Origin of the sequence: Commensalibacter papalotli (ex Servin-Garciduenas et al. 2014), assembly GCF_000527695.1 — a bacterium.
GTDB lineage: Bacteria > Pseudomonadota > Alphaproteobacteria > Acetobacterales > Acetobacteraceae > Commensalibacter > Commensalibacter papalotli.
Genome location: NZ_ATSX01000001.1, coordinates 807,402 through 922,744 on the forward strand (window position 1 = coordinate 807,402; position 115,343 = coordinate 922,744).

Genomic DNA, 115,343 nt, shown 5'->3' on the forward strand with positions numbered 1-115,343 from the left:
AACAACAGGATCGTGATCCGAAGCAATAACCGTCAATCTATTCTGAATAGTTGATAAACATGATCGAAAATCATCCTTTTCTAGCCATTCCAGTCCTATTTTAAGCTGCTCTATATTCAAAATTAATGATGGTGTTTGATGATACTGACATTGTTCATAAAACTGAGATAAAACTGCCGAACTGTCTTTTTCAATATTTTTAGACATGCGCTGTAAAATACGTAAAGGAACACCGGAAGCGAAATCATCCGCTTTTGAAAAACGCAAGAAACCATTTATCGCGACATAATGATAGAATTTAAGAGGGAATTGTTTAAGTAGATATATAAACCCTAAAGAATGCCCTATGGCTATTATATTATCTTGATTTTCTTGAATTATTAGTAATGCTTTGTCAGATGTCACCTGATTGTCAAGATATCCCAGATCTATATAATCAATAGTAAAACCTTGAAATAAATTCGCAACAGGTTTCCAAAACTCTTTAGAAAATCCCCAACCATGTGCAAATAATAAACGATATTTTGAACTCATCTGCTTTTCCATAAAGAGGGCTTTTGCTTGATCAATATATTAATTTTATCAAGTAGATATTCAATATCTTTTGACTGGTGAGCTGCACTTAGGGTTAAACGTAAACGACTGCTATGTGCAGGGACCGTTGGAGGACGAATAGGCATAACCCATAATTTTTCTTGTTTTAGTAATTTTGTAATCTCCAACGCATTTTCTGCTGAGCCTACAATCAAAGGTATAATTTGAGAAACCGTATCCCCTGTATTAATTCCCCACAAAGATAATTGCTGTTTTACATATTGCCACCGCTGTTTTAAATAAGCACGCTCTTTATCTAATAAAGGCATGAGCTCTAGTGAAGCAGCAATACTGCCATTAACTGCAGGGGGTAAAGAGGTTGTATGAATAAATCCAGAGCAAAAATTAACCAACCAATCACATAATGCTTTGGACCCTGCGATATATGCACCAAAGCTTCCCCAGGCTTTGCTGAAGGTACCCATTGTTAAATCAGCATAAGTTGGTGCCAACCCCTGCCCTTGCGCTCCTAGGACCCCTGTAGCATGTGCATCATCAAGAAACAAAAAAGCATAATGCTCATCGGCCAATCGTCTTAGGCTTTTTAAATCTGCTTGATCGCCATCCATACTAAATATTGTTTCAGTAATAATTAATTTGCTGCCATCTAAATCTTTAAGAGAATCTAAACGTTGTTGAAGATGATTCATATCATTATGACGAAATCTGATTTGCTTGCCTTGACCTGCTTTACATCCATAATGCAAGCTTGCATGATTAAGCTTGTCCGTAATAACGTAAACAGGCTTTGGTAAATTTTCTATTAAACAAGCAATTACAGCAACATTTGCTTGCCAACCAGAAGCAAAGACCAGAGCGGCTTCGGTTCCTAAAAACTGGGCAAGTTGTGTTTCGATAGCTTGATGGCACGATGTATGTCCTGTAATCAACCGAGAAGCAGCAGAACCCGTGCCATATTTAGCAACACACTCTTGGCTTTTTTGTAGCAATTCTGGATGAAAAGACAGACCTAGATAATCATTACTGGAAAAATTAAGGTATTTCTGCCCTTGAACTTGGATTTGAACTGAGCTAGCCACGTCAATTGGTGTCAGCTTTCTGCGAAACCCCTCTTCTTCACGTTTTGATAAAGCTTCTTGAAAAAAATTGTCAAATTGGTTCATAAAAATAATCTGTTTGAGTTCACTATTAAATATCGTTAATTTTAATTTTCTATCCCTTCCTTTTATATGCAAAGAAAATGTCTGGTTCAATGCTTAAAAATATCTGGCTTCCTTATACTCAAATGCAAACTTGTAATAATCCTATCGTTGCTGAACTTACAAAGGGCTGCAAAATTACTTTACGTGATGGAACAGAACTCATTGACGGCATCGCCTCGTGGTGGACAGCCTGTCATGGCTATAACCATTCCTATATTGCCGAACAAGTCCAAAAACAGCTATATAAAATGCCTCATATTATGTTTGGAGGGATTATTCATGAACCTGCCATTAAATTATCAGCAAAGCTTGCCAGTTTATTGCCTGGTGATTTGAACAAAGTTTTCTTTACAGAATCAGGATCTGTTTCTGTTGAAGTTGCTATGAAAATGGCTATTCAATTTTGGTTAAACCAAAACCATTTAAAAAAAACCAAAATTCTCTCTTTTTATGGTGGCTATCATGGAGATACAATGGCAACCATGGCTGTTTGCGATCCTGATGAAGGAATGCACCAATTATTTCAAGGAATTTTACCGCATCAGCATATTATCGCGCTACCTAAAACCAAACAGCTACAACAAGAATTTATTGCTTTCCTTGAAAAATACCATCATGAAATTGCTGCTATTTTAATAGAGCCATTAGTTCAAGGGGCTGGAGGTATGTTAATTCATGACCCTGAATTACTGATGTTTCTACGTAAGCAAGCTGATCATTTTAATATTCTTCTTATTTTCGATGAAATTTTTACAGGTTTAGGACGCACAGGCAGCCTATTCGCATGTAACCAAGCAAATGTCGTGCCAGATATTATAACTTTGTCCAAAGCACTCAGTGGAGGCACTATGGCCTTGGCTGCCACTATTGCGAGAGAACATATTTTTAATGGTTTTTTATCTGATAAGGAAAATCATGCGTTGATGCATGGACCAACCTTTATGGCAAATCCCTTAGCCTGCGCCTGTGCTATTGCATCTTTAGAATTATTTGATCAATATGATTGGAAAAATAATGTTAAAAATATAGAGTTACAAATGACTGCCGAGTTAGAAGTATGTCGTAAACTCGATATTGTCAAAGATGTTCGGGTCAAAGGTGCCATTGGTGTTGTCGAGTTACATAAGATTAAAAATATTAATCTGTTAAAAAATAGATTACTAGACCATAAAGTATGGATCAGACCTTTTGGAGATATTATCTACTTAACCCCATCTTTTACCATTACAACTGCTGAGTTAACTAAGTTAACTCAGGCAATTGTTCATACATTATTTTATGGGTAAAATTTTAATTTGCGTTTTTCTGAGCTGGAGTATCGTCTCGTTGTGGCTCAGAAGATGTATTTTGTGTTTTGGCGGATTTTTCTGATTTGTGGGAATCTTTAATAACAGATACTTTCCCAGTTGAGCTGATTACCGTACTAGTGCCATCTCCATTAGGTATAATAATAGGTTTATTATTCGTATCTTTTTCAATATATTTAGGAGCATGATCATCAATATGATCAGGCAAGATACCACCATTACTACTACCAAAACCACCTGATTTATTTATAGTAGCACCATTTTTAATTTGATTTTTTTCACCAGCGGTTAAATCCCCATCTTCTGGAAAATCAGATGGTAAAGTATGATTTGTGCCCTGTTCATGTTTTACAACATCCTCATCCGCACCAAATGCGTGGCTATAATCAGATAATGAAAAAGATTGTTCATCATTGGCAACATCACTTAATGTAGGCAATGCAGGCGGACGGGAGGGCCATATATTTCCACTTTGAGGAAGAATCGGAGTTGATGTTACCATTTGACCCCGAGCTTTCATCATATTTTCAGAATCTCCTTTTGGTGCTTCAGGGTTATCACTCCCAGGAAGCCTCACTGTATCATCTAAAAAACGATCAAACCCGGAGCAACCACTAAGTAATAACACCGTTGCCATAAGAGCAGCATGTCTGCGCATCCATAGCCTCCAACTCATAATTAAACCAAAACAGGTTGCAATTTGCCTTTAAAGCGAAAAAATCTCAAGTAAAAAATGATTATAAATATATCAAAATTAATTATTTATTAACAAATTTAAATCCAGTCTTAATGTAACCCCAGCCAGTTATAATTGTTAAAATAGCGGAAATCCATAACAATATTGATCCGATAATGCTGACAGGAAACCAACTGATACCCAACATTTTAGCGCTCGTATCACCTGCTAGTAAAAATCCCAGTGCAACCATTTGAAAAGTTGTTTTCCATTTCGACAATTTTGTTACAGGTAATCCCACTTGAGCTGTTGCTAAAAACTCTCTTAATCCACTTACCAAGATTTCACGCGAAAGAATCACCATTGCTGGAATAATTCCACCATAGGGTAAGCGTGCATAAGCAGCCATCACAATTAACAAAATTCCTACCAGCAGTTTATCTGCAATAGGATCTAACATTCGGCCCATTTCAGAAAGTTGCTGCCATGCACGTGCAAGTTTACCATCAAGATAATCTGTTATCCCTGCAAAAATAAACAAAATACAAGCAATCAAATCAGTCATAGGACGGCCAACCATTACCAAAATAGCCAATATGGGAATGATTAGTATGCGCGATAAGGTCAAACAATTCGGTAAATTAAAGAACATAATTTTCGCAAACGTAAGCTGAGGTGTATGGAATATATAAGATATTTTATATACTTATACGTTATTTAAGAAAAAAATCATATAACAAATCTATAATTTTATACTTAAAACTATTCAGAGCGAAAATGCCCATAAATCACCTCTGCTAGTGTTTGATTAATCCCTGGAATAGCGGTAATATCAGATAAACTGGCAGCCTTCACAGCTTTTGCTGAGCCAAAATGATTTAATAATAATCGTTTACGGTTTGCCCCTACCCCAGGAATGTCATCTAACTCAGAACGTTGAATAGCTTTGGAGCGTCCACTTCGATGCGTAGTAATGGCAAAACGATGGGCCTCGTCACGTAATCTTTGTAGATAATATAATACGGGATCTTGAATAGCTAGTTGAAAAGGTTCTTGATCCTTTGTGAAAAACCATTCTCTACCAGCATTACGATCTTTACCTTTCGCTATACATATCAGTTTTATGTCAGTAATTTCAAGTTCAGTTAAAATAGAATCTACTGCTGAGAATTGGCCTGCACCCCCATCAATTAATAATATATCAGGCCAATTTTCTCGGTCTGTATTCTTACCTTTAGCAAAACGCCTGGAAAAGACTTCTCTCATCATACCAAAATCATCTCCAGGAGAAATTGAGGATTTAATACTAAATTTTCTATACGCCGATTTGTTAAATCCATCAGGTCCAGCTACAACCATCACTCCATAAGCATGACTGCCCATCATATGACTGTTATCATAAATCTCAATTCGTTTAGGTATGTGCTCTAAATTAAATAACGCTTTGACTTGTCCAAGTAGTTTTTGTTGAGTTCCTGTTTCTGCTAATTTTCGCTCTAATGCCCCTTTGGCATTATCTTCAGCATGAGTAATAACTGCTTTTTTCTCGCCTTTTTGTGGTAATGATAACGTAACTTTATACCCAGCTTTCAAAGATAAAGCTTCGCTCATCAAGGATAATTCAGACAAACCAATATTTAATAAAATTTGCTGAGGTGGAGGCTTGTTTTCATAAAATTGTCCAAGAAAAGCCGAAATAATTTCCTCAGCAGACTGCCCTTCAATTTGTGTAGGGAAAAAAGCCCTATTCCCATTATTTCTGCCGCCTCTAATAAAAAACACTTGAATACAACAGCTATCACTAAGTTGGTATAAGGCTATAATATCGGCATCCATAATAGAAGCAGGATTAACAACACCACTGCTTTGCACATAGGTAAAAGCTCGAATGCGATCTCGCAAGACAGCTGCACGTTCATAATCCATTTCTGATGCAGCCTTTTCCATTTCCTCGGCTAGTTGTTGTTGAATAGAAACTGTTTGACCAGATAAAAACAATCTTGCCTGCTCAACGAGGTGAGTGTATTCAGATGGTGATATACGGTCATCACAAGGGCCTGCACAGCGTTTGATTTGATAAAGCAAGCATGGTCGTGTGCGTGAATTAAAAACGCTGTCTGTGCACGTTCTAAGCAAGAATATCTTTTGCAGTAATTCAAGAGTTTGATTAACCGCCCAAACAGAGGCAAAAGGCCCCCAATATTCATTAGTTCTAGTAACCTTGCCTCGTTGTTTATCAATTCTGGGCCATTCGTCTTTACTCATAACTAACCAAGGATATGTTTTATCGTCACGTAATAAAATATTATAACGTGGTTTGAAGCTTTTAATTAAATTTGCTTCTAACAATAATGCTTCAGCCTCTGTATAAGTCGTAATAATTTCCATAGAAACAGTTTGTTGAACCATTCTACGGATACGATCAGACAATCGAGACAGATGTGTATAAGAAATCACACGTTTTTTTAAATTTTTTGCTTTGCCAACATATAAAACCTCTCCAGCTTTGTTAATCATACGATATACCCCAGCATCTGAAGGCATTGTTTCTAATGCTTGTTTAATCGCAAACACACCTTCGACAGGTGTAAGAGATGAATTAGGCTTGTTATTCATATAAAAGCTCTTTGTTACATTTTCATTATAGTAAGGTTTAGCTTTGTTTTCTAACATTTATTTTAGTTCTCCACTGTTTCTGTGGATAACTATAGGGATGAATATTCAATATAGTGATCTAATGGGCAGTTTATCAAGCTCTATCATGTATTGCCTAAAAATTAATCATATTTGTTAACATATTGTTTTTAAAGTATTTTTATAAAAAATTGAAACGACCTTAATAATAAATAACTTGACATTATGCACACCTTTCCTAAAAAAATAAATTGATGAAAATAGTGGACAAAATTAAATAAATATCTAAAAAATTCTTTTAAAAAAGAATAAATTTCTTTATAACAACTTTATATTTTCCACCATATATCTTCTATTTACTCTATCATTGAAAATAAAATAATGCGTATTATTAGCTGGAACATTAACTCTTTAAGATTACGATTGCCTTTATTAAAAGAACTTATTGATTTGGCTAACCCTGATATTATTTGCTTACAGGAAACAAAAGTACCAGATAATTTATTTCCTCAAGAAGATATAAAAGCACTTGGATATCCATATATCGCCTATAAAGGAATGAAAAGTTACAATGGGATCTGCATTTTATCTAAACATTCTTTTGAAATCAGTCCATCATCTAAAAACTGGTGTAATCAAGAGGATTGCCGTCATTTAGCTGTTGATTTTCATTTTGAAGGAAAATTGGTTACTTTACATAATTTTTATGTACCCGCTGGTGGAGATGAGCCTGACCCTTCTATTAATACTAAATTCGAACATAAACTGAATTTTCTAAAAGAAACTACGGATTGGTTTAAAAAAAATATAGAAGAAAATAGTATTCTAGTTGGTGATCTTAATATTGCTCCACTAGAGCATGACGTATGGAGCCACAAACAACTTCTAAAAGTCGTAAGTCATACCCCTATAGAGACGCAAAAACTTACAAGTTGGTTAAAAACAGGTTTCATAGATGCAATGCGTGAGATTGTTCCATCTACAGAAAAACTTTATACATGGTGGTCATACAGAAACAAAGATTGGGAGAAATCTAATAGAGGTCGTCGGTTGGATCATCTATGGATCACCCCTAGCTTGGCTCCATATTTACAAACGATTCAAATTTTTAAAGAAGTCAGAAACTGGGAAAAACCTTCAGATCATGTTCCTATTTTATTAGAATTAAAAGAAAATCTTTCTTCTTAGAATAATTTTAAGTGTTCAAGATTTTCTTTTAATATAAATCTACGAATCTTCTCTTTGTTCTACTGACAAGCTTAACCGATATCCCCCAGCCTCGGTGATTAACAAAGAGACATTTGTAGGATCTGGTTCAATTTTTTGACGTAAACGATAAATATGTGTTTCAAGGGTATGCGTTGTCACCGCAGAGTTATACCCCCATACCTCATTGAGCAAAACTTGACGTGGCACTGGTCTTGTGCCTGAACGATATAAAAATTTTAAAATTGCAGCTTCTTTTTCTGTTAATCGAATACGTCGATTAGTTTCATTTTCTTGCAACAACTTTGCTGATGGACGAAATACATAAGGGCCAATTGCAAAAACAGCATCTTCACTATTTTCAAAAATCCGCATTTGAGCTCTTAATCGTGCTAATAGTTCAGCAATACGAAATGGCTTTGAAACATAATCATTACCACCAGCATCTAAACCTCGAACAACATCATTTTCCTCATCAGAACCCGTCAGCATAATAATAGGCGTTCTGCACCCTTCTTTACGAAGATAAGCACATAAATCACATCCATCACCATCAGGAAGCATAACGTCTAAAATAATTGCATCATAATGTTTGTCTGATTTTAAGATTTTTGTTTTTGCATCTTCAACAGTATTTGCACCAAAAACCTCAAATTCACCATCTAACTGTAACTGTTCAGATAGTGTTTCGATCAGTTTTGGGTCATCATCAACAACCAAAATTGGGTGTAATCCAGCCATCAAGCATCATCCTTCTGTTTAAAACACACCTGAAACAATTTAACCATTCCTGAGAAATGGTTATAAAGCCATATCAGTCCTAATATTTAATCAATACTATATTTATTACTTATAATATCATAAAAAAAAAGTTATCATCAGAAAATATTTATTTTAATTAAATAAAAAACTCTAAAAAAGAAAAGACATATGGATATCCTAACGCTTATATCTTGCCTATTTTTACTGACAGCAATCAGCAGTGCAATTAATCATAAATTCCTTCATCTTCCTATGACTATTGGAATTATGATTATGGCTTTTATATTTTCGTTGATTTTATTTATCAGTGATTATTCAATCTCCTTTTTTTCGGGATACCATTTTGCCAAAGATATTTTATCTGATTTAGATTTTCCAAAACTTTTATTAAACGGTGCTTTGGCATTCTTGTTGTTCGCAGGAAGTTTACATATAAAACTTGCTGAGCTATGGAAAGCTAAATTTAACGTAGCCTCCTTGGCAATTTTAGGAACATTAATCTGTATTTTTACACTAGGAAGTGCTTTTTGGTTATTATTCTACCTAGCTCCTATTTCAATTCCTTTTATTTGGTGTTTAATCCTTGGATCAATCCTAGCTCCAACAGATCCTGTTGCAATTATTAATATGTTAGGTAGATTAGGTCTACCTGATCGATTGCAAGCAATCTTTGCGGGAGAAAGCTTGTTTAATGATGGTATTGCTTTATTGGCATTTTCAACATTAATCACCATCGCAACAACCGGTATTTATCCCAGTGCTGCTGGACTTTCGCTCGTCTTTATACAAGAAGTATTTGGTTCTGGTATCCTCGGAGCAATCACAGCTTTGATCATTATCTATATTATGAAGCGAATTAATCATGATGAGATTATGATTTTATTCTCTCTCGCTTTGGCAGCGGGCACGTTTGCTCTGGCTGGGCATTTACATATGTCTGGGCCGATCGCTGTTGTCGTTAGCGGATTATTAATGGGTGATTATCTTCAAAAGCGTCCTAACAAAGAGGACCATGATACAGTTACAGGGTTTTGGCATGTAATTGATGAAATTTTAAATACATCATTATTTTTGCTTATTGGTTTGGAAATTATGATTATTCCGTTTCACCCCCAAACACTGCTCATTAGCTTGTTATGTATCCCATTCTTGATTCTAAGTCGTTTCATTGCTATCGGAATCAGCGGTGCTGTCTTATTATATAAAGACAGTAACCGTAGAGGATTAATTTCAATCTTGACTTGGGGAGGATTAAGAGGAGGGATTTCATTGGCAATTGCCTTATCCCTTCCTGATGGAGAACTGAAAAGTGATATCCTTATTATAACTTATGTCTGTGTTATTTTCACAATAATTGTACAAGGACTCACTATGGAAAAAGTTATTAACTATTTTTACAAATTAAATAAAAAATAAATTATACGGCTGCCTTTTCCTTTTGACGCTCTAAAACAGCATCTAATAATCAATAAAAACAATATGTTAATTGTTAATTAGGTGTAATTTGGTGTAAATTCTTTGAACTACCCGGAATTTCCGGGTGGTTGGATTAAGCATCAATAGCCTGCTTGAAACGATCGACATTATCCTGCCAGACTGCTTTACCAAGAGCGGTATTATAATATTTCTTGTGATACTGGGCCATTGCGGTGGCATCTGTTGCACTCGGTAACGCAGTAGAAACTCTTAAATAAAACACTCGACACATCGCTGCGGCAAAGAAAATATTGCCCGTGATTGTCGTGGGTTTTGGGATGCCGTTATTATCTGTATTCCATTCACCCGCGATATTTTTGAGTAATGCTGCAAGATGGCTACGTTTAGGGCCAGCCAAAAAATTCTTCCAAATATCATTATAAGTCGCTGGCTCCATCTGCATCGCACCCACAGCAGGGCCATTACCCAATTGTTTGAGATAGGTAACCCCTCCAGCGTATCCTTCTGCAAGGAATGTGCCTGTAACTTGGTTAATGGCCCTAGCACCGCCAAGACCCAGATAATCCAATGCTGGCCTAATAATTTCTTGTTTCAAATGTGGAATATAAATTCCACCCGTAATTTTAGACATATGATATTTCTTTGCGATAAGAATATAAATATAAAAAGCCAGCTATATGCTGGCTTTCCTAACAAATTATTTAAAATTATATGAAATAATTGTATCTATTATTTTTTCATTTAAAAAATCAAGATATACGATATTTGGTTTAGATTGCCCTTGCTTTATAATTCTATCATATAAAACTGTTGGTAATTTATCATTGGCAATTTTTGCTAGATCAATTATAAATTTAGATGAAAGAGATACTCCAGTTAAAGTCCAAGAAAGTAAAAATAAATAATCTTTTCCTAAACCGCCATATTTATTCCATTTTTCAATTTGGTTATCAGACATTGTTTCATAAATATCTGTCTCTGAATATTTATCATATACTGAAAAATTGCTGTCTTGCACTGCTCCGCCATCACTATCTTTATACCTAAAACGTCCCTTGGCAGGATCAATAACGTTTACTTTCGTATTAACGCAATTACCCAAATCACCACCTTCTTCCTCCTCACAATGAATATATGAATCATAATCATAAGCAATAATAAGCTTACCTTGCAGCTCAGATAAAGGTTGTTTTACTAAATTAACATTTTTACCTTTATAAAAAATATCGGAGTAATCATTTAAAAATTGATCAAGATGATATTTAATCTCGTCTTCAGAATAATGCCATGGAACTTCATAGCCTAAAATTTTATAATTTCGAATATGAGATATTTTAAATATGACAACCTCAGAAGGACATAACTCCAAAAACGCCTTAGCTTGTTCCATAATTGTTTTTAAATTTTGCCCATTGGCTCCTGGAAAATCCGTAGTATATTTATTACCACCACGATGATATGTCACCATTTCGGCAGTCCAGGATGTAAGACCGTCATAATCTATGCGAATATCAAAATATCTTGCCCCTAAAAGTAACTGATCCTCTATTCCAAATTCCTGAGTTTTAGTTCTGCCAGCTATATTTGCTATTGGCTCAAAACCGAATATATTAAGTGTGGAATTATGAATCTCTGACATCCCTGCATCATGGCTGCCTGGCATCATAATATTGTTTAAAATTGTACCATTCGGCAGCCTTTTCATCCATCTTTTATTCATACACCAATATCCTTTTGGAAACTCTGGCATTTGCATTTTAACTTCGTTAACACTCGTTTTAGCACCACGCAAAAATTTAAAAGGAGCCTTTAGTTCATCTAGGATATAATCTATAATCAAAGAATCAGAAGATTGATATTGACCATTTTTGCTACCAAACCACCAATTGTTTGAAGTTCCAGAATGCCCTTGAGCAAAAGCAACATCTCTAAACACAAATTCATATTTATTATTAGGTAATTTGTTTCCTTCTAACTCTATCGTTAAATCACCAATCACAGCGAAATTTAATTCACCAGGATCATGACCGAAAGTACTTTGTGAGGACGTAATTTCGTTTTTAAACCAATTCGCTGTTTTAGCTGTACCATTACGATCAAATCCAAAATCAAAAATAACAGACTTTCCATTTACATCGAAAGAATACTCCCTATTTACTTGAAACATTTGATTATCAGATGCACAAAACCTACTTACTCTATATGATACCTTTTTAAATGTATGATTACTATCATCCAGCGTTAAACTAACAGTGTTTCTTGTAGGCATACTAAACGATACGGCGTTAGGATCATTTCCTCCCCTATAAAATGTTAACTTAACTAATCCATCTGCACTTAGCAACTGCACCTGATTATCACCAGTACGCTCACAATTTTTGCCACCGAACCACCAATTATTCGTAGAACCTGACTTACCTTGAGCCAAGACAACATCATTAAATTTATATGTAGTTGTTACACCGCTATTTTGAACGGTTAATTCAAGATTTCCAATAAATGCAAAATTTAAATTACCAGCAGCATGACCAAAAGTCGTATTTTTGGCGGTATCTACTTGACCATTAAACCAACTTGCAACAGCCCCAGAGCCTTTACGTCCAACTCTAAAGCGAAATTTACCATCACCTCCACAGGTCAAAACCGAGCCATTTCTAACATCGCTAGGTTGTCCACCAGTTACACTACTACCTGTTACTAAGTATTTACCACTAATAATGTTGTATCCAGAAGGAAGGTTAAAATACACATCATTATCTCTAATTGTAGCCATAATATTTACTCCTTTATTTAAATATTAATTCAATAAAAAATTATTTTTATAAATATAAAACTATATAAAAATTGTCGTTTGAAATATTAAACAATATAAATATTATATCAGTACATAACTATAACAACAAATTTAATTTTATTACTTCTCTTTCCACGTTTTAATCACCGCACATATTGCACGGATAACGAATGACATTGGAATACTGATTGCTACAACGGGAATGACCCAAGGATCATGGATTTTGATCCATTCGGCGTTACTCTCCCACCACCAACGCAGGATTTCAAAGAGATTCATGGTATTTCTCTATCCCCCGTATGGCCCGACAAAGCGCGTAAAGATTGATCGTTGCGAATACACCCCATGCAATCAGGCTGAAGTGCCATTGGCCATAAAAGAGAATATTTAAAAATCCCCATATTAATAATGATGATGCAAAGAATGCAGTTATTCCCCTGCCTATCAAACTTTCATAATTCAATGCACAATATTGAAGTAAGCCAATATAAACAAACAGAAGCTCCCACACCTTATCAGGCATGAATTGCAAGAAACCATCGATAAAAGATTGTTGGATAATAATGCTCGTTGGCTCACATAGCCCATAAACCCCAACGGCCATCAATAAAATAGAACTCCACCATTCTGCAAACCAGTGATCATGATTTCGCAGAGAATTAACGATCCTTCTGACCATCTTTATTCTCCTTAATTTCATCTGGCTTTTTAAAGGATGCCAGCACATGAATAACTTGCCAAAGGCTATGCCATTTACTGGTCATTTCTGGCTCTTTCCAAAAACGCATCATCAACGTACACAACGTTACGATAGCCGTCACCACAGCAACAATATTTCCCGCAATATCCCCTGGGATTACTCCCAACACATATTGAAATCCTTGTAATAGTAAATCTGTGTTCATTCGTTTTTTCCCATAAAAAAAGCCACCCGTAATGAGTGGCTTGTAGTATTGTTTTTAATCTAAATCTTGTGTATATAACGCTAAGTTATCACCAACAGGAACCCCCAAGGTAAGTTAGTCATAACAGACTAAACACGGCAGGAATCCACTCACTTCAGGAAGGGGTGGCGGTCAAATCTCCATCCTAAAGAATGAAGTTTTACGGCTAATAATGATAAAGCTTTTATATTTTCATTGATTAAGAAAAGAACATCTTAATTTGGTGTAATATAATTTGAAAAGATACAAGTGATTTCTTTCGTAGAATCAAATAAGTATTCAATCCCACTGGATAATATAATCTGTAACTCATTATCAACAATTATATAACGATCATGGTTTGTTCTTTTAGAAAAATGATTATCCTGTTTTATAGTAAAATGTGCAAATTGTGTCTTTATCTTTGTACATACATCCTGTTTTAAATCCATAAAAATAGTTAATTGAGATTCTTGGAATAAGTTTAAAAATTTAATAAATTCTTCTTTATCGGCTATATGCTTATCAAAAATTGTAATAGATTTTGCTTTAGAAAAAACATGAGATAAAAAATTAAGCAAATCATTTCTACACTCACCAGCAGCCTTAGAAATAACATAATGGGTATCAAATGTTGTCTTATTAATATTTACATAACAACAAGCGTCAATCTGTACTTCGCTATCTGTATCTGTTAAAATGATTTTTAATATAGTATAATGTGCTAGTGCCTCTAAATCTAAATTATTTATGAAACCTTGTTTTGAAAGTGTAGGTCTTAGTCTCGCCGCTCTAGCTTCGTCTATTAATTGATTATTAATAAGCCTATTTAATTGTTTAATATTAGTTAGGTGCGGGCGATAAAATTTAAAAAAATTATGCAGCTTTTGTTTATCCAAATATTCTGAACCGATCAATCCATCCTTTATTTTAAAATAAAAAAGCAAAAGATCATCACTAAGAACTAAATATAATGGATTTGTATTCATGATATCTCTAATACTTCTTGTAAAGTTGCATCAAAGAAGCCACTAGGAAATTGTATTTCTTGACCTTCCTTATTAGAATAGCGTCCTTTTTGATTGATATAAATAGGAATGAAATTATCTTTTTCAGAAGATTTATAATGAATAATAATTTTATTATGATCTAAAGATTCTTTATATACATTATAACAAAACTTAAGAGGAATATGTTCACTATGAGTCTCTAATATTAATTGAACACCTGAATTAGCGATCATAGTAAAAAAATCACTTAAAATAGCTTGAGCTTTAGGATGCAAATGCAACTCAGGATTTTCAATTATGACAATATCATCTTTTTTAGCTAATAAGCACATCAATAAGATATGTACTAAATTATTCTGTCCTGTTCCAACTGAATTCGGTGCTATATTTGATAAATCATTCATTGAGTAATAGAACGTTACAAATTGTTCTATTTCTTTATTTTCAGTTACAATCGAAATCTTCTGGTTTATAATCTTTGATAACCAATAATCTAATTGATAGTCCAGTGTCTTAACTTTCTGATCAAAGCACACTTCATCTCTTAATTGTAAATTCCTATTTTTTGTTAAAATAAACGGTGTATTATAACCGAAATAATCTATAGAATCCTCAGATAAATTATTTGTAAGAGTTATAGCTTCAAATTCCTTCCTATTAGCAGATAGGTAATGTAGATTACTAAGGTGTTTAATATCAACGCTAATATTATCTTTTTCTTCAGTTAATGATAATTGATTACAGTTTCCATTATTATATTTAATTAAAACTTCTACTTTCCGAGCATTAATATTTTTATTTCTAATTTGTAAAAATGGTTGCCTTAATGATTTAAATTTATCACCAAAAACTTTTTCTTTATCTGTTTGAGGTATTCCATATGCATTCAAATTTATATAAGATTGAAGTTGAATAATAGATTGTAAAATAGAAGATTTTCCTGATGAATTTGCTCCTATTAGTAATGTGATAGGTTTAAAAGATAACTCTTCTTTATCAATTGCTTTGAAGCCGTCGACATTAATTTGAGTTATCATTTTAATTTGTTTCCATTTGAATATTTCTTATTTTTTCTTGAATTTCTTTAGCTTTTGAACAGCGTAAATCAACTACTTTTTTGGAATCAATTCTGTGAAAAAAATTGTTCTCTTCTATGTATTTTTTTGCTTGATCAATCATGTCAATTATATGTTTTTGTTTTTGTGTATCAGTAGGTATATCACATGCGAGAGCATATGATACCATTTCAAAGAGTCCCATACTTATTGGTTTTCGCCTTTCTGAAACTCCTGTTTTAGAAAAACGAAAAGCATCTTCACCGAATAAGCTGTAACAATTTTTCATAGTGAGAGAGAAAATGTTCTTTATTTCAGTAATTAAATTTTGTTGTTTCGGTTCATTAATAAATTTCATAAAATTAGCCAAATACTCGTTCATGTCTGAAGAATATTGAATGTTAATACACTTTTGATATGTTGAATATAAAGCAATAAAACGTAAGATCATCATCCGACCTTTCATTCTTTTGTCTTCCCGACTATCAAAACCAGTTAATTTTTTATAATCTTCATTTTTTGCTAACTCTTCTAATAATGATGTTGCTGTTCCATTATATAAAGCGTGCCGCATTTCTTGGGCGTTTAGTTGAGTTCCACCTCTATTAACTCGATCAAAAATATCATATTTTATATTTTCTGGTGTAGGAGGTTTAATCACAAACACTATCAACTGGTAATCTTCTATTTTAGATTGCCACTTGGCTTCTAAATCTCCAAAAAACTTACCGTTGAAATGTTCAACTTCATTTTTCGTACCTAAGATTTTTAATTTGGATAGTTTAAATTCATTATTTAAAAAACTACATAATGCAGTAATCCTCTGTTTCCCATCTACTATCTGTTGATTGCCAGTGCTATCCTCAAAAAAATAAAAAACAGGTATCGGTACTCCCATCAAGATTGATTCTATCAACTCTGATTGTTGTTTATTATTCCAAGCATTTAATCGTTGAAATTCTGGAGATACGGTCAGCAATTTTTGTTCAATTTTACGTTTAATTTGAAAGATAGAGTACTGATCTCTATGCACATTAACTGTGACATTAGGATATTCAATTGGCTCTTCTTCTGGAACTTCAATACCATCATCCTCAAGACCAGTTAATTGTTGCTTAGCACTAACCATATACTCTAAAACTCCATAACAGACTGTTTGTGCAAAATATCTCTCTATTATACTACATTAAGCATAAAAAAGGCATAAAAAAAGACGCTTGATGCGCCCCGTTCTCATGCCTGATTGTTGTTTTAAATATTAAATTGTTGGTCCAGCCATTTTAAACGATCAGAGAAAAAGTTTTTGATGTAGACAAATGACCATTTTCGACCGTAATCAGAAACATCTAATCCCGTACCAAACCCTGTCTGTCCCGTAGCACTCCATAACTTCAAATCTTGCTCTAAGGATTTAGGGTTAATTAAATCCACTTGCGATTTAATCATTTGATCAAAAGTAAAGGTATCCAGTATTTTATTCGAACGAAGATAATAATATCGATCTCTTACTTCGCCCCAAAAAGTATCTAATATTTTTTCAAAGAATACTGGATGTTGATTACCAATATTGCCCTTTTCTCTCATCACCCAACCAATAGTTAGAGGATCTGTTTGAGCGATTGTTGTTTTTCCATAAACAATCCCAAAGGTTTCATCTTCATCATATGGAAAAATAGACCAAATTGGGTTTGCGTCTGTTCCGTTCCATGTCGCCATCTCAAAATTATTCTGAATTGAATCATAAGATGCGCTAACTTCACATAAAAGAATATAATCAATCCATGATTTTAAATCTATGTGATCATGGTATGTAGAACGTAAATCAATTGTTCCATTAACACAGCCGCAGGCCCAAGTGATAAAATCTTGTAATTTTTGAGTTGTGTCAGCCGTAACCGTTCCTGGGCAATAAAAATCCCATTCACTTTGTGTATATTTCCCAGAAAGCCAAAAATTAGATGCTTTTTGTGGTTGAGTTTGAATATGATTAGGGTTGTCTGGATCCATCAAAAATGTATCGTTATCAACATCAGATCGAATGACATACATACCTAAAAATTGGTCATTAAAGTATAGCTCAACAGGTGAACCATCTGTTGTGAACAGCGCAGAGGTCATCGAGGCACAATTTTTATCTTTGAAATAGTTATAATTACGATCAGACGATAACAAACCATTAAAGTGCGTAGAATACATGTTACGCCACAATCTTGTTGTGGTCGTGTCACGCAAAAGGGTTCTATCTGTGCCATACCCTTTTAAAGTAATAGAGCTTGAGGGAAACCAATCACCAAACTTAACTTTTAATTTTTTTCCTGTTTTTGGATTAATTAATTTAAGTTTCCAATTTTTCTTTGAGGAATTAACGCTAGATTGACCTTGTATTCCCCACGTTCCAGCCGCAGAAAATAAGGGAATTGTCCCAGAATAAAAGCTACAATTCATAGAACTGCCGTCTTTAGAGTTCGGCAAATCCCCAGAGATTAATATCCTTAAAGGCGCTTTGTCCTCAATCAAATAATCCCAACTATCACTTGTGTTACCTTGTCCGTATTGAACAAGACTGCCATTATTAATAAATCCAGTCTCAGCCATTGATTAGAGACCTTCCAAAAATTTTCAAATATCCGTCATAAATAAATTCAACTACTGAAAAAGAACCTATTGTTGATTGAATATAAAGGTTATCTTTCCCTGTAATGACGTTTTCAGAAAAGGTTACAACAGAATTATTAGCATTATTAACAATTAACAGGGTCATTCTTTGGAGTTGCCCCTTTTTTCCAGGTTTTATGGTAATTTTTGATTGACCTGTAATTGAACAAATATAAGAAATATCTCCAACATTTGCAAAATTAAGCTCTGTATTACCATTAATATTCATCGGAAGAGAAGGACAACCCGAATTCAAACGGTCAACAATTTGATACCCGTATAAAATTTCACCTTTGCTGCCAATAAATTTTTTCGAATTGTTCATAATTAGTCACCTTATCTTTGTTCAAGTGCAGCTAAACGGGTTTCTAACGTTGAAATTTTATTCTTTGCACCTTGTAATAAGGCAACCAATATTTCTTCATAGCGTAAAGATTGAATAAACTCTAAACCTTGTTTATCAATAATCTTTCCTGTGGTTTCTTCAAAACTTCCGTCTTCTTTTTCTATCAATTGAGTAGTTTCATTTTTATTTTGAATCCACATAGCAATTAAAGAAGGTTCGACACCACCGTCATGTAAAATTTGCGCTACATCTTGAGCAAAATACCCAGTATGAATACGGGCTTCATCCCCCTTTTCTGCAACTACTTCATTTAATGTAAATGTTTTTGCCTCTAACTTCTCAAACAATAGATTCGCAATATTTTCTTCTAATTGAACCTCAGTTTTTACATTTTTATCAGAAGTTACAGTAAGAGCTGTTTTTGAATAAATATTATTCCAAGGATTAGTCGTCGACCCTAAATTTATATTACCAGACAAGGAGTCAACTGTCTCTGCATCAAAAGCAAATCTACCCTTTGCTATGGTTTTATCATACGCAGAAGTGTAAACAAATCTACCCTCTTGAGATACGCTAGTTCCAGCGTTATTTGCTGCAACTTGGTATTTATTAAGAATTTGTGATGAATTCGAACCAACTGCATTACCATTTACATCAAACTTATAACCCCAACTACTAAAAACAACATTGTCAGTTCTTGGATTTGGCCCCACAAATTGACCATTCGCGTCTAATGGTAAATATCCTTTTGCTTGGAATGCTGTGTTCTTAGCAACATAAGAAGAATCAGGGCTTAACTCATCAACTTTTTTTGTTAAACCATCAACTTTTTTATCTGTTTTATCCGCTTGTTCTTTAACATTTTGAATAGCATCAGTATTATTATCTACTTTTTTTTTCAATTCATCAGTGTTAATTTGATGAGTAGTATTATTGTTAATATCAGTAACCAACTGAGACAATGTTTTTAGTGTTTTCCCTCCATCATTACTTGCAGAACATGCAGAAAGATCAAGATTGATAGGTTTACCCATTGTGTTTGTATCGGCCATTTTTATTAGTCCTTTTCAATTAAATTAAGCAGCGCAAAGAACGCCGTTATTGTTGATTGTTGTTGGGAAATAGACAGAACCGTCAGTCATCACGATATTTGAATTGAGAGATAAACCCTCTGGGAGTTTTTTGCTTCCATTCAAATAAGCGTCTGGGGCGGTATAAATATTACCATTTAAAACCAAGTCATCAGGAAGCTCCCCAATATTATCGGGAGCAATTACAATTCCATGTAGAGTGTAAATACCTTGTGGAATAGTTTCTAAAGTTGATCCGTCTGACAATGTTGTCACAATTTTATCTTTAGAAAATGATAAAGTGGAAATTGAATTGCCTTGTTGTCCAACTTTACCTTGTGGGATACCTAGATTTAAGGAATGATTACCTTTCCCATCACTAGTAATTGTTGCAGTCGCTTGTTGATCTGGTGCTAGTGTTGTAATTTCACCAATATTAAGAATATATTGACCAGCTTCGCCCGTGGTTCCACTTGGAATGCCAAAGTTTAAAGTTACGACATTATTTTCCGTAGTTGCTTCAACAGTGGCATCATGTCCAGCAGGCAGTGTCTTGGTTTCTCCGATTTTAACGGTTTGAACCTCGCCATCTTTCCCTGTTGGTAAAGTAAAATTTAAAATGGCATTTGATGATGAGCCAGAATTAACTACAGCCGCATTACTTCCAGGCTCACCTGTTGTAACCTTTCCAATCTCAATAGTAGCTGCTTTTCCTTCATCACCTTGTGGAATTTCGAAGTTCAAAAAAGCTGCTGTGGATGTACCAACATTTGTAACATTAGCTTTTTGACCAGGGGGTAATGTTGTCGTTGAATTAACAACAATAGTTCCAACTGGAGAGGAGTTATCAAACACACCTATTTCATCGCAATCATTCTTTATTAAGGTTCCTTGCTGTCTAATTGGTAAAAAACAAACAAAACTATATCGGGAGCCTCGATTTGTTGTCATGATAAACCTGATAGGGACGTTAATACCCATTCGGCCACCAGAAATCATACAATTAAATGTATTTACGTTCTTTACATAGTCTGTAATCTCAACATTACTACTTCCTCCTGGCTGACCTACTACCTGAAGGATCTCTTCATCTGGTAAAAGTTGATTAGCCATTGAAAAGAAATATGGAAGCTTTTCATCAGGTGCTTTACATTTTAATTCAATTTTTTGATTTTTTAAACATCCACCTGGGATAATCACATTATTAGTCAGACCCATTTTCATTTCCTTTTACATGAGTGCCTTGCATGATAAACCCTGAGTTATTCCAAGGACTTCCATCATTTGGGTTTTGTGTTGGTAGTTTTTTGTATAATTCCATCAAGGAAAGCGACAATGCTTTGGCACTCATTCGACCTTGGCTTTCAACACCACCAGAAACACGTATAAAGCCATCATCATTCCATAAGGTGTAACCATCCCCTACATCTTCTTGTGGCATTGCTTGAACCGCTTTAGACAAAATAAACAAAGCTGTTTCTGGTGATAAATCATTCAAAGATGCCTGATAAACGCGCATTCCTTTACAATTCTTACGAATGATTAATATTTCATCTGTCGTTAAAATTGAGTTCGCATTACTTATAATTTCTACGCCGTCGGAAGAAACTTCTGATTGTTCATCGCATGAAGTGAAATTATTTAAAGGACTGCAATCACAACATTTTTTTTCTGTCATTTAAATCCCCATAAAAAAACCGCTATCATTTAACAGATAACGGTCATTAATCCTGATTGCATTTAAAGGCGGTCTTGTATTGGGTGGTTTAATCTTTTCAGTAAATGCCCAAAAAGAATATTTTTCTTGTATATTCTCCTTTTTACCAATAACTGGCAAAATGAGGTCTTGAACAAAGCTGCCACCTAGATTTGTTTGTGCTTCAAAGGTCAAGTAATAGCTATTGTTGGAATTGCCCCCACTGATAAACGCCGTTAAATAAGGGCCATTACAGACAACTGCTTCAATCGTTAAACCAAAACCATTGGTAATCGCAACACTTCCAGATAAAACCCGTTCATCATCTTGCAACTTTCGACTGAAATCCACACTATAATCTAAATAAGTCGAAACTGTTTTGGTTGGGAAAGTAGCAATGCCCTTGTTCGTGCGCTTAGAAACCTTATAATTACGATATGGGCTTAAAGTATATTGTGATAAAAGTTCCATGAATCGACCTCTAAAGTTCAATATCTATAGTTAAAGGTAAATACGTATTTAACCCCTGAGGCGTATAAATTGCTCCTTTACCATCGCTTGTGGTGTATCCTGTTTTTACTAATTTAAAATCAAGATAAGATGATGCTTTTCCTAAAAAATCTTTACTATTCGAAGCAAAAAACTCATAAGAGAAATCTTCTAATTGATTAAATGTTTCCAAAACTGTTAAGCTTAAAATATCTGAAGACAACCAAAAGAAATGACCAGATCCATCTTTCGTATTAAATTGACATTGATCTATTTTAACAGATGTTGTGTTTCCACCCCATCCGCCCCAAATAGCAGGGTAAACCCCAATATTTGAAAAAATACAACCATGTGCATCAAGTTTTAAAGGGTTTATAAAGGCTCCATTAAAATCGCCGCCGACAACTTGGTCTATGACAATCAACTCTATCCCAGAGATGTTTAAATTACCACTCCCAACAATCCCCGAGGCAACGCAAGAACTATGAGAGGTATAAGAGGGCATATAAACCTTAAGTCTTTCATACTCCTTAAAAACATATTTATTATATGGTTTAAAATTATCCGTAATTTCTTTACCTATTTTATCAAGGTCGTCATTACCATAAATATCAAGAGTAATATTTTTATTCCCTATGTTCCAATATTGGTTATCCGTATTGGCATTACTTGTATTATCGGGTGTTGTATAATACGGACCATCTGGATAATAAATATGAATAGTGGCCGTTCCACCATCTGCTATGTCATTAATAGCCGCTTGAACATTCTGATAAGGTTTATTACTACCTTCTATTTTAAGGAAATTGCTGCCATCGAATGATGGCCGAACAAATAATTCTGTTTTGTTGCCTGCCACTGTCGTTGCAAACTTGAAATCACTGGTATAATAGGTGATACTATTGTCTGAACTGGGTATCGTTAAAATCGCCCAACCATTTCCTTTTTTTGCATCGCTCAGCCAAAACTCATTAGGGGTAGTATAATCGTTAGGATTTTCTTTGTTTCCCTCTTTCATATTAATAAAAGTAACATAGTTATAAATGGTTGATTTAATTTTTGCACCAAGCGGATAACCGCCAATCGTGTCGCAAAAGTTTTTGTCATATATATAAGTACCACCGGCTTGTGTCCATTGAACACCCTCAGTTATTTTATATAAAATACCATTATGATCTTGACCCCACGGCGGAACACCGCCATTTAAAACAGATTTCATCGTAATTTCTGGAAAGCCTGTTTGAATATCAGCCTTACCTTTTGCCGTATCAGCACCAGAATTAGGCACATCATAGCGTTCCCCATTTTCTGCCCACTTTGACAAAAAAGGATCTGGTCTTGTTAAAGACATTTAAAACCTCAATTTTTTATTTGAAAATCAACTTTTAATTCAACACCCGCAGGTTTAAATAATATTCCTGCGTTAAGAATTATTGCCACTTCATCGCTCGTGGGTAGAAAGTTAAATACTATCGTCATGCTCATATCTTGATTGTCTTGGACATAAAGCTCATGTCCTTTTTCTTTGTCACCAAAGAGCAGCATCAAGATTTTATTTAGATCAGACGAGGTATAATTACCGATATTCGCATGAGCCTTTGCCCAAATAAGCTTTCGAAAATTCTCATCATTAAAAGTAATCTCTCCTTCTAATTCCTGAAAATCTCTAAACGTTCCAATGGCTGTTCTGCGGTCCTCATCATTCGTTAAGCTATCATTATAACCAGTAATGTCATGATAAGGCCGCGCAAGTAAAAGCGTTTCCTCGTTAAACCCCCAAAAGAACCCCGTAAATGTCTTGACCGTTCGATTGACCCCAACGATAATTCCCCAAATATCTAAACCGTGGGCATTAGCGGTATTAAGGTTCCAAATATTATTGTAAAAATCTGTAAAAAACCCGCACACCTTGATATTTAAACTAAAATTATGAATTAAAGTTAATATATTGGGTGAATTGGCATATTGAGCAATAACCGTTATATCAGGATTAAGACAAGGTGGTGGATTATCAGGATCAAATACCAAATTACTAGCCATTAAAAATCACCGTGATATTGTCTTTTGTTAAAGTAGGGATTTCATCAATTCCCATAGAAATAGAGTTGCTATACATCCCGTCTCTAGCAATTTGAATACTGATCACTCTTGCCCAATTCCCTATTGCCAATACTGGACGGAAAAAATCAGAGGCTAATATTCGTGATCCAATTCTAGGTCTGATTGATCCATCTTCACCAGTAAACGCATTGTAAACAGCATTTTTAATTTGATCGGCAGCATTTTTTGGTTGATCTTGCGAACGCGCCATTACAATCTGAAAAAAAATTGGGACAGAAACTGCATAAGAATAGGTAATTTTATAAGTAGGCGCCGTTGAGTAAAGACCGCTATCATCTTCAATAGTAACCACTTTATCTCCTGTCATAGCGCATCCAGGAGGTTTTTTATTCCATATAGTTTTTGCAATGAACTGTTCGTTTTCTTGGCTATCTAATGCTGCCACACAGATATAAATCGAATGTGGCTTTAAGAATACAGAACCATTAGTAATACCTTCAGATAAATTATTCTCTGTTACATAGACATCTTGACAAACAGGATTTCCATTTGCATCAGTTAATGTTAATAAAGCCGACATAATACTATCAACGCTATTTACACTATTCCCAGCTACCGATTGTCTGCGTCTTTGTTCAAATTGCTGTTGGCTTTCTAAATTACGTCCGACGACCCCTGCTTTTGGATTGGATACACTATCCCACCCAGTTATAATTTCATACATAGAGAGCGAATTAGCTGGGCATTCAATCGCCCCTTTTGTTTCACATATAAACGTTACATTGACCGTTCCATCATCACCGATTGTATAATCTTGCTTGGCCCTGTATTTGTTATTTGCACTATCTGCAACGTAAGTTCCTTTGGGAATAAGGACGCTTATACCACCACGACAAACACCAACAACCTCTGTATAAGTTGCTGGTCTGCGTTCAATAAAGTAAATACGCCCTATACCATCCTGCATCCGACCCATTGCATAAGATGGATCAACTTGATTAGCATAAAATGCAATCTGGTTGTTTTTATCTAAAACAACCGCAGCCCATGAAGTAATTAATTGCCCCCAAGGTGTGGAGAGTAAAAACTTTCCATTAGAATCATACAATACGGCATCTGGGAAAGCGTTTTGCACATCTTGAATAAAACCGTTTAAAATAGCGTCTGGCTCTGGTAACGTGATCCCATCATCTGTCCATGTTAATGTCGGAACATTAGTATGATAAGTTATTGATGACATTTGCCAAGGTTCCTTTGGTTGTTGTGGTATAGATTACCCCGTGTAATGCACGGTCTTTATCTAGGTAAAAATCGATTTCACTTTCTATAACGCCGTCAACAGCTTCAACATGTTGTGTAAATATTTGCTTAATCAATGACCAGTTTGGATTAGCTTCAAAAGTCTTGGTAAAATGTGGCATTCCCTGTGAACGATCAAACCAACCCTCACCTTCAAATAACTTGATTTCATTAGCAACCTGTTGAGCAATATCGTATTCTATTGATGGCGTAACAGCTAATTGACCTGTGCCATCAACAAAAATATCCCAATCTTCTGTTAATAATAAATTCATATTAATTGCCTATTGTTAATTCATCAGGTGTTAAATAAGCCAGTTGGAAACGATCACCGAAATAAGTAAATTGAGGATCATCAAATCCCTGATCATCAATAAACATTAAATCACCAGGGAATTCTTTATATTTTGATCTAATTAAATGAACCCGATCAATGCACAATATTCCCATTATTAATGGTACATTAAAACGATAAACATCAAGAAAAACGCCTGTTGTTAAAGTATCTCTTAATTGAAATTGATAATCTTCGTTTTGAAAAGGGATTGTGAAAAATTGATTATCAACCTTAGCTAGACTTATAATTTGCATTATGGTTTTTTCTTTGCTGATTGCTCTTGAACACCGCTTGCCTTTTCCGTTTGCAACTGCCCTTGATCTTTACTCGTGCCACTTCCAGCCGTCGCATAACCAAGTGATGTGGCGTTAGCCTTTTGAACAACTTCTCTTACCGAAATAGACGCATTATACATTTGCTGGCTTTCAGGCCCTCGGGTTATAGAAAAATCAATAATATTCACATAAGGAATGGATAACTCGACTGTATGTAAAGTGAATAACTGCAAGGAAGCTCGAGCTTTTTTCAAAGCTTTTTCGAAATATTTCCTTTGTTTTTCTGTTCCTGTAACAACATAATTCACATTTGCAGTAATCGGTCGGACAACTTTGTTATAAGACATAAACTGTCCTGCCATTAATGGGGCATCTGTGATCTCTGTTGGATTGCTGTAGTTTAATTGAACAACGCCAGCTTCAACTTGTGTATTAACTGATAATGATTTTTTAAAGGATTCCATAGAACCAGTTAAAGCATCGTAAACCTTACCAGCGACCCCAGCATTGCCAGTATTAGGAACATTTGTTGTATCTGCATTATCAGGGGCAACAGCAATAAAAACAGGATTTACAGGAATATAAAACGGATTACCGTCTTTGTTGAATAATCCAACTTGTGTGTTGCGATTAACCAGATCATTGATTAATTGCCACCCTTTTGCCTGTAATGCAGACCCCGCAACTGTGCTTATTCCAATACTTGCCATGATTTTTCCAATAAAAAAGCCACCGCGTGGGTGGCTTCGTTGTTTGTTAATTCTTATAATAGTTAACCTGCTAATCTTCTGGCATCTGTAGCTTTTTCTTGGATAAGACCCAGCATAAGCTCAATCCTTTCCTTTAAAGCACCAAGCCTCATATCTTTGTCATCGTCTTCAAGTTCGCCAACAAGTTGGAAAATCTCTTGAATAGATTCTTCGACCATCTGAGCAGCAGGTCTTAAATTATAAGTAAACCATTTAAAAAGATGATCTTGCTTATAACGAATAACATTTTGTTGTTTAACAACCTCGAAATCAACACAAGCAGAAATAGCCATGTTATCCTCCTCATATTTTAAGATAACGTTGGAAGTCTTGCAAAGTAACCATTAACAAACGATTTAAAGGTGTTTGAGGTTGCAATGCTAATGCTTTTTGTGCAGCTTTTAATCTAAAATCTGTCCCAGAATCATATGTAATTTTATAATCAGAGATCATATTTAAAACACTCTCATCATCAATATGATCTTCGGTATCATTAATTAATGCCAAGGCAGCTTCACTGAAATCCAGCCATTGAAAATCTTCTTCTGTTAAAAGAGGGTTAGTGTTATCACGAGCTGTGAATTTAAATGTCTTTTTTGTCATAATGAATACTTCTAAAATTGTGAAACGAGTTGTAAACGACCTTGGCCGATCAGCTTATCCATATGAAATGCAATTACAGCATGTCCCTCATATTTAAGCCATTCATTTACACCATCAACATGATACAGCCAACGACCAGTCTCACGGCTTGGACGCACCAAGTTTCCTTTACCAACAGATAATAAATACCTTCTACAGCGATGCGTACATTTATAAACTAATCTACGGCGACCCTTTTGTGGAATCTTCATATCCTTTAAAAACTCAACAATCGGCTTATAATCAGTTACAAACGCTCCAGATGGGTCATAACTTGATTTAAGAAACCGAATTTCCTCACATAACGCTTTGATCTGTGTTTCAAATTGTTCCTTAATCGGAAGTAAAGATTTATTCACAATCCCTTTGACGATACCACCCAATTGGTTTGATGAAGTAACCATAGCCTCTTGCTGAACTCGGAAATAATGTGAAACCAACTCCCGTTGAACTTTCCATGCCAATTCATCTGTAAAAGATTTTACCAGCATCAAATAACCAGTTTCAGTTAAGAGAATAATTTTTTCGGGAACGCTACCGTCATTTCTTGCAAAACCAAGCGTACGAATTTCGTTCGCTTGCCTAATATCGAAGTAATCTTCACCTGCTATTAATCTAGATTTATTTTTATTGAAATTACGACGCGCTGTACCATCTACTCTCTGATGAACTTCATCCATCATATTCAACGTAATTACACGTTGTTTTTTATATTCAGTGATTGGAAGAGAAATTTCTCCCACATTTACAATTTTTATGCTATTAATATTACTCACAGCTATTTTCCTTTTCTTTGGAATAGCGATTAAGAAAAGCAGCAGAAGCGACCGTCCAAAGTGTTTCTGCTGCTTTTTTATTGTCTGTTGTTAAGATCGTTTCAGTTTTCATTCATTACGACCTTTTTCTCATTTTTTCTCGCCTGATCAATATAATAAACAAATTGACTATTAAGCGATCTACGTTCCTCGTCAGCTTTATCTTTAACCCATTTTTTCAATTCAATAGGTAGTCTGATGCTATGACATGTAGTTTTTGTATCCATAATAAATTCCCATAATATTATATGGTATATATTGTATACCATAATGTAACCTATATCACTATTAAAAAAAAAATGCTATAGAAAAAATTATGAAAAGAGCTGATCCTTTATTTAAACTTAGACTCCCTGATTATATGAGGGAGAAACTAGAACACGAAGCATCTCAAAAAAGACGCTCGCTTACGGCTGAAATATTAGATCGACTAGAGCAATCTTTTTCTGATACCAACGAAAGGTTATCTGCTTTAGAAAATCTTGTTTTTGATACGAAATATGGAAATGAATCTATCAGAGATGAATTTGATGAATTACGTCGCCAAAACAATTTGGGAATCGATTACGATTAAATAACCCCTTGCCAACGCTCCTAAACTTCCCTATCGTTTCGGAAAAGGAGAGTCGTTGTGAAGAAATTATTGCTTGCTAGTATGTTAGCTTTTGGATTGCCAGCCGTTGCTTATGGACAAAGTGATGATGCTCCTAGTTTAATGAAAATGATAGAAGATAAAACACATGTATGTAAAAACATTCAAGGCAATATGAAACAAATACTTGAACAACAAAAAGAATGCGAACAAAGAGAAGATAATTTTAAGAAACTTGAAAAATTAGGCTGGTGTTTAGGGTTACAGTACAATTCAAATAGAGGTGCTTTTTGGATGCGCTGCAACAAAAAAGAAAGAAATGATATTACAATTCCTTATGGGCAAAGTGAATTATATTTTAATGGGGGCTTAGTAAGTCATTATTAAACACTACCAACAGGCTCGGTAGTATTATCTCCATTATGCCCCTTTCCGTGTACGTGGGAATTAAAAGACTTGCCAGCAATAATCACATCATCCGATACAGTCAGCCTTCCTTTAATTTCCACACCATTAACATCTATCTTTAAATACGTTGTTGGTTCGTCCAATAACAAAGAGGCAATATAAATACCATCTGATAAAGAATAGGCTCTTTTACTTGCTTGCGCCGTTACTTTTTTATTTTCTTTGACGTTGGAAATATCACGAGAACAAAATACAACCAAACCAATATCACCGACAACAGGGTCGCAGATAATCCCATAAGTGCCTCCTTGTAAGCGTGTATAGGGTATATCGTTAATTTCTGCATGATCTACGGATTGATTCTTTGAATCAGACATCTGCACCATTGGTTGGACTCTGACTGTTTTGCTTGTCGTATCAACAGACAGAACTTTGACAATCGTGGCAGTATTAATATTCTTTATTTGTGCTTTAATCCTTGTATTAATAAGATTTTCTTCACAATTTACAGAACGTTTACCCGCCATCGCCCATTGCCCCTCTTGTATTTTGATTAGCCATTTCTATTGTTGTAAACCAAGGCCCTCCTGGCATTTCACAAGATAAATCATGCTCCATTGAGACCATATACTGCCATATTCCATCTGCTGGCTTAAATTGGCCATTGGTATTTACTCTTACCTTTTGCGCCCATTTTAAGGTTGGTTTAAATAGACTTCTTATAACTATTCCATTACCTGAATAACTTGGATATCCAATCATTCCTGTGGCTGGCGAAAAGGTAAGTGGTGAGAATTGAACATCACCACCCGATGGAAACATGTATAGAATACCCCCATTGATTGAATATTCAAAATCAGCATCATTCGCACAAGTTTGTAATTGGTTTAATAATGGGCCACTGTAATTTGGATTGTTTAACGTAGCTGTCACACCCAGATTTTTAACTGTGGTAAGACCATTTGGCGTATCGCTATATCTTTTTTGATATTTATTGATGATGCCCTTTATCACATCTTCGGCTTGGACTTTTCCTTTGAAAGATATTGAATCGGCTGGCATCAAGTTTGTGCCGCCCATTGTTTGTGCTTCGATACGTACATTAACATTTGGTTGTGCATTCATATCTGCATAGGAAACCATAATATTGCCAGTAAAGATTTTAGTCCAAACGGGATTTTCTTCTGTACTGCTATCCGTAGTTGCGTAAACTTCAATTTGGGTTTGTGTCTGCCAAGCCTCGTTATTGTAAAAACCAACTGTTGAAATGACATTGGCAAGGTTTATTGGCATATTGTAAATCGTAATCGTGGCTTGTTCCAATACACTTCCACCATACGCATTTATTTTAACCTCTGACCGATAATGTTCTAACATTAGAGAGTTATCTTTATTGTTAGAGATAAAAACCTTCTTACCAGCCTGATTTTTTCCACCGATAAATTTGTATTTTAATTTACGATGAATAAAAGCATTTGCGATGGCTTTTGTGCCAACAGATATTGTTTCACCCATTAACTCATCCCACTTATTCCATTAAAGTTTCTAGCACTTGGATAACCCACCGCTTGCTTAACCGCCTTTTTAACGTTCTCTACAGAGCCATTCGTTACGTTGATGTTTACCGTTGGACTGTTATTGATGTTGTGCGTTGTATTGTTAGCCTGTGCTTGCTTCATTTGTGCTTGACGTTGATATGGGGATATATTTACTTTATTCTGATTTAAAGCACGATTCACATGTACAATATGACCCATTCTTTCAATTGATTGACCTTGTATATCTTTAGGCCTCTCATAATAAGCAACAGATGCAATTGTGGCTTGATTAGCATTCGTAGCCTTTCTTATCTTATCACCCGCAGCTTTTTCAGTATTTTGCATTTCCCATTTTAAAAATTTAATCTGTTCTTCAAGTGTGCTTTGACGAATATCATGCCCAAATATTCTTTCAAAATTAGCTTGCCGATCAGAATGCCATTGAGCCACTCCAAAAGCCTTGCCACCATCTCCAATAGCTTGATGATTTAATCCTTTACCACTTTCACCCATCAGGTTAGCAATAATTCCTTTTGCCTGCTCGTCAGTAAAGGAGCCATTTTCATCTTTTGATGTAAGGATTTTAAATGCACTTTGAACAGCAGATGAATTTAATTTGCCACCGCCACTTCTTATCACAGGCACCCGATCACCAGCACGGGCAGACGGAATAATTGCATCAGCAATTGTCTTGCCTACACTTGTGCTTGGCTGATTAGGTATATCAATTTGTTTATTGTCTAAACGACGTTTAATCTGTTCGATAGGCTCGTAAAACTGGCTGTCAATATAAACATAAACCCCGCCTTTGGTTTGAACATAGTATTTATTGTTCCATGATGATTGCAATACTCTGGCATTTAATTCGCGTTCAATATTCCTTGCTCGTCCATTTCTATTCCACTGGCCATTTTTATCGCGACGTGAAATACCATCCCACATAGAGGTTGATTGTGCATCAGTGATATTGCCACCTGTTAAATCCCAAGCAACCATAGGAGCAACACCCGCTAAACGACCGCCACCTTTTGCAATAGCTTTTGGATTACGCTCTGCCCATTCACTGGCTTCAACGCCTTTCCCTGCAATCCATTTTGTTCCATCCCAAACTTTATTCCCACCCCATTTGGCTCCACGCCATAATGCAGAACCTAAACCACTTTTAGGAGCCGTTTTAGTTGCAGCGATACCCACACCTGGTAAAAGCCCTTTTGATAACTTTAAAATTGTTAGTAAACCAAAAATGGAACCCCCAAACGTAGTAATGGCCGTTGTCGCCATTGCTAAACTAGGATAATTTGAAACAAAACCTGTCAATGCTTTCATAAAATCTATAGCGGTAGGGGTTATTGCTTCTATAGCTTTAGCTTCTGCCGTTTCATAAGCTGTTCTAAGTTTTTGCCTTTCCGCATCAAGTTTGGCGTTTGCTGGCATTGCCTTTGCTTTAGAAGATAACGGAACATCTCTTTCATCACCGTTCTTTGTTGTTTCTAAATGAATATAAGCTTCATCTAAATGCAAATCACCCCAAGTAAAACAGCATAATTCCCCTCTCCTCATGGCTGTTTCAATAGCCAGACAAAAAGCAAATGCTGTCCATTGACTGGAAGACTTAGGAGAGCTTTTCATATCCCAACTTAACTGATTAACAATAAGCAATTTCTCTTGTTCTGAAATACGCCTATCTCTAGCTTTTGGATTTTTAGGTCGTTGTATCATTTGAATAGGATTGTTAGGCAATTCAACGCCCCATTCTTTTATTGCTATGTTAATGATAGCTCTGATATCAAAATCAATTCACGATTAACAGTGGATGGTTGCACTTGCGTTAATCTCTTATCACGCCATGAAGCCATATGTTTATTCGTTAAGTTTTCAATCGGAATTAGAAAAGTAGGGTCTGCACACAACTGATCGATGCGATTTCTTTCCTCTCTATAGCCTTTTTTGGCAGGAGATATAGTATTTTTATATTTTTGGAATACATCAACAACGCTTAGAACACCACTAACAACAATCTCTTGATTAAGATTTTCATTATTTAAAATCATAGCCTCCATTTGATAAGCCCATATTTCAGCTTGAGCTTTAGTATCAAAAGTTGCAGACTTACGAAACCCTTTACGGCTTACTTGAACACGATAAGAGCCGTTTCTTTTAATGATGGTTGCCATGATATACCTTTAAATGCGAGTCTATAAGGCAGTATATCATGGTGTAAATTGGTGTAAAATATATTAAAAAATATATGAAAATAATATAAAATGTTATAAAATATAACATCTAAGTGATTGAATTCAAATATAATTTAATAAAATCAGTGAGTTAGGAACGCTCTAAAACAGCACAGAAAAAACCATCAGTTTTATATTGTGCTGGCGTTAATTGGAAGCTTGGATTTTTGTAAAATTCATCAGGTAATAATTTCTCGGGTGTGTCTGGACATACCAATTTAAACTCTGGATGAGCTTTTAAAAAAAACTCTATTTGGTCTTGATTTTCTTTTTGCAAAAGTGAGCAAGTTGCATAAATTAAACGCCCGCCCTCTTTTACCATTTTAGAAGCAGAATCTAAAATATCAGCTTGCTTTGCAACGAGCTCTTCTAAATCAATCGCTTTGAATTTTAAACGCGCATCAGGATTACGTCGCCATGTTCCTGTCCCACTGCACGGTGCATCAACAAGCACACGATCAAATGTCTTAACACGTCTTTTGATCCATTTTGCACCCTCGGCAAATAAATGTGTTTGAACATTAAAAACACCTGCACGACGAAAACGCTTTTCAGCAGAATTAATACGAACATTATGAACGTCAGAGGCAATAATCTGCCCTTTATTTTGCATCATCATGGCCATAGCAAGGGTTTTACCGCCTGCACCAGCACAAAAATCCAAAACACGCATTTGAGACGTCACCCCAGTCATTAATGCAATCAATTGACTACCTTCATCTTGAATTTCAATGATGCCATTTTTGAACAAATCAGTAGACGTAACAGATTGCCTTCCTTCAACTCGTAATCCCCAAGGAGACAAAGGCATTTTCTCAGAAGAAATTCCCTCTTGTTTTAACATCTCTTTGGCATTATTACGTTCTTCTTTTAAAATATTAACGCGCAAATCAAGAGAGGCTGGTTCAAGCAATGCCGAAAGTTCAGCATCAATATTTTCACCAAATTGTTGTTGGAACAATGGATAAACCCAATCTGGAATCTCGTAAAATACAGCTTTTGGCATCTCTTTGTAAAAAAGCTCTTGCCCTTCTAAGGATTGTAAAAACAATCCTTCATTTTGAGTCAAAGATAAAGGGGCATATCTTTCGCCAGAAAAAAGATTATTAACCTCTTTAAGAGTTTTACCAGATAGCATTAAAAAAGTAGCAACCATCATTCTTGGATTAATTTGGCTACCAATACGTTTTAACCACCATTGTAATTTACGATGATGACGCATGATTTCCCATATCTGAGCAGAAACATATCGACGATCCCCCCCGCCAATATAACGGCGTTGTCTGAAAAAACGATTAGCCGTCGCATCAGCTGGTGCGTGCCTTTGGTTTTGAATGGTTAATAGCAGTTCAATAACCGCAGATATTTGAGCGGAAGGTGTCATAATTCGATACTTATTTACTTTTAATTAATTGTGACGATAGTTCGGAGCTTCACGTGTGATCGTCACATCATGAACGTGGCTCTCTCTTAAACCAGCTCCAGTAATTTTACGGAACTGAACATTTTTCTTCATTGCATCAATGCTTGGATTTCCTGTATACCCCATGCCAGCTTTTAATCCACCAACAAGTTGATGAATAACAGCTTCGGCAGAGCCTTTGTAAGGAACTTGACCTTCAATACCCTCAGGAACAAGCTTATGGCTCTCTTTAATATCTTGTTGAAAATAACGATCAGCAGAGCCTCTAGCCATTGCACCAAGGCTACCCATACCACGATATGCTTTGTATGAACGCCCTTGATAGAGAAATACTTCACCAGGTGCTTCATCGGTTCCTGCCAATACAGAACCAACCATAACCACATCAGCCCCAGCACCAATTGCTTTGACAATATCGCCAGATGTACGAATACCACCATCAGCAATTAATGGAATATTTTCATTATGGCAAACTTCAGCAACTTCCATAACAGCAGTGAACTGAGGAACACCAACACCGGCAACCACACGTGTTGTACAAATCGAACCTGGTCCAATTCCAACTTTAACCGCATCAGCCCCAGCGTCAATTAATGCTTTCGCCCCTTCAGGTGTAGCAATATTTCCTGCTATAAGTTGGATATTTGAATGTTCTTTTTTTAATCTTTCAATTGATTTTAATACACCAGATGAATGTCCATGTGCTGTATCAACTACCAACACATCTACTCCAGCATCAATCAAAGCAATTCCTCGTTGATAGCCATCCTCGCCAACACCTGTTGCCGCAGCACAGCGTAAACGACCAAATTGATCTTTATTTGCCAAAGGATATACAACAGATTTCTCCATATCTTTGACGGTAATAATACCAACACAACGATCTTGGGTATCAACAACTAATAATTTTTCAATTCGATGTTGATGAAGCAACTTTTTAACAGCCTCTGGTTTTACACCTTCTTTGACTGTGATTAGGTTTTCTTTCGTCATCAACTCAGAAACAAGTTGATTTGGGTCTGTCGCAAAACGAACGTCTCTGTGGGTAACAATACCTACTAAGCGACTGGTATTACGTTCAATCACTGGCAAACCACTAATGTGATTTTGCTTCATTATTTCAATAGTTTGTGCTAGCGTATTATCAGGATGAACGGTAACTGGATCAACAACCATACCAGATTCAAAACGTTTTACTTGGCGCACTTGATTGGCCTGTTCTTCAATGGTCAAGTTTTTATGAATAACCCCAATACCACCATTTTGTGCCATTGCAATCGCCATAGCATATTCTGTTACAGTGTCCATAGCAGAGGAAATCAAGGGAATATTTAAAGGGATAGAACGTGTTAATAACGTTTTTACATCCGTTTGGCTGGGCAATACATCAGATTGCGCAGGAATAATTAATACATCATCGAAAGCCAGTGCTTCACGAATCTGTTTGATTTGAAAAGAAGAATTTGCCATCTTGCTGCCCTTTATAGAGATTAAATAACGATATAGAAAAGGGATAACCCGTATTTTTTGGGTTCCAACTATTGGCAATTCTTCATACACTTAAATGTGAAGTTTCACAAGAGTAAAAAGTTGTTTTAATTCTTTACGCTTCTTTTTCTTCTGACTTACCTTTAAATCCAATTGCAACAACATAAAGCTCTTTGGACTCTTTTCGGCTTGCTGGTGGTTTTGCGTGTTTAACCACTTTGAAATTTTGTTTTAACTTATCCAACATTCCTTTTTCAGATCCTCCTTGGAATACTTTGGCGATAAAAATCCCATGAGGGTTTAAAATATCCAAAGCGAATGCCAACGCATCTTCGGTTAAATCAATAATACGAATATGATCAGTTGCTGAATGCCCAGTTGTATTAGGTGCCATATCGGACATAACTAAGTCAGCCTTACCCCCCAACATGTCAATAAGAGTATCCATATTTGCAGGGTCTGTAAAATCACCCTGAATAATATCCGCGCCAGGAATAGGATCAACATGCAATAAATCGATCCCAACAACTTTTGTTGCTTTTCGAAATATTGCTACCTGAGACCATCCACCAGGGGCAGCACCCAGATCAATTACTTTTAATCCTGGGCGTAAGAATTTGAACTTTTCATCTAACTCAATAAGTTTAAATGCCGCCCTAGAGCGCCACCCTTGTTGTTGAGCTGCACGAACATATGGGTCATTCAACTGACGGGTTAACCATCTTTGTTGTGAGGTAGAACGTCCATGACTTTTCTTTAACTTTACTGTCAACCCAGCGGTTGCAAAACGCGAAGTTTTCTTCTTTGGCGAACTTCCATTCGCATTTTTATCATCCATAATAGATTACTTTATCAATTTAAAATTTAATTCTTTACAAAAGAATGAAGAATATCAAAATTATGCTTATTAGCTTTATTTAACTTATTATCCAACATTTTTGCAATAATACCATCACGTATACCGCGATCAGCAACAACAATATCTTCCACAGGCCACACTGTGTGAATAGCTTCGAAAATAGCACAACCAGGCAGTAAATAATGTAATTTACTATGATTAACCGTCGCATAGTCATAAATTTTATTAAATTTACTGACCAAGATATGACGAATCATATCTTTGACTTGTGTTGTTTCTAACATCAATCCATCAATTGCAGCCCTGCTATATTTAGGCTGTTTCAAAATCATACTAGCCAAAGCTGTAACGGTTCCACTCACCCCAATAAATTGCACTTGCTCACGTAAAATCTCTGCTCTAATTTGATGAACACGTTCAAATTCAGTAATTTTGCTGATAACAAAATCTACCATTTGATAATATTCATTTAGGGTTAAACGCTTAAACTGCTCCCTTAGCGTAATGACACCTACAGGAACGCTGCAACAGCCAATTAAAGTTTGTTTACGCCTCACAGGATCAATACGAACCCAAGCAACTTCGGTAGAGCCCCCACCAATATCAAATAGTAACGTTTTAGTTCTATTGCGACGCAACACACGATCGTGTAAAAAAGTACTACATCCTGTAACAGCCAACTCTACTTCTTCTCTTGGGGAAATAACACTAATATTTAATCCTGTTTCTTCTTGAACACGATTTAAAAAAAAGGGGGCATTACTTGCGCGTCTACATGCTTCTGTTGCCACAGCATATAAATTAAAAGATTTTCTTCGATGAATACGTGCAGCACAATGATGCAGGGCTTGCATCGTTCGGTCCATTGCAGCTTCGCTAAGCAAGCCTGTTTCATACAATCCCTCACCCAGACGAACAACACGATTATAATTATCTACAATCCGCACCCCCCTTTGACCTGAAGAAACAATCAAAAGGCGACAATTATTCGTTCCTAAATCTAATGCTGCGAACATGCCCCTCGTTCCAATCTTTTAAAGTAATCTTATAAGATAAACCTCTTGATTGACAATTTTAATGAATACAAAGCTTAGTAATAGCCATTTATTTCTTCTACACTATTTATGGAATATATGCCATAATATACTTGTTTTATATATAGTTTAATGATAGTCATTCAAGCGCAATTGATCTATTGGGAGATAGTTTAGCGGTAGAACTATCGGCTCTGACCCGATCAGCCCTGGTTCGAATCCAGGTCTCCCAGCCAAAATCCACATTAATTTCAAAAGGTGGTTTGTGAAATGCAGTGGAATACAACTAGTTTAAATTCTTCTTTAAAAATTAGTATAAATTCTAATATCCAAAAATATTCCTCTTCCATTGAAAATGAAGTAAATACGATTTGGAATAATAAAAGAAAACAATACCCTAACCTCTTTAACGGAAGAGTTTTCAACATTGAGCAATTAAACACAGAAACTATTACAGGTTATTGGACAGAATATAGATACGTCTTAGCTCAAACAGAAAAACCAGAATTATATCCTGATCTATCAATACGATCCCTTGCTGTAATTGGTTTAATCAAATGCCCAGACGGTTTTATATTAGGAAAAAGAACTGTTAAATCAGTCTATTTGCCTGGATATTGGCAATCTCCACCCGCAGGTACTGTGGAATCTAGAGAAGGAAAAGATAACGTAGATCTGCATACTCAACTTTATGCCGAGGCCGAAGAAGAATTAGGGTTACATCAAAGTAATTTAATAAACCCAAGAATAATTTCTGCAACTGAGCATACTAATACTCATATTATAGATATTGGTATTTTACTTGAAACTAAATTATCATTTCAACAAATACAAACTATTTGGCAAGTAAATAATAACCCAGAATATGATGAAATTCTTTGTTGCTCACAATATTCCGAATTACCTGAAAACACTTTACCGACTACACAGTTTTTAATACAAAATTGGAGGTTTTAAGAAGTGACCCCAATACCAATTTGTTTAATATCATGAAAAGATAATTCTTTATTAGCATCGACTGCACGTTGCATCATAAAATCTGATGTAGACAAGAAAACTGGATCGCCATCAATATCATCAGCAATTGCACTGCGATTTGAATTGATAAAACGCTCAATAGTTAGCTTATCCCCTTGCACCCAACGTGCTTGAGAAAAAGAAATATTATCAAAAGTAATATCAACACCATATTCATGTTTTAGACGCGTTTGTAAAACATCTAGCTGCAATACCCCAACCACACCAACAATCGGTGCTGAACCATCTTGAGGTTTAAATAACTGCACCACGCCTTCTTCTGCTAATTCTGTTAACGCTTGTTTTAGCTTTTTAGCTTTCATGGCGTCCTTCAGATTTACACGACGTAATATTTCAGGTGCAAAATATGGAACACCTGTAAATTGCAAATCTTCACCTTCTGTTAATGTGTCGCCAATTCTAAGCGTTCCGTGATTAGGAATACCAACAACATCCCCTGCGAAGGCTTCTTCAGCCAACTGACGGTCTCTGGCAAAGAAAAATTGTGGTGTATGTAGTGCGAAAGTCTTGCCTGTGCGGGTATGTTTCAATTTCATACCTCTTTCGAGTCGACCTGAACAAATACGTGCAAAAGCAATACGGTCACGATGATTTGGATCCATATTCGCTTGAATTTTAAAGACTAAAGCCGTCATAGACGCTTCATTCGCTGCTACTTGACGTTCTTGACTAGGTTGATTTCTGGGGCTGGGGCCAAACTCTGCTAATGCATCCAATAGATCAGCAACACCAAGCTCCTTAATCGCACTTCCGAAAAATACAGGTGTTAAAAAACCTGCATTAAAATCATCAAGATTAAACTCTGGCAAACCTACTTTAGCCAATTCAACTTCTTCTTGCATTTGAAGAATGCGCTCATCGTTATCCACGACCTCTTCTTTCAAACGCATTGAATCTTTACGCAGGTCATATGTCCCAAGGAATTTTGCAGCTCTGCCAACTGGCCAAGTCAATGGAGTGGTTTCCAAAGCCAATGCCGAAGCTACTTCATGCAATAAATCAAATGGGTCTTGTGCTTCTCTATCCATTTTATTAATAAAGGTCACAATTGGAATATCCCTGAGGCGGCAAATTTCAAATAACTTACGCGTTCTGGCCTCAATCCCTTTGGCGGCATCAATAACCATCACAGCAGCATCAACCGCTGTCAGGGTTCGATATGTATCTTCTGAGAAGTCTTCATGGCCTGGGGTATCGAGCAAATTAAAAATACACCCACCATATTCAAATGTCATAACCGAGGTTACTACCGAAATACCACGGTCTTTTTCAATATTCATCCAGTCAGAACGCGTGCGACGTTGTTCACGTTTCGCACGCACACTTCCGGCCATCTGAATAGCCCCACCTGCATGCAAAATACGCTCTGTCAATGTCGTCTTACCCGCATCAGGATGGGAAATAATCGCAAATGTGCGTCGACGGGAAATTTCTTTTTCCAATGATTGAACAGAATTTGACATAACAAGCACTCAAAATAGTGGGGTTTAAACACACAAAAGCCGAGCGTATATATACCGCTCGGCGACCTTGCAATAACAGCAAAGAATAATTAACGAGAATAGAACTCGATCACTAGATTTGGTTCCATTGTCACAGGATATGGAACATCGTTTAATTTAGGCGAACGGACAAAGCTGCCTTTCATTTGACGATGATCAACTTGCAAATATTCAGGTGTATCACGCTCTTTGCTTTGAACAGCATCAAGAACGATCGCAAGTTGTTTTGATTTTTCTTTAACTTCGACAACATCGTTATCTTTTAAAGAATATGAAGGAATATTAACTTTTTTACCGTTAACCAAGATATGTCCATGGTTAATAAATTGACGTGCAGCGAATGGTGTTGCTGCGAATTTAAGACGGTAAACAACTGCGTCTAGGCGGCGTTCCAAAATATTGATCAAATTTTCTGAAGTATCCCCTTTACGGCGAGATGCCTCATCATAATAACGACGGAATTGTTTTTCGCTGATGTTACCATAGTAACCTTTCAGCTTTTGTTTTGCCATTAATTGAACACTAAAGTCAGATGGCTTTGAACGACGGCGTTGACCATGTTGACCTGGACCGTATTCACGTTTGTTAATAGGTGACTTTGCACGTCCCCATAAATTAACGCCTAAACGACGGTTAATTTTATACTTACTTTGTAAACGTTTACTCATAACGATTAAGACTTTCTTATACATCTAATATTGCAGAGGCAAACAATATTAACATTTTTTGTACTGGTAGTTCCTTATCTAAGGACGGGTTCGATGATTTTATATACCAAGTTAACCTCTACACACCTTGGTAAAAACTACAAACCACTTTCCCAGCAATGAAAGCTATATACGAAGATTACTTCAAAAAGTCAAACAGTTAATAATAAAAACGAATTTGTATCATCATTGTAATATATTTTTGTTGATCATTGAACAATACAGAATATTACTAAAAAACCAAACATTATTAATACTATATTAATAATGTTTATTAAAAGTTAATAAACATTAAATATATAAATGTATTTAATAATATAAACAATAAAAAAAATACTTCTTTATATTGAAATACAATTTATTGTTATTAAGTGCATTATATAGACATTAATTAAATATTTAATTCACAGGATTATACGATGGCATCAACGAGTAATGTAAGTAACGGAAACGTCTACAACACAACGGTGAATGATGGTGACATCCTTGAAATAGATAATGATGATAATTTGAATGGTATAGCCACTATTAATAATGGTGGTTCTGCAGTTATTTGGTACGGATATGGAACTAGTTCCAACCTGTCTACTAATGATCACGCACGATTTGTTAATACAAGTTCAAAAAGCTGCGAAAGTCTAACCAAAGTCATTAATATATCAAATATTATTGATGATTTTTCAAGAAAAGCACTTGGAAAATCGAATACGATTATTTTACAAGATGTTAACCAAAATGACGTCCACAATGTGGCATATCAAAACGTTGTTGTAAATCCGAACCTATCTGACGATAAGATTGGTTATCCATTACGAATTTCAAAAGATGCTATCGCAAGAAATATACCATACAAAGATTTACTCATAACTCCAGAACATCATTTGTTCTTTGATGATAAGTTTGTACCTGCTCGCATGTTAGTCAATGACTACGATATTTTCTATAATTATTCGAATATTCAATATAGCTATTATCATGTTGAAATCGATAAGAATTCAGTAATTTATACCGATGGAATGTTAACAGAGAGTTATTTCAATGTAGGTAATCGTCGTACCTTAATTGATCCTGAAAATAATGTCGTGCTATTTTCTCAACAAAATGTTGGGAAAAACTGGAGTAAAGATAGTTGTGCGTCTCAAGTTACAGACTGTAACTTGGTTGAGCCACTATTTAATCAAATTATAAATAGAGCTCAAACATTAGGATTGAAAAAAAGAATGAATGCACTTGTATTGGACAAAGATCCGCGATTATGTATCCAAACTGAAAGCGGAAAGATCATTTATTCTCACGCGCAAAATAAAGATCGTTTTCTCTTTGCTGTCCCCAATGATATCGAAAACATTCACTTAATTTCTAATGTTGGTCGCCCAAATGATACGATTGGTGGTCAATATGTAGACGACAAAAGATCTTTAGGAGTATTAATCGGTAATATTACTTTGTTAAGCCAGAATAATATGAAAGCAATTGATGCACATTTAAGTCAAACTAACTTAAAAGGTTGGCATGGTATTGAAAGTAACCTATATCGCTGGACAGATGGGAATGCTTATTTACCATTAGGAACAGAATATAATAATGCTGATGATCCACGTGTTAATATTTTAGTTGTCCATGTTGTAGCAGGTGGTCCATATGTATCGTTGGATAAAGAATTAAAATAAATAGCATAATTAATATTAATTTCTTGATTTTTATATTATTAATTTATTTAAATGCATCACATTTACCAAAATTGTGATGCATTTTTTTTATAAATTACCTTGTGAATTCGCAACTCTTCTTTGCTTTAATCAAAAGATAGATGTTTTTATTTTTAATATTATAACTTGGAAAATATTGGCAAAACGAATAGCATCAATAACAATTGATATTATATATTAGGAGTTTATTGATGGACGAATTATTTGCACAGAAGTGGAAATGGTTTATTGGTTTGGGTATTATTACACTTGTTTTAGGATGCTTGGCACTTCTCGATACCGTTCTCGTAACAATTGCTGTTGTTATTGCTTTGGGAGTTGTATTGATCCTTACTGGCATTGCACAGATATTTCATGCTTGTTACGTTAAAGGTTGGAAGGGGTTTATTTTTTCCGCTCTTGCAGGGATTGTCTATTTAGTTGGTGGGATCTTACTTGTCAAAGGACCTGTATTAGGATCTCTTGTCCTTACAACATTTCTCGCTATTTGCTTTTGTTTTGGCGGTATCATGCGAATTATGATTGCATTAAACCATAAATCAACAGGCGGCTGGGGATTTTTAATGTTTAGTGGTATTATGGGTATTATCGTAGGGGTTATGCTCTTTATTCAACCACTCAGTGGATTATGGTTTATTGGTTTTATGATTGCTTTTGATCTTATCTTTGTTGGTGCTGGTTGGATACAACTGGGTCTTAATTTAAAAAATAAGATCAAATAAATAATAGCAATAATTAAAGGTTGTCTTTCTTAGGTCCTCTTACCAATTCAGAGACAATCCCGTGTAAGGTTCGTAATTCTTGGTCAGTCACCTCTCCTCTTTGAAAGAAGTGACGAAGATTACGAACCATTCCCGAGCGTTTTTGTTCATTACGTAAAAAACCACAATGATCAAGCTCCTTGACCAAATGATCCATAAAATTTTCCAGCTCACCTTTGTTGGCAATATGAGTACCGTTTGTTTGTAATTGACGCTGCGGTGTTTGCTCTGTGGCCATCCACCATTCATAAGCCATAATCATCACAGCTTGAGCAAGATTCAAAGACATAAATCTTGGATCTAGTGGGTATCTGATCCAGTAATCTGTATGGGCAAAATCATCATTTTCCAATCCAGTCCGTTCTGGACCGAAAAGGATCCCTACTTTTAAATCACGATTTGTCATTTCACGCATTTCCAGCGCACCACCTCGTGCAGTAAGCAACGGCTTGATAATATGTCGTGGTCGTGGACAGGTTGCAAATACATGTTGAAGATCAGCAACCGCGTCTTCCACTGTTTTGAAAACCTGAGCATTATCTAATAAGCGATCTGCACCAGACGATGCTCGCCACGCTATTTGTTGTGGCCAACCGTCACGCGGTGCAACCAGCCTGAGGTGAAATAACCCACCATTTGCCATAGCTCGGGCAACGGTTCCAATATTTTCTGCAAGCTGTGGTCTTACTAAAATTACGACAGGTGTATTACCTATTGGCTCTAAATCTGCGCCACCATCCTTGCCCGTCATCTTATACTTGCCTCCAAGTTGTGCCTTGAGGGCTGTCTTCAAGAATAATACCTTGGGCTTTTAGATCATCACGAATTTGATCTGCTTTGGCAAAGTCTCTGGCTTTTTTCGCAGCATTGCGTTGTTCAATTAAAACCTCTACCTCTTGTGCTTTATCTGTATTTTGGAACCATTTTGACGGTAAACTATTAAACAGCCCTAGTTGTTTGCCTGCTTCTTTTAATTGTAATGCTGCTTGTTTATCCCCTTTTAGCGCCTGATCTGCTAATTGATGCATGATCATTAATCCTTTTGGAGTATTTAAATCATCCAACATTGCTTCAACAAAAGTTTCTGGTAAGTTAACTTTTTGCTCTAACTCTGCTTCAAAAGTAGACAAAGCACGATAAAAACGATCCATAATTTGCTTTGCTTCTTTTAATCCAGCTTGAGAAAAATTCAAAACAGAACGGTAATGCGCTTGAAGTAACGCAAAACGAATAGCTTCTGGATTATGTTGTTCTAATATTTCACGAATAGTGAAGAAATTACCTAAAGATTTAGACATTTTTTCACCATCCACCAATAGCATCGCATTATGAACCCAGATATTCGCAAATTTGCTTTCTGGAAAACAACATAAGCTTTGCGCACATTCGTTTTCATGGTGTGGAAACAGTAAATCATGCCCACCACCATGAATATCGAAATTTTCCCCAAGGTAACGATAAGACATAGCAGAACATTCAATATGCCATCCAGGGCGGCCTTTTCCCCAAGGACTGTCCCATCCTGGTTCATCCTCAGTCGAAGGTTTCCACAAGACAAAATCCCCTGGGTTCTTTTTGTAAGTTGCAACCTCTACCCTCGCCCCTGCAATCAGCTCTTCTGGATTCCTACCTGATAAATGACCATAGTCTTTAAAAGAAGGAACAGAAAACAAAACATGCCCCTCAGCAGCATAAGCATGACCATTCTCAATAAGTTGCACGATCATTTTTTGAATATCATCAATATGCTCGGTAGCACGTGGCTCAACATCAGGAGGTAAAATATACATTGATTGCATGTCTTGATGAAAATCTTTGGTAGTTCTGATTGTCAAAGACTGTATGGATTCATTATTTAATTTTGCGCGAGCATTGATTTTATCATCAACATCTGTGATATTACGAACATATGTGACTTTGGGATATAATGATCTGAGCGTCCTTACCAAAATATCAGCGGTAAGCATTGCTCGTAAATTACCAATATGCAAAAAATCATATACCGTAGGTCCACAAAAATAGAGACGAACATGCAAAGGATCCAAAGCAACAAAAGGAACAACCTTATGTTGACGACTGTCATATAACGATAAATTCAATTTGCTCATATCTTTTTTTCTTTACTATCTCTATTTTTAAAGTTGCCTACAATGTTTTTTATTTTCTTAAGAAAAAAATACAAGTCTTTTTTTTCGCTATACCATAGATACCTAAATGCAAAATAATACACAAAATTTTTTTAAAAGTGAACTTTACGCAATTGCTTATATTGCTGTTCCTATTGCTTTTTCACAACTCTTTCAAATGGCAATGGGCGTTACCGATACAGTCCTGTTGGGTCACGTTGACAAGGAAACTTTGGCTATTGGTGGATTAACAACCAATATTTTCTTTTCTATTTGTATTATTTTTCAATCTGCTATCAGTTCGGCTGCTATTTTAATTGCTCAAAATATTGGCGCAAAAACTATTCATAATGTCTCAAAAATATATTGGACCACTTATATTTTTGGTATTCTTTTATCTTTACCTTGTTTATATATTTTATATCATTCCAGCACTATTCTGCAATGGAATGGTGAACATGATCGCAATATATTAGATAAATCACAGCATTTCATGCATATTTTGCTGTGGGGTGTTATTCCAGTCATTGCAGGAACGGGCCTTATTAGGGTTATCTTACCTGCAATAAACGCATCTAAGCTTTTACTACAAATTACTCCTATTACTGCAATTATTAATGGGTTGTTAAATGCTGCCTTTATTTATGGATTATGGGGCGCCCCTAAAATGGGCCTTTATGGTTCGGCATTAGGAACCACTCTGGCTTTATGGCTTTCAACGTTTCTTTTAATTGGGGTGGCGCATCTTAAAAAAGATTTAAAGCAATATTTATATCCTTTTGCAATTGACCTAGCGTTGCTCAAACCCTTATTTAAATTGGGGTTACCGATTTGTATAAGTGCTGCTGCTGAGATATTACTTTTCCTCTTTGCTAATTTCAATGCAACTAAACTTGGAACAGAATCTTTGGCAGCGCATCAAATTGCCATCAGTTTTGCAACCTTTGCGTTTATGATTCCCTTGGCAATTTCACAAGCCGCAAATGTTCGGGTCAGCTATTGGATTGGGGCACAAAAGCCTTATCGCGCCCGCAAAAGTGGATTTTTAACAATTGGTCTCAGCGCGTTAATTATGAGTTTTGTTTGTATATTTATTTTCAGCTTTCCTTACCTGGTCGTCCGCCTAGCTTTGGATACTACTTCTCCAGATAATGCGAATACAGCAGCCATTGCTGTCGCCATTATTCAGGTCGTTGGTTTATTCCAAATCGTTGACGGGATACAAACTGTAGCGATGGGTGCTTTACGAGGGTTAAAAGACACCACTATTCCTATGATCTTGGCACTGATTAGTTTTTGGGGTGTTGGATATACGTTAAGTGTATGGTTTGCTTTTGGTTGGCAATGGAATGCCCCTGGCCTTTGGGCTGGAATGGGCGTAGGATTAGGAATTCTAGCGCTTTTATCAACCACACGCTTTTATTTACTTACACTTGATCCTAAAAAAATGCTGCAACGCGCTTTACGTTGATGATGCACGAATGTGCAACACTAGTTCATTATCTAATTTAAATGAAAACCTATTATGCTTTGAAATAATAGGTTTACAGCATTTGTAATTTCTGCATTGAGTATGAATTACAATCCTGTCCCCGTTTATTTTTATGATGCTTCATCACTGGTTAGCAAGTAAAATAAAAATACTTTCTTAATCTGGGTGTATGCATATTTGTTTTTTTATTCATTATATTCAGTATCGTAATTGCTCTGCCAATCACATCGATTATGATTGCTGTCGATAAAATAAATAAATAATTACAATTTCAATTCAAATTGTAAACTAAGTATTGAATCAGCTTTACATAAAAAAACCTCACATAAAGTGAGGTTTCAAAAAGCTATATACAAAGATAATCAATTCTAGAATTTAAAGGATACAGAAACTGATCCATAATTAAAAAGTCCGCTTTTTTGGCCTTTAAATTCTTGTGTTTGCCATGTTTGGGTATATGCTATTTTATACCCTTTAACGATTACAGCAGCACCAGCAAGAATCTCACCCACATCCCATTTTTTTGAAACATGTTGTGAATTCGAATGTGTTGGATCACCTTGCAATGTTGCGTTATAAGCCACAGCCTGACCATCAACTCCACCAAACACATACCAGTTTACAAAATTTGTTCCAACATAAGCATCTGTGCCGTCATTACCTGAACCAATTCGAGAAGGTCCAAAATCACTATCCAACCCTTGGCCAAATCTGACGATGCCACCTAGTTGTGCAAAAGTTTTATAGTTACCTGCGGCTCCATTTGCAGAGGGAAGAACATCGAAATCTACACCACCTAATTGTGCAAATTTATAACGCCATGTACGTCCCATTTGCACTTGAAAAACTGGCATATTTTTCAACTGATTATGCCAACCTTTATTTTTATGATCTCCAATAATACTATGGAATCCATTTTGAACTTGACGTCCCAAAGCACCAGGACCCATCAAACCTGCCTGAAAGCCAAAAACACTACGCGTATTATCAGTATCACTAATTAAATTAACAGTGGTTAGTAATACCCCTGCATAAGGACGATCATGAGGCAACCTGACAGAAGCTTTGGTATCACGTGGGGTAAACATCATTTGTTGCAACCCCCAATGAATACGTTGCATACCATTACCAAGTAAAAATGTATTAACATCTGCAATCGGTTTAGGAAGTTTATCAGTTGGAGAAGTCCAGCCAATTTTTAAACCATTTGTATAATATTGGTCAGAAGTACCATTTAAAGTAGATGCAGCGTCATTTTCCCATTGTAAGGTTAACGTATCGTATGGATCTTGTTTAGGTGTAGCATGCGCCACAGAAGATGAGATAACAGCAGCGGAAACAAGAGCTGATGTAAATAAAAACTTAGAGATAGAGGCGCGTTTCTGATGACCCATAATATAACCTTACAATCTATGAAAGAGAAAATGGAGAGTATTCTGTTCATTATCTACGTCTTTTACTTTTCAAAGAAAAGCTGTTTATGCGCCTATCAGTCTAGATTGAATTATTTAATCAAAAATAGAAACAAATTTGCAACGCTTGTTATTGTTGTTATTTTATAATATTTGTATTTAACTATTTTTATGCCACAAAGCTTCAGGAATATTTTTTTCTATAAATTTTTTATGCTGTTCAAGCTCTTGCTCTGTTGGTTTTACAAAAATCGGCATATGGTCTTGTAATTTTTGATAGGTTTTCCCAGTTTTTTCAGATCCTTGACTTGCAAACCCTAACCCTCTTTGTCTACCCCCTGTTAATTGAATATAGACTTCGGAAAGCAATTTACAGTCAAGTAACGCGTTATGGGTTGTTCGTGCAGATAGATCAATAGAAAAACGTCGGCATAGTGCGTCCAAACTATTGGGGGAAAGAGGATATTTGGCTCTGGCAAGCTTTAACGTATCCACCATACGATCTAAAGAAATCTCAGAACGTTTAATACGGCTGAGCTCTGCATTCACAAATTTAAAATCAAATGGGGCATTATGTGCAACCAAAGGATCATCTTGAATAAACTCTAAGAAATCATCAGCAATTTCTTTAAATTTCGGTTTTCCTTTTAAATCTTCGATTGTCATTCCATGAACACGTGTTGCCTCAATCGGAATATCACGTTCGGGATTAATTAAAGCATGATAATAATTATCCGTTGGTAAATCATTAATCAACTCGATTGCAGCAATTTCAATAATTCGATCGCCTTTAAGAGGGTCAACCCCCGTTGTTTCCGTATCGAATAAAACTGAACGTTGATTCATAGTTGATCCACCTGCATTAACCGGATAATTTTCTTTACTTGAAAAAATGTATGAGCTTTGGATAATCCAGTTTTCACAAGAATATCAGCCATTTTACATTTTATTCGATTGGGCATCTGACTGTCAATAAAAGCACGAGCTTGCTCCCACGTAATCGTATTTCTTTTTAAAATTCTATTTTTTTGTACATCAACAGGTGCGGTAACAACTAAAGTTTTAGTACAGAGCAAATTAATTTTTTTCTCGAATAACAAAGGTACATCAAGAACACACCAACTTAGTCCCCTTGCCTGTGCATGACGAATAAATCGATCCCGTTCCTGGGCTACTAAGGGTAAAATAATTTGTTCTATTTTTTTTAAATTACTACGATCTTCAACTATTATATGACGCAAATAATTCCTATCCAAGGCATTATTTTTAACTGAACCAGGAAAATTCTTTTCAATTAATTTAAGTCCTTTACCATTTGGGCCTTGTAATTGATGTACTACTTGATCTGCATCAAAAACTGGGAAACCATAACGATGGAACAGCTCACATACTGTGCTTTTCCCCATACCCATACTGCCTGTAACACCCAAAATTTTCATAGAATTATTATTTCTTTAAACTATTTGCTACAAATTCGGTCAGTTCACTGTCAACCTTTGGATCAACCCCAAACCATTGAGTAAAACCCAACCTTGCTTGATGAAGCAACATTCCAAGACCCTCAACAGTTTTCAACCCTTTTAGTTGCGCTGCTGCTAGCAAAGGGGTTACTCTAGGAACATAAACTATATCTGTTACTATCAGATCAGGCGAGGCATTTTTTAGATCAAACTGGAAATCTTCTTTTCCTTCCATACCTAAAGAGGTCGTATTGACCAAGACATCAAACTTACCTAGCTCTTGATTCCAAGATTGCCATTCAAGTATATCTCCCTCCCCAAGGTCCTGAACTAATTGTTCTGCTCGTTTTAGAGTTCTATTCGTAATAGTTACCTGCGCACTATCTCGTTGCAAACAATAAGCGACCGAGCGTGCTGCTCCACCTGCGCCTAATACAAGTATCTTTTTACCTGATACATTTACTCCAGAATCATTTAACGAAGCAACAAACCCTGCACCATCCGTGGACGTACCGTGGATTTTACCATCTTGTGTAAACCATAAAGTATTTACAGATCCCATTTTTTTTGCTGTTTCATCAACATAATCACAGCATTGATAAGCAGCCTCTTTATGTGGAATAGTTACATTACATCCTTTAAATCCCGCAGCCATCATTCCTTTAATTACTGATTTAAAATCCTCTGATTTGACTGCTAGAGGAATATAGGCACCATCAATCTGGTAGCGCTGTAACCAAAAATTATGCAATAAAGGAGAGCGGGAATGTTCAATCGGCCATCCTAATACTGCTGCTATCTTTGCTTTACCAGTTATTAACTGCATATTGCTCTATACTCCTGTAATGCCAAAGGTAACAAAAGAGAAAGACGATCAGCCCATTCTTGTTGTTGATCAGCAGTTGTAATTAAATCTTGTCGAATTTCCAACTCTAAATATGGTAGCTTTTTTTGATAAGCATGGGTTGGAACAGTATAATCGTTTTTAGGTGATAAGGCATAAGGTTGATTATCGCCTATGGGATAAGCATAATTTTCTTCTAATATTTTTTTAAAAACCATAGAAAATTGATTATCTTGGCCGTGCAAAATTCCTGCATGCCATGGCCTTTTGAAACCATCTTTCATTTCTGGGGTAAAACTATGCAAAGATATAAAAATGGTCTCGATATTAGTCCTCAACCGCTCATCAATTAATTGAGAAATCGTTTGATGGTAAGGTTGATATATTTCGGTGATTCTTGCTTGTTTTTGCTCTAAAGTCAAATTGATATTTCCTGTAATCTCGACACAATCACTAACTTCAGGAATTAAGGTTGAGTTATTTAACCCACGATTGCAATCAATCACTAATCGAGAATAAGTTTGTGCAACAAAAGTGGTATCTATCAGAACCGCTATAGCCTCACCAACTTTTTGAATGCCTATATCCCATGCAATATGCTGACAAAGATCTGACTGTTGTAATCCCAAAGTTTTAAGTTGCGAGGGAATCAGACAACCAGCATGATCGCAAACCATAAAAAACGGAGATAAAGATTCCTTATTTATAACAGAAACAGGATGTGGATCATGAGTATCAAGCAACATTAATTTATCCTTTAATATTTTGTATGAATCTGATTTTAAATACTAAAATTATTTTTTTTAAAAATACTAAAATACTGTGAATCCATACAAATAATATGATCACTAATATTCAAATCAAAAAGACGGCCAGAACTTTGTAATGTTAGTGCAAATTTTGCCTCACCTTGACGCATTGCAGATGTGAATGCAGTATCAGAAACATAATAAACTGTAATTAAATTCATTGCATATAAATTTAAAGCTTTTTGAATAATATGTGAAATTGTCTCAACCCCTTGATATATAATATATTCGTCACAAATTAATCTTTGCTGATTATTTAAAAATAATAATCGTAATACTTTTTTGTTATGCAATTCGTTTTTTAATTTATACTCATTCAAATAAACAATCACATCTTTCCAACGCCTTAAATAAGGACGATTAAAAAAATCAGGAGCAACAAGACGTTCTATGACCTGTTTTAAAAATCCTATAATCTCAATAAATTCTTGTGAAAGATTTGCTTTTTGTAACTGATCCTCTTCGGCAAAAACAACCCCATTCAAAGAACCAAAATGATTAATCAAATGTTTTGCTAAAGGTTTAGTATCTCTTCTAGGAATAACAAGATATAGTAACATTTCTAAAAGTTCGTAATCCTCAAAAGCTTGGCCTCCTTTTTGCAACATTTTGAAACGCATCCGACCACGATGACCAACACCATTGAGATTTGCAAATTGTTTGCTTCTTTGTGAAACTGGCGGTAAAAAAGAATTATCCATCTTATCATCTTACTTTATTTCGATTTACAATAACCGATCAAAGCTACTTAAAAATATGACCGAGTATTTAAACCAGCTAAATAACGCACAACGCGAAGCCGTAGAAGCAACAGAAGGGCCTGTACTGGTCCTTGCAGGTGCAGGTACAGGAAAAACTAAAGTACTAACGACACGCTTTGCTCATATTTTACTGAGCGGAAAAGCTTACCCTAATCAAATTTTGGCTGTTACCTTTACGAACAAAGCTTCGAAAGAAATGAGTGAACGGATCGCTCACCTCATTCAACAGCCTATAGAAGGATTATGGCTAGGCAGTTTTCATAAGATATGTGCAAAAATGCTCAGAGTAAATGCTCAACTTGTTGGACTAAGTTCAAATTTCACCATTTTAGATACAGATGATCAACTTCGACTTATAAAACAAATTATTCCTAATTATCTTATTGATATAAAAACAACCCCTCCTCAACTGATACTGGGAATTATCCAATCTTGGAAAGACAAAGGTTTTTCTTATGGAAATCTTGCTCCAAGTGAGAAAAACACCTCTGAAAAAGTAATTATTCAAGAAATTTATCATGCCTATCAAATCAGATTACAACAATTAAATGCTTGTGACTTTGGCGACTTAATGTTGCACATGATGAATATTTTTAACCAATATCCAGAAATATTACAAAAATATCAACGCTATTTCCGTTACATACTCGTTGATGAATATCAAGATACTAATACAATCCAGTATTTATGGCTTCGTCTTCTAGCACAAAGATCGGGTGAAGTTGCCAATATTTGTTGTGTGGGTGATGATGATCAATCTATTTACTCTTGGCGCGGGGCAGAAATTGCCAATATTTTACGATTCGAAAAAGATTTCCCTGAAGCCAAAATTATTCGGTTAGAAGAAAACTATCGCTCAACGCAAAATATATTAGGTGCTGCCTCTGAACTTATTGATCATAACAGCGAACGCCTTGGTAAAAGCTTGCAAGCAGCCAATAAAGAATTACAAAACGAAAAAGTGCAGATTGCTTCGGTCTGGGATTCTGATGAAGAATCACGATTAATCTGTGATCAAATTATACATTTACAAAAAGATGGTTATCGCTATGGCGATATGGCGATTTTAATGAGAACAGGCTCTCAGACACGTCCTTTTGAAGAGCGCATGATTACACTGGGATTACCATATAAAATTATTGGCGGCTTACGATTTTATGAACGTGCAGAGATCAGAGATGCCATTGCTTATATGCGTATTGTTGCACAACCCAATGATAATCTGGCCTTGGAAAGAATTATCAATGTACCTCGAAGAGGTGTCGGCAGTGTTGCCTTACAAAAAATACACATGGCGGCGAGAGAACTGGATATACCTTTATTACAAGCTGTGGATCATCTACTCATTAATAATATGCTTAAAGGTAAAATTTTTACCGAACTTACACAATTAATGAATTTACTGGATCAAACTCGCAAGAAAATTGAAACAGAAGGCCATATCAGCGCCATTGACTATTTATTAAATGCTTGTGGCTATATTGATATGTGGAAACAAGATAAATCTATAGAGGCTGCTGGAAGGTTAGAAAATATCAAAGAGTTATTCCAAGCTACGGCTGAATTTCCTTCATTAGTAGAGTTCCTTGAACATATTTCCTTAATCATGGATAATGATGATTTATCAGGGGATGATAAAATTAATCTCATGACCCTTCATGCTGCCAAGGGATTAGAATTTAATATCGTATTCTTACCAGGATGGGAGGAAGGTCTTTTCCCTTCTCAAAGGACAATGGATGAAAGTGGAAATACCGGGTTAGAAGAAGAACGTCGCTTGGCTTATGTTGGTATTACCCGAGCCAAACAACGCTTATTTATCTCTCATGCAGCCAATCGACAAATATATGGACAGTGGCAGTCTTCTCTACCCAGTCGTTTTATTGATGAGATTTCTGACAAATATACCAAGAAAACATCTTATATTAAGCAAAGCCAGCAACGCTCTTTTCGCAAAAATACGTTTTCAGATAGTTATTCCTCTCCTAAATTTTCTTCACCGCAATCACAAGGAGCTTCTTACTCACCATCAAAACGCACCTACTCTGCCCCTCAAAGTAAAAATATTCCTGCAGGCAGCCGTGTCTTTCACCAAAAATTTGGACATGGAACTGTTCTCAGCACTGAGAATAATAAACTTGAAGTTGATTTTGATAAATCAGATATTAAACACGTAATTGACAGCTTTGTAACCTTAGAATCATGACATTAAAAATAAAAAGACACGCAACCGCCCTTGAAACTATTTCCGTAGTTGTTCCCGAAGAACACGTAGAAATCTTTGAAAATGCACTGGGAACCATATGCCCAACGGTGGGTATATTCGAAGAAGATTCTGACAAGAATATTTGGCGTTTAGAAGGCATTAAGGATGTTGGCTATGGCGAAGAAGAACTGGCCAATGCCTTAACATTGGCAAATAGTATCTCGGGCATATCCCCTGAATTACACAGAAAAGCAACCGAAAGTGATGGATGGCTTGCCAGAACCTATGAGGCTTTTCCTGAGCAAGTCATTGGTAAACGCTTTATCATTCGCGGCACTCATCTTGATGATACGCCTACACCTTCACATCTTGTATTAACATTAGATGCTGGGGTTGCTTTTGGTTCAGGCGAACATGGGTCAACTCGAGGCTGTTTAATTGCATTGGAAAAAATTGCACATAGCAAACCCAAACGCATTCTAGATTTAGGCTGTGGCTCTGGAATTTTGGCTATGGGTGCTGGGGCATTATTAAACAAAAAAGTCTTGGCGGTGGATATCGAACCTTGGTCAGTCAGAGCAGCTAAACAGAATGTTATTCGTAATGGATTAAGAAACCTGGTTATATGTGAGCATGGAAACGGATGGTTATCGCCTTCTATTCGTAAAAAAGCACCTTTTGATTTGGTTTTTGCTAATATTTTAGCCCGCCCTTTGTGTAAAATGGCGAAAGACCTTGCTAAAAACCTTGCACCTGGTGGTAAAGTAATTTTATCTGGATTACTGGCAACACAAATTCCAATGGTATTGATTGCACATCAACGCCAAGGACTAAAACTACAAGAAAAAATTATTCAAGGCAGCTGGGCTGCGTTAATTTTATACAAACCGACAACATCATGATTAATATTCGCCACGCCATTCATTCTGATCTACGTGATATTTTAGAAATTACCAATAATGAAATTATTAATGGTACTGCTTTTTGGATGACCATCCCCAGAACTTATCAAGAGCAAGTTCAGTGGTTTGAAGCTCGTGAAAAAGCAAACTATCCTGTCCTAGTAGCTGTTGATGAAACTCAAAAAGTATTAGGGTTTGCCTCTTATGGTTCATTTAGACCTTATGACGGTTATAAACATACGGTTGAACATTCTGTTTATATCTCTCCCAAAGCTCAGGGCAAGGGTGTTGGTAAAGCTTTGTTAAAAAACCTCATCTCTTATGCACAAAATCATCATGTCCATACAATGATTGCGGCCATTACAGAGGGTAATACTGCTTCTATTCGCTTACATGAATGGTTTAATTTTAAACATGGTGGCGTTCTACCTCAAACAGGTGTTAAATTCGATCAATGGTTAAATCTACTTTTTATGTATAAAATTTTAAAATCTGATCTTTAATTTCTTTAGGAAAACACTGAATTCATGACACCAATACAAAAGCTTACGCAACTCCGCTCTATTTTAAAACAACAGAACCTAGATGGGTTTATCATTCAACGCGGAGATGAGTTTTTAAATGAATATGTTGCGCCATATGCCGAGCGCTTGTCATGGTTAACTGGCTTTACAGGAAGTGCTGGCATCGCAGTTATTCTTGAAAACAAAGCAGCAGTATTTTCCGATGGCCGTTATATTTTACAAATGCAACAAGAGCTGGATGAAACTTGTTGGAAAAATTTTCATATCTCTAAGCACCGTCCCAGTCAATGGATTGCAGAGCAAAACGCAAATATAACTCGTGTGGGATATGACCCTAAATTAATGAGTGAAAGAGATTTAAAAGCCTTTGAGCACTCTTTAATCACCATGGTTCCTATACCTCAAAATTTAATTGATGCTATTTGGATTGATCAACCAACCCCTCCGAATAAACCGATTACTCCTCATGAAGAGCGTTTTTCAGGACAAGATCATCAAGAAAAGATTAACAATTTACAACAAGAGCTTATTAAAAACCAACAAAATGCTTTTATTCTTTGCGACCCAGCTTCTATCTGTTGGCTGTTAAATATCAGAGGGAGTGATGTTCCCTATACGCCTATTCCTTTGGTTTTTGCAATTATTAAACAAGATCATGTTTTTTTATACGCAGAACCTTCTCAATACACAGAGGGTTTATCCGAGTTTCTTGGTGACCATATTCTTTTAAAATCTCATAAAGAATTGGAAAAAGATCTTGCTGGCTTTAGTAACAAAGCCATAGCATTAGACCCCATCCAAACGCCAGTTTGGTTTATACAAACCCTAGAACAATATAACGTCACTATTAATAAACGTACCAATCCTTGTATTGCCCTTAAAGCTTGTAAAAATAAAACAGAACAAGATGGCGCACGACAAGCCCATATTCGAGATGCGGTAGCAATGTGTCGATTTTTATATTGGTTAGAAAAATACGGTATTGGTCAAAGTGAAGTTGAGGTTGCAAGTAAACTTAATGCTTTCCGCCAAGAGTCTGGAGATATATTTTATAAAGAAGAAAGTTTTCCTGCTATTTCAGGGGTTGGGGCCAATGGTGCCATTATTCATTATCATGCAACCCCAGAGAATTGCTCAATACTGAAAGAAAATCAAACTTACTTAATTGATAGTGGTGGCCAATATCTTGATGGTACGACCGATATTACCCGTACTATATGGCTTGGTAACAATATTGCTCCAATGTCTGTAAAAGAAGCTACAACACGCGTATTACAAGGGCATATTGCTATTTCTGCTGCTGTATTTCCACAAGGAACAACAGGAAGTCGTCTTGACGTTTTGGCCAGATATGCTTTGTGGCAACAAGGGCTTGATTACGACCATGGTACAGGACATGGTGTTGGAAGTTATTTATCTGTTCATGAAGGTCCTTGCCGTATTTCCTCTATCCCTTTTCCTGTGCCTTTAGAGGCTGGTATGATTATTTCCAACGAGCCTGGATATTATCTTTCGGGACAATATGGAATTCGTTTAGAAAATCTTTTGCTGGTAACCACGGCTTCATTTGATAATTTCTTGCAATTTGAGCCTTTGACTTTGGTGCCATTTGATCTCAATTTAATTGCAACCGAGCATTTATCTCCAACTGAAAAAAATTGGCTTAATCAGTATCATCAAAAAGTTCACAAGACGATTTCGCCCTATCTTGATATCGAAGAGCAACAATGGTTGCAAAGCGCGTGTGCGCCTGTAACATAGTTGTTCCTTTTCTATTTTATAAAAAACTTTATAATATAATTAAAACACAGTCATGTTGAACTTTATTTAAAGGAAATTTTAAATGTCTAATGCTAATTTAATTCCCGTAACCCTTATTCCTGGCGATGGTATTGGCCCAGAAATTATTAAATCTACGCTTGAGATTTTAGAAACAATTAAAGCGCCATTTCAATGGGATAAACAATTAGCAGGCATGGCTGCTGTTGATGCATCAGGAGAGCCTCTTCCTCAACAAACCATAGACAGTATTCATAAAACTGGTTTGGCTTTAAAAGGCCCTTTGACAACACCTGTTGGTAAAGGATTTCGTTCTATTAATGTAACTTTACGCAAAGAATTTGGCCTTTATGCCAATGTCCGTCCAACTCGCACTTTGATTCCTGGTGGACGTTTTGAAAATGTAGATATTGTTTTAGTTCGTGAAAACCTTGAAGGGTTTTACGCTGCTATGGAACATTATATTCCTGTTGATGATGATCAAAAAGCGATTGCGACTTGTACAGGATATACATCTAGAAAAGAATGCCGCCGCATTGTAAAATATGCATTTGATTATGCTGTGCTACATGGCCGTAAAAAAGTAACTTTAGTTCATAAAGCTAATATTTTAAAAGAGCTTTGTGGTTTATTCCTTGAGGAAGGTCGCAAAGTTGCCAAAGAATACGAAGGTAAAATTGCTTGCGAGGAACGTATTGTTGATGCGTGTGCTATGGAATTAGTGATTAAACCTGAAACTTATGATGTCATTGTTACTACGAATTTATTTGGGGATATTCTTTCTGATTTAACCTCTGGGTTGATTGGTGGTTTAGGAATGCCTCCTGGTGCTAATATTGGTGAAAAAGCTGCTATGTTCGAAGCTGTTCATGGTTCAGCCCCTGATATCGCTGGGAAAAATATGGCTAACCCTCTTGCTGTATTACGTGCCTCGGCAATGATGTTAGAGCATGTTAAACGTGAAGATCTGGCAAAACGGATCGAATCAGCCATTGAAAAAGTTGTAGTACACGATAAAATCCGTACCAAAGACCTTGGTGGAAACGCATCCACAACCGATATGACCGCCGCGTTAAAACAAGCAATTGCATAATATAAAATACAAATGTTATTTCAATGATTGCCCTAGAAATAACACTTTTAAGGTTGAATATTTCAAATAACATAATTTTTATATTAACTTTTTAAATAAGAAACCTTATACTGAAATTATGATTTTAAAAGGAGTTTAAAATGGCTAAGCCTTGTAAGAAAATATGGCGTACCCTTGTTGGGCTGGGATTTGCCGCATGCGGAATCAGCAAAGTTATGGGTATTGAAATTCAAGAAAAAAGATTTTCACAACTAAATTGGACTCAGTCTAATATGAAGACAATTGGTGGTGCACAAATTGCTGGTGCTGCTTTGCTCAGCTGTAAAAAAACTTCAAAACTAGGTGCTTTATTATTGGCTGCCTCTGCATTATGTCTATTAATCACTGGATTAAAACATAATAGAAAACAAGAATTAGCAATTGATGGCTTGGGAATCTTTGCTGCTCTTTCAATTCTATTTTCTAAAAATTGTAAAAATTAATTATAAATTTTCTAATTAAGATATTAATAGCTCTTTTATAGTTATAAAAGAGCTATTTTTGTATCTACATATTACCTAAAATATTAGATAATGCATTGAGATCTTGCGCTGAAGGATCAGTTGATACCTTGGCACGTTTTGCATTATAAGCTGCTAATTGCTTTTCTTTTGATTGCAACTCTTTGGATGTCAAAGAATGGTTTGCTTTGGCTTGCTGTAATTTTTGACGCGCGGCCCATGCTTGGCTATCAATCTTACTCAACTCATTTCTGCGTTGTGCAATACTGTCTTGAAGTTGATTGGCCTGTTGATATGATTGCTGAGCTTGCTGTTGTTTTTGCGCGGCATTTTGCTTTTCGGAACCCAATTGAGTTTGCAAATTTTGAGTACGGTTTTGATATCCTCCTCCTACAGAACATCCAATACCTGAAAAAAAACCAGCCTGATCTGGATTACAATCTTGCGTAGAAGAGCAGCCTGCTAACAACAATATTCCTGTCAATGGCAAGAAAAAACGAAAAGACTTTATCATTTTACCCTCTTGTTTGGCTATAACCAGTTGGCTGAGCCCCCATTCCAGTGGCCAATACGTTTTCAGCATACTTTAAACGATTAATCGCATCGTCTGTTTGTTGTGCTTCTTGAGTAAATCGGGGATCTTTGGATAATGTCGCATATTGATGCATTTGACGACTTTGCTCTGAGTAATAATTAATCTTACTATTCAAATCAGTAGAAGTTTTTTGAATTTTCGTTAATTGGCGTTTATATTGTGTTGTTGAGATTTTTTTAGATGCGATTTGTTGGTTTAATGTTGCCAATTGTTTTTGGGCAGCATCCACTTGTTGTGCTGCTTGCTGTGCATCTGATTGCGCTGTCAAAGCGATTTGATGTGCAGCCGCAATTTGTTGATTTAACTGATCCTCGGTCATTTGTTGATTTTGGTTACGTTCAGCAACCATGTATCCCGTACCAGTTCCCAAAGCTGCGCCACTTAATGAACCAATTAACAATCCTTTTTTACCTCCAGCAAGACCACCCACCAATGCACCTAATGCTGTACCTGCTATGGCACCTGTTCCCATTGTATTATTATACTGAGCATTGCGCTGATTTTGTCTGTTTTGTTCAGGCGTTAAATTAGGGTTATTGGTCGCAGAGCAAGCAGATAACATGACACAAGTTGTGCCAATGGTAATTAATTTATAAAAACTATATTTACGCATTTATCAATGACCTTCTATTTAAATTATCTGTCATAGATTTTTACAATAAATAACTCGGTAGTGTATGAATATTAAACATGTTACAATATATATACAAATAGGGTTGTATTTTTACCACTTTCATTAAAAGCACTTTATTTTTATAATGCTTATCTATAGGGATAAAGCATTACTCGCTATTTTTTCAAAGACTATCTCAATGTGCTTTTCTTTTCTATTGCGATCATTACTTTTTACCGGAACTTTATACATAACAATGTCTGGATCTTTCGCTGATACTCCTCAAATAGAATCAAAAAATGCTCCTGTGATTTCATTACAAAATCAAGGTAAAATCCAAGGGATTTTTGATAGAAATTTAGTTATTTTTAAAGGGGTTCCGTATGCTAGTCCCCCAGTTCAATCTTTTAGATGGTTACCTCCACAGCCTGTTCAAAAATGGCAAGGTATAAAAGAAACGACACGGTTTGCTCCAATTTGCAGTCAAAAGGCGACTAGTTGGGATACTGATCCAGCTTTAAAAAACACTAGTGAAGATTGTTTATATTTAAATATTTGGGCACCCAAAGCGTTTTTTGATCATCCACAGGATCAACATTTATATCCTGTTATGGTATGGATACATGGTGGCGCATTTGTTTCTGGTGGCAGCTCTTTGGAAATTTATAATCCGTCTGCTCTTGCTCAACAAGGAATTGTTGTAGTCAGTTTTAATTATCGTTTGGGACGTTTTGGTTTTTTTGCTCACCCTGCTTTAAAGCAAGAGAGTGAAGAAGATCAATGGGCTAATTATGGCTTAATGGATCAAATAGCAGCTTTAAAATGGGTAAAAAATAATATTATATCCTTTGGTGGGGACAGCAATAATGTAACTGTTTTTGGAGAATCTGCTGGAGGGGCCTCCATTATTTCGTTGATGACTATTACTGATGCCAAAGGTTTATTTGACAAAGCAATTATTCAATCTGGAACAGGGCATTCCAAAGCATTCCCTCTTACCCCCCAAAATCAAGCTGAAGCAATAGGAATTAATTTTGCACAAAAGCATCATATTTTAAGTAGTGGTGTTGATGCCTTACAAGAGCTTAGATCTTTACCAACAGATTATATAATTGATGATTTAAATATACAAAATTTGCAGCCTAATTTATTTGCAGGATTAATTATTGATCAAACCTTATTAACTCAATCTCTTGAAGAAGCATATGTTAAAGGAGATTTCTATCCTGTTCCTTTGTTAATTGGAGATACGGATGGTGACGGTTTATTATTATCTAAAACCTCTTTAGCTGATTTAGCCAAAGATCTTCATACAACGACAGAAGCCATTAACCATATATATAATCCAGACAATAAAAAGTCTGAATCTAGTATTATTCATCAACTTATTGCTGATACTCAGATTTTAGAACCTACACGCCTACTTGCACATCAAGTTGCAAGTAAAAATAAACCTGTATACCGTTATCGCTTTTCATATATTGCGGATGCTGCTCGTTCCTATAGCTCTTTTGGCGCAACGCACGCATCGGAAATTCCCTATATATTTGATAATTTATCTAAAGCTTATCGTTCTGTAAGTAACCAAGATCATGCTATGGCCAAGGCTATTATGATGTCATGGGTTAATTTTGCCAAGAATGGTAACCCATCCGTCCAAGGGTTTCCAATTTTTTTGCCAATTAATCAGGCACCAGAACAATTGCTGCATTTTGGTATGGATGGAATTAAATTTGAAAAAGACCCTTTTAAAAATCGACTAGATTTTATTGAAAGTATTTTTACAAAGAAAAATAGCAAAAACAAACAGGATATTCCAGTAAATAAAAATCTACCGAAATATCCTACTCGTTAAGTAATCATGTGATTATGGGAAAAGACCTCTGGCTTGCTTAGCAAGATGAACACGTTTTAACCCTGCACATGTAGCAGCCATACGATTGCTTACTTTTAATTCTTTGGCACTTTTAACAGTGTCATAGAATCCCTTATCCATGATTTTTTTCATACGACTGATAATTTCTTCTTCTTCCCAGAAGAATTGTTGTAAATCTTGAACCCATTCAAAGTAACTGACGGTTACACCGCCAGAGTTACATAGAATATCAGGAATGATGAAAATTTCTGGACGTTTTGCAAATACAGCATCTGCTTCTAATGTTGTTGGGCCATTCGCTGCTTCTGCTATAATTCTGCATTCAATTTTATTAGCGATCTCTTCAGTAATTACACGCTCAACCGCAGCAGGAACCAATACATCACATTTAATCGTTAAAATTGTATTCGGATCAGTCAAACATTCTTTGGAATATCCTTTTAATACACCATGTTTTGCAACATATGCAATAATTTCAGGAATATTCAATCCTTTTGGATCATGATAAGCAGCAGTATGATCACTGATGGCCAGGATTTTAACCCCTAAAGCATGCAATTCATTTGCTGCAACAGAACCAACATTGCCAAATCCTTGGATCACAGCCGTTGATTGAGCAAGGTTTAAATTAATTTCCTCTGCTGCACGGACAATTGTATGCGTCACACCTCGTCCTGTTGCTTCTCTACGTCCAACGGTTCCACCACAGCTTACTGGTTTACCAGTTACAATTTCTGTAACAGTTTGGCCTGCATCATTAGAATAGGTATCCATAAACCAAGCCATTACTTGCTCGTTGGTTCCAATATCAGGAGCCATGACATCAACATGTGGACCAACAAATGGAATCAGTTCTTGCATAAAGCGTCGTGATAGTGCCTCTAACTCTTTTAAAGAAAGAGAATAAGGATCGACACGAACCCCACCTTTTGCCCCACCATAAGGAAGGTTCATTAACGCACATTTCCAGCTCATCCACAGAGACAATGCAGCAACCTCACCGATATCAACATGTGGAGAGAAGCGCACACCACCTTTTGCTGGCCCTAAACTCAAATGATGTTGAACACGATAACCTTCATAAACAACAGTTGAGCCATCATCACGATGTATTGGGCATGTCACTGCAATTGCTCTTTTAGGATATAATAAACGATCACGCTGATCTTGCGGGATCTCTAAAATATCTGCAGCTTGCAAAAATTGTTGACGCGCCATGCCAAATACAGGGCCGCTATAAATATCGAACATATTATATCCTTAAGTAATACAAAACCAGAGCGGATATTACCCCTAATTATAAATATCGATAAATAAACTTAAAGTGTTTAATAAAAACCCATCAAAACCATATAAATCCTATTTAATTGAGCAGATATTTGATGTAAGAAACTACATAATCATAATTATATTTAGTTTGCAGCTTCGAAGGTCTCCCATGTCCATTTTTTCTCAATTTGATGATATTTTACACCAACAAGGTAATTTAAGGAACAAAATCACTGAGGCAACCCGCATTCCTGAAACTCAGTGTGTTCAAACGCTTATTCAACAAGTAATCTTGCCTGATGCTGTGAATGAGCAAATCACAAATCATGCCAAAGCATTAACACAATATCTAAGAAATCATCGTAACCTAAAGGGTGTAGAAACACTCGTTCAAGAATTTTCTTTGTCTTCAGCAGAAGGCATCGCATTGATGTGTTTGGCCGAAGCATTATTACGTATTCCTGATGTAGAAACACGTGATGCACTTATTCGTGATAAAATAAGCTCAGGGGATTGGACCTCTCACGCAGGGTTCAAAAAACCCATATTTACGAATGCGGCCGCATGGGGATTGGCCGTTACAGGTAAATTAGTAACCCCAGTCAAAGAAAGCAATTTAGCAGCTGCACTCACCAAATTAGTACAACGCCAAGGTGAAGGGGTTATTCGCCTCAGCCTTGATCGCGCAATGCGTATGATGGGTGAGCAATTTGTCCTGGGACAAACGATTGACGAAGCTTTGAAATACAGTAAAAAACAAGAAAAAATAGGATTTCGTTATTCCTATGATATGTTAGGCGAAGCTGCAATCACCAAAGAAGACGCCGAACGTTATCGTATTGACTATGAGAATGCATTGCACGCTATTGGTCGTTCTGCTCAAGGAAACACTGTTTACGAACGTGCTGGTTTATCGATTAAATTATCTGCATTACACCCAAGATATTCTCGCGCACAACATGACAGAGTCATGGAAGAATTGCTCCCAACACTCACCAATTTAATTATTTTGGCACGTCGATACAATGTAGGTATTAATATTGATGCTGAAGAGAGTGAACGTTTGGAACTTTCTTTAGATTTAATGGAATCTATTTGTCATCATCCAGAATTAAAAGATTGGAATGGTATTGGTTTTGTTGTCCAAGCCTATGGTCGCAGAGCACCCTATGTTCTTGATTATTTAATTGACCTAGCACGTCGTACGGAACGCCGTTTGATGATTAGATTGGTCAAAGGCGCTTATTGGGACAGTGAAATCAAAAAAGCTCAAGTAGAAGGACAATCTGATTTTCCTGTTTATACCAGAAAAATCTATACCGACATAAGCTATATTGCTTGTGCACGTAAACTGCTTGAGCATCGTGACGCGGTTTTCCCGCAATTTGCTACACATAATGTACGCACCTTAACAACTATTTATGCTCTAGCTGGTAAAAATTATGACCCAGAACAATACGAGTTTCAATGCTTACACGGTATGGGTGAACAATTATATAATAAAGTAGTTCAAGCAGAACATCTATCCAGACCTTGTCGAATTTATGCTCCTGTTGGAACGCATGAAACTTTATTGGCCTACTTAGTTCGTCGTTTGTTAGAAAATGGTGCGAATTCTTCATTTGTTAACCAAATTGGAAATGATTCTATTTCCATTAACCAGCTTATTTCGGATCCGATTGCCGAAGCATTAAAAATTAATCCTGTCGGAAGTCAACATTCTTCTATCAGAGCGCCTTTAGATATTTATGGTAAAGAAAGACTAAACTCAAAAGGGATTGATTTTAACGACGAATTTACCCTGCAAGCGCTTTCAAAAGCATTAAAAGATTCTCCAAAAGAATGGGAATGTTTGCCTATTCTTGCAGGTAAAGTTAAAAAATCAAAAATTAAACCAACTGACATATTAAATCCTGCTGATCACACAGATAAAGTAGGTACAGTAATTGAGGCATCTAAAGAAGATATTGATCAAGCTTTTCAAGCTGCTGTTAAGGCTGCTGAAAGTTGGGCCTCGACCACTCCTAAAGAAAGAGCAGCCCCTTTATTAAAAGCAGCTGATATGCTAGAAGAGCAAATATATCCTTTGCTGGGATTGATTGTTCGTGAAGCTGGAAAATCCTTTCTTAACGCTTTAGCAGAAATCAGAGAAGCTGTTGATTTCTTACGTTATTATGGCACAACGATTTCTCAGACTTATGATAATAAAACCCATATTGCTTTGGGTGGGCCTGTCGTTTGTATCAGCCCTTGGAATTTCCCCTTGGCTATTTTCCTTGGACAAGTTTCAGCAGCTTTGGCAGCAGGAAACCCAGTGCTTGCAAAACCCGCCGAAGAAACACCCTTGATCGCAGCCAAAGCAGTGCAGATCTTACATGAAGCAGGTATTCCAACAGAAATATTGCAACTTTTACCTGGTAAAGGCGACGTTGGTGCAGCACTGGTTTCTCATAAAAACGTTTATGGCGTTATGTTTACTGGCTCTACCGCAGTAGCACGTGAGATTTCAAAAGGCTTGGCCAGCAGAAGATCTCCATTAGGTGATATTATTCCTTTTGTTGCTGAAACAGGTGGACAAAACACGCTAATCGTTGACTCCTCAGCTTTGGCTGAACAAGTCGTCGTTGATATTATTGCCTCTGCTTTTGACAGTGCTGGTCAACGTTGTTCTGCATTACGTGTATTATGTGTCCAAGAAGATTGCGCTAACCGTGTGATTACTATGTTACGCGGCGCAACAGAAGAGTTGACTGTTGCTAATCCTATATCTTTAAAAACGGACGTTGGCCCTGTCATCAGTCAGGAAGCTTTGGATCGTTTAAATAAACATGTTGAGTATATGAAAGGTAAAGGATTTAAAGTATGGTCATTATCTTTACCTGACGGCACAAAAAATGGTACCTTTATGATGCCTACGATTATCGAAATTAATCAAATTTCTGATATTCCTGATGAAGTTTTTGGTCCTGTCTTACATATTATCCGTTATAAAAGAAATCAACTTGATAGCCTCATCGACACTATCAACAAAACAGGCTTTGGATTAACTTTCGGTGTTCATTCACGTATTGATGAAATGATTGAACATACCACCAGCAAAATCCATGCGGGTAATATCTATATTAACCGCAATATTATTGGTGCAATTGTTGGAGTTCAACCATTTGGCGGTCATGGACTTTCTGGAACAGGTCCAAAAGCTGGGGCACCTTTTATTATAAGAAGATTATTAAAGCAAGCTCCTTCTTATGATTTATTACCTAAACAAACCCCTCCAACCATTGCTCAACAATGGATCAGATGGCTTGAGCAATATAAACAAGATTTCTTGCCTGTTGCACATGAAATTTTATCCCATACACTTGTCGGTACAAAAATAGAGCTTAAAGGCCCCGTTGGCGAAGAAAATATCTATAGCCTATCCCCTCGTGGAACTGTGCTATGTATTGCCAAAACAGAGTATATTTTAATGCGTCAAATCACTTTGGCTCTGGGTGCGGGGAATTCTGTAAATATTCTTGCTAATGATAAAATCACAGAATGGTATGAACAACTTCCTCTTTTCCTTAAACAAGAAATTACCAAAGTTAAAAAAGCAGACGAAAACCCTTGTGTGGTTATTCTTGGGGAGAATGCATGCCCAGAATTTGAAAATGCACGTCAAACTTTGGCATTTACAAATCATGGTATCGTTTCAGCCTTTATCGTTGATGAAATATATAACCCAAGTGATTTCCTTATGGAGGAACAGTCCACCAGTATTAACACAACTGCCGCAGGTGGTAATGCATCATTAATGACAATTGAGTAATTACTAATTAAAGAAGGATTTTTTAATCCTTCTTTTTAAATATCTTTTGCGTAATTTAATCAATTACATCTAATAAAAACAAAATATCTTTAATAAAAAAAGCAGATCCTGTTCTTAAGGTTTCTAAATAAGCAAGAATTCTCTTTGCTTCTTCTGCTGGATTCCGTCTTATATTTTTACAATCATCTAAAAAGGCTTCTGGAAAAATTCTATGTGTTAAATCGTTTCTAAAATCCAATAGTCCATCAAAACGTTTTTCTATTTCAATATTTTTTGTTTGCACTCCTCAGATAAAGAATTTAATTTAGAGCTGTTAAATTGTTTTAACTGTTTAATTAATTGACCTAGCGTAATTTTCGTTATTTTTTTATTATACTCTTCGCTTTGTTCTAAAAATTTTTCTTTTAAAATCTATATTATATCGTAATAAGTCCGCTATTTTTATATTTTCTTGCAAAAACAAATAATAAGATAACAATTTTTCAAATTTATTCATCCGAAACGTTAAATATCCCAAGAAATAATAAAACTCATCCATTAGATCATTTTGAAGGTTGAACTTTCTAGGTTCATCTTTTTGATAAAACTCTATTTCCTCTTTCATATTTAAATCCATTAACAACTTATTCCTTATCCCGTGCTTGTGCTGGTGGAATATCGCTGATTTGTTTAGTGACAAAATCAACATTCCATTGTTTTCTTGGCAAAGAAAGTAAATTTTGTGCTTGATCAGCAAAGAAGGCAAGATTATCCAACTGTCTGGTTTTATATGCAGAATGCACCATCACAAATTGTTTGTTTTTATCAATTACAGAAGGTGCATCAGCTATTTGTCGGATCAGATCTAAATATCCTTCAATAGAGCTTTTCATAATTTTTTTATGATTGTTTATATTGGCTCTAATTCCAACTTTTTGCTTGTCATTCAGCATTTTTAACGTTGATAAAGATTCCTCTAGCATTTTAATAGTATGTTGATGTTCCCAAATATTCATTGCTAACGCAGAAGCCGCCTCTATCTGCGCACGCATTGTCGCAGTTTGCGCATCATTTCTAGCTCTAGCATCGGAATCAAGTTGAGCAGCAATACGATCTAAACCAGCTTTCGTAGTTGCTTCGGTACTTTGTGACTTTAAATTATTAATAAGTTGATGCGTATTCGAAGTAACATTTTCTGACTTCTGCAAAAGCTCTGTAAATTGAGTTTCTGCTTGTGTCGTTTCCTGTAAGCTACCTAAACTGGGTGCTGCAATCACTACTCTAAAACCCATAGTAGCAAGTTTGGTTGGTTCGTTACTGTTTGCATCATATAATGGAATTTCTTCGCGCAAGGCTGTATTTAAATCAGAGGGATTAAAGGTATAATTGCCTCCTTTGACAATAATACCTCCCGTTTGACCATGTAAACGCCCAACGCGATTCAGATGATAATAATCTTGCATCATTTGCCCAACTTCACCCAGCATATCATATAATCCTAATGGATTAGGTTTCATTGCACCAACGGCTTGAACTTGACCGTTTGCCAGCTCTGATCCTGCCATCACATATTGCTCTATCCCTTCGGGCACAGGCCATGTCGGTTCTAAAAATTCGGTATTGCTTACTTTATTCCCACCTTGTGCAGCATAATACCATTCAGCTTCGGTTGGTAAACGAATAAAACTATAGCTACTATCCCTTTTGGGTAAAACATTTTTAGCATTTTGTAGTAACCAAACAGACCATTTTTTAGAAAAATCTTGAGCATCAAACCATGAGACATTGTTCATAGCCTTTTGTCCTGCTTGATCAGGTTTAGGACAGGTTCCACTATTCATAATAGCGTCATACTGGTTGCGCGTTACGTCATATTTTCCAATATAATAAAATTTCATCCCAGCTTTAGATGATGAAAATGGCGCTGATAACGGAGATTGATAAATATAATTACTATAACCTTGTTCAGTACTGGTTTGCCCCATTTGCACAGGAATATCATCCAACACACCACCTTCTGAAGGCACTTCAATCACTCTGAAGACCATTGCCCCTCCACAAGGCATCGGCAAAGTAAAATCATCAGCAGCTGGATGAGGATCTATCAAATTCTTGGGCCATGAAGCATCAATTGCATCAGCCGATATTGAGGATAATCCCCAAGCAATGGCTAAACTATAAATAATACGCTTCATAATGCAGTAACCCCTTCCCAAGGCTGAATTTTTGCGGCTCTGTTACCTGATAATAAACTGACAATAATCCCGCCCACTAAGGTCAGCCCCAAGGATCCCAAAATAATCCAATTGTTTAATAAAAATAAAGAATGTCCTTGGGGTAAAACCGAACTAAATAAAACATTAATTAACTGTCCCGCCCCATAAGCAGCCCCGAGTGCTATAATCGCACCCGCCAAAGCAAGAACAACGGCTTGCACCATTGGGAACAAAATTAAATCCATCGCACTAAACCCATTAAAGCGGAGTAACGCCAATGATTTTCTTTTACGCTCGGTATTAGCCCATAACCCTGCTCCAAGGGAAATACATAATCCCACACCACCCAAAGAAGCAACACAGATAAAAAGCAATGACAAACGATAATCAAGAGAGAGCAACCCCTCGACATCCCCTGCTTTAGAGACAACATCAATGCCAGACTGGCGTAAATATGTGTCCAGAGCGGGCAATTGATTAATATTATGTGTGTATAAACGAAATCCAGAATACGCGCCTTGCGTTGGCATTGGTAAGTCTTTTAATTGTGCTGGCCAGTTTTTGATGCCATCTTGATAATTTTCAATTCCTATTGCCAAAGGCAAAGTTAAAAAAGCAGTATCTTGATCCGTTACCCAAGATGGTGCAATTGCTACAATTTTTAATACAAATTGCACTTGCTGTTTCTCGCCGTTCAAAATACGATTTAAATAAGCAGTTACCTCATCCCCTTTTTTAAGATGCAAGTGATCCGCAGCTGAAGATGATAGAACAACCTCTTGATTATCACGAATAAAAGAAGAAATATTTTTTAACAAAGGGTCACCCTTTGCTGTAGGGGTCAACATAATATGACGACCCGAACCTGGATCATTTTGCTTTTCCATAAAAAGACTGGCAGCCAAAGTTCTGGTTCTTGGAACTAAAAATTCTACATCTTTTCTGTTGGCCAATTCTTTTAATGTATGATCTGTAAAGCTGCGATTAGAAATATTGACAATCTCTCTAGCATGAGGGTCTTCTAATAATGTTTGGCGGATACTGGTTAAAACGCCACTTCGCAGCCCAGCGATTACAATTAAAGGAGCCAGAACAGCAACAATACCCAATATAAGACAAAGCGATAAAATCGGTTCACTTTTTAGATCTTGCCAAGCTAGTTTCGCTGAGAGTGATCCATGAAAAAATTTATACTTCATAACTTAACCTGGTAATTTGATTTTCCTGATCCAGCTCGCACGGAACTTCGGTTAACCCATATTGTAGGGTTCGCTTTGTATCGTGCGAAGTCATAATCAAAGCAGCTCCTGTTTTTTCAATTGTTTCCAACAACAACTCTAATATTCCATCCGCAAGGGATGGGTGTACAGAGGCAGTGGGTTCATCTGCCAACACAATTAAAGGGTGATTAATTAAAGCTCTGGCAACTGCAACCCTTTGGCGTTGCCCAACTGAAACTTGATGCGGTTTATGAGATAGGATCTGATTAATTTCTAACCTATTCACTAAATAGAAAAACCAGTCCTGATCTTTTTTTCCAACCAAACGTTGAGGCATTGAAATATTTTCTTGGATATTTAAAAAAGGTATAAGCCCTGCTGTCTGAGGAATAAAGCCAAATAACGAAGCCCTCAGTATCGCCAGGTCATCACGTTTATTATTCTTCCATTTTTGAAGAATATCTATTTGATCACACAAGAATGTTTTCCCTCGGTCTGGCTTTAATGCCAAAGACAACATTCCCAGCATCGTGCTTTTTCCACAACCCGAGGGGCCTGAAATCAGAATTTTATCCCCTAGCATGATACGCGCTTTGGTAATCTCTATGGATATACCGCCTGTAAATTGACGAGATATTTTTTCGAGATTAAAAATTTCTTTTTTCTGAACCCCTGACATATTTATGGCAATGCTTCCAAAGGCACAGGATAGACAGCTTCACCAGGATCATTGCTTCCATTAAGATTTACCCATAAATCAGGATGTGCTTGATATTCTTGATAAAGACGCAAACGACTTTCAACATTATTTAATATGGTTCTTTGTGCAATGGCACCCATTGCCAACCAATCTTTTTCAGAAATATTCATAATATCAGATTTATAAGGCAATCCCTGTAAATACTCGCCTAACATCCCTCCAATTTGCTGAGATTGCGCAATCTTAGATGGATCTCTGGCCGCGGCTGCAAAGGCGGAACGCAATTGAGTAAAGAAGGTTTGTGGTTCAGTACGACCAGCCAGCCCAGTTTTAAGAATAATTTGTAAAGCCTGTGCCAGATCAGATAATTGATTACGAGTTAACAACACTCTAACTTCGACAGACTTCTTAATTGGATTAGTCAAATCGCGATCTGTTGTGTAACTGGATACGACATCAGGAACAGATGTTTTTTCTTCTTTACCAACATAAGCTAACTTCATCGCTTGACTAACAACTTGTAATTGCTTTTGTATTGCTTGTTGTTTGGCATTTTTAGTATCTGGATTTAATCCAGCAACAGGGCGACCCGTAGTATTAGAAACTTGTTGTAATAATGATGTGGACAATGTTTGAATGACTTCGGCAAAAGCTTCTGGGGTTCCCCCTTTGACTGGGAAATATAATGAACCTGCGGTGCCATATTTACTCAATGCACGATATTGTTTTTCCGCTTTTGAGTGGTTATTATTTTTCTGCCCAGACGGTGTTAATAAATGCACAACAAATACAGCAACACCTTTAGATTCAGCTAGTTGGTGAATTTCTTCGATCCCAAGCTTGGTAATACTGTTTGGGTGATCTGCCCCCCTAGCCCCAGCATCAGTGACTAAAATGATATAGCGACCAGCTGCTTGATCCCAGTCAATTTCATCCAAAGCTGTTTTAATACCTGCAATTGGATCTTCATCATAAGATTTAGACGATACGCTGGCATCATGAACAATAGAAATAGAATCGTTAATCACATCGATTGGCTTGGAAAAATCTGGTTTAGCAAATACTTTTGTTTCATACTCCAAATCTGGATTATCATTTAAGCTATCGCGATACGCAACCAAACCAAAACGAAAATTATCTTTTACAGCCGTGTTTTGAATGCGACTGACAATCGATTTAACCGCTTTTTGTGTTTCCTCAATATAAGGTTCCATACTGATGGTTGTATCCATCACAAAAACCAAATTGGCTTTGAAATTTCGCAAATTTGCAGGTGAAGCATTAACTTGACTACCTCCAGTTTGTGTAGGTGCAGAAATGACGTGCAATAAACGCAAAGGTGGGCCACTTGGGCGTTCTATTTGCTGTGCATCCAAGATCGGCAACAAATAGAAATTTTTGGTAATATCCACATAATTAGTGGGCTCCATCGCCACAACTTTATCCGAATTTCCAGACAAGGCTGCCTGAGTTAATTCTTTGGCTTTTTGTGCGGTATCAGGATCAGTGATCAGTTGTTTTTCATCTTGCTCGGTCTTTAAAAATAAAGAACGTTCTCTGCCCGCAGGGTTGGTGAATGCTCCCACCAAAGTATGAGACCAATTAATCGATTTATCGACTGGAATCCACCCTGCAATATGGCCTTGCAGATCCGTGCCAACTTGTATCCAGTCTTCTTTACCCTGATCATCTTTATGACGCTGATACACGTAAAAAACTTTAAATCCTTCTAAAGGCTTAGAATTTTCTTGTGAAGGCTCAGGGGAAATAATCCCACCAGGACGGGTAATAATACGCTGATATAGACTATGTTTGCCTTCTATTAATAAAGGTGTTTTGGACGTTGTATTATTTTTAGCGGTTGGAGATAAAGGAGTAGGCTCAGAGCTTTGAGCATAAGCAACTATTCCCCCTGCAATTAAACCAAAAACAGATACACTGACTTTTAATAATGACTTAAAATTATTGAAACTCATTTCCAAAAATCCTTCAAAGTTAACCGTGCCATATCGTCACCTTCATCCGCTTTTTTTGTAAGCCAATCTTTTAAAGCTGCTCTTGGAGCTGTTGCATCCTTTAGGCCACCCTCTTCTGCTTTTTGCAAATAACGAGCGGCCTCTCTCATATCAGGACTGGGAATAGCTCCCCCAGTTTTAAAATCAACAGGGCTATATAATAACCCCAATTTAAGCATCGCCAAAGTATCCCCTTTAGCGGCTGCATTTTCCAATAATAAAATCCCATCGTCAAATTGCTTGGCTTCTAAACGGCGCTTGCCTTCCTGAGTAATCATCACTGTATTAGGAGCTTTATCAATTACTTCAGGCACAGACATTTTCTGTAAATTTTCTGCAAAAGAAGGTTCTGCTTTAGGAGGCTGCACTGGCGCAGGCGGTTTTGTTTCAGCCGCCTTAGGTAATTCTTTCTTGGGTTCTTCTTTTTTAACTATTTGTTCTTTGGTGGGTTCAGAATGAGGCTTAGAAAATTTGATATACGCAATTGCTCCCCCCGCCAATAAAAGACAAACACCAAGAATACTTAATAAAATGACTGGAACAGAAGATTGATGTCTTTTAGATGGTTCAGAGACCAAAGGTGCATCTTCTTCTTTATCATCTTTATTTTGTATTTGAGTAAAATAATCGGTCTTTTGTTCCTCATGAGTATCCTCTATCAAAGATGAGGGTAAAGAGGATGTTTGTGGTTCTGTTTCAAAAGACAACGAAGCTGGCTGTTCTTCTTCTATTATAGGTGTTTTCACTTTGGAAGGAGACGAAGCTTTCGTCGTATTGATTACCCCTGTGCTTGCCCCTCTTTTTCCAACGATTTCTGGCCAGATGACCGTACTCGTAATTTCAAGCTCTGGTACTTTTATTTGGTAAGGACTATCAGGTTCTAAAATATCACCCAAACTATCTGCATCAATAATCAATAATAAATCATCACCAACAACGGATTGTTGAATAACTTTCTGTGAAGAAATAGATGAGAACTGAGGAAAAGAAATTGTTAAAACATCTCCATAATGTAATGCCTTACCAACAAGAATGATTGTTGCTTCCCCTGGTGCTGAGGCCGAAACCTTTAACTGAGAACTCATTTTATCTTTGCTCCAATACAGAAATAATCTTACCTAATAACGCGTTTGCTGCTGGATCAATTCCATTTAAATCAGAAGCCCCAGCATTTTCCTCAAAACGACATACCAAAGCAGAAATCCAATCTCTAACAAAACGCTCATTATAAGGTGTCGGTTGCTCGGGTAATAATAATCCTTTTAAAGGTTCCTTAGGGGCAAAAATATGCTCACCTTTTAACCCTCTGGTCATGGGACGTTGTTCCAAAGCTATATTAAAATAGCCCAGCCAATTCACAAAATTACCAATCTCTATCTCAGCCAATAAAGCCTGCGTTTCACCTCTTAACGACGAACTCCCTGTCAAAGAAGCATTTTTACGCAATTTATCTGCTAATTGATCTCTAAGGTCTAGCCTTCTGGATAATAAAGCAATTTCGGCAGTCAATGCGGTTAGTTGCTCTGATGGCATTTGATAAGTATCAGCCACATACTCTTGGCTTGCAAATTGATCCATTACACTATTCCATTTAGCTAATGCCAAATCAGCATATTGTTCATGACGATCCTTAGCTGTTGCTGGTTCTTCAACCTCTGTGCTTTGTGGAATGTTTACGTCTTCTGCATCAGGAAACATATCTTGGAACAAACTATCAACATCACTGGCCCTGCCCATTAGAAACCTCTGATTAGCCGACTGCGTTTCCAAACTGCGCCAAGCTTCTATCATTTGATCTCTGGTAACTTGCAGGCTGGATATTAATGGCCCAAACATTTGCGCCGCAACACACCTCATCAAAGAACGAGCAATGGTTTGCGCTTCCAAAGAAGCTTTTTGAATAGCCTCTTCTTTATTACCACTATGATAAAATGGTGCAATAAATCTGGATAAATTAGCACTAAACTGGTTGGTCTGTGCTGCAATTTGTTCTAGTTTTAAATTCGCATCACAAACTTTACTGAGCGCATTGGCAAGATAGGTAATACCTCCATCATTAGGCATTAATACTGCCTCCCAAGCTTGTTCGGGATCAGCCACATAACGTTGAATAGAGACATTAGCTAAATAAGCTTGTTTCATCGTATCAACCAGTGTTTGAGCTCTTGAGGCTATTCCTGCTTCTTTGGAGATATTATTAATATGCTGATAATCCATGACAGCAGGAAAGCTTATCGCAGGGCTACGCAACCAATAAATATTATTAAAAGGTCGACTGTTTTTCCAATCTTCTACCCAGCTACTCGTTTTAAAAAAATCCAATAGGCTCGCATTAATTCTTGCTGTCCACCTTGAACCCGATGAAGGAGCATCTCCCTCTTTTTGTTCAAATTCACGATCGAACTTGGTTAAAACAATAAATAAATTATCTCTTTGCTTGGTCCTATCAGCCGAGGTTGCACCAATACTGGTTTTAATCCAACCATCAATCATTCCTGGTAATGTGGATACACTTTGAATTGAATCCCCAATACATAATAACATGGCGGAAATTTCACGTTCAGCTTCATAACGTTGAAATAAATAAGCAACCTTGCCACGTAAGAACAAACGTCCCAAAGCCTCAGGAGCCTCAAGAAACTCTTGAGCATCATAAATCATTTCCCGAGACCTTGCCCCTGGAAAGTCCAGCAAATCTGTCTCTTGTAAAAATGGCCAGGGCGCATCCCCAACAGGGACTGTAATTTCTGCTGTTAAAGCCGTGACAATAGAACGATTAATCGTTACTTTTTTCTGATTTGGAGTCAATAAAGTAATCGCATCGCCAGGGTCAGCTTGACCAAGGGTAAAAAGCGTTTCTACATTTAAAATGCTTCTTTCTCTAGGGCGCAGCGCATCTGTCGAACAATATACAAAATCAGGTTGCCCCATTTGCTCTAAGACCATAAATAAAGAGCGTGCCAAATTGGTAAATTCAGGCAATCCATTCCACAAAGGCGAAAATAAAACCGCACATTCACTTGCTGGTAAAGATGGCACCATCTCTTTTAATTTTTGCCAATATCCTTCACCAAGCTTTTCTAAACGCTGATAGTCAGGATATAAAGCCTGTAAATACTCAAATAACCCTTCTACATCATCCAAATCTAAAATCGTATTTTGGGCATTGGCAGAAGCTACTGCGGTATTAAACAAAGCATCAATTTTTGCTTCTTCCATAGATAACTCTTTGACTTTAAAGTCTTCGAGCGATGTATTAGTTAAAATCTTAATAATATCTGCTGCCGATAATAGGCGCAAAGGAACAGGCATATCCTCTTGAACAATGGTCGGCGTTTTCGTCGTAAACCGAGAAACCAATCCCGTTGATTCATTCCCCCCTTGGGGGTTCATATCTTGTAGAAAATTTAGTTTTTCACCCTTATAATGAGCCACCAAGGTTTCCCCTGGTTTCGTAGCAAGACTTGAGACCAAATACGATTTCCCTGACTGAGAAGCACCAAAGACAGCAATGGCGGGAGGTTGATGAGAGGCCCTGTTTAGTTGGCGCGCTTGCCTGCGAAACCGTCTTAAACTGGCATTTAGACGCTCCCCATCCCCTTTAATTGCTTTGGGATTTTCTGTAAACCAAGTTAAGGTTTGTTCAGATGCTTTTAATACATCACCATTACGGGCTTGTTGTGTTTTTATTATTGTTTGATTATCTTCAACCATCTTGATTATTTCTTTCCTTAAGCCAACGTAAAGCGACCTGTATCACGCCAATATCCCTCGACATTTTGCATGGTCTGCAAACGCAAAGATAAAATACGTGGAGGATATTGTTCACCATTATGATCAATGACTTCTGCCACTTTAAATTGCTCTCTGCCTGAATAATCATTTTGCGCTTGCTCTTTGTCCAGATCAATATCCTGTCTGACAATCTTAACCGTTAAAGGCAATGCTACTCTGTTAAATCCAGGAAAATTACCGAATTCCAACGTGTATAAAGGCGAGGCTGGCCAACGCTCTATTCCCAACTGACGAAACCCAATACGTGTCGTATTTTCAAAATCTTGAATGGTAAAACCAACCTCTTCGTTGTTATTGCCTTCTAGATCTATATTTGAAAGCCAAACATTTTTATTTCGTAGCTGTCCATTTTTCTCCAAACGACCCAAGAAACGTGCCGTGGAATACATTTTTAAATCACGCGTTCTGAGCACAAAATTTTGAAGCTTTCCTTCTGCTTGCAAACATAATGAAGCCCCAACAACAACGGTTGTCTTGGGATCACTAATCCGATTTCGCTCATCACGAAATGCATAATATGCCCCTACTCTATAATGATACATTCCAACAATTCTATGAGGCGGCACAGGCATTGCAGCCTTGATCATATCAACAATACGTCTGAAACGAGACGGACGACCCGAGACCAACAACACATCACAATCATACGCCCAGATTGCTTCGCAAAGGTTAGAGATTACCTCTCCCATCACATGAGAAATAGAAGCCTCTACATGCTGAACTTTAACAGCAATCTTAACATCGGTGATATCAAAATTCTTTGCTCCAGCCAACTCGACTTGACGATGAATATAACTGGCAGATCGGGCAATATTCTCTTTATCTTTACCTAAAATATCTCGAACATAAAAAGGATTTAACCCCTCGATACTTCTATCCGTAAGAGATTCATATTCTTTTAAAACAGCAATCGCGATTGGTTCCAAAATATTACTGACGAATAAACGCCTAAGATGGCGCTCTTGTTCTGATTGCCCCCCCCAATCTTGACCAATCATACGACTAAGCAACACTTGAGTATCTTGAACGCCTGCTTTTTCCAAAGCTTCTGCCAAAGGAGGCAATACAACATTGGTAATTACATGTTCTAATATATCATCACCAGCTACTTTGAAACTTTCACGAAATTCCTGTTTAGGACAAATAGTTTCTCCTGAAGGAACATGGTAAGAACTGATCATTAAATCCGTTGTTCCGCCGCCAATATCAATACTAGCCACTCTGATAGAGGGCAGCATTTGATCGTTTATCTCAGGATCAGGACGAAGGCGACCATGCAAGCGCATGAATTCATCCACATTCCCCCCTAAACGCTCAGTAATTTCATTATATAACCAAACAATTTGCGTAGCTGTAGCCTCGTCCAAACGACATTGTAACTGCGGGCGTGTATCCCAAGGCAAACCCAACATTTTCCAACATAAATCAATGGCTGCTTTGGTTCTGGTTTGTAAAATTTTTTGCTCTGCAACAGGCATGCCAGGAGGCATTGTTAAAACAATGGATCGTAACCTGCGCCTTAGGGTTTTATCTTGACGTTGTTCTCTGTTTTGTGGAGAATTCATTTGCAAGCGCGCTTGCATTAAAATTTCGACAAACATAAAGGTAAATAAAGAACTGCGAGAGAAATTAGGTTGTGTCGCGATATTTTCCCCTGATAGGCGTTCTTCATCAGATAAGACACGTCCTTCAGGAGATATCATTGCCATAAAAGGTCCATTTACAGGAGGATCAATAATTCGACCTCCATCACTAATAGAACGACTATTATAACGCCAACTTTGCAGAGATAAACGTCCATCCCAAATATACCGTTTAGGAGACGTCAGTCCTGTTAACCCTTCATTTCCTATACGCATACCTGCTAAATGAGCTGCTTCAAACCCTACCCTGACAGGACTGGGCCAAAAAAAGGCTTTGGCACGGCCTGAACGACGAGACAATAAATCATTACCAAAATTCGCTTTGGCAAACTCAATGGCGCTAGGAAAAGGTTGATCATATTCTAAATAAGGACGTGTAAGATCTCTGAGTGCCAAAGGATAGCTGCTGGAGAAATTTAAATCCTGCCCCAAATGATCTTCAATTAAAATACCACAACTTCTTGAGTTACCTAAATCTAATACTAAATCAACTTCAACAATATTTTGAAGGTTTTTAGCCGCACCACCGTCTAATAAATGAATAGTTGGCATTTGTTGAATTTCTTGCAGAATTTGCAAAAGGGTTTGATAAACTGCATAATGCCAGCAATAATATGAACGATCTGTAAAAGATTTTTGCTCTGATTTCTCTTGAGCTTCTTGCTGAACCTTTAAAAGCCAATCTCCAACCCAAGCCTCGTTTAAAAACCAAGCAATATCCCCCAAAGAAGAAACAAATTTAAAATGATCTTGGCGTTGGCTATCTTCAAAAGTCGGTGCATTATATAAACCGTCACCGGATAATTCCTCTAAAGTCGTATCAAAAACAAGATCAAGATGAATTTGATCTTTTTCCATTTCTGCAAAGCGACCTCGCACCCAATTTCCTGGCCCTTTACGGAATACTTTACTGCCACCCTGTTCAGAAGAAAGCAATGCAAAAAAAGGTAAAGGCAACCATTGATTCTTTAAGAATTGAATCACTGATTTCCAGGTCACATCATAAATTTGATCTTCTGGAGGAGCACGGCCCGTCAAGGGGTCTTTGATAACCCCTGTTTCTTGGTCTTCTTGTAAGGCATGCAATATATAACGTGGTCTGCCATCTTCGTATTCACCGTCACGTTCCTCCCAAAACCAGCATCGAATATTCTTAATCTGCTCAGTAGAAAAAGCGAAGGACCAAAATTGCAAGCCACTGTCAGGAATAAGCGTAATAGTGCGGTTCATACGATCTTTACTCTCTTAATGATTAAAAAGTCAGTATTCATTACTATAATTAAAGCAGAAAACAATATTAATTTTATAAATTTATTATGGTTTAATTTTGTTTAAAATAATATTCATTATGTTGCTTTTGATATGTTTTTTGATTAAAAAAAGCATATAAAAGCCATAAATACTATTCATCATGTATTCTTCTATATCATACATAAAATAAAACAAAGTAACTACATCAAAAATCATGAGTGATATCAACATAGATAAACAAAGAAAATTACTGCCAATCGTTGCGGCAATTGCTTTTTTTATGGCATCGTTAGATACGACCTCTGTTAATACGATTATTCCCTATTTGTCTGGTGTTTTTCACGCTCCTTTGGCTGTTACGAAAAATATAATTATTTATTATATGATTGCTAATGCCATATTCATTCCTTTGACAGGTGTTTTATGCCAAAAATATAGCTGTCGTATTATTTTTTGTATTGCCTTATGTATTTTTACTTTGGGCTCTTTTCTTTGTGGAATTTCGCATACATTAAATCAACTTTTGGTCGCCCGAATTATCCAAGGAATAGGCGGTGCTATGATGTTACCCGTTGGGCGCTTGGCGATTATTCAAACATTTCCTAAAAAAGAGCTGGTTAAAGCACTAAGTTTAGTGACTATTCCAGGGCTTATGGGCCCCTTAATCGGCCCGATTGCTGGAGGAATGATTGCAACATATCTAGATTGGTCTATGATTTTTCTGATTAACGTTCCGTTTGGCTTAGTTGGTATTTATTTTGCACTACATTATTTTCCCAGGCAAAGTGACAAAGCCGTTCGTATTGATCGATGGGGATATATTATTTTTGCAGCGGCAATTGCATTAATTACCTATGCACTAAGTCTTTACAGTGAAACACAAAACTATACACCACCCACGATCATCTTTTGCATCGGATTATGTTTACTGGCTCTATATTGGGTAAGATCGTTGTATCATGATTATCCTTTATTTAGCCCCACTCTTTTTAAAATTAAAAGCTTTTCCATTGGTATATTAGGAAATCTGGTTGCACGATTAGGCTGTGGTGCTGTTCCATTCATGATTCCTTTAATGTTACAAAGATTAATGGGGCTATCCCCCGTAGCTTGCGGCGTGGCAATGTTACCTCTTGCCTTTGCAGCTATGATTGCCAAGCCTTTTGTATCGCACTCTATTAAATTTATGGGATACCGCAATTTCCTATTTATCAACACTATTCTTCTAAGCGCATCTTATATGTCTTATTGCTTTGTTAATGAGCATTCCAGTTGGACCTTTATTGCAGCCTTAATGTTTATCACAGGCTTTATTAACTCTATGCAGTTCACAGCAATGAATACTTCTACTGTATTAGATCTATCAGCCAAAAGACAACCTGCAGGCAGTTGTTTGTTATCAACCGTTATGCAAGTTTCTATGGCAGCGGGCGTTGCAGTTTCTGCGATATTATTAACATTAGATGAGAAAATTCATCTTCATGCTGTGCCTGCGACACATTTTCATTATACGTGGTTTTATCTTGGTTGTATCACAGTGATCAGTGCCTTTATCTTTATGTTCATGCCAAATAAAAGAGTATAAATGTGCTATGCCTTGGACATTTTCCCATCCTGCTGTCGTTTTTCCCATAAAGCAATCTAGAATAGGAAAGTTCTTAAACCTGCCAGCGCTTATTATTGGCAGTATATCACCAGATTTATTTTACTCGGTTGGATTATATAATATCTCGACCACGGCACATCATTTTACGGGATGGTTATATACAGCGTTTCCACTTTGCATTGTAATTTTTATATTACTATCGATGCTTTCTTCTAGTTTGAACAAAGCCTTGCCTATTCCTATTAAAGCCTATAATCAATGGAGCCTTAGAGGTTATATTATAATTGGTATATCTCTATTTATTGGCGCCGCAACACATATTATATGGGATGGCTTTACACATGAGACTAGCAGTTTTGTAAGAAATATTGTTTTTTTACAATATAAATAGACAAGAAATGTGTATTTATAAACTGTTACAATATTTAGGATCATTCTTTGGTTTGTTATATCTTGTCATTAAATATCGACAATATCATTTTAAATCAAGCTTTTCTGATCTGAACAGCTTATCAACCAACAAAAACTCTATAAATTATTAGGAATTGCAGTCTTTTCAATGGGACTTGTTTTCCCTTTTGCTTTGCAATTTTCATATCAAAAAAATTGTAATGCTTCTTCAAGTGTTTTAGCATTTACAGGAAGATTACTCATTTCATTTCCCCTTAACCGCATTATTCATAAAAAACAACTTCTGACGAGCATAAGATACCCAGACATGGCGTGTTGCGAACCAATCCGAACCAATCAACATATTCATTGAATCATGCAGAGGAGAAACCGTTAAGGTTGGGTTGGGTTCTATATCGTCGCCCAATTGAAAGGATTTGAACTTGTGCCAATAATACCGAGTGCTGCGCATATCCACACCACTGGCAATGCCTCCTGGATCTTGGGTTAAGATATGGTACGGCACCCCTATTTTTAAAGCCGTATCAAAAGCCACAATTCGAGAGCGTGCGCCACTATCCAGTAATGCCACCAAAGGTTTGTGATCAACCTTAACATCCACAAAAGGACGATGCCCCACCATTTTTAATGGCACAGATTGCATATTATCCCCCCAAAAGGGCGGAACATGACATAACATAGAATAAGACTCAACGTGCCAAAAAGATAAAATTCCCGCTTGGACATTAAACTCTAAATCAAAATGAGATAAAATATCTGCACCAATTAACCCAATCACAGGAATATCAAGCCTGGGAGAGGAAGGTAAATTTCCCAACGGTACTGATAAAGGCCCTATGGTCAGTTTTCCCAACCCCATACGTTGAATAAGGACATTTTGCACCAGCTCTTGTCCCCCTCTGGGGCCTTGCACAACTGTTTGACGATTAGGGTCGATAGGAAGGTTTAGTAACTTTGCCCCTCCTGGAGAAATCAAACTGCCTTCTGATCCTGTATCCACGACCATGTTAAAATGACGGCCATTTAACGTTACTGTGACCAGTAAAAATCCCCCAACATCTTTTAAAGGAGCTTGCCCTATTTTTTCATAATCACACGAATTTTGTGCTTTGACATCAGATGAAACAACACTAAAAAAAACTAGTACTAGTAACAGACTATAAAAACAAAAATACAAGTTTCTTTTCATATTTCCTTATCCTGATGCGCACGCGGATGTGCTTTTTCCCATATTTTTAATAATTGAGTTTCATCCATTAACGTATATCTCTGTGTTGTAGAAAGACTGGCATGCCCCAATAACGTTTGAATTGTTCTGAGATCACCACCATTTTGCATAATATGCGTGGCAAAAGAATGACGTAATGCGTGTGGTGTAGCCAATTCAGACAAACCCATCATGCGTCGATATTCTCGCATTGTTTTTTGTGCAATAGATGGATTTAATCGCTTTCCTCTTAGTCCAACAAAAACAGGATTTTTACCTTCTGAAATGCCAGGATATTGTGCCTTCCATTGTATTAATGCCTTTGCAACCATCGGTAAAATAGGCAATATTCGTTCTTTATTCCCTTTTCCCAAAACCCGTAGCATTCCACCATCTGCATTTAATCCTGCATGATACAAGTCGATCCAATCTAATCCTAACGCCTCAGATAAACGTAAACCACAACCATATAACAGCGTGAATAGCGCAATATCTCGACTTTGTGCCAATGGGGATTGATCTATAATAGCTATATCTTTGGCAAGTGCGGTTGCTTCTTCCTGAGACAAAGGATGAGGTAAAGGCTGTTTCACCTTTGGTGTATTTAACAAAGTGGGCGCAATATTTTCCACTTGATGATGAAGGGCAAGATAACGATAAAAAGACTTTAATGCCGATAACCGTCTGCGACGAGTACGAATAGCTGCATCTTGAGTATGTCTTCCGCGACCTAATTGAGGATTATTCAGAGCTTTTGTATTCTCATCAGCCAACCATGAACGTAAATCCTTGTGAGAGACTGTAGATAAAGTTTCCTTGGTGGGCTCCTCACCGAAATGCACGGTTAAAAATCCCAAAAACCGAGTTAAATCTTGCTGATATGCGGTCAAACTATGTTCAGAAGCCCTGCGGCTATCCCTCATCCACCCTAAATATTGTTGTAATAATTCAAAAGCCAGCATTCATTTTACCTTGATTTACAGTTCACTATTATTTCCATAAATTACAAAAATGATGCAATGGACCATGACCATGACCATGACCAACTGATAGTTGGTTGCTCGATTTCAAAGCCTCTTCTAAAAATTCTTTGGCATTTTCAACAGCTTTTGGGACAGTCATCATTGGTAATAAAGCTGTAATTGCCGAAGACAACGTACATCCAGTACCATGGTCGTTCTTTGTTATAATTCTCTTACCAACAAACTCATATGTTTCTTGTGAGTTACATAATACATCACGACAAATATCACCTATTAAGTGCCCACCTTTTAATAAAACCCATTGGGACTTTGATTGTAATATCCTTTTTGCCTCTTGCTCCATTTCGTCAAAAGCAATTGGCTCTTTAATATTTAATAAAACGCAAGCTTCAGGAATATTTGGGGTTATCACTGTTACCTGGGGTAATAAAATCTCTTTAATCGCTAAAACCGCAGATTCATCAATCAAAGAATCTCCGCTTTTTGCCACCATTACAGGGTCCAAAACAATATTTTTCACAGCATATTGTTTTAATTTTGCGGCTACGACCTCCACAATTTCTGCATTAGCCAACATTCCGATTTTAACAGCATCAACAGTTATATCTTCGAAAATAGTATCTATTTGCTCACCAACAAATGCAGCATCCATTGTTCGATAAGATCTGACCCCTTGGGTATTTTGGGCAACAACAGCCGTAATCACTGACATGGCATAGGTTCCAAGTGCAGAAAATGTTTTAATATCAGCTTGGATCCCAGCCCCACCGCTGGGATCGGTGCCAGCAATTGTTAAAATATTTTTTATCATTGAACCTATTTCCTATTGAAATATATTATTCGTTTTTATCTAAATATTTGATATAACTTAGAAATAACTTTTTAAAAATCCTTATATTTTCACTTTATAATTTAAAATAAATAATGTCTTTGTAATAAAGGAGGCTTTTATGACTTTCTTCGCATTAGTTTTTCTTAAGTTTATAATTGGTTTTATTATTGTCATTTGTTATTTTAACCTTTCTGGTAAAACGCAAATTTCTCAAATGTCTCCAATTGATTTGATTGGTAACTTTATTCTTGGTGGTATTATCGGTGGGGTCATTTATAGTGATACCATTCCGATGTATACTTATGTATTGGTACTAATTATTGGCACATTCTTAATGCATTTGCTTAACAAAGTAGCCAAAAAATTTGAAATATTTCGATCATTTACACTGGGTGACCCTATTACAATCATTAAAAATGGTCAACTCATGATCGATACAATCAATAACAAACAAAACAAAATCGATATGATTAACTTATTATCTATTTTACATTCAAGAGGTATTGGCTCTATTCAAGAAATAAATTACGCCCAAGTTGAACCTAATGGACAACTTACAATCATTGAACAAAATCAAAATGAGCCTTCAATTGTTTTAATCTTAAGAGGTGAAATACAACGTTTACCATTAGAGTTGTTTGATACTGACAATCAATTTATTGCGCATTTATTAGAAAACAATAAGCTAGAATTAAAAGAAGTCTTTATCGCTGAATATTATAGCAAAATGATTATCATCACACTGAATGATGGTAAAAAAGTAACGGTTCCTGTGACTTTGAAACCAAAAGATCAATCTTAGATATTGCTAAACTTATTTTATCAAAAATAAAAGAGGAAATAACCTGAAGCGAAAAACATTATTCTTTATTTGCTGCTATCTTATAAATAAGAGTATAAGTCATACTATGTTCCATTAATACACTTTAAATATTATGCCCCCTTCTCATATTCTGCCTGTTTTATTACCTTACCCTTTCAAAGAGCCTTTTTATTATCAAGTTCCCCCAGAACTAGAGTATGAATCATTGAGACCCGGCACATTGATTATAGTGCCTTTAGGTAGCAGAGAAGAAATGGGGGTTATTTGGGAAAAACACAGTTTACCTAAAGGTATTTCTTTACCTGAAGAAAAGCCTAAGAAAATAAATAAAATAAAATCTATTATATCTATTTTACCGATTCCTCCCCTACCTACTATTCTCCTTGAATTTATTGATTGGGTTGCTGCATATACAATATCACCTCCAGGGTTGGTTTTGGCCATTGCACTACGTGGTATTCAAACTTATGCCTCCACCAATGTACCCAAATCAGGATGGATTTTATCCGACACTCCAATCGACACAATCCGTGTGACTCCTGCTCGAGAGAAAATTATCCAATTTTTAAAAGATAAAGAAAATCCATTTACAACTGGTTTTTTGACGGATGCGTTACAAGTGAGTTCCAGCGTCATTCAAGGGCTCGCCAAGGCTGGTATTATAGAGGAAAAGCTTTTACCTTATCATTGTCCATTCCTAGAGCCTGACCCATCCTTTCATATTCCTCTATTATCTGATGAACAACAAGAAGCAGCAAACTTTCTGAGTGTAAAAGTCAAAGAGCAACAGTTCTCTGTTACCTTGCTACAAGGCGTTACTGGTTCTGGAAAAACCGAAGTGTATATGCAAGCTATTGCAACTTGTATAGAGCAAAGACAACAAGTTTTAATTTTACTGCCTGAAATTGCACTTTCCTCACAGTGGATAGAGCGTTTTGAAAAAAGGTTTGGCGTAAAACCTGCGCTTTGGCATTCTGACTTAACCAATAAACAACGAAAATTAACTTGGCAAGCCGTTATTAACAATGAAGTTTCTGTGCTTGTTGGGGCAAGGTCTGCTTTATTTCTTCCTTTTACCCATTTGGGGCTGATTATTATTGATGAAGAACATGAAACCTCCTTTAAACAAGAGGAAGGGATTATTTATCACGCCAGAGATATGGCGATTGTAAGAGCCAGATTATCAAATTGCCCAGCGGTGCTTGTCTCCGCAACACCATCGCTTGAAACCCTAACCAATGCATATCATCAAAAATACCACCATTTAACCCTGACCGCACGCCATGGCGGAGCATCAATGCCCGATGTGCAAGTAGTGGATTTGCGTGCAACACCACCGCATAGAGGCTTATTTTTATCTCCACCTTTAATCATAGCCACTCAACAGCGACTTGAAAAAGGAGAGCAAGTTTTATATTTTTTAAACCGCCGAGGTTATGCACCGTTAACCCTGTGTCGTGCTTGTGGGCATCGTCTGGAATGCCCTCATTGTTCGGCTTGGTTGGTTGAACATCGTCGCACTCAACGTTTGGTTTGCCATCATTGTGAGTATTTTATCCCCATTCCCAAAGAATGCCCTTATTGTGATGCACCCGACAGCATGGTTCCTATTGGCCCTGGAATAGAACGGATCACAGAGGAAGCACGCGCAACTTTTCCTGATGCTAAAATCCTAGTCATGTCGAGTGACAGCTTAACCAGTCCAAAAGCAACGGCTGAAGCTATTCGTCAGATTGATCAGAAAGAAGTTAATCTTATTATCGGCACTCAAATTGTTGCCAAAGGCTGGCATTTTCCATTTTTAACGTTAGTGGGTGTGATTGATGCTGACCTTGGATTAAGTGGTGCAGATTTAAGAGCCTCTGAAAAAACTTTGCAACTGTTACACCAAGTCGGCGGACGTGCTGGGCGGGCGCACTCCGCAGGGATAGTGATGTTACAAAGCTACCTTGCCGATCATCCCGTTATGGAAACATTAGTCAAAGGCGATTTCAACGAATTTATGTTACAAGAAGCCGCCGAACGCCAAATGGGATTTTGGCCGCCTTATGGTCGTCTGGCCGCCATTATCGTCAGTGCAGATACGAGTGATGAAGCGATGCAAATTGCTTATGAACTTGGACAAAATGCCCCACAAATGGAAGGTGTGATTGTTCTTGGTCCTGCTCCTGCACCTTTGGCTTTACTGCGCAATCGCTATAGACAACGGCTGTTACTTAGAACGCAGAAACATATCGCCATTCAACCGATTTTACATCAATGGCTATCTAGCGTAAAAGCTAAGAAAAGCGTTAAAATTGATGTGGATATTGATCCTATTTCATTTTTGTAAAGCTTATCTATTCTTAATCTGCAATATGATCAATCATTTCTTTAGCTTTATCGAATAATGCCAAACACTTTTTTTGTTGTAATTGAACGGAAATAGTTTTTTTAATAGAAGTCGGTATATTTGCTGCAAATATTTTCACCTCAATTGCGGCGTTAAGCTGCTCATCAATATCCTCAGCAAATATATCTATCCATAATTTTTGAGCACCAATCTGATGCTGTAAAGAATCAAATGTAAATTCTATCCATTTATATGGTTGGTAATCTATATTATCTAAATTACGTTGTTTAGAATATGGATTATAGTTAGCTGTTATTCCACTAGCAAAGGGTAAGCAAGGAGGATTAGTTAAAATATTTCTACTTATATTTCGTTCACAATAATAAGCTACTTTTATTTTTCCTTTCGCTGTTAAACGCACAGTAACATTTTGTGCGGGAATACTCCCTTGATTATCAATAGAGATACAAGCTATCCAAGAAAGGTTATTATTAAAATTTTTATCTAATTTAGAAAATTCATTTTCACTCTCTATCAACCAATAGTTATGTTCTCTTTCATAATTATAATATTCTTCTAAAGTAATTCCAGGATTGGCATTATAAAAGCGATTAATATGTGACATTACTAAAGAATATGGTTGTGGTTCTACGGGATATTGATTTCTTAAATATTTTTCTAATTTACGCACTTCTTCATAGGTTAATGAAACAAAAGCATCGCGCGATAAAACTAGTTTATCTGTTTTCTCTTGGTCATCTTTCTTCTTTACAGAAATCTGAATATCAGGCTCTTGTTTTGTATATTTAGCTAGTTCTTCTTTTAACCGCCGTATTTTTTTTTGCTCTTCATCTTCCTCTAAACCACGTTTCCATTCATCAGGAATACGCTTAAAAGCTAATTGAATGTCTGGATCTAATGCTTTTGCTGCTACGCCCAAATCTCCTGACAACAAATAGAATTCTCTATCTTGATATTTATCCCTTAGTGCACATGCTGTTGCAACAATCATATCATCTGTTACACGATCATCTAAAATATGACTATATTGACGAGATGGTGCTATATTCTCAACTGTTAGTAAAACACGCGGAACCGTTTCTTGAATTACATAAGGTTCTAAATTAGCATCTATAATACTTGCTAAGATTGTATTAACCTTTAATGCACGACGTTTAATTCTTGGTTTAGAATCATTTTTTTGCTTATCTAGCTCTGCTATAACACGCGAAGTAACAATCACATTAATGCTATCAAAACTCCCTAATATAGCCCAATTCAGAGTCTCGATTTCTCTACATTCATGAAAAAAATTAGTATCTACAATTAAGGATAATTTGTGCATTCAGTTTCTCTTTAGTTGAAACGATTATATTTTGTTTATTATATAAACATTATTATTACTTACCCATCACCTTATTCACATAGTCCCTTGGCGTAAACCCTAACCGTTGCTTAAACACGGTCGTAAATGCACTTGGACTATCATATCCTACTTGCAAAGCGACCTGTGTAATCGGTTCGCCAGAGGTTAACAGTTCCAAAGCAACTTGTATCCGTTTTCTACGGAGCCATTCGACAAAACTTAACCCTGTTTGTTTATAAAATTGACGCGTAACGGTTCGATCACTCACCTTTAATCGTTTCGAAAAATCAGCCACAGACCAAGGATAATCCAAATTTTCTGAAAAATAGTGACAGATATCTTGATACTCAGCATCTTTAGGATAAGGCAGTTCAAACGCATATAAATCGGACAAAGAACGTAATTCATTTAAAAAGAGCTCAATCATCCATTCTTCAATAGAATGAGGTAAATAATGACTATCGATCCCAACCAGTTTTGGCATCAACGCATGCATTAACGGCGAAACATTCACGACTTGAGTTTTATAGGGAAAATCAGCACGCGCAAACGGATCAACATAGATACTATATAAAGACGTATCCTTAAGCATTGTCAGCCTATGCATCGACCCTGCAATAATCCAAATACCATCTTTTTCTGTAATGACCGAGCAGCTTGTCTGTGTTTCCACTCGAATCAGCCCTTTTTTAATGACCAATAATTGCACACATTCATGCCGATGCAACTTGTCTTCAAAATGCTCACTCGAAAAATGATATTCTTTAACGGATAAGAGGGTCAAAACAGACAAACCATTCATGCTATATATTATCGAACATACGATAATTTACAGCAGTTTTAATGCTAATAATAGAACAAATTGTCCATTTTGAGAAAAAACATGTCTGGGCTTCAAAAGCGAATCAAATTTACCTTGGTTATACTGATCTCAATCGTCACTATTAAAGACATTTTAAAAGGTCAAATCCAATGTTAATTAATCCAGAAACAAAATACCGCCCGTTTAACGCTTTCCCATTTCCTGAGCGCACATGGCCAAGTAAAACCATTACTAAAGCCCCTATTTGGTGTGCCGTGGATATGCGCGATGGTAATCAATCTTTAATCAACCCTATGGATCATGATCGAAAGATTCGTTTTTTTAAGTTATTAGTTGATTGTGGTTTTAAACAAATCGAAGTCGGTTTTCCCTCCGCATCTGATACAGAGTTCAATTTTGTACGTTATTTAATTGATAATAACATGATTCCTGATGATGTTACTATCCAAGTATTAACAGCCGCTCGTCCAGAATTAATTGAACGCACCTTTGAAGCATTAAAAGGCGCTAAAAAAGTCGTTATTCATGTCTATAACGCCATTGCGGAAATCTTCAGACGAATTGTGTTTAATAAATCTCAAGATGAAATTATCGATATGGCCACGACAGCCACACAATTAGTTGTCGATCAATGTAATAAAAATCCACAAACTCATTGGACTTTTGAATATTCTCCTGAAAATTTCTCTTTGGCTGAAATTGAGTATGCGGTTCGTATTTGCGAAGCGGTGGCAGATGTGTGGAAACCTTCAGAGCAAAGACCGATGATTATCAATTTGCCTAGCTCTGTTGAAGCTAGCACTCCAAATGTTTTTGCCGATCAAATAGAATATTTTTGCACTCACTTCTCACAACGAAGCAAAGTTTGCATCAGTGTGCATCCTCATAATGATCGCGGCACCGCAATCGCAGCATCAGAATTAGCATTATTAGCAGGTGCAGACCGTATTGAAGGATGTTTGTTTGGCAATGGCGAGCGCACCGGAAACGCAGACCTTGTGACATTAGCATTAAATTTATATTCTCAAGGGATACATCCTAACCTTGATTTTCACGATATAAAACATATTGGTGAAGTCGTCAAAGAATGTAATGAACTTCCTATTCATCCAAGACATCCATATGTTGGGGATCTTGTCTTTACAGCATTTTCTGGCAGTCACCAAGATGCCATTAAAAAAGGCTTTCAAAATCACCAAAAACAAAATCATACCTATTGGGAAATGCCTTATTTGCCAATTGACCCTGCTGATTTAGGCTGCAGCTATGAAGCCGTCATTCGCGTAAACAGTCAATCTGGGAAAAGTGGTGCTGCATGGATATTACAACAAAATCATGGGATTGAACTTCCACCACATCTACAACGTGAATTTAGTATTATTATTCAACAAAAAACGGATCAATCAGGTCATGAACTGACCCCTGCTGAAATCTGGTCTATTTTCCGTGAGCATTATGGATTAACAGGTCAAAATAAATTGACTTTGCAAGAATTTAATGTGGAACAAAATGCGCCCAATAGTACCAAATTAAAACTTACATTGAATATTGATGGAAAAAAATCAACGATGGAAGGCGAAGGAAATGGCGTTTTATCAGCAGGTACTGCGATCTTAAAAGAAAAGACACATTTAGATTTCCGTATTGTTGAATATAACGAACATACGTTGGGTAAAAATAGTGATAGCCGTTCTATCAGCTATATTAAATGTTCTAATAGAGCAGGTGAAAGCTTCTGGGGGGTTGCTATTGATAATGATATTCTTAGCTCTTCATTAAAAGCGCTATTAAACGCAGTCAGTAAATTTATAGGATAATCATTAAAGAGGCTCTTAGTCCAAAAACTACTAAGAGCCTCTTTTACTGTTTTAAAGTAATTCTGCAAATATTAAAATATTATAAATTGTTATAATCAATCTTAAGAAAAGCCACATAGTATAAAAAAACAATCGATTTTGATACATAGCTTAAAAAACAATTTTACACTCGCTTCTCTTTTTATTTTTCTTTATGATAGGCAAAAATTAACATTTTTATATATTAATAGCTTTTATCACAGGAGACATTATGTCTAGTGCAGTTACAATTCCTTCTGATTCTCTTACAGAAGGGCTCATGGATCGTAACAAAGAACTTTTGATTGTTACCCATAATGGCCGATTTCATATTGATGATGTTTTTTCGTTCACAACATTATCCTTAGCACTAGATTTAGATAACCGCCCCTTTAAAGTAGAAAGAACGCGGGATACTGAAATTATTGAAAAGGCAGATATCGTCTTTGACGTAGGGGGGGTATTTGATGGAAAACGTCTTTTTGACCATCATCAAATTGGCGCACCAGAAAGAGATATCAAACAAACACCCAAGGGTATAGAGGGAACCATTCCCTACAGCTCTGCTGGATTAATCTGGCGTGCTTTTGGATTGGACGTAATTCAAAAACTGGCACCTGATCTTGATGATAAATCTCGTAAAATTGCACATAATGTTATTGAAAAAGCACTTGTTATTCCAATAGATGCAATTGATAACGGTAAAATGCGCCCTGAAAATGGATTAAATTTTTCCTCTATTATCAATGTATTTAATCCAGCATGGGATACAGATGATTCTTCTACCCAATTAGAACGTTTTTTTGAAGCTTCGAAAATTGTTCGTACTATTTTAATTTATCAATTAAATATTGAATTTGCCCGCCTCAGAGCCATTGGATGTACTGAAGAAGCTTATAAAAATAGTCCAGATAAACGTATTTTAATGCTCCCTCGTTGGATGCCTCATATTTATCCTATTTTCGCCAACGCATGGGCTACACAGCTTGTCATATACCCAGCAGAAAATGAATGGCGTATTGGAACGGTTCCCATTCGCATGCACGGTAATGATCGGCGTAAATTATTCCCAGCCAGCTGGGGTGGACTAGAGGGTGAAGCTCTAGCTACTGAAACAGGAATTCCAGGATCGAAATTTGTGCATAAAGGCTTGTTTATTGCTGTTACAGAAACCAAAGAATCTGCAATTGCTTTAGCTGAAAAAACATTAGGAGGTTAACCTTCTTAATAAAAAGGCTATTTAGAATATTCTAAATAGCCTTTTATTTAACTTACTGCTTTATACTAAGGCAAAGATATTTAATTTCTAAATAATCCTCAATACCGTATTTAGATCCTTCACGACCCAAACCAGAAGCTTTAATACCACCAAAAGGTGCCATTTCATTAGAAATCAAACCTGTGTTAATACCAACCATGCCGTATTCTAATTCTTCTGATACTTTGATAATCCGAGACATATCATTCGCATATAGATAAGAAGCTAAACCAAATTCTGTATCATTTGCTAAACGAATGACCTCTTCGTCTGTTTCAAAACAAAATACAGGTGCCAAAGGCCCAAATGTTTCTTCTTTAGAGACAACTGCACTGGTTGGAACATTCGCAAGAATAGTTGGCTCAAAGAAATTACCGCCTAATGCCTTACCACCCGCAGCAACTTTAGCACCTTTTGAAACAGCATCATCAATATGTTCTTGGACTTTTGCAACAGCCTTAGCATCAATCATTGGACCGATTGTAACACCAGCTTCCGTGCCATTACCAATTTTTAATTTGCCTACTGCAACTTTTAATTTTTCAACAAAGGCATCATAAACATTTTTTTGAACATAAAGACGATTGGCACAAACACAAGTTTGTCCAGCATTTCTATATTTAGAAACCATTGCCCCTTCGACCGCTGCATCAAGATCAGCATCATCGAAAACAATAAATGGTGCATTTCCACCCAGTTCCATAGACATTTTCTTAACAGTTGCAGCACAGTTTTTCATCAATTCTGCACCAATTTCCGTAGAGCCTGTAAAGGTTATTTTACGAACAATTGGATTGTTACATAATTCATCACCAATTGCTTTGGCAGCCCCTGTTACAACATTTAAAACCCCTGCTGGCAAACCTGCTTCTTCAGCTAATACAGCCAAAGCCAATGCAGAATATGGCGTTGCAGTTGCAGGTTTTAAAACCATCGAACATCCAACAGCCAAAGCCGCCCCAGCTTTACGGGTAATCATTGCATTAGGGAAATTCCAAGGTGTAATCGCAGCTGTAACACCAATAGGTTGTTTTAAAACCGTAATACGTTTATCCGTCATATGCCCAGGAAGAACATCTCCATAAATACGTTTTGCTTCTTCGGCAAACCATTCCAGATACGACGCACCATATGCAATTTCACCCTTTGCTTCTGCCAAAGGTTTACCTTGCTCTAAGGTCAATAATAACGCTAGATCTTCTTGATTTTTTAACACCAGATCAAACCAACGACGCAAAATAACAGAACGTTCCTTGGCTGTTTTTCTGCGCCATTGAACTTGTGCTTTTTCTGCTGCTTCGATTGCTCTGCGTGTTTCATCTGCACCCATTTTAGGCACAGTACCAATCACATCATTCGTCGCTGGGTTTGTTACGTTAACTGTTTGACCACTGTCTGCATCAAGCCATTGGCCGTTAATATAACATTGTTGACGAAATAAGGATGGATTTTTTAGATTCATAATAACTTCTTTCTCATTTGATCTAGTATTATTGTGAGTAACTTTGGTATTTTATAATTGTTAGCATTAGGCTTCTAATTATAAAAATTACTCCTATTCTAGCCGTTAATCTTATATATGATAAAATCACATTCAAGTGCGTTATATATTAATATATAAAAAACGCTATTTATCATAAAATTTGCTTGTTATACAAAGTTTGTTTATTTTATAACGGTCTTGATAATTATATAAAACTAAAACTCTTGCAAATAAAAGAATTTTGTAGTTATATATTTTGTAATAAAATTACATAAAATAGCCAATTAAAGAAAGATAAGAAAATGAGCTCTGGGAAAAGTCTTGAAATTGCATTCGAACAAAATTCATTCCCCGTATCAGAAGAACAAAGACAAGAAATATTAAAAGACCCTGGTTTTGGAAAAAAATTCACAGACCACATGCTGCTAATTCATTATAATGAAGAAAAAGGTTGGCATAATGCACATATCAAGCCATACGGGAATATCAGCTTGGATCCTGCGGTTTGTGTTTTTCATTATGGACAAGAAATTTTCGAAGGGCTAAAAGCGTATAAAGCAAAAGATGGTCGTATTTTACTTTTCCGCCCAGAGGCAAATGCTAAACGTTTTATTAACTCTGCCAAACGTATGGCAATGGCACCTTTACCAGAAGACTATTTTTTACAAGCAGTTCATGAATTCGTTAAAATTGAAAAAAATTGGATTCCAGATCAATCCGTTGGTACTTTATATCTTCGTCCTTTTATGATTGCTAGCACTCCTTATCTTGGGGTAAAAGCCTCCCCTGATTATTTATTTATGTTAATTGCTTCTCCTGCAGGCTCATATTTTTCCAAAGGTGCAAAACCAGTAACTGTATGGATTTCAGAACATTACACCCGTGCTGCGCCTGGTGGAACTGGTGAAGCAAAATGTGGTGGTAATTATGCTGCAAGCTTACTCGCTCAACAAGAAGCAACAAAAAATAATTGCGACCAATTGGTTTTCTTGGATGCTGGTGAACATAAATGGATCGAGGAAATGGGCGGAATGAACATTTTCTTTGTCATGGATGATGGTTCATTATTAACACCACCTTTGGGGGGAACTATTTTACCTGGTGTTACCCGCAACTCTATTATTACCCTTGCAAAAGAAAAAGGGATTACTGTTCGTGAAGAACGTTATTCTGCTGAACAATGGATCAAAGATATTGAGCTTGGTAAAATCCGTGAAGTTTTCGCTTGTGGTACAGCAGCAGTTGTAACGCCAATTGGTTTTGTTAAAAATAAAGAGGGTGAATATCAAATCCACGATGGCAATCCTGGAAAACTAACCCAAGAAATCCATAAAATGCTTGTTGATATTCAATATGGCAATGCCACAGATACACATCAATGGATTCAAGAAGTAAAATAATATTTATTATACTTGATCAAATTAGTTCATAGCTTTTTTATAAAAACTATTATACTATAAAAGCTTGTATAATTATCAATATTATACAAGCTTAACCTTTTAAGTGTTTTGGAGATATTGTCTATCATGAAATTAATTTCAAAAAAAATCATGCTATCCGTTGGTGTATGTACAGCTTTATTAACAGCTGGGATCACATCTCAAGTATATGCGCAAACCACTGCACCTCATGCTTCTTCAGCTCCTGCTGGTAATGATATGGCCAGCGCAATGGCTGCTTTTGATAAGTTATCTCCAGAGCAACAAAAAGAACAAATAGCACAATCAAGAAAAGTGGTTGAATCACAAATGGATGCTATGATTAAAAAGGCATCTACTCCCGAGCAAAAAAAACAATTTGAAACAGCAAAAGAAAAAGCTCTTGAACAAATTGATATGATGGCTAAAATGACACCAGAAGAACGCAAAGCACTAATTGAGACATCACAAAAAGCTATGCAAACACAATTGAAAAATGTTAGCCCAGAACAGTTAAGCAAACTGACCCCTGAACAAAGAGCTGCTTTTGAAAAACTGAAGCAAGCACAAGATGTAAAATAACTGTTTATTCTATGAAGGCTTTATTTTATAAAGCCTTTTTATATTAATCATTTAACTTGGCATTTGCGCTGGATTAATAATAGCTACTATACCAAAATCATATCTGAGTGCGCAGATTATTATTTCTGGCAATTTGATAAGCATAATAGCTGCTTTAAAAAATACCCATTATTCAACAAGACAAAATATTCATTAAGTATAAACACATCTTCTTATCAACCTTTTGTTATCAAACCATTTATCCTATTTATAATCTTTAAATTTGGCTTTTTCGATACATTGATGAAACTTGACTAACATATTGGGTAATCCGGATAAGTCTACCATAGAAACGGGATGTTTTTGGTACTCAAGCAAAGCAATCTGCCCATAAGACAAAGCTTGCAATAACCCTTTAAAATCAGTTTCAGTTAACCTATTCATAGACATATTTTTATCCATTGCCTGCATCATAAAAATAAAATGTTGCTTACCAACAGTAATTGCAGCCTTAGAATCTGTTTTGGGAACCAGGTTTCCTTGCTTATCCCAAAGTAATAAACCTACTCCTTCATCATTACTTTTGAACCCTAATGTTAAATCATTAGACAGAGCAAAACATGCAGTAACTTTTTGTAACTGTGGATCATAATAATGAAAAGCTGACCAGTTTCCATCTTTACCATCCAGTTGATAAACTGGTTCGCCCGCATTCGTGATCAACGGGAAAAGTAGACCTGCGGTAATTAAGAATATTTTTTTAATCATTACAATTACTTCTATTTTATTTATCGTTTGAAAATACCAACACTTCCATGAGAATCTTTTTGCTCTTCGTCTTTGTAAATACAACTTGCTTCTTGATCGTTAATTCTGGTGCAAGTATGATTTCCTTTGACAAGCGTAAATTCACCATCACAATTTTTGGGCTGCTCTAAAATAATTTTTGTACCCTCAAACCGCGCAGCAAGAGGCCCTTTGCAAGAAACACCATTCATCATCGTAATTGCTTGATTACCCTTACCAGCCTCATTAAAACAAACCTGCCACGTCTTAACTGGAACAATTTTTTTACTTTGGCGAGACACAAGTGTTAACGGTGTTGTCAAATTCCAACATCCATCAAGCATTGATACTTCTTTTTTATTCCAAGATTCTTTTGGCAAATCTATTGTTTGTTGTGATTTTGGCTTTAATTCAGGTGTATTTTGAGGTTGTTGCGTATGAACGGGTGGCACCTTACATTGTGTATCTAAGTTTTTCAGAGACTGTAATAATATATCCCGTTTTTTATTAAGCTCTTGATTTTTATCTTGAGCTCTCAACGCACCTTCCACCTCTAGAGCTGAAGTATATTGAACATTACATGTTTTATCTGAATGCTGAGTAACATGCCACAGTAATGAAATTAAAACACCCATAAACAAAGCAACTAAAGCGGTAACCCATGGAAATTTTAACCATAAAAACCGTTGTGTTTGTTTTTTGATTGTTACTGTTTCTCCTTGTAATGGATCATAGAACCCATTCTCCCCAGCATATCCCCATCCAGTAATAACAGGACGACCATCCACAACATACACATAATCCAACGAGGGAAAACAACTGCAAAGACTGAAAGAACGAGACCATTTGTCATTTGGGTGAAGTCTGGCAATAGAAGCAATATCGATTAATATCAGTTGAATGATTTCAATGATTTCTTGTTGTTGCGCCTTTGACAATGATTGCAAAGAAACTGTATTTTGCCCTTCAGAATGCCAATAAATTGTATCTTTTATAAAATTTGGTTTGGCAAATAAAGCAGCATGCTGAAGGCTTACCTTCCAAGATACTTCACGAATGAATTCTTGATCTTGTTCAGGCGTTTTTTTATATAAAGAAAACAACTGACCAAGAGAGTGCTGTGCTAAAATCAAATTCATATCTTATTTATTCCTGTGCACATCTGCTCTCTTTTAAACCAATCTTAATTTTAATATTTATATTTCTATAATTTAACGCTTGAACGTTCCCGTAGATTGGTGCCCTTCAGCATCTATATATGTACAACGAGCTTCTTGGTCATTTATTCTCGTACAAACATTACGTCCAGGAATTAAATGGAAAGCCCCTTGACAATCTGTTGGTTGATTTAAAACCAGTTGATTCCCTTGGAACTGCGCGTTTAAGGGGCCAGTACACGTTCCCCCATCACGACGGGTTAAGACTTGTCTTCCTGCACCATTAGGATTGAAGCATAAATTCCAGTTTGTTACCGGTTGGTGAGATGAGCCAAATAAACGTTGTTCATAAAGCTCTAGATGCGTTGTTAAATGCCAACAACCATTTAACATAGATTTATCTTTTTTATTCCAAGAATCTTGAGGCAAAGCAGCTTTATTATCGGGTTTTGGTTCAGGTTTTGGTTGAGGAACTTCTTGCTTTTTAACAGTTTCTGGATTGGGTAGCTTATCCACTTCTGGAACAGGAGGCAATTCAGGAACTTTTTGCTCTTCTGGTAAAGGCTTCAGGTCTGGCACATCTTGTGGTTCTAATGGCTGTACAGGTGGAATTTTGCATTGTTTTTTTAAAGTTTCCAACGCTTTTAATAAACCATCGCGCTTTTTAGTAAGATCATTATTATTGTTTTGTTCTTTTAAGGCATCCTCGACCTCTTTAACCAGGGGATACGTTGCATAACAAACTTTGTCTGAATGACGAGAAACATTCCATAATAAAGACGCTAATACACCTAAAAATAACGCCATTAATGCCGTAACCCATGGGAACATAAACCATGGATATTTTTTTTGAGGTGTAATGGAAACCAACAATGTACCCAATGGGTCATAGCTGCCTTTATCCCCGCCATATCCCCAGCCTGTTAATACAGGTTTACCATCAACTGCATAAATATACTCTGTAGATGGAATTTGTCGATATTGATCAAATTGTTGCGCTATCATCATATCTGGATAATCATGCAACTGAAGTTGAATATCCGACAATATAGACTGAATAGCTTTTAATAAGGCTTCTTGTTGAGATGAGTTCAGTTTATTCCACGGCGTAAAATCTTTACCCTCTGCGCTCCATCTTACAATATTATTATTATATTCAACACGCGCAAAAAGAGCTGCATGCTCAGAACTGGCGATTGTTGATATTTCATGAACTAAACGATCATATAACCCAATTTCTCTGGGACATAAAGGTGTTAATTGATGAACATCTTGCCTGCTTAGGACCACAACCATGATATTATTTCCTTTTAGCAGACAAAAAGTAATTTCTCACAAAAAGACCAATCAGCGGTAATAATATCAATAGTAAAATCAACGGGGCTAACCAATAATAACGACAATATTGAACAGGAATAATACCTTCCCACCAAGGCAAAATAATCATTAAAATTAATAATAATAGCCCCATTAACCAAGGCCAATAAGATAAAAGCCCTTGCTGTTTAATCAGTAAAATTGGAGGGGGTAAAATCAAAGTGGATTTTATACCTTGCTGATCCCCTTTCGCAGCAACAACGGCCACATGTTGAACATCACTTTCACTGGATTGATGTCCCCACGCAATCAACGCAGGGCCATAGGGTGTCTCAATAATATAATCCTTAGACGGATAACTTAACGCTTGTTCAAGCAAAGCCCCTTTTTGTCTTTGAACCATATCAGAGGAATTAGCCATTTTTTTGGCTAATTGCCTAGCTTGAGCAATAAAGCGATCGGCTTTTTGTAACAAGTCTTGCCTAGAAACTGGAGAGGTCTTTGCTGATTGTAAATCAGAGGGAATATACCAATCGACCTCACCTCTTTGTCGATCAATAACAGGTTCCAACAACAATCCTGCACATTGAGGGCTGATCTCATATTTTAATATTTGATACAAGGCCTCCCATTGTTCCAACACAAGTTGCCCGCCCACCCCAAGAGGTTGAACAGATTTAAAATTCGTTGTTGTAACAGGTTTACCTGCTATAAACTGATAGGTCATGGTTTATCTCCATGAGTGGCGGAGGACTGATCTGGTTTTTTATCTGCCGTTGTTGAAGGGATTTTATCTTTTTTTTGATCAGCTTTTGGTGCAGTATTTTCAGAAGATCCTTTGTTGTTATTTTCTTTATTAGCATCACTTTTCTGATCAGGCTTAACAGCAGGCTCTTTTTGTTTTTCAGGTGTATTAGAAGATGTATCAGGTTTCTTTTCTGATACCGTTGGCACAGAAGGAGTTTTACTTTCTTCTGGCTTGGTTGCATCGTTTTTTTGATCAGGTGGTGCAGTAGACTCTTCGTGATTTTCAGATTTATTAGGTGTATCAGAATTCTTTTCAGGTTCTGATGATTGAGACGGAGTTGTATCGTTACAAGCACCTGCCTTTACTTGAATTGGAATATTGGCATTTTGCAAAGCCCTGACAATTGCATCTGATTTTTGAGCATAATTACTGTGAGAAGATGTTTCTTTATCCATTGTCACAAATGTATTTACGCCAACAACACGGCCACAAAGATCGACCAAGGCTCCTCCTGAATTACCTGGCGAAACCGCTGCACTATGAGGAATAACTTTTTCACCATTTGAATTGACTTGAATAGCATTGATCTCGCCCTTGGTTAACACAACACCAGGAATGGCCGTAATATCGCCTTGAGCTAACCGTTTCAAAGCCCCATCTTGACGAAGAATCATACCAGGATACCCAGCAGCAACCACCGTTTGTAAAGGTTGAGCCTCCAAAGTAAAGCTAAGTGGCTGCTGAGGGGGCGCATCTTCTATTTTTAATACTGCCAGATCAAAAGAATTAACATCACTTGACCGGTCGCTGATGGACATAATATGAGCTTTTTTGAATTGGCCCAACGCTTTATTGGTTACCAATACCGTATTATCTTCAGAGTTTTCAACAACGTGTCTGTTGGTAACAATTAATTCTGGAGTCGCAAAAAAACCACTTCCCATAGCAACACCCTCATCACCATCTTCATCTTTTGCTTTGACCAAAATAAAAACAGTACTCTTTTCCAAAAGCTCTGGCAGGCTCCCTTGGAAATTTTTACCATCCGACTTCATTGGTGTGGATGAGTTATCAAGACTTTTATTTAACTCTGGTGCGGCCCTACTTTTTTCAAGATCACAAGGCGGGTTCTTTAATTGCTCTTCAAGCTTTTTAATTTCGTCTTCTAGGTCTTTATTCTTTTTTTCTATTTCTGGTTTCTTACGCACCAGATCTTGTGCCTCTATCACTGGAATCTTGGCAATTTTAGTTGGGCGCTCTGCATAAATTAATCGCCAACCAATAAACAAGCCAATAATAAAGAATAAAACTGCGGCAACTAGTCGTGTTAAATATATCGGCATTTTATTCATAGAACCAACTGCCGTTCTAGGCATCGCTTGTGCCGTTCCCATCACAGGAGAAACTGTTTTAAGGGGCGCTGCTTGCTGTTGCTCTGTCAAAGATTCTGTTAAAGGGGGTATTTCTTTTTGAGGCGTAAATTGAGAAAAAAGGGACAATCCAGGCTGTCCCCATCCTTTGATAACAATTTGATCATTCGCAATCAAAATATCTTGTTTATTTTGCACCGATAACGCAGCGTTCAATAACGCTCTATCTGCACTTCCCTCAGAATAAGCATCTGATAAGGATGTTATTGCTTCAGCCAGTTTCTGTTCAACGAAATCCTGTTGATTTTCCAAAGGTAAAGTTGGCTCTGTTTTCGTATCAGCGTACCAACTAATAAAAGAATCATCAGATTCTTTATTAGCGGTAATCGTAGGTTCAGCAAGGCTGATCGTTGGGCAATGCTTTTTTAGGAGTTGAGCAATCTGAGGGTATTGCTCATAAATTATACGCCCATTAATGACAATGTCTTCTGACGAATAAAAACTTGTTTTTCCAAGAAGGTAAAGTGCCATTATATTCTCAACATTTAGAGTGCAAAATTATTGCTACTTTAATCTATTATAACATCCTTGCCAAGCACCTTGATAACTTACCAATTTTAAAGAATTATCCCAAGTCTCTGTTACAAAATTAAACTTGATAATCTTGAGCAAAAGAATAAACTTGAAATCTTAGTTTACCTAGAAAATCGCTTTTCATAGCATAAAGATTTATTAAATGAGTTTATACAAATCTTTCTTTATTTTAACGTTAGCCTTAAACCCTTTCCCGATTGCTGTTTATGCCCAAGATATAGTCACATCTCCTTTGGCTATTCGTGCTTTACAAACCAGAGAATTTACAGGCATTAATCAAGCACAAGCTTTGAGTATAGGAATAGCAACTTTTCAAGATCTAGGATTTATCATTACTGAAAGCTCGGCCTCATTGGGATTAATCAAGGCCAATCAAACGCGGCCTGATGAAAACACGATTATCCAAGCTACTTTAACCCTAGTTCCCAACCCAGGGAAAGAAGCCAAAATTACTTGTCGGTTATCACTTAGTTATTCTCCTTTTTATTATGGTGAAGAAGGCGCCAATCTGGCAGGACAACCCCCAAGGCAATCCAGCACGGTTCAAAGTCCAATTTTATACCAACAGTTTTTTAATGCCTTTTCATATTCAATCCACATCAACAAGACTTAATTAAATGCAAATTTTCCCTTCTCATCTATTTAAAGTTGCAATCATAAGCTTTGCTATCGGAATAACTGGCTGTGCAAACGATGATCCATCCATAAAAACACCCACCACTCAGAAAAGAATTAATCAAACACGCATCTTTTCTGCCCCAAGCCAAGAAATACTTTTGCAAACCATTCTGACCACACTGCAAGACCAAGGATATAATATTGTCAAAGTCAACAGTAACAATGCAGAAATTACCGCACAACGAGATGGGAATGTTTTAATCAGTGTCATTGCCTATCAAACAAACCCACAACAATTTGCCGTTCGCGCCAATGCACAACGCTATATAAGAAACGCCAATTTATTCAGTAATAATACGACAGGATATGAAATTATTATGGATCCTGTTTTTTATCAAAAAGACTTTTTTGAGCCTCTATCAAAATCTTTATTTATACAAAAAGAAAATCTTTCCAATTAACCTTTTTCATCATAAAATAATTTTATCGCCCCTTATCCCTTTGACAGAGAGACTCAGATGCGTTCTTTAAAATATGTAATTTTCCCTTTACTTGCCCTTTTCTCTGCCTGTAAATCTGCACCGCAACAAATAAATGATGTGCAAGCAGCACAAAATGCAGATGCTCGATTAACGTTGGGTACTATTGAAAGCCAGCTTCATAATGGTATGAGCAGTGCTGCAGTCATTGAGACTTTTGGACCACCCAACATAGTAACAACCGATGATCAGCACCGCGAAGTATGGGTCTGGGATCGTATTTCAACCATGCGTGCACATACAAACTCTGGCGGATGGGCAACAATTTTAATCTTGGGCATTGGAAATAAAGCAAATACTACCAGCGTATCTCAACGCACATTGACCCTCATTGTTAAATTTGATGATCAGAAAAAAGTAAGAGATTTCTCTTATCGATATAGTAATTTTTAAAATGTTCCTATTTCATTCGAACTTATACCGCTCTTTGCTTTTAGGAGCGGTTTTTACTTTTCCTGCCCAATACGTAAAAGCTCAAACTCATCAAACATTATCACTCAGAGCTATTCAAAGCCGATCTTTTGAAACAACTGATACGCAAAAAATGTTGCAAAATATAGTCTCAACCTTGCAAGATATGGGATATATTATTGGCAGGATTGACAATCAACTGGGCTTTGTAAATGCTGCTCAGTTTGCCAATGATATTACAGAAATTACCGTAACTATACAGCCAATCACTCACTCAATGACCGTTCGAGCATCAGGACGAAGGAATAATATTCCTATGGATGATGATCCTGTTTTTTATCAAAATTTCTTTAATCATTTATCTCAAGCAGCCTTTTTAAACGCTAACAAAATTTATTAACGCATTTACATTTTATAGATGCAGGTTACCATTAATAGATACTCATTATTCATTACACAAAGTAAGGAGTCTATTATGCTTAACAAAGATACCAAACTGTGTATTTCTCTTGCTGCTCGTCCAAGTAATACGGGCACCAAGTTTCATAATTATTTATATAATAAACTTGGTTTAGATTTTATTTATAAAGCTTTTACAACCAAAGATATTGAACATGCTATCAAAGGCGTACGGGCTTTGGAAATTCGGGGTTGTTCCGTATCTATGCCTTTTAAGAAAAGTTGTATTCCATTTGTAGATACCTTATCAGAAACAGCCAAGGCCATTAATTCAGTTAATACAATAGTGAATGATAATGGTCACTTAACGGCTTATAATACAGATTATCTTGCAGTAAAAAAACTTGTTGAACAAAATTATAGCAATAAAAATATGACAGTTATTATAAGAGGAAGTGGTGGCATGGCAAAGGCTGTGATTGCGGCTTTTCGTGATAATGGTTTTACCAACGTTATCATATATGCCCGTAATGAAGAACATGGGATGAGTCTAGCTAAAAAATATGGCTTTAAATACTCCAATGAAATGCCACAAAATCCAAGTGAAGTTTTGGTAAATACAACACCTATTGGTATGTCTGGTGGCATAGAAGAAAATGATTTAGCATTTACAGAAAAAGAGATTATGACAGCTAATTATATCTTTGATGTTGTGGCTCTCCCTTCTGAAACACCCCTTATTCAAGCTGCGCGGAAACACAATAAACCAGTCATTACAGGTGCAGAGGTGATTGCATTGCAAGCTTTAGAACAATTCGAACTTTATACAGGCGTGCGTCCAAACAAAAATCTGATGTTAGAAGCCTCAAAATTTTCTAGATCTTAATTATAATATTTGAATAAAAAATTAATTAATCTGAGAGTATAAACTTAATACTTTATCAGAGCATTTTTACTTTTTCAGATTATACATAACAACAGTATGTGTTGTTATCACAACACATACTTTTACAAAAAAAACAAACATCTCTTTTATGACTATTCTTAAATTTTTTTATATATAAATGAAAATTATTCGCCTCATGAAATAGTTTAGGTTTTTCATTATGTTTAAAAAGTATCTCTTGCTAGTTGCTGGTATGATTTGTGTAACAACAACTAGTTTTGCAATTGATAATAAGCATTCCGGGTTTTATATTACTGGAAAAGTTGGAGCCTCTGTTTTACAACAGAAAAATCAGAAATATATTGAGCGCTATCAACGTTATGATTACGAAACTGAAACACGTTTTAATCAAACTTATTATGGAAAATCAGGTGGTACACACACTAATGCCAGACTAGGTGGTGGTATTGCTGTGGGTTATAATTTTGATAATCGTTTTAATGTTCCTGTTCGTGCTGAAATCGATGTTATGGCACGTATGGGTGACAGTTCAAATTATCTGCGTGAGCGCCAATCCCTTCGCTATTCTTGGTTAGAAGGACGATCTGATTATGAAAATAAAATTAATAACAAAGTCCAACTAAATACGTTTATGTTCAATGGCTTTTATGATTTTAAAAATGAATCTGCATTTACCCCATATCTTATGGCTGGCGTTGGCCTAGCATCATTTAAGCATACATCTCAACCAACCGTTTCTTATACAGATTATGATACGAGCAATCAAATGACAGGATATTATAAAAACGGTATTAAAGGATCACGTACTACAAACAACTTTGCTTGGAATGCTGGCGCTGGTGTTCGATATAAAATTAATGAAGATTTTGATCTCGATTTTAGCTATCGATATTTAGGTGCTGGCAAATCATCACTCACCACATGGAGACAACCTGCGTCAACATATTACCTTGGTCGGCATGAGAAATCAAAAATAAAAGTTGTTACTCAAGATATCATGCTAGGGATAACCTATAATTTTTAATATAAATTGCGTGATAGTGTGTCAAAGAAACGTTGATAAAATTGCGTTTCTTCAACAGGATATTGATTATATCGTGCATTTATTCGCACTAAACTACCTCGACCAGATGCAGGTTGAATAACAACGTTAACCTGCATAATATGATCATGATCCAGCTGCATTGCCTCAATTATTCCGAGTTGCACATCTACTCGGACAATTTGGAAATCTAGGCTGGCTAATGTTTTTATAATAGATTGCAAAACAATCTTTTGATTTGATTGGTTAAACTGCTTGCTTTGCATATTCCTGAGTTGTGAAGGCAATGTTTTTGTCAACTGTAAATCAGTTGGGGCATCAGAACCACTACAACCTGCCAACATCAACAAAACTAAGAAACCACCCCATAAGTTACTTTTATTCATACTGGATGCTCCTCTAGATATAATGCCTTGGAAACAGCCTCAAAGAATTTTTGGTAAAGCGCTGGGTCTTTAACAAGCCAAACTCGGTTTAACATTCCTGTGTTTAAAAAACTGCGCAATTCTACGGAAACATGCATTTCATACCCTTTTTTATCCATAACAGGATAAATCACAACCGAGATTGAACCCAGATGGCGTTGCACATAAGGAATATCTGAGCCATTTCCAAAATCCAAAGAAGGTCCAAAAGACAATCCAAATCCAGGCATATTTCCCTGATTATATCCTGTCACAGGCATTCCAAACAATCGAAATGGTGCGTTTAATTCATTGGTTTGATCTGCAAAAACCATTCCAGCTTGGATATTTGACTCTCGAATCGTATAATGCTGATCCTGAATAACATTCATTACTGCACGTATTAAACGATCTGGTTGTTCAACTTCGAAAAAACGAGTTTGTATTTTTTGTCTAGCTATACGCTCTGGTGTCATGGTGACACTTTTCAGATTTGGAACAGAAGATGAAGCACAACCTATCAGCAAAAATATCAAGAAAAAACTTATGGCTAGATACCATTTTTTTAAAAAATATATTTGCATATAAAACTCGTTTTCTAATATTTTATCGACTACAGAAGAATAAAATTAAAGTAAACGATATATTAACATTTATAAAAATAAAACACGTAACCCATATTTTTTTTATTGTTTGACATATTTACCTTTTCTTAGCGTTCTTTTTTTTATAGGTTAAACGTTTATTGATCACTTTATATTCAAAATACGATGGCAAATTCTTCTCCTTCCTATTCTTTTGATATTCGTGCAGGCACAATTATTCACGCAGATGCTATATCCTCACCAGGAAGCTATTTGTTGAAAGTTAATTTTGGCTCAATTATCGGCATCAGAACGTGTTTATTACAAGCCGTTCCATATATTAATGTTGAATCCCTCTTGGAAAAACATGTCTGTGCGATAATTAACTTTCCAGGATATAAAAAGAATATCAAAACATTAAACACTATTTTACTTTGTATGCTTGATAGTGATGGGCATTACATCCCTATTCAACCAGATTACTGTATCCCTAACGGAGGCTCTTTATTTTCATGACAACACATTATATGACCATCTCGTGGGATCAACTGCATAGAGATGCTCGCACTCTTAGTGAACGACTCAGCAACAGACAATTCAAAGGAATTGTTGCTATTACACGTGGAGGGATGATTCCCGCCGCCATCATCGCCAGAGAACTGGAATGCCGATTAATCGATACGGTTTCAATCGTTAGTTACGATGAAGAAGAACAAGGCGAGTTAAAAATCATCAAACATCCTACTATTGCTGGTGATGGTGAAGGATTCTTAATTGTTGATGATTTGGTTGATTCGGGTATCACTGCCAAAGCGATACGTAAATTATTACCCAAAGCATATTTTGTTTGTTTATATGCAAAGCCAGCAGGTAAACCATGCACTGATGATTTTATTATGGAAGTTCAACAGGATACATGGATTTTATTTCCTTGGGATTCCGCACCAGCTTTTGCTCCTCCTTTAATCAAAATTAAAAAATAAAAAAAATGAATTTTTTTTATAAAAAAGACTTGCGTTCTTGCTCAGAACCATCTAATTAAAAGCTCATTCGGGGTGTGGCGCAGCCTGGCTAGCGCGCTTGTTTTGGGTACAAGAGGCCCCCGGTTCGAATCCGGGCTCCCCGACCATTAATAAACTCTAACTTAGGTTAGAGCTTACTTAAAAAACAAAGAGGATTATATGGCAAAGGCTCGTATTTACAAACGCGCCAAAAAGGCAACACAATCAGGACATGCTCGTCATTTATGGGTTCTTGATTATGGACAATCCTCTCCTCGTTCTCATGACCCGATTACTGGTTGGGTTGGCAGTAACGATACACAAACTCAAGTAAGCATTTCTTTTCAAACTAAAGAACAAGCAATTGCTTATGCTGAGCGTAAATCTATTCCTTATGATATAGAAGAACCAGGAACAACTCGTTTTGTAGTAAAAAATTATGAAGATAATTATCATCATAACCGCAAAATGAATTGGACACACTAGGATTTTATTTAAGCGCCCTTAGCTCAGCAGGATAGAGCAACAGCCTTCTAAGCTGTGGGCCGCTGGTTCGAATCCAGCAGGGCGCACCATAAAATCTTTATAGTATAATATAAATAATTACATTCAATGTTCAAAAAACAGTCAGCATTGTCCCTATTAATATTAAATAATACTTACGATTTAAATTCGTCAATTTAACCAGTATTATAATAATCTAGTAATGAACAAACTATACATTTCATAAATGATTTTTTCATTAGTTTATTGATCTTAATCATTTAAATTCCCATTTTATATTCGGTAAATCCCATTCTTTATGTTTTTGTTTATAAGCTTCTAGTGGCAATAAAACAAAAACTGGATTTCGTTCACTATTAAGCCAACTTAACAACGCACGCATATGAACTTCATCCATAGAAGTACATCCTGCTGTTGTGGCATAACGATCTTTTCTAAGATGGACAAAAATACAACTCCCCGCGTTGGGAATATTGTTAGGATTATAATTTAAAACAAATCCTAATTTATAAAGTTGATCTCCATTATAATGAATATCACGCCGCATAGGTTCGGTCGAATCTTGAGGCAAGCTAAATAGGACCTTTTGATGGTTTACTATTTGATTATAATATGGGGAGAGACTATTATCGATACAATAATCATCCTTAGTTAATGCTTGATATGGATACGAACGATCAACATTCTTAGCGTATCCGAAACTTGATCCTATTTTGAAAATTCCTGTTGGGCTACGCATGTCCCCTTCTGTCTTTACAATACCTTGACTGACGTATGGGTGTAACCCTATTCCCCATGCTGCACCATTTTTTCCTAATGAAACATTGAAAGACTGACCTATATGAATCCATCGAGAATGTTTATATTCAAATTGCAATAAAACTCCTTGGTTACTATTCCAATTAGAGGATAAAACCAAAATCATTTGCTGATTTTTTTTCCATTGAACAATGACATTTTGTCTAGGGTTCATTGTGCAAGCAGACAGCATCAATACACAGAAACTAACTGTTAATAAGTGCAGATAATTTTTCATATTTAATCAAGCTCTCTTTGTTCATCATTCATTATCATACATATACCACCCTTTATTCAGAAGAAGATGTTTGTATAATTTTACTTTAACGATATAATTTCTCTAATTATTATTTATAGTCTCTTTGATAAAAGGTCTTAATTTCATGAAAATCTTAGTTACTGGTGGGTGTGGATATATCGGCAGCCATACTTGTGTTCAATTAATTAACCAAGGATATGAACCGATTGTAATTGATAATTTATGTAACAGTAAAGAAATTGTCCTGGATCGCATTAAAGAGATCACTGGTAAAAAACCAAAATTTTATCAAGGAGATACACGTGATAAGGCCTTATTAAAAAAAATCTTTAAAGAAAATACTATTGATAGTGTAATTCACTTTGCAGGGTTAAAAGCTGTTGGTGAATCTGTATCAAAACCATTGGAATATTATGATAATAATGTTTATGGCTCTTTAACCTTGTTTGAAGCCATGCGTGATGCAAATGTAAAAAAAATAATCTTTAGTTCATCTGCTACGGTTTATGGCACACAGCCTATTGTCCCTTATGTTGAAACGATGGAAACGGGTGAGCCAACTCAACCTTATGGGCGCAGCAAACTTTTTATCGAAAAGATTTTACAAGACCTTAATATTGCTGAAAACGGTTGGTCTATTACATTACTAAGATATTTTAATCCTGTTGGTGCTCATCCATCTGGTTTGATGGGGGAAGATCCTCAAGGAATTCCCAATAATTTAATGCCATATATGACCCAGGTTGCTATTGGTCAAAGAGAATCTCTTGCTGTATTTGGTGATGACTATGAAACCTCCGATGGAACTTGCGTGCGTGATTATATTCATGTGATGGATTTAGCTGACGGGCATCTAGCTGCACTAAAATATAATCAAGATCATAAGGGTTCACATATTTTTAACCTTGGATCCGGTAACGGGAATAGTGTTTTAGAGGTCATTGCTGCTTTTGAAGATGTATTTGGTAAAAAACTAGCTTGGCATTATGCACCACGTCGTGCTGGAGATCTGTCTGCCTATTGGGCAAATGCTGATAAAGCAAAAAAGTTACTTCATTGGGAAACCAAACTGAGCCTCCATGACATGGTCAAAGATTCATGGAACTGGCAAAGCCAAAACCCCAAAGGATTTATTTAATTTATAACTAAGGAGATTTCTAATGCCCATATTTAATCCCGTTGATCATCCTCATCAACGCTATAATCCATTAACAGATGAGTGGGTATTGGTGTCTCCTCACCGCGCAAAAAGACCCTGGCAGGGGCAAACAGAACCCCCTGTTCATAAAGAAGCTATTCACCATGATCCAGATTGTTTTTTATGTGCAGGAAACAAACGAATCACCGGTGATATTAATCCCGATTATCAATCAACTTATGTTTTTAATAACGATTTCGCAGCCTTGCTGCCTGATGCACCGAAATATCAACATCTTGATGATCCTTTATTTAAAATAGAGAGTGTTCAAGGCACATGTCGGGTTATTTGTTTTTCCCCTGATCACAGCAAAACACTTCCCGAACTTCCTGTATCATCGATTCAAGATATTATCAAAACTTGGATTGAACAATTAAACGAGCTGGGTAAAGTTTATAAGTGGGTGCAGCTTTTTGAAAATAAAGGTGCCATGATGGGATGTTCCAACCCTCACCCTCATGGACAAATCTGGAGCGGCAATTTTATTCCCAATGAAATCCGTAAAGAAGATACCTGCCAAGCCAATTATTGCAAAAAACATAATTCTTCTTTGTTAATGGATTATGTGCAAAAAGAATTACAACTCCAAGAGCGCATTGTCGTTGAAACAGAATTTTGGGTTGCATTAGTGCCATATTGGGCTATTTGGCCATTCGAGATTCTGCTATTACCTAAAACAATTGTACACCGTCTTAACGAACTTACCTCAGAGCAACAAGTCGATTTAGCCGTTATTTTAAAAACTCTTACAACAAAATATGATAATTTATTCAATTGTTCTTTCCCTTATTCAATGGGATGGCATGGTGCTCCTTTCACTGACGATCCCAAAGAACATTGGCAACTTCATGCCCATTTTTATCCCCCTTTATTACGCTCTGCATCAACTAAGAAATTCTTAGTAGGTTATGAAATGTTGGCTCAAGCTCAGCGTGATATTACAGCAGAACAGGCAGCCGAGCGGTTACGCGTCTTAAGCAACATCCATTATAAAGAGGTTTAATTGAATGCAAAAAATGATCCAAGAAACTTTATCACAGTTTCAAACCCATTATGGATATCCTGCGGAACTTGTTATTCAAGCCCCAGGGCGTGTTAACTTAATTGGTGAACATACAGATTATAATGATGGTTTTGTCTTGCCTTGTGCGATCAACTACAGCACTTTTATTGCCAGCAAGAAAAGAACTGATCATCAAGTTAATATTATTGCTGTAGATTTTGATGGAAAAGATAATTTTGATCTCGGTAAACCTATTAATAAATCCGAGCAAGGTTGGGCAAATTATGTCAGGGGCGTTTTTAAATATGTTCAAGAACTCCACTCTGACTTTACTGGAATAGATTTAATTATTCATGGAAACGTTCCTTTAGGCGCAGGGTTAAGCTCTTCCGCAGCGCTAGAAGTATCCATTGCGACCACGATTAAAACCCTTTATCACCTCCCTATTGATCCAAAAACTTTAGCAAAAATTTGTCAAAAGGCAGAAAATAAATTCGTTGGTATGAATTGTGGAATTATGGATCAGTTTATCTCTACACTTGGGGAAAAAGATCATGCTTTATTGATTGATTGCCGTAACCTTGAAACACAATCCATTTCAATGCCAACCAATCTGTCTGTCGTGATTATTAACAGCAATGTTAAACATGGCTTGGTAGACAGTGAATATAATTTGCGCCGTCAACAATGTGAAGAGGCAGCACAAATTTTAAATGTTCCTAAATTACGTGACGCAACTATTGAATTACTCGAACAGCATAAAACAAAAATGAGCAATGTTGTATATCGTCGTGCCAAGCATATTATCACTGAAAATACCCGTACTCTGGAAGCCGCCAAGGCTTTAAGTGAAAATAATATCACAAAATTAGGAGAGCTAATGCAAGCTGGTCATCTCTCAATGAAAGATGATTTTGAAATTACAGCACCAGCGGTTGATGCCTTGGTTGATATAGTAAAATCAGTCTTAGGTAATAAAGGTGGTGTCCGTATGACTGGAGGTGGCTTTGGAGGATGTGTTGTGGCCCTTGCCCCTCATGATATGATAGAGCCTATTAGAAAAGTTGTTGAGAAAGAATATTACGCACAAACAGGTTTAAGAGAAAGCTTTTATATTTGTCATGCCATGAATGGAGCAGGAAAAGTTTCTGTATAACTCTTTTAAATCAGACAGGATAAGATCTTACTTATCCTGTAACCATAATTCATAATGTGAAGGCCATTCCGAAGCAGGCGTGTTAGGTTTTCCAAGAGCAAATCCATGTCCACCTTTAGGATAACGATACATCGTGACTGGCACGTGATCTCTGTCACAAATTTCCTTCATAATTAAAGTATTTTGTGGGGAAACAACAGGATCATTTTCTGCTTGTACTAAAAAGAATGGTGGAGAATGAGGTGTTACATAATTTTGAATTGACCATTCTGCATTTTTCTCATCAGAAGCTTTTCTGCCGACCAAAACATGATGAGATGAGGTCGTATCATAAGGTTTTTCAATGGTAATGACTGGATAAATTAATGCAGCTTTATCAACAGTAGCTGGCAAACTATCTACCTCATCTTGAGGTTCATAAGATTGAAATTTAGATTTTACCGCCGCCATTCCCATTAAATGCCCTCCCGAAGAAAACCCAAGAAGACTTACTTTTTTTTCACGTTGCTTCATGATACGTATAGCACGTTGTGCATCTTGTAACGGTGCCAAAGCATCTGCTTTCCACCCCTCATCGGGCAAACGATACGTCAATATATAGGCCGTATATCCTCGAGCAACCAACCACTCTGCTGCTGGGCGAGATTCTAAGCGTATAGCTATGCGTTTATATCCTCCACCACCTGCGATCAGAACGCCATGACCATTAGGATTTGGGGGTGTCATAATGGTTAAGGTTGGAACCCTAACATTACTGACCGATCCATTCATAGACAGTGTCATTTCACCAACAGGCCCACCACCACCAGGAGGCGTTCCAGGCCATAAACGTATTGTTTGTTGTGTATATTGAGGGCGTGCTGCTGATACTGTACGAACACCCGTGATCATACTGGCAGTTACACAACCTGTTAAAAATTGGCGACGGTTCATAAGCAAAATTCTTATAATTTATAATCGTAATGTGTTTTAAATAAAGCTGAATCTAATATCATCAAACATTACTATCTCATTTCATTATTAAAATCTAATTGTTTATTAATTACTCGGATCGCTCAGCTTTTTCTCTATTTCTTTGTATAACATCTAATTCAAGGTCTACTACCTTATCGATAAAACTGAGGCTACGCTTTTTAGAACTTAGGATTAATATTTGTTGGTCATTCATACTTATAACATAACCAGAGCTATCAATATCATAGCTCGTGTTTAAATCCATAATCAGCTTTTTATACTCTCCCTCAGATAAAGATATTGGTAATACTTTCCTTATTATTGATCCCGAAGCAATTTTCTCCACTTGTTCCCTAGAAGATATTATATTGCTGATACTTTCCAATGAACTAATTTTTCTACTAATTTCCTCTAATTTTCCAACAATGTATTCTTGCCCAGACACTTCCTTTTGATCCAATTTAGCAACCGTAAATT

Annotated in this window: 113 protein-coding genes and 3 tRNA genes (2 of these 116 cut by a window edge); 40 read left to right on the forward strand and 76 right to left on the reverse strand. The window is 36.5% G+C overall.

All coding sequences use genetic code 11. From position 1 onward, the window contains the following. Positions 1–534, reverse strand: partial view of an alpha/beta fold hydrolase gene (locus COMX_RS10580; protein ID WP_051461834.1) — the 5' portion only. It extends 138 nt beyond the left edge of the window; 534 of the gene's 672 nt are visible here — the first part of the coding sequence; the start codon lies at positions 532–534; the stop codon falls past the left edge of the window. Then, on the reverse strand, positions 531–1,718 hold the full coding sequence (locus COMX_RS03635) for an aminotransferase class I/II-fold pyridoxal phosphate-dependent enzyme (protein ID WP_051461835.1): 1,188 nt from the start codon (positions 1,716–1,718) through the stop codon (positions 531–533). Before COMX_RS03635 ends, COMX_RS10580 begins: the two co-directional genes overlap by 4 nt. 77 nt (positions 1,719–1,795) lie before the next feature. On the opposite strand from COMX_RS03635, the gene COMX_RS03640 reads away from it, so the two are divergent. Further along, on the forward strand, positions 1,796–3,043 hold the full coding sequence (locus tag COMX_RS03640) for an adenosylmethionine--8-amino-7-oxononanoate transaminase (RefSeq protein ID WP_034337110.1): 1,248 nt from the start codon (positions 1,796–1,798) through the stop codon (positions 3,041–3,043). A 4-nt stretch (positions 3,044–3,047) separates the two neighbouring features. Here the strand turns inward: COMX_RS03640 and COMX_RS03645 are convergent, their stop codons facing one another. The 3 genes from COMX_RS03645 to uvrC all read right to left on the reverse strand — a co-directional run bounded on the left by COMX_RS03645 (position 3,048) and on the right by uvrC (position 6,356). Then, positions 3,048–3,722 carry a hypothetical protein gene (locus COMX_RS03645; RefSeq protein ID WP_051461836.1) on the reverse strand — a complete coding sequence of 225 codons (675 nt, stop codon included), beginning with the start codon at positions 3,720–3,722 and terminating at the stop codon, positions 3,048–3,050. Between the two features lie 100 nt (positions 3,723–3,822). Further along, complete coding sequence (gene pgsA, locus COMX_RS03650) at positions 3,823–4,392, reverse strand: CDP-diacylglycerol--glycerol-3-phosphate 3-phosphatidyltransferase (RefSeq protein ID WP_034337114.1); 570 nt, start codon at positions 4,390–4,392, stop codon at positions 3,823–3,825. Positions 4,393–4,502: 110 nt separating this feature from the next. After that, positions 4,503–6,356 (reverse strand): excinuclease ABC subunit UvrC, encoded by a 1,854-nt coding sequence (uvrC, locus tag COMX_RS03655; RefSeq protein WP_034337117.1) that lies wholly within the window; start codon positions 6,354–6,356, stop codon positions 4,503–4,505. A gap of 399 nt (positions 6,357–6,755) precedes the next feature. Here uvrC and xth point away from each other — a divergent pair, with 399 nt between their 5' ends. Further along, the gene (gene xth / locus COMX_RS03660) at positions 6,756–7,562 is read left to right on the forward strand and encodes an exodeoxyribonuclease III (RefSeq protein ID WP_034337120.1); all 807 of its coding nucleotides are present in this window, start codon (positions 6,756–6,758) and stop codon (positions 7,560–7,562) included. Positions 7,563–7,601: 39 nt separating this feature from the next. On the opposite strand, the gene COMX_RS03665 is transcribed toward xth, so the two are convergent. Beyond that, a complete protein-coding gene (locus tag COMX_RS03665; protein WP_034337124.1) occupies positions 7,602–8,321 on the reverse strand; it encodes a response regulator transcription factor in 720 nt (239 codons plus the stop codon). Positions 8,322–8,510: 189 nt separating this feature from the next. On the opposite strand from COMX_RS03665, the gene COMX_RS03670 reads away from it, so the two are divergent. Then, a complete protein-coding gene (locus COMX_RS03670) occupies positions 8,511–9,758 on the forward strand; it encodes a cation:proton antiporter (RefSeq protein WP_034337127.1) in 1,248 nt (415 codons plus the stop codon). Between the two features lie 133 nt (positions 9,759–9,891). Here COMX_RS03670 and COMX_RS03675 read toward each other — a convergent pair whose 3' ends face one another. From COMX_RS03675 to COMX_RS11445, 24 genes are all read right to left on the reverse strand, one after another. Next, positions 9,892–10,410 (reverse strand): hypothetical protein, encoded by a 519-nt coding sequence (locus COMX_RS03675; protein ID WP_034337130.1) that lies wholly within the window; start codon positions 10,408–10,410, stop codon positions 9,892–9,894. Between the two features lie 66 nt (positions 10,411–10,476). Continuing rightward, positions 10,477–12,552, reverse strand: a complete 2,076-nt coding sequence (locus tag COMX_RS03680) for a PI-PLC domain-containing protein (RefSeq protein WP_034337132.1) — start codon at positions 12,550–12,552, stop codon at positions 10,477–10,479. 141 nt (positions 12,553–12,693) lie between these two features. Further along, on the reverse strand, positions 12,694–12,852 hold the full coding sequence (locus COMX_RS11180; protein ID WP_200867601.1) for a hypothetical protein: 159 nt from the start codon (positions 12,850–12,852) through the stop codon (positions 12,694–12,696). After that, entirely contained in the window at positions 12,839–13,252 is a 414-nt protein-coding gene (locus COMX_RS03685) for a hypothetical protein (RefSeq protein WP_034337135.1), read from the reverse strand. Before COMX_RS03685 ends, COMX_RS11180 begins: the two co-directional genes overlap by 14 nt. Then, complete coding sequence (locus tag COMX_RS03690) at positions 13,233–13,478, reverse strand: hypothetical protein (protein WP_034337138.1); 246 nt, start codon at positions 13,476–13,478, stop codon at positions 13,233–13,235. Before COMX_RS03690 ends, COMX_RS03685 begins: the two co-directional genes overlap by 20 nt. 254 nt (positions 13,479–13,732) lie before the next feature. Then, on the reverse strand, positions 13,733–14,485 hold the full coding sequence (locus COMX_RS03695) for a hypothetical protein (RefSeq protein ID WP_034337141.1): 753 nt from the start codon (positions 14,483–14,485) through the stop codon (positions 13,733–13,735). Then, positions 14,482–15,543, reverse strand: coding sequence for an AAA family ATPase (locus COMX_RS03700; RefSeq protein WP_034337143.1), 1,062 nt, complete (start codon positions 15,541–15,543; stop codon positions 14,482–14,484). Before COMX_RS03700 ends, COMX_RS03695 begins: the two co-directional genes overlap by 4 nt. 1 nt (position 15,544) lies before the next feature. Beyond that, the gene (locus tag COMX_RS03705; protein ID WP_034337145.1) at positions 15,545–16,690 is read right to left on the reverse strand and encodes a DUF262 domain-containing protein; all 1,146 of its coding nucleotides are present in this window, start codon (positions 16,688–16,690) and stop codon (positions 15,545–15,547) included. Positions 16,691–16,812: 122 nt separating this feature from the next. Then, positions 16,813–18,156: a CotH kinase family protein gene (locus tag COMX_RS03710; protein WP_051461837.1), complete on the reverse strand. Its 1,344-nt coding sequence runs from the start codon at positions 18,154–18,156 to the stop codon at positions 16,813–16,815. Further along, positions 18,149–18,541 (reverse strand): hypothetical protein, encoded by a 393-nt coding sequence (locus tag COMX_RS03715; RefSeq protein WP_034337148.1) that lies wholly within the window; start codon positions 18,539–18,541, stop codon positions 18,149–18,151. Before COMX_RS03715 ends, COMX_RS03710 begins: the two co-directional genes overlap by 8 nt. A gap of 11 nt (positions 18,542–18,552) precedes the next feature. Continuing rightward, a complete protein-coding gene (locus tag COMX_RS03720; protein ID WP_034337151.1) occupies positions 18,553–19,614 on the reverse strand; it encodes a tail fiber domain-containing protein in 1,062 nt (353 codons plus the stop codon). Positions 19,615–19,638: 24 nt separating this feature from the next. Next, positions 19,639–20,850 (reverse strand): hypothetical protein, encoded by a 1,212-nt coding sequence (locus COMX_RS11185; protein WP_051461838.1) that lies wholly within the window; start codon positions 20,848–20,850, stop codon positions 19,639–19,641. After that, the gene (locus tag COMX_RS03730) at positions 20,837–21,310 is read right to left on the reverse strand and encodes a hypothetical protein (protein ID WP_034337153.1); all 474 of its coding nucleotides are present in this window, start codon (positions 21,308–21,310) and stop codon (positions 20,837–20,839) included. Before COMX_RS03730 ends, COMX_RS11185 begins: the two co-directional genes overlap by 14 nt. Continuing rightward, positions 21,311–21,799 carry a phage fiber-tail adaptor protein gene (locus tag COMX_RS03735; protein ID WP_034337156.1) on the reverse strand — a complete coding sequence of 163 codons (489 nt, stop codon included), beginning with the start codon at positions 21,797–21,799 and terminating at the stop codon, positions 21,311–21,313. Positions 21,800–21,809: 10 nt separating this feature from the next. Continuing rightward, positions 21,810–23,168, reverse strand: coding sequence for a hypothetical protein (locus tag COMX_RS10590; protein WP_051461839.1), 1,359 nt, complete (start codon positions 23,166–23,168; stop codon positions 21,810–21,812). Positions 23,169–23,176: 8 nt separating this feature from the next. After that, entirely contained in the window at positions 23,177–23,857 is a 681-nt protein-coding gene (locus COMX_RS03745) for a DUF2612 domain-containing protein (RefSeq protein WP_034337159.1), read from the reverse strand. Beyond that, positions 23,850–25,118, reverse strand: a complete 1,269-nt coding sequence (locus tag COMX_RS03750) for a baseplate J/gp47 family protein (RefSeq protein ID WP_051461840.1) — start codon at positions 25,116–25,118, stop codon at positions 23,850–23,852. Before COMX_RS03750 ends, COMX_RS03745 begins: the two co-directional genes overlap by 8 nt. Further along, positions 25,093–25,452: a hypothetical protein gene (locus COMX_RS03755; RefSeq protein WP_034337162.1), complete on the reverse strand. Its 360-nt coding sequence runs from the start codon at positions 25,450–25,452 to the stop codon at positions 25,093–25,095. Before COMX_RS03755 ends, COMX_RS03750 begins: the two co-directional genes overlap by 26 nt. Before the next feature lies 1 nt (position 25,453). Continuing rightward, the gene (locus COMX_RS03760) at positions 25,454–25,768 is read right to left on the reverse strand and encodes a phage baseplate plug family protein (protein ID WP_034337164.1); all 315 of its coding nucleotides are present in this window, start codon (positions 25,766–25,768) and stop codon (positions 25,454–25,456) included. Further along, complete coding sequence (locus COMX_RS03765; RefSeq protein WP_034337165.1) at positions 25,768–26,499, reverse strand: phage baseplate protein; 732 nt, start codon at positions 26,497–26,499, stop codon at positions 25,768–25,770. The genes COMX_RS03760 and COMX_RS03765 overlap by 1 nt, the downstream gene beginning before the upstream one ends. A gap of 62 nt (positions 26,500–26,561) precedes the next feature. After that, positions 26,562–26,831 carry a hypothetical protein gene (locus tag COMX_RS03770; protein WP_034337167.1) on the reverse strand — a complete coding sequence of 90 codons (270 nt, stop codon included), beginning with the start codon at positions 26,829–26,831 and terminating at the stop codon, positions 26,562–26,564. Positions 26,832–26,841: 10 nt separating this feature from the next. Then, entirely contained in the window at positions 26,842–27,141 is a 300-nt protein-coding gene (locus tag COMX_RS03775; protein ID WP_034337170.1) for a hypothetical protein, read from the reverse strand. Between the two features lie 11 nt (positions 27,142–27,152). After that, on the reverse strand, positions 27,153–27,923 hold the full coding sequence (locus tag COMX_RS10595; RefSeq protein WP_200867602.1) for an ORF6N domain-containing protein: 771 nt from the start codon (positions 27,921–27,923) through the stop codon (positions 27,153–27,155). Between the two features lie 134 nt (positions 27,924–28,057). Then, positions 28,058–28,264 carry an Arc family DNA-binding protein gene (locus COMX_RS11445; RefSeq protein ID WP_034337173.1) on the reverse strand — a complete coding sequence of 69 codons (207 nt, stop codon included), beginning with the start codon at positions 28,262–28,264 and terminating at the stop codon, positions 28,058–28,060. A gap of 47 nt (positions 28,265–28,311) precedes the next feature. On the opposite strand from COMX_RS11445, the gene COMX_RS03790 reads away from it, so the two are divergent. Continuing rightward, positions 28,312–28,569: an Arc family DNA-binding protein gene (locus COMX_RS03790; RefSeq protein WP_034337176.1), complete on the forward strand. Its 258-nt coding sequence runs from the start codon at positions 28,312–28,314 to the stop codon at positions 28,567–28,569. Between the two features lie 57 nt (positions 28,570–28,626). Beyond that, positions 28,627–28,974: a hypothetical protein gene (locus COMX_RS03795; protein ID WP_034337178.1), complete on the forward strand. Its 348-nt coding sequence runs from the start codon at positions 28,627–28,629 to the stop codon at positions 28,972–28,974. Here the strand turns inward: COMX_RS03795 and COMX_RS10600 are convergent. From COMX_RS10600 to COMX_RS03830, 8 genes are all read right to left on the reverse strand, one after another. Beyond that, positions 28,971–29,522 (reverse strand): Gp138 family membrane-puncturing spike protein, encoded by a 552-nt coding sequence (locus COMX_RS10600; RefSeq protein ID WP_051461842.1) that lies wholly within the window; start codon positions 29,520–29,522, stop codon positions 28,971–28,973. The two genes, COMX_RS03795 and COMX_RS10600, sit on opposite strands and share 4 nt — an antisense overlap. Continuing rightward, positions 29,512–30,510: a baseplate hub protein gene (locus COMX_RS03805; protein ID WP_034337180.1), complete on the reverse strand. Its 999-nt coding sequence runs from the start codon at positions 30,508–30,510 to the stop codon at positions 29,512–29,514. Before COMX_RS03805 ends, COMX_RS10600 begins: the two co-directional genes overlap by 11 nt. Further along, positions 30,510–32,273: a phage tail tip lysozyme gene (locus COMX_RS10605; protein ID WP_051461843.1), complete on the reverse strand. Its 1,764-nt coding sequence runs from the start codon at positions 32,271–32,273 to the stop codon at positions 30,510–30,512. Before COMX_RS10605 ends, COMX_RS03805 begins: the two co-directional genes overlap by 1 nt. Positions 32,274–32,296: 23 nt before the next feature. Next, on the reverse strand, positions 32,297–32,707 hold the full coding sequence (locus COMX_RS10610) for a site-specific integrase (protein WP_051461844.1): 411 nt from the start codon (positions 32,705–32,707) through the stop codon (positions 32,297–32,299). 151 nt (positions 32,708–32,858) lie between these two features. Next, positions 32,859–34,151, reverse strand: coding sequence for an RsmB/NOP family class I SAM-dependent RNA methyltransferase (locus COMX_RS03815; RefSeq protein WP_034337182.1), 1,293 nt, complete (start codon positions 34,149–34,151; stop codon positions 32,859–32,861). A 24-nt stretch (positions 34,152–34,175) separates the two neighbouring features. Continuing rightward, the gene (guaB, locus tag COMX_RS03820) at positions 34,176–35,660 is read right to left on the reverse strand and encodes an IMP dehydrogenase (RefSeq protein WP_034337185.1); all 1,485 of its coding nucleotides are present in this window, start codon (positions 35,658–35,660) and stop codon (positions 34,176–34,178) included. Between the two features lie 133 nt (positions 35,661–35,793). Then, positions 35,794–36,516, reverse strand: coding sequence for an RlmE family RNA methyltransferase (locus tag COMX_RS03825; RefSeq protein WP_034337187.1), 723 nt, complete (start codon positions 36,514–36,516; stop codon positions 35,794–35,796). Between the two features lie 26 nt (positions 36,517–36,542). Beyond that, complete coding sequence (locus COMX_RS03830; protein ID WP_051461845.1) at positions 36,543–37,553, reverse strand: Ppx/GppA phosphatase family protein; 1,011 nt, start codon at positions 37,551–37,553, stop codon at positions 36,543–36,545. A 180-nt stretch (positions 37,554–37,733) separates the two neighbouring features. On the opposite strand from COMX_RS03830, the gene COMX_RS03835 reads away from it, so the two are divergent. Both COMX_RS03835 and COMX_RS03840 read left to right on the forward strand, forming a co-directional pair. Then, positions 37,734–37,807: transfer RNA gene (locus tag COMX_RS03835), tRNA-Gln, on the forward strand. 34 nt (positions 37,808–37,841) lie between these two features. Then, entirely contained in the window at positions 37,842–38,528 is a 687-nt protein-coding gene (locus tag COMX_RS03840; RefSeq protein ID WP_034337189.1) for an NUDIX hydrolase, read from the forward strand. On the opposite strand, the gene COMX_RS03845 is transcribed toward COMX_RS03840, so the two are convergent. After that, positions 38,525–40,072 carry a peptide chain release factor 3 gene (locus COMX_RS03845; RefSeq protein ID WP_034337190.1) on the reverse strand — a complete coding sequence of 516 codons (1,548 nt, stop codon included), beginning with the start codon at positions 40,070–40,072 and terminating at the stop codon, positions 38,525–38,527. The two genes, COMX_RS03840 and COMX_RS03845, sit on opposite strands and share 4 nt — an antisense overlap. 89 nt (positions 40,073–40,161) lie before the next feature. Continuing rightward, a complete protein-coding gene (rpsD, locus tag COMX_RS03850; protein WP_034337192.1) occupies positions 40,162–40,779 on the reverse strand; it encodes a 30S ribosomal protein S4 in 618 nt (205 codons plus the stop codon). 458 nt (positions 40,780–41,237) lie between these two features. Here rpsD and COMX_RS03855 point away from each other — a divergent pair, with 458 nt between their 5' ends. Both COMX_RS03855 and COMX_RS03860 read left to right on the forward strand, forming a co-directional pair. Beyond that, complete coding sequence (locus tag COMX_RS03855; protein WP_051461846.1) at positions 41,238–42,488, forward strand: Hint domain-containing protein; 1,251 nt, start codon at positions 41,238–41,240, stop codon at positions 42,486–42,488. A 230-nt stretch (positions 42,489–42,718) separates the two neighbouring features. Continuing rightward, positions 42,719–43,249 carry an HdeD family acid-resistance protein gene (locus COMX_RS03860; RefSeq protein ID WP_034337195.1) on the forward strand — a complete coding sequence of 177 codons (531 nt, stop codon included), beginning with the start codon at positions 42,719–42,721 and terminating at the stop codon, positions 43,247–43,249. 13 nt (positions 43,250–43,262) lie between these two features. On the opposite strand, the gene COMX_RS03865 is transcribed toward COMX_RS03860, so the two are convergent. Both COMX_RS03865 and cysS read right to left on the reverse strand, forming a co-directional pair. Beyond that, positions 43,263–44,039 carry an RNA methyltransferase gene (locus COMX_RS03865; RefSeq protein WP_034337197.1) on the reverse strand — a complete coding sequence of 259 codons (777 nt, stop codon included), beginning with the start codon at positions 44,037–44,039 and terminating at the stop codon, positions 43,263–43,265. A gap of 1 nt (position 44,040) precedes the next feature. Next, complete coding sequence (gene cysS, locus COMX_RS03870; protein ID WP_034337199.1) at positions 44,041–45,396, reverse strand: cysteine--tRNA ligase; 1,356 nt, start codon at positions 45,394–45,396, stop codon at positions 44,041–44,043. A 106-nt stretch (positions 45,397–45,502) separates the two neighbouring features. Here cysS and COMX_RS03875 point away from each other — a divergent pair, with 106 nt between their 5' ends. Beyond that, a complete protein-coding gene (locus COMX_RS03875; protein WP_051461847.1) occupies positions 45,503–46,885 on the forward strand; it encodes an MATE family efflux transporter in 1,383 nt (460 codons plus the stop codon). A 389-nt stretch (positions 46,886–47,274) separates the two neighbouring features. Here the strand turns inward: COMX_RS03875 and COMX_RS03880 are convergent, their stop codons facing one another. The 6 genes from COMX_RS03880 to COMX_RS03905 all read right to left on the reverse strand — a co-directional run bounded on the left by COMX_RS03880 (position 47,275) and on the right by COMX_RS03905 (position 52,132). Continuing rightward, on the reverse strand, positions 47,275–48,300 hold the full coding sequence (locus COMX_RS03880) for a lipid A deacylase LpxR family protein (RefSeq protein ID WP_034337202.1): 1,026 nt from the start codon (positions 48,298–48,300) through the stop codon (positions 47,275–47,277). A gap of 177 nt (positions 48,301–48,477) precedes the next feature. Next, the gene (dnaQ, locus tag COMX_RS03885; protein WP_034337204.1) at positions 48,478–49,164 is read right to left on the reverse strand and encodes a DNA polymerase III subunit epsilon; all 687 of its coding nucleotides are present in this window, start codon (positions 49,162–49,164) and stop codon (positions 48,478–48,480) included. Beyond that, a complete protein-coding gene (gene coaE, locus COMX_RS03890) occupies positions 49,161–49,757 on the reverse strand; it encodes a dephospho-CoA kinase (RefSeq protein WP_034337206.1) in 597 nt (198 codons plus the stop codon). The genes dnaQ and coaE overlap by 4 nt, the downstream gene beginning before the upstream one ends. Before the next feature lie 7 nt (positions 49,758–49,764). Then, positions 49,765–50,604: a shikimate dehydrogenase gene (locus tag COMX_RS03895; RefSeq protein WP_034337209.1), complete on the reverse strand. Its 840-nt coding sequence runs from the start codon at positions 50,602–50,604 to the stop codon at positions 49,765–49,767. Then, complete coding sequence (locus COMX_RS03900) at positions 50,595–51,368, reverse strand: N-formylglutamate amidohydrolase (protein ID WP_034337212.1); 774 nt, start codon at positions 51,366–51,368, stop codon at positions 50,595–50,597. Before COMX_RS03900 ends, COMX_RS03895 begins: the two co-directional genes overlap by 10 nt. 35 nt (positions 51,369–51,403) lie before the next feature. Beyond that, positions 51,404–52,132, reverse strand: coding sequence for a JAB domain-containing protein (locus COMX_RS03905; protein WP_034337226.1), 729 nt, complete (start codon positions 52,130–52,132; stop codon positions 51,404–51,406). A gap of 55 nt (positions 52,133–52,187) precedes the next feature. On the opposite strand from COMX_RS03905, the gene COMX_RS03910 reads away from it, so the two are divergent. The 6 genes from COMX_RS03910 to COMX_RS03935 all read left to right on the forward strand — a co-directional run bounded on the left by COMX_RS03910 (position 52,188) and on the right by COMX_RS03935 (position 59,178). Next, positions 52,188–54,398, forward strand: a complete 2,211-nt coding sequence (locus tag COMX_RS03910; protein WP_034337228.1) for an ATP-dependent helicase — start codon at positions 52,188–52,190, stop codon at positions 54,396–54,398. Continuing rightward, positions 54,395–55,300: a 50S ribosomal protein L11 methyltransferase gene (locus COMX_RS03915; RefSeq protein ID WP_034337231.1), complete on the forward strand. Its 906-nt coding sequence runs from the start codon at positions 54,395–54,397 to the stop codon at positions 55,298–55,300. The genes COMX_RS03910 and COMX_RS03915 overlap by 4 nt, the downstream gene beginning before the upstream one ends. Further along, entirely contained in the window at positions 55,297–55,803 is a 507-nt protein-coding gene (locus COMX_RS03920) for a GNAT family N-acetyltransferase (RefSeq protein ID WP_034337234.1), read from the forward strand. The genes COMX_RS03915 and COMX_RS03920 overlap by 4 nt, the downstream gene beginning before the upstream one ends. 24 nt (positions 55,804–55,827) lie before the next feature. Continuing rightward, positions 55,828–57,585, forward strand: a complete 1,758-nt coding sequence (locus COMX_RS03925) for an aminopeptidase P family protein (RefSeq protein WP_034337236.1) — start codon at positions 55,828–55,830, stop codon at positions 57,583–57,585. 82 nt (positions 57,586–57,667) lie between these two features. Beyond that, positions 57,668–58,696 (forward strand): isocitrate/isopropylmalate dehydrogenase family protein, encoded by a 1,029-nt coding sequence (locus tag COMX_RS03930; protein WP_034337238.1) that lies wholly within the window; start codon positions 57,668–57,670, stop codon positions 58,694–58,696. 140 nt (positions 58,697–58,836) lie between these two features. Beyond that, the gene (locus tag COMX_RS03935) at positions 58,837–59,178 is read left to right on the forward strand and encodes a DoxX family protein (RefSeq protein ID WP_034337240.1); all 342 of its coding nucleotides are present in this window, start codon (positions 58,837–58,839) and stop codon (positions 59,176–59,178) included. 64 nt (positions 59,179–59,242) lie between these two features. Here COMX_RS03935 and COMX_RS10615 read toward each other — a convergent pair whose 3' ends face one another. Together COMX_RS10615 and COMX_RS10620 are read right to left on the reverse strand one after the other, a co-directional pair. Continuing rightward, on the reverse strand, positions 59,243–59,710 hold the full coding sequence (locus COMX_RS10615) for a hypothetical protein (RefSeq protein ID WP_051461848.1): 468 nt from the start codon (positions 59,708–59,710) through the stop codon (positions 59,243–59,245). 1 nt (position 59,711) lies between these two features. Further along, positions 59,712–60,404, reverse strand: a complete 693-nt coding sequence (locus COMX_RS10620) for a glycine zipper domain-containing protein (protein WP_051461849.1) — start codon at positions 60,402–60,404, stop codon at positions 59,712–59,714. A 256-nt stretch (positions 60,405–60,660) separates the two neighbouring features. On the opposite strand from COMX_RS10620, the gene COMX_RS03950 reads away from it, so the two are divergent. Continuing rightward, positions 60,661–62,259 (forward strand): carboxylesterase/lipase family protein, encoded by a 1,599-nt coding sequence (locus COMX_RS03950; RefSeq protein WP_051461850.1) that lies wholly within the window; start codon positions 60,661–60,663, stop codon positions 62,257–62,259. Positions 62,260–62,271: 12 nt separating this feature from the next. Here the strand turns inward: COMX_RS03950 and COMX_RS03955 are convergent, their stop codons facing one another. Further along, the gene (locus tag COMX_RS03955) at positions 62,272–63,531 is read right to left on the reverse strand and encodes a Glu/Leu/Phe/Val family dehydrogenase (RefSeq protein ID WP_034337246.1); all 1,260 of its coding nucleotides are present in this window, start codon (positions 63,529–63,531) and stop codon (positions 62,272–62,274) included. Positions 63,532–63,718: 187 nt separating this feature from the next. Here COMX_RS03955 and putA point away from each other — a divergent pair, with 187 nt between their 5' ends. Further along, positions 63,719–67,360, forward strand: a complete 3,642-nt coding sequence (putA, locus tag COMX_RS03960; RefSeq protein ID WP_034337250.1) for a bifunctional proline dehydrogenase/L-glutamate gamma-semialdehyde dehydrogenase PutA — start codon at positions 63,719–63,721, stop codon at positions 67,358–67,360. Between the two features lie 55 nt (positions 67,361–67,415). On the opposite strand, the gene COMX_RS03965 is transcribed toward putA, so the two are convergent. From COMX_RS03965 to COMX_RS04005, 9 genes are all read right to left on the reverse strand, one after another. Then, entirely contained in the window at positions 67,416–67,643 is a 228-nt protein-coding gene (locus tag COMX_RS03965; RefSeq protein ID WP_034337252.1) for a hypothetical protein, read from the reverse strand. 87 nt (positions 67,644–67,730) lie between these two features. Next, positions 67,731–67,976: a hypothetical protein gene (locus COMX_RS03970; RefSeq protein WP_034337255.1), complete on the reverse strand. Its 246-nt coding sequence runs from the start codon at positions 67,974–67,976 to the stop codon at positions 67,731–67,733. Positions 67,977–67,983: 7 nt separating this feature from the next. Next, the gene (locus COMX_RS10625) at positions 67,984–69,534 is read right to left on the reverse strand and encodes a formylglycine-generating enzyme family protein (RefSeq protein WP_051461851.1); all 1,551 of its coding nucleotides are present in this window, start codon (positions 69,532–69,534) and stop codon (positions 67,984–67,986) included. After that, positions 69,531–70,754 carry an ABC transporter permease gene (locus COMX_RS03980; RefSeq protein ID WP_034337258.1) on the reverse strand — a complete coding sequence of 408 codons (1,224 nt, stop codon included), beginning with the start codon at positions 70,752–70,754 and terminating at the stop codon, positions 69,531–69,533. Before COMX_RS03980 ends, COMX_RS10625 begins: the two co-directional genes overlap by 4 nt. Further along, entirely contained in the window at positions 70,744–71,454 is a 711-nt protein-coding gene (locus COMX_RS03985; protein ID WP_051461852.1) for an ABC transporter ATP-binding protein, read from the reverse strand. Before COMX_RS03985 ends, COMX_RS03980 begins: the two co-directional genes overlap by 11 nt. Positions 71,455–71,456: 2 nt before the next feature. After that, positions 71,457–73,451 (reverse strand): vWA domain-containing protein, encoded by a 1,995-nt coding sequence (locus COMX_RS03990; RefSeq protein ID WP_034337260.1) that lies wholly within the window; start codon positions 73,449–73,451, stop codon positions 71,457–71,459. Next, complete coding sequence (locus COMX_RS03995) at positions 73,448–74,575, reverse strand: SEL1-like repeat protein (RefSeq protein WP_034337263.1); 1,128 nt, start codon at positions 74,573–74,575, stop codon at positions 73,448–73,450. Before COMX_RS03995 ends, COMX_RS03990 begins: the two co-directional genes overlap by 4 nt. A gap of 1 nt (position 74,576) precedes the next feature. Next, positions 74,577–77,204 (reverse strand): virulence factor SrfC family protein, encoded by a 2,628-nt coding sequence (locus COMX_RS04000; protein WP_034337271.1) that lies wholly within the window; start codon positions 77,202–77,204, stop codon positions 74,577–74,579. A gap of 17 nt (positions 77,205–77,221) precedes the next feature. After that, complete coding sequence (locus tag COMX_RS04005) at positions 77,222–80,158, reverse strand: virulence factor SrfB (protein ID WP_034337273.1); 2,937 nt, start codon at positions 80,156–80,158, stop codon at positions 77,222–77,224. A gap of 235 nt (positions 80,159–80,393) precedes the next feature. Here COMX_RS04005 and COMX_RS04010 point away from each other — a divergent pair, with 235 nt between their 5' ends. Then, on the forward strand, positions 80,394–81,764 hold the full coding sequence (locus COMX_RS04010; protein WP_034337275.1) for a DHA2 family efflux MFS transporter permease subunit: 1,371 nt from the start codon (positions 80,394–80,396) through the stop codon (positions 81,762–81,764). 7 nt (positions 81,765–81,771) lie between these two features. Further along, positions 81,772–82,176, forward strand: a complete 405-nt coding sequence (locus COMX_RS04015) for a DUF4184 family protein (RefSeq protein WP_051461853.1) — start codon at positions 81,772–81,774, stop codon at positions 82,174–82,176. A gap of 264 nt (positions 82,177–82,440) precedes the next feature. On the opposite strand, the gene COMX_RS04020 is transcribed toward COMX_RS04015, so the two are convergent. Genes COMX_RS04020 through thiD form a run of 3 tightly spaced genes read right to left on the reverse strand, consistent with a single transcriptional unit; the run spans position 82,441 to position 85,197 of the window. Then, positions 82,441–83,385, reverse strand: a complete 945-nt coding sequence (locus tag COMX_RS04020) for a retroviral-like aspartic protease family protein (protein ID WP_051461854.1) — start codon at positions 83,383–83,385, stop codon at positions 82,441–82,443. Beyond that, positions 83,382–84,365: a tyrosine recombinase XerC gene (locus COMX_RS04025; protein WP_034337278.1), complete on the reverse strand. Its 984-nt coding sequence runs from the start codon at positions 84,363–84,365 to the stop codon at positions 83,382–83,384. The genes COMX_RS04020 and COMX_RS04025 overlap by 4 nt, the downstream gene beginning before the upstream one ends. 28 nt (positions 84,366–84,393) lie before the next feature. Then, complete coding sequence (gene thiD, locus COMX_RS04030) at positions 84,394–85,197, reverse strand: bifunctional hydroxymethylpyrimidine kinase/phosphomethylpyrimidine kinase (RefSeq protein ID WP_034337280.1); 804 nt, start codon at positions 85,195–85,197, stop codon at positions 84,394–84,396. Positions 85,198–85,336: 139 nt separating this feature from the next. On the opposite strand from thiD, the gene COMX_RS04035 reads away from it, so the two are divergent. Then, positions 85,337–86,020, forward strand: a complete 684-nt coding sequence (locus tag COMX_RS04035) for a DUF421 domain-containing protein (protein ID WP_051461855.1) — start codon at positions 85,337–85,339, stop codon at positions 86,018–86,020. A 133-nt stretch (positions 86,021–86,153) separates the two neighbouring features. Further along, positions 86,154–88,373 carry a primosomal protein N' gene (locus COMX_RS04040; protein WP_034337282.1) on the forward strand — a complete coding sequence of 740 codons (2,220 nt, stop codon included), beginning with the start codon at positions 86,154–86,156 and terminating at the stop codon, positions 88,371–88,373. Positions 88,374–88,386: 13 nt separating this feature from the next. Here COMX_RS04040 and COMX_RS04045 read toward each other — a convergent pair whose 3' ends face one another. Beyond that, positions 88,387–89,718 carry a PIN domain-containing protein gene (locus COMX_RS04045; protein ID WP_034337285.1) on the reverse strand — a complete coding sequence of 444 codons (1,332 nt, stop codon included), beginning with the start codon at positions 89,716–89,718 and terminating at the stop codon, positions 88,387–88,389. Between the two features lie 55 nt (positions 89,719–89,773). Next, a complete protein-coding gene (locus COMX_RS04050) occupies positions 89,774–90,541 on the reverse strand; it encodes a helix-turn-helix domain-containing protein (RefSeq protein ID WP_034337288.1) in 768 nt (255 codons plus the stop codon). Between the two features lie 170 nt (positions 90,542–90,711). Between COMX_RS04050 and leuA the strand changes: the two genes are divergently transcribed. Beyond that, complete coding sequence (leuA, locus tag COMX_RS04055; protein ID WP_034337291.1) at positions 90,712–92,379, forward strand: 2-isopropylmalate synthase; 1,668 nt, start codon at positions 90,712–90,714, stop codon at positions 92,377–92,379. Positions 92,380–92,629: 250 nt separating this feature from the next. Continuing rightward, positions 92,630–93,616, forward strand: a complete 987-nt coding sequence (locus COMX_RS04060) for an MYG1 family protein (RefSeq protein ID WP_034337294.1) — start codon at positions 92,630–92,632, stop codon at positions 93,614–93,616. A 52-nt stretch (positions 93,617–93,668) separates the two neighbouring features. Here COMX_RS04060 and gabD read toward each other — a convergent pair whose 3' ends face one another. Next, complete coding sequence (gene gabD / locus COMX_RS04065; RefSeq protein WP_034337296.1) at positions 93,669–95,117, reverse strand: NADP-dependent succinate-semialdehyde dehydrogenase; 1,449 nt, start codon at positions 95,115–95,117, stop codon at positions 93,669–93,671. 323 nt (positions 95,118–95,440) lie between these two features. Here gabD and COMX_RS04070 point away from each other — a divergent pair, with 323 nt between their 5' ends. After that, positions 95,441–96,538 (forward strand): branched-chain amino acid aminotransferase, encoded by a 1,098-nt coding sequence (locus COMX_RS04070; protein ID WP_034337298.1) that lies wholly within the window; start codon positions 95,441–95,443, stop codon positions 96,536–96,538. Positions 96,539–96,664: 126 nt separating this feature from the next. Further along, complete coding sequence (locus tag COMX_RS04075) at positions 96,665–97,138, forward strand: hypothetical protein (RefSeq protein ID WP_034337301.1); 474 nt, start codon at positions 96,665–96,667, stop codon at positions 97,136–97,138. A 243-nt stretch (positions 97,139–97,381) separates the two neighbouring features. Here the strand turns inward: COMX_RS04075 and COMX_RS04080 are convergent, their stop codons facing one another. From COMX_RS04080 to COMX_RS04100, 5 genes are all read right to left on the reverse strand, one after another. Next, positions 97,382–97,885: a hypothetical protein gene (locus COMX_RS04080; RefSeq protein ID WP_034337304.1), complete on the reverse strand. Its 504-nt coding sequence runs from the start codon at positions 97,883–97,885 to the stop codon at positions 97,382–97,384. 20 nt (positions 97,886–97,905) lie between these two features. Continuing rightward, complete coding sequence (locus COMX_RS04085; protein WP_034337307.1) at positions 97,906–99,042, reverse strand: hypothetical protein; 1,137 nt, start codon at positions 99,040–99,042, stop codon at positions 97,906–97,908. 72 nt (positions 99,043–99,114) lie between these two features. After that, complete coding sequence (locus COMX_RS04090) at positions 99,115–100,356, reverse strand: hypothetical protein (RefSeq protein WP_034337310.1); 1,242 nt, start codon at positions 100,354–100,356, stop codon at positions 99,115–99,117. 4 nt (positions 100,357–100,360) lie between these two features. Then, positions 100,361–101,104, reverse strand: a complete 744-nt coding sequence (locus tag COMX_RS04095; RefSeq protein ID WP_034337313.1) for a hypothetical protein — start codon at positions 101,102–101,104, stop codon at positions 100,361–100,363. Continuing rightward, on the reverse strand, positions 101,101–103,026 hold the full coding sequence (locus tag COMX_RS04100; protein ID WP_034337315.1) for a trypsin-like peptidase domain-containing protein: 1,926 nt from the start codon (positions 103,024–103,026) through the stop codon (positions 101,101–101,103). Before COMX_RS04100 ends, COMX_RS04095 begins: the two co-directional genes overlap by 4 nt. Before the next feature lie 205 nt (positions 103,027–103,231). On the opposite strand from COMX_RS04100, the gene COMX_RS04105 reads away from it, so the two are divergent. The 6 genes from COMX_RS04105 to COMX_RS04130 all read left to right on the forward strand — a co-directional run bounded on the left by COMX_RS04105 (position 103,232) and on the right by COMX_RS04130 (position 106,987). Next, a complete protein-coding gene (locus tag COMX_RS04105) occupies positions 103,232–103,702 on the forward strand; it encodes a hypothetical protein (RefSeq protein WP_034337317.1) in 471 nt (156 codons plus the stop codon). Between the two features lie 4 nt (positions 103,703–103,706). Further along, positions 103,707–104,168, forward strand: a complete 462-nt coding sequence (locus tag COMX_RS04110; protein ID WP_034337320.1) for a hypothetical protein — start codon at positions 103,707–103,709, stop codon at positions 104,166–104,168. A 57-nt stretch (positions 104,169–104,225) separates the two neighbouring features. After that, the gene (locus COMX_RS04115; protein WP_034337323.1) at positions 104,226–104,639 is read left to right on the forward strand and encodes a hypothetical protein; all 414 of its coding nucleotides are present in this window, start codon (positions 104,226–104,228) and stop codon (positions 104,637–104,639) included. A 1-nt stretch (position 104,640) separates the two neighbouring features. Further along, the gene (locus COMX_RS04120; RefSeq protein WP_051461856.1) at positions 104,641–105,057 is read left to right on the forward strand and encodes a hypothetical protein; all 417 of its coding nucleotides are present in this window, start codon (positions 104,641–104,643) and stop codon (positions 105,055–105,057) included. A 75-nt stretch (positions 105,058–105,132) separates the two neighbouring features. Further along, positions 105,133–105,942: a shikimate 5-dehydrogenase gene (locus COMX_RS04125; protein ID WP_034337326.1), complete on the forward strand. Its 810-nt coding sequence runs from the start codon at positions 105,133–105,135 to the stop codon at positions 105,940–105,942. A 220-nt stretch (positions 105,943–106,162) separates the two neighbouring features. After that, the gene (locus tag COMX_RS04130) at positions 106,163–106,987 is read left to right on the forward strand and encodes an outer membrane protein (protein WP_034337329.1); all 825 of its coding nucleotides are present in this window, start codon (positions 106,163–106,165) and stop codon (positions 106,985–106,987) included. On the opposite strand, the gene COMX_RS04135 is transcribed toward COMX_RS04130, so the two are convergent. Continuing rightward, a complete protein-coding gene (locus COMX_RS04135) occupies positions 106,984–107,391 on the reverse strand; it encodes a hypothetical protein (protein ID WP_034337332.1) in 408 nt (135 codons plus the stop codon). The two genes, COMX_RS04130 and COMX_RS04135, sit on opposite strands and share 4 nt — an antisense overlap. Beyond that, complete coding sequence (locus COMX_RS04140) at positions 107,388–107,885, reverse strand: hypothetical protein (protein WP_034337335.1); 498 nt, start codon at positions 107,883–107,885, stop codon at positions 107,388–107,390. Before COMX_RS04140 ends, COMX_RS04135 begins: the two co-directional genes overlap by 4 nt. A gap of 294 nt (positions 107,886–108,179) precedes the next feature. On the opposite strand from COMX_RS04140, the gene COMX_RS04150 reads away from it, so the two are divergent. From COMX_RS04150 to COMX_RS04170, 5 genes are all read left to right on the forward strand, one after another. Then, entirely contained in the window at positions 108,180–108,509 is a 330-nt protein-coding gene (locus COMX_RS04150) for a hypothetical protein (RefSeq protein ID WP_034337341.1), read from the forward strand. Continuing rightward, positions 108,506–108,976 (forward strand): xanthine phosphoribosyltransferase, encoded by a 471-nt coding sequence (gene gpt / locus COMX_RS04155; protein WP_034337343.1) that lies wholly within the window; start codon positions 108,506–108,508, stop codon positions 108,974–108,976. The genes COMX_RS04150 and gpt overlap by 4 nt, the downstream gene beginning before the upstream one ends. 68 nt (positions 108,977–109,044) lie before the next feature. Beyond that, positions 109,045–109,122, forward strand: a tRNA-Pro gene (locus COMX_RS04160). A 52-nt stretch (positions 109,123–109,174) separates the two neighbouring features. Next, positions 109,175–109,480, forward strand: a complete 306-nt coding sequence (locus COMX_RS04165; RefSeq protein WP_034337345.1) for an ETC complex I subunit — start codon at positions 109,175–109,177, stop codon at positions 109,478–109,480. A gap of 12 nt (positions 109,481–109,492) precedes the next feature. Then, positions 109,493–109,569 (forward strand) — tRNA-Arg (locus COMX_RS04170). A 185-nt stretch (positions 109,570–109,754) separates the two neighbouring features. Here the strand turns inward: COMX_RS04170 and COMX_RS04175 are convergent. Beyond that, on the reverse strand, positions 109,755–110,534 hold the full coding sequence (locus tag COMX_RS04175; RefSeq protein WP_034337348.1) for a L,D-transpeptidase family protein: 780 nt from the start codon (positions 110,532–110,534) through the stop codon (positions 109,755–109,757). A gap of 145 nt (positions 110,535–110,679) precedes the next feature. Between COMX_RS04175 and galE the strand changes: the two genes are divergently transcribed. Genes galE through galK form a run of 3 tightly spaced genes read left to right on the forward strand, consistent with a single transcriptional unit; the run spans position 110,680 to position 113,912 of the window. Continuing rightward, positions 110,680–111,693: a UDP-glucose 4-epimerase GalE gene (gene galE / locus COMX_RS04180; protein ID WP_034337351.1), complete on the forward strand. Its 1,014-nt coding sequence runs from the start codon at positions 110,680–110,682 to the stop codon at positions 111,691–111,693. Between the two features lie 22 nt (positions 111,694–111,715). Beyond that, a complete protein-coding gene (gene galT / locus COMX_RS04185; protein WP_034337354.1) occupies positions 111,716–112,756 on the forward strand; it encodes a galactose-1-phosphate uridylyltransferase in 1,041 nt (346 codons plus the stop codon). Positions 112,757–112,760: 4 nt separating this feature from the next. Next, positions 112,761–113,912 (forward strand): galactokinase, encoded by a 1,152-nt coding sequence (galK, locus tag COMX_RS04190; protein WP_034337358.1) that lies wholly within the window; start codon positions 112,761–112,763, stop codon positions 113,910–113,912. 27 nt (positions 113,913–113,939) lie between these two features. On the opposite strand, the gene COMX_RS04195 is transcribed toward galK, so the two are convergent. Then, positions 113,940–114,845, reverse strand: a complete 906-nt coding sequence (locus tag COMX_RS04195; protein WP_034337360.1) for an alpha/beta hydrolase — start codon at positions 114,843–114,845, stop codon at positions 113,940–113,942. Positions 114,846–114,954: 109 nt separating this feature from the next. Beyond that, on the reverse strand, positions 114,955–115,343 hold the final stretch of the coding sequence (locus COMX_RS04200) for a hypothetical protein (protein ID WP_051461857.1). The gene runs 472 nt beyond the window's last position; the window shows 389 of its 861 coding nt (coding positions 473–861); its start codon lies beyond the right edge, outside the window; the stop codon is at positions 114,955–114,957.

Bases quoted from the DNA above. Each gene is read 5' to 3' on its own strand.
- COMX_RS03635 (WP_051461835.1), bottom strand. From the start codon at position 1,718: ATGAACCAATTTGACAATTTTTTTCAAGAAGCTTTATCAAAACGTGAA.
- COMX_RS03640 (WP_034337110.1), top strand. From the start codon at position 1,796: ATGTCTGGTTCAATGCTTAAAAATATCTGGCTTCCTTATACTCAAATG.
- COMX_RS03645 (WP_051461836.1), bottom strand. From the start codon at position 3,722: ATGCGCAGACATGCTGCTCTTATGGCAACGGTGTTATTACTTAGTGGT.
- pgsA (WP_034337114.1), bottom strand. From the start codon at position 4,392: ATGTTCTTTAATTTACCGAATTGTTTGACCTTATCGCGCATACTAATC.
- uvrC (WP_034337117.1), bottom strand. From the start codon at position 6,356: ATGAATAACAAGCCTAATTCATCTCTTACACCTGTCGAAGGTGTGTTT.
- xth (WP_034337120.1), top strand. From the start codon at position 6,756: ATGCGTATTATTAGCTGGAACATTAACTCTTTAAGATTACGATTGCCT.
- COMX_RS03665 (WP_034337124.1), bottom strand. From the start codon at position 8,321: ATGGCTGGATTACACCCAATTTTGGTTGTTGATGATGACCCAAAACTG.
- COMX_RS03670 (WP_034337127.1), top strand. From the start codon at position 8,511: ATGGATATCCTAACGCTTATATCTTGCCTATTTTTACTGACAGCAATC.
- COMX_RS03675 (WP_034337130.1), bottom strand. From the start codon at position 10,410: ATGTCTAAAATTACGGGTGGAATTTATATTCCACATTTGAAACAAGAA.
- COMX_RS03680 (WP_034337132.1), bottom strand. From the start codon at position 12,552: ATGGCTACAATTAGAGATAATGATGTGTATTTTAACCTTCCTTCTGGA.
- COMX_RS11180 (WP_200867601.1), bottom strand. From the start codon at position 12,852: ATGAATCTCTTTGAAATCCTGCGTTGGTGGTGGGAGAGTAACGCCGAA.
- COMX_RS03685 (WP_034337135.1), bottom strand. From the start codon at position 13,252: ATGGTCAGAAGGATCGTTAATTCTCTGCGAAATCATGATCACTGGTTT.
- COMX_RS03690 (WP_034337138.1), bottom strand. From the start codon at position 13,478: ATGAACACAGATTTACTATTACAAGGATTTCAATATGTGTTGGGAGTA.
- COMX_RS03695 (WP_034337141.1), bottom strand. From the start codon at position 14,485: ATGAATACAAATCCATTATATTTAGTTCTTAGTGATGATCTTTTGCTT.
- COMX_RS03700 (WP_034337143.1), bottom strand. From the start codon at position 15,543: ATGATAACTCAAATTAATGTCGACGGCTTCAAAGCAATTGATAAAGAA.
- COMX_RS03705 (WP_034337145.1), bottom strand. From the start codon at position 16,690: ATGGTTAGTGCTAAGCAACAATTAACTGGTCTTGAGGATGATGGTATT.
- COMX_RS03710 (WP_051461837.1), bottom strand. From the start codon at position 18,156: ATGGCTGAGACTGGATTTATTAATAATGGCAGTCTTGTTCAATACGGA.
- COMX_RS03715 (WP_034337148.1), bottom strand. From the start codon at position 18,541: ATGAACAATTCGAAAAAATTTATTGGCAGCAAAGGTGAAATTTTATAC.
- COMX_RS03720 (WP_034337151.1), bottom strand. From the start codon at position 19,614: ATGGCCGATACAAACACAATGGGTAAACCTATCAATCTTGATCTTTCT.
- COMX_RS11185 (WP_051461838.1), bottom strand. From the start codon at position 20,850: ATGGGTCTGACTAATAATGTGATTATCCCAGGTGGATGTTTAAAAAAT.
- COMX_RS03730 (WP_034337153.1), bottom strand. From the start codon at position 21,310: ATGACAGAAAAAAAATGTTGTGATTGCAGTCCTTTAAATAATTTCACT.
- COMX_RS03735 (WP_034337156.1), bottom strand. From the start codon at position 21,799: ATGGAACTTTTATCACAATATACTTTAAGCCCATATCGTAATTATAAG.
- COMX_RS10590 (WP_051461839.1), bottom strand. From the start codon at position 23,168: ATGTCTTTAACAAGACCAGATCCTTTTTTGTCAAAGTGGGCAGAAAAT.
- COMX_RS03745 (WP_034337159.1), bottom strand. From the start codon at position 23,857: ATGGCTAGTAATTTGGTATTTGATCCTGATAATCCACCACCTTGTCTT.
- COMX_RS03750 (WP_051461840.1), bottom strand. From the start codon at position 25,118: ATGTCATCAATAACTTATCATACTAATGTTCCGACATTAACATGGACA.
- COMX_RS03755 (WP_034337162.1), bottom strand. From the start codon at position 25,452: ATGAATTTATTATTAACAGAAGATTGGGATATTTTTGTTGATGGCACA.
- COMX_RS03760 (WP_034337164.1), bottom strand. From the start codon at position 25,768: ATGCAAATTATAAGTCTAGCTAAGGTTGATAATCAATTTTTCACAATC.
- COMX_RS03765 (WP_034337165.1), bottom strand. From the start codon at position 26,499: ATGGCAAGTATTGGAATAAGCACAGTTGCGGGGTCTGCATTACAGGCA.
- COMX_RS03770 (WP_034337167.1), bottom strand. From the start codon at position 26,831: ATGGCTATTTCTGCTTGTGTTGATTTCGAGGTTGTTAAACAACAAAAT.
- COMX_RS03775 (WP_034337170.1), bottom strand. From the start codon at position 27,141: ATGACAAAAAAGACATTTAAATTCACAGCTCGTGATAACACTAACCCT.
- COMX_RS11445 (WP_034337173.1), bottom strand. From the start codon at position 28,264: ATGGTATACAATATATACCATATAATATTATGGGAATTTATTATGGAT.
- COMX_RS03790 (WP_034337176.1), top strand. From the start codon at position 28,312: ATGAAAAGAGCTGATCCTTTATTTAAACTTAGACTCCCTGATTATATG.
- COMX_RS10600 (WP_051461842.1), bottom strand. From the start codon at position 29,522: ATGGCGGGTAAACGTTCTGTAAATTGTGAAGAAAATCTTATTAATACA.
- COMX_RS03805 (WP_034337180.1), bottom strand. From the start codon at position 30,510: ATGGGTGAAACAATATCTGTTGGCACAAAAGCCATCGCAAATGCTTTT.
- COMX_RS10610 (WP_051461844.1), bottom strand. From the start codon at position 32,707: ATGGCAACCATCATTAAAAGAAACGGCTCTTATCGTGTTCAAGTAAGC.
- COMX_RS03815 (WP_034337182.1), bottom strand. From the start codon at position 34,151: ATGACACCTTCCGCTCAAATATCTGCGGTTATTGAACTGCTATTAACC.
- guaB (WP_034337185.1), bottom strand. From the start codon at position 35,660: ATGGCAAATTCTTCTTTTCAAATCAAACAGATTCGTGAAGCACTGGCT.
- COMX_RS03825 (WP_034337187.1), bottom strand. From the start codon at position 36,516: ATGGATGATAAAAATGCGAATGGAAGTTCGCCAAAGAAGAAAACTTCG.
- COMX_RS03830 (WP_051461845.1), bottom strand. From the start codon at position 37,553: ATGTTCGCAGCATTAGATTTAGGAACGAATAATTGTCGCCTTTTGATT.
- COMX_RS03840 (WP_034337189.1), top strand. From the start codon at position 37,842: ATGCAGTGGAATACAACTAGTTTAAATTCTTCTTTAAAAATTAGTATA.
- COMX_RS03845 (WP_034337190.1), bottom strand. From the start codon at position 40,072: ATGTCAAATTCTGTTCAATCATTGGAAAAAGAAATTTCCCGTCGACGC.
- rpsD (WP_034337192.1), bottom strand. From the start codon at position 40,779: ATGAGTAAACGTTTACAAAGTAAGTATAAAATTAACCGTCGTTTAGGC.
- COMX_RS03855 (WP_051461846.1), top strand. From the start codon at position 41,238: ATGGCATCAACGAGTAATGTAAGTAACGGAAACGTCTACAACACAACG.
- COMX_RS03860 (WP_034337195.1), top strand. From the start codon at position 42,719: ATGGACGAATTATTTGCACAGAAGTGGAAATGGTTTATTGGTTTGGGT.
- COMX_RS03865 (WP_034337197.1), bottom strand. From the start codon at position 44,039: ATGACGGGCAAGGATGGTGGCGCAGATTTAGAGCCAATAGGTAATACA.
- cysS (WP_034337199.1), bottom strand. From the start codon at position 45,396: ATGAGCAAATTGAATTTATCGTTATATGACAGTCGTCAACATAAGGTT.
- COMX_RS03875 (WP_051461847.1), top strand. From the start codon at position 45,503: ATGCAAAATAATACACAAAATTTTTTTAAAAGTGAACTTTACGCAATT.
- COMX_RS03880 (WP_034337202.1), bottom strand. From the start codon at position 48,300: ATGGGTCATCAGAAACGCGCCTCTATCTCTAAGTTTTTATTTACATCA.
- dnaQ (WP_034337204.1), bottom strand. From the start codon at position 49,164: ATGAATCAACGTTCAGTTTTATTCGATACGGAAACAACGGGGGTTGAC.
- coaE (WP_034337206.1), bottom strand. From the start codon at position 49,757: ATGAAAATTTTGGGTGTTACAGGCAGTATGGGTATGGGGAAAAGCACA.
- COMX_RS03895 (WP_034337209.1), bottom strand. From the start codon at position 50,604: ATGCAGTTAATAACTGGTAAAGCAAAGATAGCAGCAGTATTAGGATGG.
- COMX_RS03900 (WP_034337212.1), bottom strand. From the start codon at position 51,368: ATGTTGCTTGATACTCATGATCCACATCCTGTTTCTGTTATAAATAAG.
- COMX_RS03905 (WP_034337226.1), bottom strand. From the start codon at position 52,132: ATGGATAATTCTTTTTTACCGCCAGTTTCACAAAGAAGCAAACAATTT.
- COMX_RS03910 (WP_034337228.1), top strand. From the start codon at position 52,188: ATGACCGAGTATTTAAACCAGCTAAATAACGCACAACGCGAAGCCGTA.
- COMX_RS03915 (WP_034337231.1), top strand. From the start codon at position 54,395: ATGACATTAAAAATAAAAAGACACGCAACCGCCCTTGAAACTATTTCC.
- COMX_RS03920 (WP_034337234.1), top strand. From the start codon at position 55,297: ATGATTAATATTCGCCACGCCATTCATTCTGATCTACGTGATATTTTA.
- COMX_RS03925 (WP_034337236.1), top strand. From the start codon at position 55,828: ATGACACCAATACAAAAGCTTACGCAACTCCGCTCTATTTTAAAACAA.
- COMX_RS03930 (WP_034337238.1), top strand. From the start codon at position 57,668: ATGTCTAATGCTAATTTAATTCCCGTAACCCTTATTCCTGGCGATGGT.
- COMX_RS03935 (WP_034337240.1), top strand. From the start codon at position 58,837: ATGGCTAAGCCTTGTAAGAAAATATGGCGTACCCTTGTTGGGCTGGGA.
- COMX_RS10615 (WP_051461848.1), bottom strand. From the start codon at position 59,710: ATGATAAAGTCTTTTCGTTTTTTCTTGCCATTGACAGGAATATTGTTG.
- COMX_RS10620 (WP_051461849.1), bottom strand. From the start codon at position 60,404: ATGCGTAAATATAGTTTTTATAAATTAATTACCATTGGCACAACTTGT.
- COMX_RS03950 (WP_051461850.1), top strand. From the start codon at position 60,661: ATGTCTGGATCTTTCGCTGATACTCCTCAAATAGAATCAAAAAATGCT.
- COMX_RS03955 (WP_034337246.1), bottom strand. From the start codon at position 63,531: ATGTTCGATATTTATAGCGGCCCTGTATTTGGCATGGCGCGTCAACAA.
- putA (WP_034337250.1), top strand. From the start codon at position 63,719: ATGTCCATTTTTTCTCAATTTGATGATATTTTACACCAACAAGGTAAT.
- COMX_RS03970 (WP_034337255.1), bottom strand. From the start codon at position 67,976: ATGGATTTAAATATGAAAGAGGAAATAGAGTTTTATCAAAAAGATGAA.
- COMX_RS10625 (WP_051461851.1), bottom strand. From the start codon at position 69,534: ATGAAGCGTATTATTTATAGTTTAGCCATTGCTTGGGGATTATCCTCA.
- COMX_RS03980 (WP_034337258.1), bottom strand. From the start codon at position 70,754: ATGAAGTATAAATTTTTTCATGGATCACTCTCAGCGAAACTAGCTTGG.
- COMX_RS03985 (WP_051461852.1), bottom strand. From the start codon at position 71,454: ATGTCAGGGGTTCAGAAAAAAGAAATTTTTAATCTCGAAAAAATATCT.
- COMX_RS03990 (WP_034337260.1), bottom strand. From the start codon at position 73,451: ATGAGTTTCAATAATTTTAAGTCATTATTAAAAGTCAGTGTATCTGTT.
- COMX_RS03995 (WP_034337263.1), bottom strand. From the start codon at position 74,575: ATGAGTTCTCAGTTAAAGGTTTCGGCCTCAGCACCAGGGGAAGCAACA.
- COMX_RS04000 (WP_034337271.1), bottom strand. From the start codon at position 77,204: ATGGTTGAAGATAATCAAACAATAATAAAAACACAACAAGCCCGTAAT.
- COMX_RS04005 (WP_034337273.1), bottom strand. From the start codon at position 80,158: ATGAACCGCACTATTACGCTTATTCCTGACAGTGGCTTGCAATTTTGG.
- COMX_RS04010 (WP_034337275.1), top strand. From the start codon at position 80,394: ATGAGTGATATCAACATAGATAAACAAAGAAAATTACTGCCAATCGTT.
- COMX_RS04015 (WP_051461853.1), top strand. From the start codon at position 81,772: ATGCCTTGGACATTTTCCCATCCTGCTGTCGTTTTTCCCATAAAGCAA.
- COMX_RS04020 (WP_051461854.1), bottom strand. From the start codon at position 83,385: ATGAAAAGAAACTTGTATTTTTGTTTTTATAGTCTGTTACTAGTACTA.
- COMX_RS04025 (WP_034337278.1), bottom strand. From the start codon at position 84,365: ATGCTGGCTTTTGAATTATTACAACAATATTTAGGGTGGATGAGGGAT.
- thiD (WP_034337280.1), bottom strand. From the start codon at position 85,197: ATGATAAAAAATATTTTAACAATTGCTGGCACCGATCCCAGCGGTGGG.
- COMX_RS04035 (WP_051461855.1), top strand. From the start codon at position 85,337: ATGACTTTCTTCGCATTAGTTTTTCTTAAGTTTATAATTGGTTTTATT.
- COMX_RS04040 (WP_034337282.1), top strand. From the start codon at position 86,154: ATGCCCCCTTCTCATATTCTGCCTGTTTTATTACCTTACCCTTTCAAA.
- COMX_RS04045 (WP_034337285.1), bottom strand. From the start codon at position 89,718: ATGCACAAATTATCCTTAATTGTAGATACTAATTTTTTTCATGAATGT.
- COMX_RS04050 (WP_034337288.1), bottom strand. From the start codon at position 90,541: ATGAATGGTTTGTCTGTTTTGACCCTCTTATCCGTTAAAGAATATCAT.
- leuA (WP_034337291.1), top strand. From the start codon at position 90,712: ATGTTAATTAATCCAGAAACAAAATACCGCCCGTTTAACGCTTTCCCA.
- COMX_RS04060 (WP_034337294.1), top strand. From the start codon at position 92,630: ATGTCTAGTGCAGTTACAATTCCTTCTGATTCTCTTACAGAAGGGCTC.
- gabD (WP_034337296.1), bottom strand. From the start codon at position 95,117: ATGAATCTAAAAAATCCATCCTTATTTCGTCAACAATGTTATATTAAC.
- COMX_RS04070 (WP_034337298.1), top strand. From the start codon at position 95,441: ATGAGCTCTGGGAAAAGTCTTGAAATTGCATTCGAACAAAATTCATTC.
- COMX_RS04075 (WP_034337301.1), top strand. From the start codon at position 96,665: ATGAAATTAATTTCAAAAAAAATCATGCTATCCGTTGGTGTATGTACA.
- COMX_RS04080 (WP_034337304.1), bottom strand. From the start codon at position 97,885: ATGATTAAAAAAATATTCTTAATTACCGCAGGTCTACTTTTCCCGTTG.
- COMX_RS04085 (WP_034337307.1), bottom strand. From the start codon at position 99,042: ATGAATTTGATTTTAGCACAGCACTCTCTTGGTCAGTTGTTTTCTTTA.
- COMX_RS04090 (WP_034337310.1), bottom strand. From the start codon at position 100,356: ATGGTTGTGGTCCTAAGCAGGCAAGATGTTCATCAATTAACACCTTTA.
- COMX_RS04095 (WP_034337313.1), bottom strand. From the start codon at position 101,104: ATGACCTATCAGTTTATAGCAGGTAAACCTGTTACAACAACGAATTTT.
- COMX_RS04100 (WP_034337315.1), bottom strand. From the start codon at position 103,026: ATGGCACTTTACCTTCTTGGAAAAACAAGTTTTTATTCGTCAGAAGAC.
- COMX_RS04105 (WP_034337317.1), top strand. From the start codon at position 103,232: ATGAGTTTATACAAATCTTTCTTTATTTTAACGTTAGCCTTAAACCCT.
- COMX_RS04110 (WP_034337320.1), top strand. From the start codon at position 103,707: ATGCAAATTTTCCCTTCTCATCTATTTAAAGTTGCAATCATAAGCTTT.
- COMX_RS04115 (WP_034337323.1), top strand. From the start codon at position 104,226: ATGCGTTCTTTAAAATATGTAATTTTCCCTTTACTTGCCCTTTTCTCT.
- COMX_RS04120 (WP_051461856.1), top strand. From the start codon at position 104,641: ATGTTCCTATTTCATTCGAACTTATACCGCTCTTTGCTTTTAGGAGCG.
- COMX_RS04125 (WP_034337326.1), top strand. From the start codon at position 105,133: ATGCTTAACAAAGATACCAAACTGTGTATTTCTCTTGCTGCTCGTCCA.
- COMX_RS04130 (WP_034337329.1), top strand. From the start codon at position 106,163: ATGTTTAAAAAGTATCTCTTGCTAGTTGCTGGTATGATTTGTGTAACA.
- COMX_RS04135 (WP_034337332.1), bottom strand. From the start codon at position 107,391: ATGAATAAAAGTAACTTATGGGGTGGTTTCTTAGTTTTGTTGATGTTG.
- COMX_RS04140 (WP_034337335.1), bottom strand. From the start codon at position 107,885: ATGACACCAGAGCGTATAGCTAGACAAAAAATACAAACTCGTTTTTTC.
- COMX_RS04150 (WP_034337341.1), top strand. From the start codon at position 108,180: ATGGCAAATTCTTCTCCTTCCTATTCTTTTGATATTCGTGCAGGCACA.
- gpt (WP_034337343.1), top strand. From the start codon at position 108,506: ATGACAACACATTATATGACCATCTCGTGGGATCAACTGCATAGAGAT.
- COMX_RS04165 (WP_034337345.1), top strand. From the start codon at position 109,175: ATGGCAAAGGCTCGTATTTACAAACGCGCCAAAAAGGCAACACAATCA.
- COMX_RS04175 (WP_034337348.1), bottom strand. From the start codon at position 110,534: ATGAAAAATTATCTGCACTTATTAACAGTTAGTTTCTGTGTATTGATG.
- galE (WP_034337351.1), top strand. From the start codon at position 110,680: ATGAAAATCTTAGTTACTGGTGGGTGTGGATATATCGGCAGCCATACT.
- galT (WP_034337354.1), top strand. From the start codon at position 111,716: ATGCCCATATTTAATCCCGTTGATCATCCTCATCAACGCTATAATCCA.
- galK (WP_034337358.1), top strand. From the start codon at position 112,761: ATGCAAAAAATGATCCAAGAAACTTTATCACAGTTTCAAACCCATTAT.
- COMX_RS04195 (WP_034337360.1), bottom strand. From the start codon at position 114,845: ATGAACCGTCGCCAATTTTTAACAGGTTGTGTAACTGCCAGTATGATC.